We start from the raw sequence: 115,343 nt of genomic DNA, 5'->3' as shown, positions 1-115,343 counted from the left end.
ACGCAGAACAAATTATTAAAGCCGCCAAAGCCGGGGGATTAAAAGGCATAATTTTAGTGGCAAAGCATCACGATGGTTTTGCGCTCTGGCCAACAAAAACAACCGAATACAATATTAGCAAAAGTCCTTTTAGAAACGGAAACGGAGATTTAGTTAAAGAAATAGAGCAAACTGCTCATAAAAATGGATTAAAATTCGGGATTTATTGCTCCCCTTGGGATAGAAATAATCCAAAATATGGAACTGCTGAATATTTAGCCATTTATCAAGCCCAGCTTAAAGAATTGTACAGCAATTATGGTGAACTTTTTATGAGTTGGCACGATGGAGCCAATGGTGGAGATGGATATTATGGCGGAGCAAAAGCGCATCGTTCGATAGATAATACAACATATCACGATTGGAATAACACTTGGGCAATAACCCGTAAAATGCAACCCATGGCCAATATTTTTAGTGATATTGGTTTAGATATCCGTTGGGTTGGTAATGAGAATGGAAATGCATCAGAAACAAGTTGGGAAACCTTTACACCGCTTCCACCGGAGGGGAAGAATGTAGCCGTCCCCGGTCAGGCGAATTATCCCCAAAGCCCCATGGGAATTAGAAATGGTAAATTTTGGATGCCTGCAGAATGTGATGTACCACTACGTAAAGGCTGGTTTTATCACCCGAACGAAAAACCAAAAACCCCAGAGATGTTATTCGATTTATATTTGAAAAGTGTTGGTCGCGGGGCGGGTTTAGATTTAGGCTTGGCGCCAGATACCCGCGGACAATTACACGAAGACGATGTAGTTGCCTTAAAATCATTTGGAGATATGATTAAACATACCTTTGCAAACAACCTCGCTAAAGATGCGCACATAGTGCCAAGCAATACCCGAGGCAAAAACTACAATGTTGTAACTCTATTAGACAATAATAAAGAAAGCTATTGGGCTACAATGGATAAAGTGCATGAAGCGAGTCTAGAAATCGATTTAAAAAGCAACAAAATTTTTGATATTATCAGTTTACAAGAATACATCCCATTAGGACAACGGATAGAAGCTTACAATATTGAGATTTTAGAAAACAATAAATGGAAAAAAATTTACGATGGAACAAGTATTGGCGCCAAGCGATTAATTAAGTTAGATCAACCAGTTACAACTTCTAAAATCAGATTAAACATTACGAAATCGCCGGTTTGTATTACCTTAAGCGAATTCGGAATTTATAAGAAAACGCAGTAGAAATCTATTTTCTAGCTTCCAGAATAATATAAGGTGATAAACTTTTGCTTTCGAAAGGAATAATTTTGGTAAAAACCTTACCTGTTAACCAAACCATCTTTTTGAATAAACGCACACCTGCAGATTTCTGATTCTCGTTTTCTAACCACACACTGAAGTGGCCAAAATAACCAGCTTTAACATCTTTTAATCCTGCCTTTTCGCAAATCGATTTTAGCAAAGCAGGATTCATGCTGTCGATATTATGCTTATCGTAATTCTCTTTATCAAAGTTTTTTTGAAACCATCCATTAACAGCTTTAAAGTTTGGCAAGGTGATAAACAATGTTCCACCAGGTTTTACAAAAGCAATATGGCGATTAATGATATCTGCAGTATCATTAAAATGCTCAATTAAACCACAACTCAGCACTAAATCATACTGTTGTTCTGGCGTGTAGTTAAACAAATCGGTTTCGATGATGTGGATATCTTTTTCGGTTAACCCGTTTTTATCAAGAAGTTCGTTTACAACAGGCGGGTGAACGAAATAATCTAAAAGGGTAACATCTAGCTTGAAATATTTCTTTAAAAAAACAGCGTAATAACCCGGAAATCCACCCAGTTCTATGGCCGTTTTAACTTTACATTTTTCAATAACATCTGCCAATTGACGATGAAACACGTAATCAGCTGGCAACTCAACAGCAAGTCCTTTTTTACTTTCCCAATAATTTACCCAAAAAGCTCTATCCGTTAATAAATTTGCCATGCATTAAAATATTTCGATCCCAAAGAAACGGAAAATTTGGTTAACTGTACAACTGATTAATTGTTAAAACCGAAAATGATCAATTGCTAAGTTGTTAGGCTATTTATCATCATAATGCCCGGCAGAAGTAAGGATGAGTACAATTAATTTATCATCATTTACTTGATATACTAATCTATGTTTTTGCGAGATCCTTCTTGAATAACACCCAGCCAAATTGTATTTCTTAAGTTCAGGTTTCCCAGTTCCAATTTTTGGATGTTGCTGTAATTCTGTGATAAGTTTTTGAGCTTTCTTAAATGCAGTGGGTTCTGATTTCTTTAAAAATTTTAAATCCTCAATCGCCTGAAGAGTAAATTCTAATGTATACATTATAAATTCTTAAAGAAATCTTCGAGATCCTCGGAATTACCAATTTTTATTGTTTTCCCTTGTTTGGCCTGAAGAATAGAATCTTTAATTTTTTGAATCATTTGTGGGGAAAAGTAAATTTCTTCATCTTTTATTGGCATTATAGAATAAGCCTTATTCTTTCCTCTCTGAATAATTATCTGTTCTCCATTATCAAGCTTATCCATGTATTCAGCTTGCTTTTCCCTAAATTCTCTACTACTAACTACCAACATAAATTAAAATTTTGCGTACCATTATGGTACAAATATAGCAAATAATATATTGCCTGCATTGTAATTATGCTTATTTCCAACAATTTAACAATGCAGACAATATGAATTATTTCAAATCCTTCAAAATTTCTGATACAGCTTTTTCCAATTGTGGATCTTTATCTGCCAATCTATCCTCGAAAGTGTTTTTCACAAAAATATCTGGTTTAACCCCCTCCTTCTCAATATTTTTGCCATCCATAGTGTAACAGCCCCAAGATGGCAAACGGTATGAAGAACCATCAACCAAGCCCTTTGCCGAAGTAAAAATAATCCAGCGGTAAGTTTCCGTTCCAACAATTTTGCCCAGTTTCAATTGTTTAAATCCGGTAGCTGTCATTTCCGCATCACTTAAAGATTGTTCGTTAACCAATAAGATAATCGGTTTCACTGCAGGTCCAAAATTACTTTGCGGAGCCATTTTGCCTCCACGGTATTTCCACTTTAAATAGGGTTTTTGAGATAGGAATTTCAAAACTTCATCGTGGACATTACCGCCTGTATTGTAGCGTAAATCTAAAATTATAGCCTCTTTATTTTCTTCCTGCTCTACCATATCCAGTAGAAAACGCTCTAATTCGCCTGCACCCATATTTTTCATATAAGAATAGGCGATGCGGTTGTTTCCCCATTTATCTACATTCTGGCGATTTTTGGCAATCCATTCATCATATAAATTATTTCTTAACAAACCCGAGCTTTCTGGATGAACATTAACCGAAACTTCTTTGCCATTACGCACAAAGGTTAAACTCATTTCCTTATCTAATGATGGTTTGCTGAAATAATAGTCCCTATCCATTTTATCATCAACCTGCACACCGTTTACTTTGGTTAGAACATCGCCTGGCAAAACATTTACGCTTGCGTAAGAGGCATTACTTTTCGCTACAATCCGTTCTACCTTAAATGGGTTTTCATTATCGAACATAATGCCCGTTTGGTTGGTTATGTAGTTTAGGTTTTTGCGCTCCTCTGTTCCAAAACTATTAAAGCCCATGTGCGAAGAATTCAATTCGCCCAACATATCGTTTAATAAAATTCTTAAATCGCTACGGTTATTTACATAAGGCAGATAAGCCGAGTATCGGGTTTTCATTTTTTCCCAATCTACACCATGGAAGTTTTCATCGTAAAAGTTCTCATCAAGGCCAACCCAGGTTTCGTAAAACATTTGGTTAAACTCTGCATTTAAGTTTCTAGCGAATTTATAAGCGTGATCAATCTTATCTTGCTTGTTACCTTCCAGACTATACTTATTTATTACGCCACCAATCAAGGTGAAAAATTTATCGCCAACTTGAATAATCGAGTAATCTTCTCCATCGCCAACCTTTTCCGTTTTGTTCGCTTCAAAAGGCTCAATGGTTGTCCGATATAAACTTGGCTTTCCGCCATCTTGGTTAGATGAATAGAAAACATAGGTTTTATCGCCTTTGGCAAATGCATCGGTTCCAAACTGATTTCCAAAATCAGAGCTTACCAGTTCCACTCGATCCAAAATATTCTGGGTATTTATTGTAATTATCGAAGCGGGTTTTGGAGTCGGTTTAACATCTGTCTTTTTCTTTGCTGTATCAGCAGATTTACTTGTCTTTTTATCTGCAACACCCGGCTTAACATCTTTTGGTTCTGCCTTTTCTTCCTTAAATAAGTCATCAAATTTATCGAAACGGAAAGGCGTATCATAATTGTTCAAAGCCATGCGATAAATGTGTACATGGTCGCCTCCTGATGGATAAAAAGGCTCCGTTCTTGCGCTGGTAAAGAAAATATACTTTCCATCAGGCGACCATGCCGGACTGGTTTCGGTAACCCCTGTATTGGTTAAATTAATGGTTTTGTTCGTTTTAATCTCGTGAACCAAAATGTCCTGCTCAAAATTTCTAAAGGCAGTAAACAACACATATTGATCGTTTGGAGAAAAGCTTGGCGTAGAATTCTGAATGGCCCAAAACTCATCGTTAACAATGGTTTTACTTTCCATGGTTTTCAAATCCAGCAATCGCAATTCGTTTCTTCCACTTAAATAAACCGCCAAGGTCTTTGCCTTATTCAAAGTGATATCGCGATTATTAGCCTTGTCTTTAGTAATTTGCTTTGGTGTTCCCTTTCCATCTCCAGTTAAAGTAAACCAGTTTTGGTAACCGTTGGAAGTTTGATTGAATAAAATTGTTTTGTTATCGGCAAGCCATTTACACTGCATGGCCCGTTCTCCACTATTGGTTATTTTACGGATAAACTTTCCATCGGCATCGCTTACAAAAAGCTCTCCTCTTGATACAAATGCGATTTTCTTTGCATCTGGAGAAACATCGAAAGCCGAAATATTTCCACGAACATCATACTCCTGCTCTTTGCTTAACACCTGATTGCGAGACGCACTAATGTTAACCTTTTCTGTTTTCTTTGAGGCTACATCGTAGGTGTAAAGTTGATAGTCCTTCTCAAAAACCACGGTTGTTCCATTCGCAGATACAAATGGACGTTTTATAGAAGTATCAAAATTGGTTAGTGCTGTTTTCTTTCCGTTAATAAAAGTGTAAAGGTTATATTCCTCATTGCCTTCATCAGAAACGAAATAAACATTTCCATTAGCATCAACGCTGGTCCAAAAATCCTTACCAATATAAGTGGTGTATTGTTTGTAAGTTTTGGTTTTTGGGTTATAAGATTGAATATCTGGATTATAAGCGCCCTTATAATGCTTTCTGTTTGAGAAACGCATACTTTCCCAGGTATCGCTAAAAAATAATTCGCCACTCGGTGCCTCTGCAATGTGGTGCGTGGTGTTAAAATAATTTTCGAAAAGACGAACGGCCGTTCCACCGTTTACATTTACTTTATAACTCGAAAAAGAGTTGAAACGGCCTGAAGTAAAATAGATTGTTTTTGAATCTAAACTCCAATTGTCAACTTCGTCAGATGCATCATTAAAAGTTAATTGTTTTATATCTCCACCTGCAACTGGCATTACATAAACATCGTAATTACCGAACTGATTGGATGAAAAAGCCATCCATTTACCATCTGGAGAGATTTTTGGATTAATTTCTTCGCCCTGCATGGCCGTAATCCGAGAGGCTAAACCACCTTTTACCGGAACTTTCCAAATATCTCCATCATAACTGAATACTATTGTCTGCGCATCGGGCGTTAAAGCAGGATAAGCTGTAAAATAAGTTTGATTTTGTGCAAATGCACCAAAAGGCAATAACAGAGCGCCTGCTATAAGCGTTTTTAAGATGTTTTTAATCATGATTTAGTTTGTTTGGCTTTGGATGTATGAAAATACGCAACAGTTTTTATAATCGTAAACAATTAATGTATTTTTGAATTGATTTGAAGATAATACACCTAAATACGTATGATGGAAATGGAGGTGCTGGACGTGCCTGCTTACGCCTAAGCGATGCCCTGAAAGCTAGTGGTGTAGATTCTAAAGTACTTGTTTACTACAAATTTGGGCAAAACCCGAAAGTTGATGCCTTCAGCAAATCGCCCATTCAAAAAGTCAAGGCTGTTTATAATATTTTATCAGAACGTTATTTTGCAAAGTGGCTTAGCAAATCGGTTAAAACGCCATTTAGCTTACAGTGGTTTGGCCGATCGATAAAAAACCATCCAGATGTTAAAAGTGCAGATGTTATTCACCTGCATTGGATTAATCACGGTTTTCTTACACCAAAGTTTTTGGCGGAGCTAGATGAACTTGAAAAGCCAATTGTTTGGACTTTCCACGACAGCAATGCTTTTACAGGCGGTTGCCATGTACGCTATGGTTGTGAAAATTTTCACCATCAATGTGGCAATTGCCCCATTTTAAAAATTAGTGGCGATAACGACATCTCTCATAAAACCTGGTTAAGAAAACAGAAAGCTTATACTGAATTAAACTTTCATATTGTGGCGCCAAGTAAGTGGATGGCGAGCTCGGTAAAGTTTAGTAGTTTGCTCGGCACGCGTAAAGCAACTGTTATTCCAAATACCATAGAAACCAATATTTTTAAACCATACGTTAAAAGCGAGGCGAAGAAGATTCTTAAAATCAACCCTGATAAATTTGTTTTAATGAGCGGTTTTATGCCCTCAAAAAATGACAAGCATAAGGGAACACCCTATTTAATTGAGGCGCTAGAAATCTTATCTCGACGAGCAGGAATTGTTAAAGAAAACATCGAACTGGTAATTTTTGGAAACAAAGAAAATACCGAAATGCCCACTTTCACTTTTAAAACAACCTTTTTAGGCACGATAAATAAGGATGAGCATTTGGCAAAATGTTACTCGGCTGCTGATGCTTTTATTACACCTTCTTTAGAAGATAATTTGCCAAATACCGTGATGGAAAGTTTGGCCTGTGCCACCCCTGTAATTGCATTTACAACCGGAGGAATTCCAGATATGGTTAAGCACATGCAGAACGGGTATTTGGCTGAATATGAAAATGCTGAAGATTTGGCTAATGGTATCGAATGGCTGTATCATCGTCCAAATAAAACCGAAATACAAAAAGAAGCTCGATTAAGCATTCTAAATAATTTTTCGGAAAAGGTTATTGCAGAAAAACACCTTGATTTATACGAAACGCTGATTGATTTACAGCCGAAGTAAAATATGCTTATGGAATTATCTAAAACCTACCTTGATAATATTAAAGCACTGAAATCGGCCATTTTACAAAGCCGATATAAAGCGGCTACACTGGTTAACAAAGAGCTTCTAACGCTTTATTTTACCGTTGGCAAGTTCATTTCAATCAAAATTGAGGAAGAAAAATGGGGAGCAAAGGTTATTGAAAGTCTTTCTGCAGATTTACAAATTGAACTACCTGGATTAAGAGGGTTTTCTGCTACAAACATTAAACGGATGCGCCTTTTTTTTGAGGCTTGGAAAGACCAGTTCTTAATTAGTCCGTCACCGACGGCCAAATCAGAAGCTATTGATTTACAAGAAATTACATTTAGCCCGTCAGTAACGGCCCAATTAGAAAATAGTTTTTCAAATGTAAGTTTCACCCACCACATCGAGATTTTACAAAGCACAAAATCTTTAGATGAAAGGATATTCTATATTCAAAAAACAGCCAGCGAATTTTGGAGTTTAAGCACGCTAAAAAATCATTTAAACAACCAAACTTTTCAAAAAACGGGAAGCTTACCCAACAACTTTTCCAAAACAATAGCCAATGATGAAATAAGGCAAAAAGCCCTGCAATCATTCAAAGATGAATATCTATTGGATTTTATTAATATTGAGGACAACGAGGATAAAGACGAACGTGTATTAGAAAGTGAAATTGTTCAAAACATTAAAAAATTCTTAATGTCTTTGGGATCAGATTTTGCCTTCATGGGAAATCAATATCGATTAATAGTAGAAGATGAAGAATATTTTCTTGATTTATTATTTTTTAATCGCCGTTTACAATGCCTGGTTGTTTTCGAATTGAAAACAGGTAAATTTAAACCTGAATACATGGGCAAAATGAATTTTTATTTATCAGCTTTGGATGAGTATATAAAACAGCCACATGAACAACCATCAATAGGAATTATACTCTGTAAAGAAAAGAAAAACAAAGTCGTTGAATTTTCATTTAAAGATTTTAATAAGGCAATGGGAGTCTCGACTTACAAAACCAGCACCGTTTTGCCAACGGCTTATAAAGGGCTTTTACCTGATGTTGAAACGTTAAAAAAATTGATGGATTAATATGCCAAAGCTCTCTATTATCACCATCGTATACAACAACGTTCGAGACATTGAGCGAACAATAAACTCTGTAATTAATCAGACCTTTAGAGATATAGAGTATCTCGTTATTGATGGAGCTTCTACAGATGGTACGCTAGAGGTTATCCAACGGTATAAAAATCAGATTTCAAAAATTGTTTCAGAAAAAGATCAGGGCATTTACGATGCAATGAATAAAGGTTTGGCAATGGCCAAAGGCGATTACGTTTTATTTATGAATTCTGGTGATGAGCTATACGATGAACATACTGTTGAGGATGTTTTTGAATCTTCGCCAGGAGCCGATATTTATTATGGCGAAACTGAAATGTATAACGATAACTGGGAGAATCTAGGGAGAAGAAGACACGAAGCACCAGAGGTTTTTGACTGGAAAAGTTTCAAATTTGGAATGAGCATAAGTCATCAGGCCATTTACATCCGCAGAAGCATTACAACACCTTACGATTTAAAATATAAGTACAGCTCTGATATTGATTGGATTATAAAAGCGGCAAAAAAATCATCAAATATTGTAAACGTTCATCGCTATGTTGCTAAATATTTAGTTGGCGGAATGAGCAAGAAAAAGCATTTTGAAAGTTTAAAGGAGCGCTTTAAAATTCTAACCAAGTACTACGGTTTAGTTCCGAATATCTTTAATCATATTATTATAGCAGGAAACTTAGTAACATATTACTTTAAGCACCGCAGAACCAATGATTAATATCTTATAGAATCACTTGTCATTCTGAGGCACGAAGAATCCCCATCGTTCTAACCACAGACTTCAGTTCGGCTTTCATCGCTTGGAGATTCTTCGTGCCTCAGAATGACAAACCCAAAATCTAAATCTCAAATTTCTAAAAACAATAATTTTTCCCAACTGTCTTTAAATATATCACCTATTTAAAAAATAAGTTATGGGACAATTAAGTAACCGCACAATTGCTGTACTTTCAGAAAGCGGATTTGAAGAAGTTGAATTAACAGAACCTGTAAAAAGGTTAAAAGAAGAAGGCGCAACTGTTCATATAATCTCCTCTAAAAACGGAAAAATAAAAGCCTGGAATCACGATCATTGGTCAATTGAGGTTGATGTGGATAAAACAATCGACGAAGTAAATGCTGATGATTATAACGGATTGGTTTTACCTGGAGGAGTTTTAAACCCAGATCAATTGAGAGTTAACGAAGATGCAATTGCTTTCGTAAAAGCATTTTTTGAAGCTGGAAAGCCCGTTGCAGCGATTTGCCACGGCCCGCAGACCTTAATTAATGCAGATGTGGTTAAAGGCAGAAAAATGACCTCTGTAAAAAACATTTCACAGGATTTAATAAACGCCGGTGCAGATTGGTCTGACGTGGAAGTTGTGGTAGACCAAGGTTTGGTTACCAGCAGAACGCCCAAAGATTTACCAGCATTTAACGATAAAATTGTAGAGGAATTTGCTGAAGGCGTACACGAGGGACAACATGCCTAAACAGTTTGGACGCTCTTTCTAGATTCACTCAAAAACGGTTGGCTTTGGCCAGCCGTTTTTTTGTTATAGCTTTACCTGTCTAATAATATTTTTGATATTCAGTTCGATAATATCTGTCATCGTTTTACAGCTCAAATAGTGTTGATCTTTAAAATAATCGGTCATACTTTGTTTAAGCAAAGCGATGTTTGCAGGAGTTGTTAATTCTTCTTTATTAGAAACATCCCGCAAATCAGTTAAACGATGTCGCTCACTTCTAACCCGATGCACAATTGATGATCTTTCTTCCTGCTGATATTGTAAAACTGTTTTTTCGGTTAGCTGTTCCATACTCATTTTAACGTACGGTAAATTCTCCTTAAAAAACTGAGGCAAATAAACCTTCAAATTTCCTTCGTAAAATTGCTGATCAAAATCTATTGCCCTAATTCTAAACTGGATATCATCAAAATCAGGAGTAATCTGAACCACAAAATTATACGCCCTCATATCGCCAAGAAGCATAATTAAACACCGTTCGTTAAATTTAACAAACTCTTTAGCTATTCTGGTTGGATTAAATTCTGGGGTGTAAAGTTGTCCTTTGGTAAAAACATCGCCAGGGATTCCGGCAATATGCTCTTCTACCAAAGTATCACCGTCAACTAAATAGTTAACCTGATTTGGAGATAAAATTTCTTCGAGCTCTAAACCGTAAATTCTTGAGGCATCGGCTTTTTTGATGTAGAAATAGTCGTAAACATCATTTAAGCGGTTTACAATTCTAATTCTAAAAGGATGTGTATTTCCGAAAGTACAATATTCTATCTTGTCGATGTATTTATGTTCAACAATTCGGAGATTTCCTGAGGCTTTTAAATTAGCATAGATTTCTTTCAGTCCATCGTGAAGTTTATCAATTAAATCTTGTGCATAAATCGGTCCTTCCCAAAGCGAATCTTTTCCAAATTTATCCATCAATGGGAAAGCCTCATTAAACTGCATCAAATCGCTGTATTTGATGGGCAATTTCGCTTCACGCTGATAGCTCCGCAGGTATTTCTGCAAGGCTGGTGTAACCGGAAAAATCGGTTTCTTTTTCGAAATTTTTACATCTTGGTTTTCCATCAACAGCAATGTAACATTTTAAAAATTTAACCGCAAAGAATTTAAGGATAGCGCAGAGAACACAAAGCTAAACTTCATTTTCTTTGCGAATAACTTTGCGCTCTTTGCGGTAAAAAAAATTAATATTTTGGATAATTAAATGGCAAGCCAGCTAGATACCTGCTTATTTTTCGATACGGATAATTACCTGCACCGTGCTCGGCAAATTGTACAATAATAGTATTGGTCTTCTGGTCTACATAAAGCCTTTGTCCAAGCATCCCTTCAGCCGCATAATCGCCATTTTGCCCTTCCTGTGGAATCCACCATAAATAATGGTGCGCAGATTTTTGCCAGCCCTTCGCCGACGCAGGTTTTTCTTTTCCGATAGAGATGGATTGCTTTACCCAATTTTCTGGAACAACTTGTTTATGATTATACCTTCCCATATTTAGATATAAACGGCCGATTTTGGCAAAATCAATTGCTGTAACCTGAAATCTGCTTGCTGTATTTGCCAATCCATTAGGATGATCTAAACCCCATGTTGAATTATACTCTGTACCGATATTCCGCCAAATCTTTTCCTCGAAATATTGTGCTATTGATTTCTTTGTGGCTCTCTCAATAACCCAGCCCAATAAAATAGGATCGATGCTTTTGTATTTCCAAACGGTTCCGGGTTTATTCACAAGCTTAACTTTCATCAGCTCTGCTTTCATATCATGCGTGTAGTAATATTTTGCCTCATCAGAAAAGAAAGCTTTTACAATGCCACCCAAAGCATCTTGAAACTCCAAGCCCGATTTCATATCCAAAAGATTTTTTAATGTGATGTTTTGAAAAGCAGGATTAGTTTTCAGTTCAGGGATATATTCAATTATTTTGTCTTCAAGACTTTTAATACTTCCATCAGCCAAGGCTTCTCCCAATAAAACTGAGACCATACTCTTGGCTCCAGAAAATATTGTAGTTAACGTGCTATCACTATATCCAGCACTATATTTTTCATACAAAATACTATCATTTCGAATTATAAGAAATGCATTTAATTTTCCGTTTTTAAAATAATCTGCAAATGGGATCGATTGATTATTACCATCCAAGACATGTAAAGTATCTAAATCATTTCTCGGTTTCTGAGATCGAATAAAATGAAATACCGAATCGCTTTTATGCGATATGGCTTGGGGAAATGCTTTATAAGTAACCGCATTTGGTGTGCGATAATAAAGCACTCGCATTAGATAGGGTCGCCAAATAAATAACCCACCGAAAACAATAATAATCAGCAGAAAGAAATAGAATAGAATTTTTTTAAAGGTTATCATGAGCAAACTTATACCTACAAATATAAGTGATTAAGCTTGTGTCGTGAGATGCATTTTACTCGTTTCGAAATGCCTTTCCTGTGGCTTGTATTTCCACCTTCTATGGCTCCATAGCCAATAAGCTGGTTCATTACGAATCATTTCTTCAAGAAAACGGGTATGCATTTCAGTAATTTCAAATTCTTTAGTTTCCGCCGGATTCAAACACATCGGAACGCAATCAACAGCATAATATCCCCTTTTGATATAATTGATTTTAAAGTAAAAAATTGGCTGATTGGTCTTTTTTGCAATCTTTTCAATTCCAAGCTGGATTGAGGTTTGCTGATTCATAAAGCTTGTCCAGTAGTGAGATTCGTCTTTTGATGGTGCTTGGTCATTTCCAAAACTGAACATAGTAGGTGCATTTTTGCTTGCCTGCAAAGCCCTTAAAGTTTGGCGCATTGGAATGAGTTTATTACCAAACCTACTTCGAACTTTTTTGAACCAGTTATCAAAAACCGGATTGCTTAAGGGTTTGTAAATTGGATAATGGTTAGCAGAAAAATTTAATCCAATACCCAAAGTACCCCATTCCCAATTCCCATAATGGGCCGAGCAGATTAAAACACTTTTACCCGATTTAAAATAAGCTTCTACTTGTTCCTTGTTATTGAAAACAAACCGTTTTTTAATCTCGCTTTGAGAAATATTATTCATCTTAATAATTTCGAAAATTAGATCAGACAAATATTTATAAAACCGTTTTTCTATTACAATAAGCTCTGTTAAGTTTTTCTCTGGCAAAGCATTCAATAAATTTTCTCTTACTACCTTTCTTCGGTAACCGAAAACATAATAAATCAACAAAAAAACAACGTCTGAAAGTAGGTACAAAACAGACAGTGGCAATAGGGATAATACGCCTAAAAAAAATATTCCCAAATGGGAAAGCTCCTTCTTAATCATATCAATAAAAAATAATAAAAAATAAATCCTTACAAATGGCTTTGCAACAATTTCAAAACTTAGCTTTAAGCCATGCTGCCTGAAAGATCAGGTCTTCTTTCTTCAATTTTTGGTGTTTTTTTCTCTTGTTTATACTTCCACCTTCTATGGCTCCATAACCAGTAGGCAGGTTTTTCTTTAATCATTTCTTCAAGGAAATGAGTATGCATTTCTGTAATCTCAAACTCAGCTGTTTCTGCAGGTTGTAAACAAATTGGCACACAATCTACCTCATAATAACCACGTTTTAAATAATTAATCTTTAAGTAAAAAATAGGTCGATTGGTCTTTTTTGCAATTTTTTCAATTCCCAACTGAACTGATGTTTCCTGATTTAGAAAGCTAGTCCAATAATTCGATTCATCTTTTGATGGTGCTTGGTCGCTTCCGAAAGTAAACATATTGGCAGTGCCCCTGCTTGACTGAATTGCCCTTAAAGTTTGGCGCATGGCAACCATCCTATTGCCAAATTTACTTCTCATTTTAAAAAACCAATTATCAAATGCTTCGCTGCTTAATGGTTTGTAAATTGGGTAATGTTGACCAGAAAAATTTAATCCTATTGCCATGCAAACCCATTCGTAGTTGCCATAATGCGATGAACAGAAAAGCACACTTTCGTTATTTTGCAAATAAGCCTCAACCAAATCTATATTTTTGAACTTTACACGTTTTGAAAGTTCTTTCTTTGAGATACTTTTCATTTTAATTACCTCAACAAATAGTGAGGATAAAAATTTGTAGTATTCTTTTTCTATAGCATTAATTTCCGCAGCACTTTTATAGGGAAAAGCATTGTATAAATTCTCCTTCACCACTTTTCTGCGATATTTAAAAACGTAGAAAATCAGTAAGTAAAAGGCATCGGCTAATCTATATAATAGAAATAGTGGTAAAAGAGAAAGTGCGTTTAATAAAAATATCCCTAAAAAGGATAGGCTCTTATTAATCATATTAGGCTGATTAGTTTGTCAAAACAAAATTAATGTCCGAGCAAAAACCAATTGCCATGAAATTGTTAGATTTTTATTCCCAGAAGTTTTATGAAAAATTACTGACAGAAAATCAATCGAGCGATTAAGTTTTTGACAATTTTAATAGCTCGAGGAAGGAAAGTTGTCAAAGCTAAAAAAGCCTCCCCCTATTAAAGTTTCTGCTTTGGCAAATTAGTATCCCCCCCTCTCCAAAAGAGAGGGAAACGAAGTGTAGCAATCTCAAACTCCGATTTAAGTCCACATTGCCATACTACTACAGGTTTTCAAGCCCTCCCTTCAGGGGAGGATTTAGGTGGGGCTCTTAAATGCAAAAAGCCCCGATTTAAATCGAGGCTTTAACTTATAGCATTTCCCAACTCCCTCTCCTTCGGAGAGGGCTGGGGTGAGGGCTTTTAAGCGAATTGCTTGCCTTTAACTTTACGTTCTTGCTCTGTTAAGAAGATTTTACGTAAACGCATGCTTTGCGGTGTAACCTCGATATATTCATCGGCTTGGATATACTCCATTGCTTCTTCTAACGAGAATTTAATTGCAGGTGCAATACGGGCATTATCATCAGTACCAGAAGCACGCATGTTGGTTAATGCTTTTCCTTTAACGATGTTAATTACCAAATCGTTATCACGAATGTGCTCTCCTAAAATCTGGCCTTCGTAAATATCAGCTCCTGGATCAACAAAGAAACGACCTCTATCCTGTAACTTATCGATTGAGTATGCAGTAGTCATACCTTTATCCATAGAGATTAAAACACCATTTAAACGACCTGGAATTGTACCTTTCCAAGGCTCGTAAGCTTTGAAACGGTGTGCCATAATCGCCTCACCAGCGGTAGCCGTTAATACGTTGTTACGTAAACCAATAATACCACGAGATGGGATTTCGAATTCTAAGTGTTGTAAATCGCCTTTTGGCTCCATAATTAACAACTCACCTTTACGTTGAGTTACCAATTCGATTACTTTACCAGCAACATCACCAGGTACATCTACAATTAAAGTTTCAATTGGTTCATGTTTTTTACCATCGATTTCTTTAACAATAACCTGTGGCTGACCAACTTGTAACTCATAACCTTCGCGACGCATGGTTTCGATCAATACCGATAAATGCAGAATACCACGACCATAAACCAACCATGAATCTGCACCTTGTGTTTCAACCACTTTAAGCGCAAGGTTTTTCTCCATTTCCTTCATCAAACGATCTTTGATACGTTGTGAAGTAACCAATTTACCTTCTTTACCGAAGAATGGAGAATTGTTAATGGTGAACAACATATTCATTGTTGGCTCATCAATACTAATTACTGGTAATTGTTCTGGTGCTTCGAAATCAGCAATGGTATCGCCAATATCAAAACCATCAATACCAACAACAGCACAAATATCACCCGAGCTCACTTCTGTTGCACGAATTTTTCCTAAACCTTCGAAAGTATAAAGTTCTTTTACTCTTGATTTAACAATTTTGCCATCGCGTTTAATTAAAGTAACCGGCTGGTTTTCTTTAATTGTACCACGGTGAACACGACCAATTGCAATACGGCCTACGAAAGATGAGTAATCTAACGAAGTAATTTGCATTTGTAAAGTACCATCGTTAATTGGTGCAGGTGGAATGTTAGCCACAACTGCATCTAGTAAAGCAAAAATATCTGTAGTTGGTTTCTGCCAGTCTGTACTCATCCATCCTTGTTTAGATGAACCGTAAATTACTGGGAAATCCAATTGCTCTTCAGTTGCTTCAAGGTTAAAGAACAATTCGAAAATTTGCTCATAAACCTCTTCAGGGCGACAGTTTTCTTTATCCACTTTGTTTACAACCACAATTGGTTTTAAACCCAATGCCAAAGCTTTTTGCGTTACGAAACGCGTTTGAGGCATTGCACCTTCAAAAGCATCGCAGAGTAAAAGTACACCATCTGCCATTTTCAAAACACGCTCTACCTCACCGCCAAAATCCGCGTGACCAGGTGTATCGATAATGTTAATTTTTACGTCTTTGTACTGAACAGATACGTTTTTAGATACGATTGTGATACCACGCTCACGCTCTAAATCGTTATTATCCAATATTAACTCTCCTGTTTGTTCGTTGTCACGAAAAATAGAACAAGAGTGTAAAATCTTATCAACCAATGTAGTTTTACCGTGGTCAACGTGTGCTATAATAGCTATATTTCTAATCTTTTGCATAAAATGCGCCTCAAATTTGGCGCAAAGATAGTGTTTAGAAATGGATTTTCTACTATATAGCTCACTATTTAATGCTATGATAATGTTGTAATTATCTCATTTTTAATAAGAAATCAAATCTAGCAACTACTTTAGTATAAGCATAGGTTTCCTACTCAACAGGACTAGGGTAGCAAGAATGCAAACTTCAAATAATATTTTTAATTTTATCGATCTGGGAAACAAATCAGTATCGCAAGTCCTTTTTAGCGATATACAATGCGATCAATAAATGGAAATTAAAGAACACATCATTGGCAATATCAAAATTGCAGAAGTAATTTCTGATGGAATTATCATTAAAAATGCCGAAGATGGTTTAGATTTATTGGGCAACTTGTACTATCAGGATTTTGAAAAGATCATTATTCACATGCAAAATATAACCCCAGATTTTTTCAATCTAAAGAATGGGATCGCTGGGGAAATACTTCAGAAATTTTCGAACTACCGTGTCCGGCTTATAATTGTTGGGGATTTTAGCCTTCTCAAAAGCAAAAGTATTGCAGATTTTATTTTCGAGAGCAATAATGGACGCCAGGTTAATTTTTTGACAACCACCAGCGAGGCATTAAAAAGGCTTTCTACGTAATCTTTTTGCGAAAAATCAATTTTAAGCCTTTACCTTAAACAAGCTTGCCATTCTTCGTAGGATATTACTCCTAATTCTGGTTTTGCATTTCCTTCCAAAATGGAAATAAATTCTAAAATATGCCCATCTGGATCGTGAAAATAAACTGCAACTGCAGGCATCCAAGAAAAAACCATCGGTTTTTCTGTTCCATCATTCAAAAAATTGTAAGGCTGTAAATTTTTGGATTTAAGGTAATCGACAGATTTATTCAGTACATCATCTAAATCGCAACGGAAAGCAAAATGCCTGATGTCAATTTCATTTTTTGGCTTTTCCCAAAGGCCGAGCATAAATTCCTTAGGTTTTCCTATCCAAAAAAAAGAGGCCCTGCGCCCCTCTTCATAATAACACTGTTCTAAACCTAATACATTTTTGTAAAAATCGATTGATCTTTCTAAATCTTCAACATATAGATGTGTTTCAAATAATCCTTTTATCATTTAATGAAGTTAGATATTAGAAATATTTATAAAAAATCATGTTTATCGATTGATACATTGACAAAATCGATAAAGCTTAGATAAAAGGAAAGATTAAATCTAAACCTCGAACGCCCAATTTAAAAAAGCAGGCATTACACTTTCCCAAGTTGAAACATCATGTTTACCGCCTACTTTTTCGTAATAAAATACATGCTCTGGCCGTTTATAGCCTTTATTTAAGAGTCCTTTCACTACATCAATTGTATCATCAATAGAATCGATAATCAGGTTTTTATTGCGATCGGCCTTTTCATCTTCAGTTCCCGTCATTAACCAGAATTTCATGTCTGGTCGGGTTGAAGTTTGATCAATTAAGTTATGCATAATCCGATCTGCATCGGTATAACCGTTTGCCAAATCCTTTTTGCGCCACCAAAACGCACCAGAAAAAACACCAATTGCATCAAATACCGAAGGATTGTTCCATGCAATATCAAAAGCAGACAAACCGCCTAATGAAAAACCTGCAAAAGCAACTCTGCCCGTAATTGGCATGGCTATTTTCTTTTTTACGAAAGGCAAAAGCTCTTTAATAATAAAATCTGTATATAATTCTGCTTTTGCTCCACGACCCTTAAAATCGGGAACACCCGCAACACCGTACTCCATTAAACGATCGGCAGAGGCTTTAATGGCAACAACAATTAATCGGTGGTTTCTTTTATTGTGATGGGCCTCTTCCAAAATTTTGGTGAAATTCATTTTGGCCACATCCTGACCATCGTTTAATAAAAGAAGCTCTATTTTTTCATTGCCCAAAATACCTTCAGGCACATAAATATCTATTTCAACCTCGTGCTTTAAAAAAGCAGAAGGAATCTTAAAATTAATGGTGTTAACTTTTACTGATAAAATTGTAGTATACATAATATTCAAATCCCGATCACAACGGCTTATTGTTTCAGAAATCGGGGCAAAGGTACAAATCTTGATAAACTATTAATTATCAGCAATCAATTTTTACACTAAGCTTTTATTTTAGATCAATTACGTTCTTTTTCTTGAATTTAATTTCTATCTTAAAACATTCAATTTAAAATATGGTTAAAGAAGAACATAAGAAGTGGTACAGCCCAAATTTAAGTGCTGAGATCGACATGCTCACTTTTGGCCACGGTGGTATCCCTATTCTACTGTTTCCAACGAGCATGGGCCGATATTTCGAAAATAAAGATTTCAAACTAATAGACTCCGTTGAGGGTTTTATTAACGAAGGAAAGATTAAGATTTATTGTCCTGATGGCATTGATAAGTTAAGCTGGTACAACAAAAGCATACATCCCGCAGATAGAGTAAAAAATCACATTTGGTACGACAAATATCTTCTGGAGGAATTAGCACCTTTAGCCAGGCATGAAACCGGGCACAGCAAAATTATAACCGCTGGCTGTAGTTTCGGAGGTTATCACGCAGCCAATTTCGCATTTAGACATCCTTGGCTGGTTAGCCATATGTTTAGCATGAGCGGTGCATTTGACATTACCGGACAGTTGGATGGTTTCTACAATGACGATGTATATTTCAATAATCCGGTAGATAATCTGATGAACAACAGTAACCCCGAATTACATTACATGAAAATTGTTTTGGGCACAACCGATAGAGATATGTGCAGGCCAGACAACGAACGTTTATCTGGCATCCTGGCTCAAAAAGGAATAAACCATTGGTTAGATATCAGACAAAATGCCGATCACGATTGGCCAATCTGGAGAGAAATGTTTCCAAATTACATCGCACAGTTATAGGTGTTACTTAACAATAAAACAATTTAGCAATTAATCAGTTACACGATTAACCCATTACACAATTAAATATAATAGTACCAATGAAAAAAATAGGGATTTTATTTGGCCAGGAACGTTCTTTTCCTGAAGCCGTGATTGAGAGAATTAACCAAAAGGCAGAAAAGGGCATTACCGCCGAAGCTGTTAAAATCGAAAAAATATTTCAAAATGCACCCTTAGATTATGCCGTAATTATCGATCGTATTTCTCAGGATGTGCCATTTTACCGTGCATCATTAAAAAATGCCGCAATAACAGGAACCGCAGTAATCAATAATCCATTTTGGTGGAGTGCCGATGAAAAGTTCTTTAATAATGCCTTGGCAGAACAAATTGGCGTTCCAGTGCCAAAAACCGCTTTGATTCCATCAAGAGAGCATCCAACAGGTACAACAGGCGATTCTTTTTCTAACTTAACCATGCCATTAAATTGGGATGCCATTTTTGAATACACCGGCTTTCCGGCTTACATGAAACCTTACGATGGTGGCGGATGGAGAGATGTTTACAAACTGCATGATAAGGAAGATTTCTTTGATAAACATAGTGGAACCCAACAATTGGTAATGCTTTTACAAGAAGAAATTATCTTCGATGAATATTTTAGATGCTATTGCATTGGCGGAAAACATGTTCGCATAATGCAATACGATCCTCGCAACCCACACCATTTACGTTACGCCGTAGATAAAGCTCCATCAAGCGAAAAACTCTTAAAAACAGTTGAAGAATATACGCTTAAGCTATGTAAGTATTTGGGGTATGATTTTAATACTGTTGAGTTTGCTGTAAGAGATGGAATTCCAATCGCTATTGATTTCTGTAACCCTGCACCAGATGCTGATATTAAAAGTGTTGGACAGGAAAATTTTGACTGGGTAGTAGAAACTACTGCAAATTATGCCATAGAAAGAGCCAAAGCTCAAAAAGATGGTCAGGATAATTTAACTTGGGGCGAATACATTAAATCTTCGGTTGCTGGAAAACCCTTAATGGCTAAAGCATCACCTAAAGTTGCGGATAAACCGGCTGCACCTAAAAAAGTTGCCGCACCAAAAGCAACTGCTGAAAAGGCGCCAGCTAAACCAAAAAAAGCACCAACAAAAAAATAAAAGGGATCTAAATTAAACATTACTAGGATGAATGAATTCACGCTTGGGATAGAGGAAGAGTACATGGTAATTGATCCCGTTACCAGGGAACTAACCTCTCATGACCAAAAAATTGTAGAAGCCGCACAAAAAATCCACAAAGATCAGGTTAAGGCAGAAATGCATCAAGCTGTTGTAGAGGTAGGTACAGGCATTTGCAAAACAACAGAAGAGGCAAGAAAAGAAATTTCGCAATTGCGTTATACCGTTTCACAGCTCGCTGGCGAACAAGGCTTGCGCATTGGCGCTGCTGGCACACACCCATTTTCGCACTGGGAAAAACAATTGATAACAGAACATCCCCGTTATAATGAAATAGTAAACGAACTACAGGAAGCTGCCCGTTCCAATTTAATTTTTGGATTGCACGTTCATGTAGGTTTTCAATCTAGAGAACTTGCAATTCATATTGCAAATCAGGTGCGCTATTTTTTGCCACATGTTTTTGCACTGTCAACAAATTCTCCCTTTTGGGAATCGAGAAATACAGGTTATAAATCTTTTAGAACCAAAATTTTCGATAAATTTCCGAGAACCGGCATACCTGATATTTTTAATAGTATTGAAGATTACGACAACTATGTAAAACTGCTTATCAAAACCAATTGCATGGATAATGCAAAGAAAATTTGGTGGGATATTCGCGTTCACCCTTTCTTTGATACAGTAGAATTCCGCATTTGCGATTGCCCAATGCTTATTGATGAAACAATGGCTTTTACTGCATTATTTCAAGCGTTATGTGCCAAGTTGTACAAACTTCGTTTACAAAACATGGAGTTTATAAGCTACTCCAGAGCCTTAATTAACGAAAATAAATGGCGTGCTGCCCGTTATGGAATTGATGGCAACTTAATTGATTTTGGTAAAGAGATGGAGGTTAATTGCCGGAATCTTGTTTTAGAATTATTGGATTTTGTTGATGATGTGGTGGATGATTTGGGCTGCAGAAATGATTTAAATTACGTTCATAAAATACTTGAGCAAGGTACTGGGGCTGATAGGCAGTTGGCTGTTTACGCACAAACTGGTAGCTTTGAATCGGTGGTTGATTATATTACCACCCAAACACTTATAGGTGCAAAGTAAATTATAATGGATAAAATAAGTTTAAAGGTCGCCGTTATCGATATGAATAATGGCGCACTTAATCAGGGCATGCGGGGAATTCAGGAAATTTTATCCCGCTTTAGAAACGAACACAATATTGATCTCTCTTTCGATATTTTCGATTTAAGACAAAAGGGAGAAATACCGAGTATTGATTATGATGCATACATTTCTAGCGGTGGTCCCGGAAGCCCGATTGAGAGCAAAGGGGAACAGTGGGAAAATGATTTTTTCAATCTTTTAGATCAGATTGAAAGCTATAATGCAGCGCACGATGATAAAAAGAAATATGCCTTTTTAATCTGTCATTCTTTTCAGTTGGCTTGTCGTAAATACAACTTAGGCAATGTAACCGAACGGCGATCAAATGCTTTTGGAATTTTTCCGATTACGCTAACCGAAGACGGAGAAAAGGATGAAATTTTTAATGGAATTACTAACCCCTTTTTCTCGGTTGATAGTAGAGATTGGCAGGTTATTGAGCCAAATTTTGATGCTTTTGAAGCTAAAGGCGCTAAACTTTTAGCAATTGAAAAGGAACGAAAACATGTTGATTTAGAACGCTGTATGATGTCGATCCGTTTTTCTAATGAAATTATCGGAACCCAGTTTCATCCAGAGGCTGATCCGGTGGGCATGAAAATGTACTTGCTTCAAGATGAAAAGAAAAAGGTGATTATTGATACACATGGCGAGGCTAAATATTTCGATATGCTAAACAGTTTAGATGATCCTGCGAGAATTGTACTTACCCAAAGTGTTGTTCTGCCAAATTTTTTACAGAAAGCGATCGGAAATTTTCAGGAGGCGTAAAGCCAGAAAATAAATATTATCTATTCTTTAAGCGGTCGTCATTGCGAGGCACGAAGCAATCTTAAAACGTTCGCTAATCAACTCGTAGCATTAGGATTGCTTCGTGCCTCGCAATGACGATATTATTAAAAGAAAAATATGATACCAGCTCAAAGACATAAATTTAATCAGCAATTTACCGAAGAAAAATACCAAAACTTTATCCAAAAGCTGGAAAATGGTTATCCAGAAATACCTTTCAGAGTTGCAGAAACACCAGTTTTTGTTCCAAAGGAGTTAAAGGAAAAATTAATTTTAGCTGGCGAAGAAATTATCAATCTAATAAAACAACCGAATTTTAAAGCTCTGACTCAAAAATCCATTCCAGAAAACTGGAATGTTCCCAATGAAAACGAGCAACCTCATTTTTTAACTTTCGATTTTGGAATCTGCAAAAATGCTACTGGAGCACTAACTCCTATGTTAATCGAAATGCAGGGTTTCCCATCGCTGTACGGTTTTCAAAATCATCTCTCAAAAACTTATCGTGACTGTTATGAAATTAACAATTCCGTAAATCATTTTTTAAACGGCTTTAACGAAGAAAAATACATCGAATTATTTAAGGAAGTGATCATTGGCAAACATCAGCCACATGAAGTAGCCTTAATGGATGTTGATGCGCCAAATCAAAAAACAGCCATAGATTTCTTCGTGACCCAGAAAATGCTGGGCATAAAAATCTTGGCGCTCGAAGACATCAAGAAAGTAGGCAAACAATTATTTTATGTAGAAGATGGTAAACAAATCCAATTAAAACGGATTTACAATCGCCTTATTTTTGATGAGGTTGCCAATAATACCGAGGTTTTCAAAAACAGTTTCGATCCAAGAGAAGCATTGGATATTGAATGGGTAACTCATCCAAATTGGTTTTACAGAATTAGCAAATACACCATGCCTTTTTTAAAAAGTGAGTTTGTTCCAGAAACACGTTTTTTAAATGAGGTTGAAACCATCCCAGCGGATTTGGAAAATTATGTTTTAAAACCACTTTTTTCTTTTGCAGGAATGGGCGTGATTATAGATGTAACCGAAAATGATATTAAAAGCATTCCTGATCCAAAAAACTGGATTTTACAGCGCAAGGTAACTTACGAACCCGCTGTACAGGCTCCAGACGGAGGCGTAAAAGCCGAAATTAGAATGATGTATTTATGGCCAGATGGTGGAGAACCTCAGCTTTGCATTAATTTAGCCAGGTTAAGCAAAGGAAAAATGATTGGTGTGCGCTACAATGCAGATTTTGACTGGGTTGGTGGAACGGTAGGCTTTATGGAGGAGTAATGTTCATTCTCATAACCACAGAGGACATGAAGAATGTATAAAGCACATGGAGAATAGTTTCTCTGCCATTTGTGATAAAAAACATTATATACCTACTCGGTGTAAACTCCGTTTCCCATGGTAAAATCCCGCTTTTTAATAATTTACATTTAACTGAACTCAAAACAGCAAATGCACCATATATTTGTACTATGAATATTCAAACCCTATTAGTCTTTTTACTTTTTGCGGTCGCATTGGTATATGTTGGCCGATTGGTTTATAAATCTTTACAGGTTAAGAAAGATGGCTGTGGAGGCAATTGCAAATGTGGTGTAGATTTTTCCGATATCAAGCCTGTTAAAAAGTAATCTGTCTCTTTATGATCAATCAGTTTAAAAATTACCTTAAGGAAAAAATACAAATAACTGATGAGCAATTCGACAGCATTTCTGGCGATTTAAAAATAAAGAAATTCGATAAAAACGAAATTATCCAATATACCGGAGATATAAGCAAGCATGGCTTTTTTGTTTGCAAAGGTCTATTGAGAACTTACTCTATCGATTCTAAGGGAAAGGAACACATTCTTCAATTTGCTCCAGAAAACTGGTTAATATCAGATAGAAATAATATGAATAATGAAGCATCTGTCTTTTTTATAGATGCCATTGAAAATACAGAAGCGGTTTTAATGCCAAATGATTTTATGGAGCAGGCGGCAATAAAAGTTCCCTGCTTACAGCCCATGCATACGCGTTTGCTCAACAACTCCATCCGCTTTATGCAGAAGAGAATTAATATGCTACTAAGTGCAACTGCCGAAGAACGTTATCTAGATTTCATAAAACTTTATCCCAATCTTACACTCCGCGTTCCACAGTGGATGATTGCATCGTATTTAGGAATAACGCCAGAATCTCTAAGTCGCGTAAGAAAAGAATTAGCCAATAAGCACTTTCGCCCATCGTAAATTTTGAATGCGTGAATAGATAGTTTGTTAAACAATCATACAATCTATCATTCTCTAATTCACTCATTTAATTAACATACATCAATTTCTACTCCAAGGCTGTGCTGTACTTTTGTGTTGTTAATATTAAACATCTCAAAAAACAAAAGATATGGCAACTACTAAATGGACATTAGATCCAACCCACAGCGAATTACAATTCAAAGTAAAACACTTAATGATTACTACCGTAACAGGTAGCTTAAAATCCTTCTCAGCAGATCTAACTTCTGAAGGCGATGAATTCGAAAATGCTGATATTTCTTTCAAAGGAGATATCGATTCTTTAGATACAGGCAACACAGATCGCGATACGCATTTAAAAAGTGGCGATTTCTTTGATGCAGAAAAATTTGCCCACATAGAATTCAAATCAACCTCTGTAGAAAAAGATGGAAGCGATTATATTGTTAAAGGTGATTTAACCATTAAAGGCGAAACAAAACCTGTTAAATTAACAGCAGAATTTGGTGGCATCGCTACAGATCCTTGGGGAAATACAAAAGCTGGTTTTACTTTAAGTGGCAAAATTAACCGTTCTGATTTCGGTTTAACCTGGAATGCAGCATTAGAAACCGGTGGTGTAATGGTAAGTGAAGAAGTACGCATTTTAGGCGAATTACAATTCGTTAAACAAGCATAGAGCGTTGAGTTGGGCGCATAATAAAGATATGCGCTCAGCCCCATGCCTTAAATTTAAAGGTAATGGAAGTTAAACAAATAGAAAAGGTATTAAAAGCCCCTGCGCCACACATGGTTGGCGATGGCTTTAGAGTACATAATTTTTTCCCTAGCGGATACGAAATAGATATGAGCCCATTTTTCTTAATGGATTATGGATCTAAAATCGAATTTTCTGCCAGACGAGAGCCAAGAGGCGTTGGCGTACACCCGCATCGGGGTTTTGAAACCGTAACAATTGCCTATCATGGAGCAGTAGCCCATCACGATAGTTCTGGAAACAGTGGCATCATTTATCCCGGAGACGTGCAATGGATGACCGCAGCGAGTGGGATTTTACATAAGGAATACCATGAGCAGAGTTATAGTTTAGCTGGAGGACCTTTCCAAATGGTACAGCTGTGGGTTAATCTTCCGGCTAAAGCCAAAATGAGCAAACCGAAATATCAAGCTGTAAAGCAGGTTGATATGGCTAAATTCATTTTGCCAAATGATGGTGGCGTTATTGAGGTAATTGCTGGAAACTACAACAGTATTAAAGGCAATGCCAGTACATTTACCCCGATAGAGGTATATAATGCAAGATTGAATAAGGGAGTCAAGGCAACGTTCCATTTTAAAAGCACTTACAACACTGGCTTTATGATTATTGAAGGTTCAGTAAAGGTTAATAATTTAGAGATTGCTGATCAGGATATGTTTGTTCATTTTAAAAATGAGGGCGAACGTATAGAAGTTGAAGCTTTAGAAAATAGCGTTATTTTAGTTTTAAGCGGCGAACCTATTGATGAGCCTATTGTGCAATACGGCCCATTTTTAATGAATACTGAAGAAGAAATTAATCAGGCAATTTCAGATTACAATCAAGGCCGATTTGGTTATTTAGAAGAATAAAACAGGTTTAATTATATATTTTGAGCCGGCATTTTTTATAAAATTTGTCGGCTTTTTTGTACCTTCTTGTGTTTATAAACCTGATCGGAGCGGACACGAAGTGCAACGGAGTAAAGCGAAGAGCAGGACTAACAATGAAATAAAATACAGGTTTCGCTTTCCTTAGAATTAGTTTCATACAATCTTCATTTTGAATCTTGATATTTGTTACATAAAATCAGAACAGAAAAATGTCCGGAAAACAAATCTTTCAAACTGAAAACAAAAAACGCTGGAATACTTTTACCTGGGTAAGTCGTTCATTTTTTTTAGTTTTCATCATCGCGATCATTTGCGTTGCTTTTACTTTGTCGTCGGTGCAATATCCCGATTTGCCTTTCATAAATACCAATTCGCCTTTAACGCAAAAACAGTTAGAAAAGTTAAAGAGATCTCAACAGTATAAAGATTTTTCGATTCAAAAATCTAAGCTTCAACAAATTAGAAAAGATCGGCAACAAAGAATTTTATCTCGCAAGGGCAATCACAATAAGCGAATTAACATGGCCTTTTATGTGAGCTGGGCAGGTACTGCGAGCCAATCACTGTCAGATTTAAAACGCAACATTGGTCATTTAGATATGGTTGCTACCGAATCTTTCTTTTTAAATGGAGATTCTATTGTTGATAAGGCCGATACGGCTGCGCTTAGGGTAATTAAAGAAGGTAAAAAATCTGCAATTGCCGTTGTCTCAAATTTCAATAAAGATCATTGGGATGGCGACGCCGTAAAAAGGCTTTTATCCAATCAACCGGCTCAGCAGAAGTTGATTTATGATTTAATTAACATCACTAAAAAATATGGATTTAAGGGCATAAATATAGATTTCGAAGAACTGAATTTAGAAAATGGTGACAGCTTTAATGCCTTCATGAAAAATCTCTATACACAGTTTCATGCCGAAAATTTAATTGTTTCGCAGGATATTTCTCCAGAAAATGATGATTATAAACCAGAAATACTCCAACATTATAACGATTATATTATATTAATGGCTTACGATCAGCACTCTGATCAAAGTAATGCGGGAGATATTTCTCACCAAGAATGGGTTGAGGAAAAACTTGATGATATTTGTAGTAAGATGGATGCCAATAAGGTGATTTTGGCACTTGCATGCTATGGTTACGATTGGCCCAAAAATAGCATCGGTACCCCTGTTACCTACGAACAGGCCATTATAAAAGCTGTTGATCTTAAATCAAAAATAAATTATAATCCAGCTTCTGCAAACTTAAATTATTCTTACAAAGATGGTAGTGGAATGGAGCATGATGTTTATTTTACAGATGCCGCAACCTACTTTAACTTAATTCGGAAAGCGGATGACTGGGATATTGCTGGTGTTGCATTATGGCGCTTGGGATCTGAAGATAAACGTTTATGGTCTTTCATTTCTGAAGATCTGAGCTTGGATTCGTTAAAGAAAAAGCCAATCGATTTACGTAAAATTTCTGCGTTAACGATGGGTGGAATCTCATATATTGGAGATGGCGAAATCCTAGATTTAGTATCAACCCCAAATCCGGGAAGTGTTCACTTTACATTAGATAAAACCAATTTTACAATTGCCAACCAAATTTATACCCGTTTGCCAAGTCAATATGTTATTAAAAGATTTGGTGAGGCAGATAAGAAAATAGCCCTAACATTTGATGATGGCCCTGACCCTGTTTACACTCCGCAGGTAATGAGTATCTTAAAAAAAGAAAATGTTCCAGGCTGTTTCTTTGTTGTGGGTATTATGGCCGAACAAAATATGGAATTGCTAAGGCAAGAATACAATGAAGGCTACGAAATCGGAAATCATACGTTTTTCCATCCAGACATGTCTGCTATTGGTCCGAGGCGGGTTAAATTTGAACTGAACGCAACAAGAAGATTAATTGAGGCCGTAACCGGACACAGTACCATCTTATTTAGAGCACCCTTTAATGCAGATGCCGAACCTCAGAATATTTCTGAAATCTTGCCGGTTGCCCAAAGTAGGAAAGAAAACTACATTAATATTGGAGAATACATTGACCCAGAAGATTGGCAACCTGGTAAAACAGCCGATCAAATTTTTGATGAAGTTGTAAAACAGCAAAATAATGGCAACATTTTATTACTCCATGATGCCGGTGGGAACCGTGAGGCAACTGTTGCCGCATTGCCAAGGATTATAAAATTCTTTAAAGCCAAAGGGTATACCTTTACAACGGTTGGTGATTTAATGGGCAAGAAAAGATCAGAACTGATGCCTGCGGTACAATCTAAAGCCAATAGTGGTTTCACAGGGTCTGGTGATTACTTTTTCATAAATTTCTTTTACTATGGAAATTTGATTTTAAACGCAATTTTTACCGTAGCAATTGCATTGGCCATACTTAGAACCATTTTCATTGCTTACCTAGCTATCCGCCAACGCAAAAGATCAATAAGAAATGCATATAAACTGATCGAAAATCCAACCAAAAAGGTGAGCATTATTATTCCTGCCTATAACGAAGAAGTAACTGCGATTCAAACTTTAAACAGCTTACTTAAAACCACTTATCCAAATTTCGAATTGATTTTTGTTGATGATGGCTCTAAAGATAAGACTTTCGAGATTGTAAGCCAGCACTTTGGAGATCATCCTCAGATAAAAGTTTACCGCAAAGAAAACGGAGGTAAAGCCTCGGCTTTAAACTATGGAATTACAAAAGCATCTGCAGAATTTATCATCTGTATTGATGCCGATACGCAATTAAAAACGGATGCCGTAACAGAATTAATGCGCTATTTCTACAGCCCAAAAATTGCAGCAGTTGCAGGTACGGTTAAAGTTGGTAATGCAGACAATATTATTACCAAATGGCAATCTATTGAATACATAACGGCTCAAAACATGGATAGAAGAGCTTTTGACCTTCTAAATACTATTACGGTTGTACCGGGTGCAATTGGGGCTTTTAGAAAAGATGTGGTATTGGAAATTGGTGGTTTTACCATCGATACCCTCGCTGAGGATTGCGATTTAACCATGCGAATTTTAAAAGCTGGCTATAAAGTAAAAAACTGTGATACGGCCATTGCATATACAGAAGCACCAGAAACGGTTAACATGCTCTTGAAACAGCGTTTCCGTTGGAGTTTTGGCGTGATGCAAAGCTTCTGGAAAAATAGAAAAACACTACTGAATAAAAAGTATGGCTATTTCGGTATGGTGGGCATGCCTAATATTTTGATCTATCAGATTATTTTGCCTTTATTCTCACCATTGGCAGATTTATTTATGCTGATCTCACTCATTACAGGTTTATTCTCGCTGGGCGCCATAAATAACCTTACGCTAACCGGTTTTTCTGGAATCTTGAGTTTGCATAATGGTTTCGGCCAAGTGCTATTTTACTACATCATTTTCATTATTGTGGATATGATTTTTGCAGGGATAGCCTTTAAAATGGAAAAAGAGAAATACAAAAACCTACTTTATATTTTCCCTCAGCGTTTTTTCTGGAGACAATTGATGTACGTTGTGCTTTTCCGTTCGGTAAGAAAAGCCATTAAAGGCGAATTAGAAACCTGGGGAACGTTAAAAAGAACGGGCAATGTTAAGGAGACTATGTCTTAATTTTAATTAGGCTTGTTAAGAATATTCGTCATTGCGAGACACGAAGCAATCTTAATGCGGTCGCTAAAGGTTTCAAAAACTAAATTAGTAAGATTGCTTCGTGCCTCGCAATGATGTGGTTGCCAGTTCAAAGTGTAAAATGTTTTGTTTGAATATTAGGCCTAAATTATTTGTTGATTTAATTCCATTGAAAGGTGAAGAAATTTATTTTGTAGTTAATTTGCGCTTCAAACATTAGGCTACAAAGAGCTTTTCACCTTTGACAACTTTCTCTCTCACACTTAAGAAAGAAAGTTGTCAAAGCTAATTAAGGAAGTTAAACTTTTTCTATCAGGCAAACGGCATAAGCAACAACGCCTTCTTCCCTACCCACAAAACCCATAAGTTCGTTAGTTGTTGCTTTTATTGAAATTTCTTCCGTAGAAATGCCAATGGCCTTAGCTATATTTTCCTGCATTGCAGGAATATGAGGATTGATTTTAGGTGCCTCCAAACAAAGCATGGCATCGATGTTTCCAACCTGCCAGCCTTTTTCGGTTAACAGTTTAACGGTTTCCTGTAATAAGATTACACTGCTAATTCCTTTCCAGCGATCATCTGTATTTTTAAAATGAAAGCCTATGTCGCGTAAATTAGCTGCGCCCAAAAGTGCATCGCAAATGGCATGAAGCAAAACATCGGCATCAGAGTGGCCAAAGGCACCTTTGTGATGTTCTAATGTAACTCCTCCTACCACAAAAGGGTGCTGATCTTTTAATTGATGGACATCGAATCCAAAACCTACTCTGATTTTCATATGAATTATTTTCTGTAATTAAGCTTGAGATTCAAGCCAATTCAAATAGAGATGTTATCTTTTAATTAACTTCTTTTCGCCAAAGTTAAACAAAAGACTAAAGCGCAAGGTATTTGCCAATGGACTTGTTTGTGCATTTGCGATTAGGTAAGCAAAATCAATATTGAAAACATTGTACTTTAAACCCGCACCTAAGGTGAAATATCTACTATCGCCTTTCATTGGGCTTTGGTAATTATAACCTGCCCTTAAAGCAAACTGTTGATTGTACCAATATTCTAAACCTGTAGAAATGCCTACTTCTTTTATCTCCTCGCTAAATCCTCCAGGTGCATCACTAAATGACCCGAAAATACCTGCAGGTACCGAGCGATTTGGATTCTTTCCGCTTACGATATTATTATTCGAATCGTAAATAGGCTGCGTAGGAACCAATAATTTATTAAAGTCTAAAGCAAATGTAAATGTACTTAAGTCATCAATTATGATGGTTGATGCACCGCCTAGCTTAAAATTGGTCGGAAGGAAAAAACTTTCCCCACCATCGGAGTAACTCATTTTAGTTCCGATATTTGAAATATTTGCACCAGCCGATAAAATTGCATTCTTCCCGAACAGCGTAGTTGAGGTTTTATACAAACCTGAAACATCAACAGCAACCGCATTACCTCCATGAACCTGACCGGTAGATGAAAACTGACCAGAAGCCAAATTTGAGTAAATATATCTCAACGAGCTCCCTAACGCAAATTCTTCTCCAAAACTTCTGGCAAAAGAAAAATCCAGGGCCAGTTCATTTGGGTTGCTAATTCCTAAATCCTGTTGATTTACATCTGTTAGCTGAATAGATCCAAGAGAAAAATATCTTAAAGAAGCACCAATTGTATTGCGATCATCTAATTTATAGAAACCACCTAAATAAGCAAGATTAATGTCTGGAACCAAGCTTTTTAACCAAGGACTGTATGAAAGTGAAAATCCGTACGGCTTATCTAGAAAAGCAAGTTTTGAAGCATTTATACTCGCAGAGTTCACATCACCAGGAACAGCAACACCAGCATCGCCCATGGCTCCTGCTCTTGCGTCTGGAGTAATTAACAAAAAGGGTACAGCTGTTACAATGTTGTTTGATTCGCTTCCGTTGGTTTGAGTACCAGATATAGTAACTTGAGCATTTGTTTTACCAAACACTAAAGCTAATGAGAGTGCAGAAAAAGCAAGCTTACTGAGGTACTTGAAATTCATCCTTTAAAGGTACGTAATTTAGATTTCGGAATGTTAAAACTTTGGAATAATTTAATAACGCAAAATGAGTATTTATATTTTAATTACTCATACAAATCTCAAAAATAATTACTGATTAAAAAGACAAGATTTATTACCGCACCGATTATTACAAATGTAGTACAATCGTTAAACGATTTAGACGGCATAAAACCTGTATTTCATTCTTACACTTTGGATTGTTGAGAAGTAAAATAAACCATTAATGTGCTATGCTAATCCAAAAGCAGGTTGATTAGCATAACACAAAATATTCTTAATTATTTTTCTTTTTGAAAAAGCCATTAAGCTTATCTGCTATCGCATCTTCAACTTTTTTAGTTGCTTTGGCTTTTATTGTGTCTACCTTAGCCTGAGCTTTAGTTTGTAATTCGGCTTTCTTTTCTGCGATTACATTATTTACCGCATCTTTAGCTGCAGTTTTTGTATCGCCAGCCCCATATTTCAAGCTTAACGTAGGTTTTAGAATTGTTCCACCTAATACTGCATTTACCTTAATGGTTTCGCTCATGCTCACGTTTGTGCCCACTTTGCTATTTAATTTTGCAATCATTGCATTTGCGGTTTCATTTGCCTTTGCACCCAGCATTGCTCTGGGAACGTTTAATCCCAAATTGTAATCCATCGTTTGGTCTAACCCATTTGATCCTTGAACATTCATTACAATTCCTTCTTTTTTAATATCGAAAGGAGAAACATTCAATCGGCCATCAACAATTTTAAACTTTGTAATTACATTATTTAATTCTAGCTTTTTAAACTTATCAGAACTTAATGCAGAAGCCAGTTTATTTAAAGGCTCGAAACCATCCAATACAGCCTGGATAATGTTGGTTAATCCAGATGCATTGATAGAGGAGTAAACAGGCATCATATTTTGGTCTAAATCAGAATTGAACTTTAAGTTTGTAGAAAATACGCCCTTTGTAAATTTCGCCACTGGAGCAAGCAACTTAACCGTATTAAAGGCTCCAAAAGCTTTTTGAATATCCATCTTTTCAATTCCGAAATCTACATCAACCTTAGGTTTTTTTGGATCAATAGTGGCGTAAGATCCATTCATATTTACAGTTCCACCCAACATGTTCATGCCCATATCCTTAAAGGTGATCGTTTTATTTTTTACCAATAAAGCACCTTTAGCATTTGTAATATCATAATTATCATATAAAACACGACCAGCTTTTGCTGCTAAAGTAAAATCTATATTGCCTGGGACTTCGAAAACAGATAGCTTAGAATCGCTTTTCTTAGTATTTTCATCCGGTTTAACTTTTGGCCCCATCAGCTCGTTTACATCAATTAGGTTAGAGGATAAATTAAAATTCCCCTGCAGTGCCTGGTTTTTCTTAAAGAAATAACTTAAGTAATTATTTACCGATCCATTTGCTGAAAAATCACTTTTGCCAACCTTTGCAGTTAAATTACTTAGGGTAATGTTCTTAGGACTAAAAACCATTTTAGCAGTCGGAACACTTACTGGCATCGGAACATTTTTACCAGCATAATTAAAGTTGCTTGCAATCATCTGTCCTGATGCTTTGAAAGCTTCATATTGTCCTTTATCAATTGAAGACTTGCGACCCGCTGCCTGAACATCAGCATCTAGAATTCCGCTCAAGGTCATATCCTTCATTGGAAAAATTGTAGTAAGCTGTTTTAAATCTAGTTTTCCTTTCAAAGCCATATCCACAAATGGATCAGAAGTCGGATTTTTCAAGAGCAATCGTCCATCAACTGGAACCTGCCCAAATTCCAGGTGAAAAGCTGGAACATTTACTACCGTATGATCGATTACACCATCAGGGTTGGATATTTGAGATTTAACCTGAATGTTATTAATTGCTGATGGCAAAGAAGGATATTTAATTTTACCATTTTCTATTGATAAATTTACGTTAAAAGCCGGAAGTGATTTAGCATTATACGTTCCTTTTGCTGTTCCGTTCATGGCAAACTTTCCGGTGGCTTCCAAATCCTTAAAACTCGAGCTATAAATTGCTGGGATTAGAGAAAGGAAATTTTTAAGTTCAGACTGCTTGGCATCAAACTTAAAATCCATTGCAATATCGTTAGCATTTGGCATAGCCAAATAACCTACTGCAGATAAAAGAAGCTCATTAAGTTGAATTTTATTATCAGCAAAAGTAAATTTCATGTTCTTCATATCAATATCAATAGGAAGATCTGCATTAAGTTTGACCTTATTTAAATACGGAACTCCACCATACTTAACAGTAAGCTTTTCGATATCAGATTGTGTTTTTAAAGTGAAAAGATCTTGTGTAAAATCACCTTTGCCCGTATGATCTAAGCTATCTATTTCCATAAAAAAGTTTAACGAAGCATCATCATAAACAATCCTCCCTTTTTCAATAGCATATTTTTGTAATGCTACTTTAAAAGCAGTTTTTGCAGTGTCTGCTGTTGAAGAAGCGCTATCTTTCTTCATAATGTCCCAATTGGCTTTTCCGCTTTTTAAAACCTTAGCTAGAATATTTGGCTGATCTAAGTTAATCGATTTAATTTTGTAGGTCTCCCCTTTCAAAACGCTAAGCAAATCAACATTTAATTGCAATTGTTTTACATTTGCTAAAGTATCTTTGGCAAAACTGTCTACCCCAATTATCATCAAGTTGTTGATTTTTATCCCCAAATTGGGGAATGTAGAAATCAAACTAAGATCTAAATCCTTAAAATCTACCTTAGCATTTACACTTTTATTTATTGTAGATTTAATTTTGGCATCAATTTCCTTTTTAAAGAAAGTGGGAATAACGGCTGCAGCCACGAATAAGATAGCAAAGAGCGCTAAAATACCGATCGAAACTTTTTTAAGCATGATTTATTTTTTTACGAGATTAATGTTTGGAGCGTAAACATGGCAATAAATGCTCCAAAATTTATGTAACTGAATGTTAAATATTTAAGAAAAAAACCATTCAAAAACCAAACAGACACAATACGTTAGATAATAATACGTTATGGGATTAAAATATATTCACTATTTTGTTACAACAAACTTTATTATTCATTTAAATTTACGTAATTTTATCATTTGAATGGCCTTTGGGCTATATTCCCTAGTATATATGAAAAAACTATTACTATATTCTTTTGCCTGTCTATCTCTTGTAAGCATCCTTTCTAGCTGCAGTTCGAAAGGAGGAAACGCTTCAAGCAAAACAGGCATTCCTTATGCGGATAGAAAAAGCAAAACTCCAGGGGGCTTTGCTGTAGCGACTAAATACAAACGCGCTCCAGGGCCAGGCTTAATTCCAATCGAGGGTGGAGTTTTGGTTGTTGGTGGAAGTGCAATTGAAGTGGCTGGTGTTGAACCAAACATCTATAATTATAAAAGACAGGTAACAGTTCCTTCTTTTTATATGGATGAAACTGAAGTTTCCAATACCGACTGGTTAGAATATTTACATTGGATCAGAGTAAGTTATCCTGAAGATCGTGAATATTATTACAACGAATTACCCGATACATTGGTTTGGCGCAGTGCTTTATCGTACAACGAACCTTATGTAGATAATTATTTACGCCACCCAGCATACCGTGATTACCCTGTTGTTGGTGTTTCTTGGGAACAGGCTTCTCGTTATTGCGAATGGAGAACTTCTCAGGCGAATGAATTTATTCTTCGCGAAAAAGGAATTTTAACAGACTACAAAACACTTGCTGGTGGAACATCTGGTAAAGGCAACAATTCTACAACAGCTGCTGCAACTGCAAGACCAGACAAACCTTTTAATACGGATGCTTACTTAAATGGCCAGTATGATGACAAAGGAAAGAATGCTCCGATAGATTATAATGCAAAAGCTGGCGCATCAGTAGGTGCTGCCGGTGGTAGAGGAGGCAAAGGGCAACCAACTAGAAATGCAACATTAGAAGATGGTGTTATTATGCAACCTTATCGCTTACCAACAGAGGCTGAATGGGAATACGCGGCTTTGGGTTTAATCGGAAATACAGAATACGAAAACATTAACCAAAATAAAATATATCCTTGGAATGGCTTAGGGGTTAGCTCTGCAAAGAAAAAAACCCGAGGAATGATTCAGGCCAACTTTAAAAGAGCACCTGGTGATTATATGGGTGTTGGTGGATCATTAAATGATAAGGGTGATTTAACTGTTCCAGTAATTTCATATACAGCGAACGATTTTGGTTTGTATAACATGGCTGGAAACGTTAACGAGTGGGTAAATGATGTTTACCGTACCGGTACATTTACTAATGCTGATGCGTTTAACCCATATCGTGGTAACCAATTTCAGGACAAACAACTTTCTGATGCTGCAAATGGAAAAATTGCTTTAGATAAATATGGTAAACCTATTAAGCAAAACGCCTATTCTGGAAAGAAATTAACGTGGGCAGAAAAACAGGCTTTAGCAAAAAGAGCAGATTCTATTTCTAAATCTCCAGATCCAACAGCACAGGTTACATCTTACCAAGCTGATGAGAGAGGATACCGCGATAAACAAAATAAATTGCTAAATGATGAAGGCGTTACTTTGGTAAACGATAAATCAAGAGTTTACAAAGGTGGTTCCTGGAACGATATGGCTTATTGGTTAAATCCAGCTACTCGCCGTTTCTTGCAACAGGATGAATCATCTGCTGAGATTGGTTTTAGATGTGCAATGACCATGCTTGGTGCCCCTGAAATTAGCACTCAAGGCAAAAGACAATTTAAAACACCTCCTTCGAAACCTTACAGAGTTAGTAAAGGAAAATAACCTAACAATAAAGGCCTCGATAAATCGAGGCCTTTATTGTTATCACGGTAAACCAGTTATTTAAACTGGATGAGTACCTGATTCTTTTCTACTTTATCTCCCTGCTTAACAGAAATCTTTTTAACTATTCCATCCGTAGATGATTTTAAGATATTTTCCATCTTCATCGCTTCAAGAATTAAAAGATTATCGCCTTTTTTTATTTCCATTCCTTCTTCTACACTCACTTTTAAAACCAAACCCGGCATTGGTGCCATTATCTCTAAAACTTTAGCCGAAGCTAAATTATCTAATCCCAACTGCTTTAATAACTGGTCAAACTGATCTTCAATTTTTATAGAGTAAATATTGCCATTAACTCTAATTGTACAGATTTTTTCTGCTCTGTTGATTTCTACAAGTTCTGTGCTGAAAGATTTATTTTTAAAAATAACATGCGTGGCATTGTTAGCCAGAAGACTTAAATCCAATTGCAACAAATCGTTATTAACAAAAAGTTCTTTTCCCTTTTTATCAATTTCGAAATCAAATCGATCGTTTACTTTTACCTTGTGCATGTATTATTGTGTTAAGGCATATTGAACTAAATTAGCGCCCATTTTAAGCGCTTTGGTTCTGATTTCTTGTGTATCTTCGGGATAGGTACCAAAGTCTTCCCATCCGTTGCCTAAATCGCATTCAAATGTATAATAGCAAACCACTCTGCCTTTGTAAATAAGTGCAAATCCTTGAGGACGTTTACCATCATGTTCGTGAATTTTTGGCAAACCACCTGCAAACTTATATTTCTGATTGTAAAGTGCATGGTTTGCTGGTAATTCTTGAAAACTCAATTCAGGAAATACTTTTTTCATTTGAGGTCGAATAAATTTATCCAAGCCATAGTTATCATCAATATGAAGAAAGCCTCCACCGGTTAAATATTGCCTTAAATTTTTAATTTCCTGATCACTAAACACAACATTCCCATGGCCCGTCATATAAATAAAGGGATAATTGAAAATCTCCTTACTTCCCACTTCTACAATACTTTCTTCCGGATAAAAGTTTGTTTTCAGATTCGCATTGCAAAAAGCAATTAAATTTGGCAGAGCTGTTCTATCTGCATACCAATCACCTCCACCATTATACTTTAATTTAGCCATTCTATAAGAAGGAGCAAACGAATTAAAGGCAGAAAGCAACAAGCTAAAGGCCAAAAGACAGAGGCCCAAAGTCCGTGATTGTAGAAACTGAAAATTAAAAATTTTAAACTTCAAACTTGCTATCGGTTAAGGTAATTGATTTCAAAGCAGGCAGACAATGCGGCGGTTTCCGTTCTAAGTCTGTTATTACCTAAAGTTAAGGCTTTAAAACCTTTGTTCAAAGCCTCACTTACTTCATTTTGGGTAAAATCACCCTCAGGACCAATTAACACTAAATATTTTCCTTTTGCTTTGACCAAATCAGAAATGTACTTTTTGTCGCCATGATCTATACAGTGTGCAATTAACTTATCACCATCGAAAGATTGCTTAAAAAATGAATCCAAAGAAATGGCATCATTTAGTTTAGGATGATAGGCTTTTATAGATTGTTTAACTGCGGAGGTGATTACCTTTATCAATCGGTCTTCTTTTACTATACGGCGCTCAGATCGATCTGTGATAATTGGTGTAATCTCATCTATCCCAAGTTCGGTAGCTTTTTCCAAAAACCACTCTAAACGGTCGATATTTTTGGTCGGGGCTACAGCAATGTGTAAATAATGATTTCTCTTATTAAATTCGGTTTCAACTTTTTGAATGGAAAGAATTACCTTTTTAGGATTGTCGGATGTGATTTCTGCAGTATAGAATCCACCCTTACCATCAACAAGATTAACTAAGGTGCCAATAGATAGGCGTAAAACCCTTATGCAGTGCTTGCTCTCTTCTTCGTTAAGGGTGTATGTATTTTGGGTTATATCTGGCGTATAAAAAATATGCATAGTTGAAATTTAGTGATTATCAACCATATCTCCTTTATTAATAACCAATTCTAACTTAATTGTTTCGATATTTTGATCTGTTTTCTTTAGAATGGTAAACAGATAACCATAAGATTCATTACTTTCTCCAACCTCAGGAATCCGTTCAAAAACATGAGAAACTAAACCACCGATTGTATCAAAATCTTCATCCTCTGGTAAATCGTGAGGCAAGTGTTCATTTACATCGTAAACGGTTGCAAATGCATTTACAATAAACTCGTTGTCAGATACTTTTTCTACCAATGGTTTTTCTTCATCGTACTCATCCTGAATCTCACCCACCAGTTCTTCAACAATGTCTTCTAAGGTAACCATACCTGCAGTTCCGCCAAATTCATCTAAAACAATCGAAATCTGAATGCGGTTACTCTGTAATTCGCTCATTAAATCGTTTATCTTTTTCGTTTCTGTAACGAAATAAGGCTTGCGGATGATATCACTTAAAGTCCAGTTTTGATTCCCAGACATAACCAATGGTAAAATATCCTTTGCGTGGATAATCCCAACGATCTTATCCATAATTTCATCATAGACAGGCAATCGGGAATAACCTTCTTTTATGATGGTATCGATTACTTCTTCTTTTGAAGCTGTTAATTCTATTCCTGAAATTTTGGTTCTGGGCACCATGATATTCTTAACCACACGTTCATTAAAATCGAAAACGTTTTTAATTAACTCGTGTTCGTTATTATCTAAAGCTCCGCTTTCTTTCCCTTGATCCAATAAATATTGAAGTTCTTCAGTGCTGTGCAGTGATTCGTGGCCACCAGAAGTATCAATTCCAAATGGTTTAAGAATTATTGCAGCCAAACTGTTCAAAGTCCAAATTGCGGGTCTAAAAACAATATAAAAAATTTGCAGTGGAACCGACACAAATAAAGTTGTAGCAACTGGTCTTTGTATAGCGAAGGATTTTGGAGCAAGTTCTCCAAAAACGATGTGCATAATCGTTATTACCGAAAAGGCTACAACAGTTGATGCGGAATGAATAAACGCATCACTGAAGCCCCAGTGTAGGCTATCGAAAAGATTTTTAAAAATGGTGTGCATAACGCCTTCACCCACCCAACCTAGACCAAGGGATGCAAGCGTTATACCCAGCTGGGTTGCGGCAAGATATCCATCAAGATTATGAATAATGCCCTTAGCCATTTTACCAACGCGACTGCCAGTTTTTGCTTTAATTTCTATCTGCGATGCCCTAACTTTTACTATTGCAAATTCTGCCGCAACAAAAAAACCATTTAATAGCACCAAAAATAACGCAAAAAACAATCTCCAACCGATTGAGCCAGTATCAGGCTCTTCTAAAGCTACAAGAGCAAGCGTAGGGGATGATAATATTGCGCCTAACTTAAAATTTAAAAACAAACAGACCGTGGGTAAATCCATTATGCTAATTCTCTAAATGTTGTGTTGTATAGTTCTATACTTTCTCTAATTACCTTGTGTGCATAACGAACACCTAATAAATGTTCAATGGTAACATTTTTATCTTCTAATGCTTTGTAATCTTGAAAGAAGCGAACAATTTCTTTCATTTGATGTGGAGGCAACTCATCTAAATCGTTAATATAGTTAACTGACATGTCGTGAGCGGCAACAGCGATAATCTTATCGTCTTGTTCCCCGTTATCAACCATATGCATTACACCTACAACTTTTGCTTCGATCAACGTCATTGGATAAACATCAACAGAGCAAAGCACCAAAATATCTAATGGATCTTTATCATCACAATAAGTTTGTGGAATAAAGCCATAGTTAGCCGGATACATTACTGATGAAAAAAGAACCCTGTCTAACTTAATTAAACCAGATTCTTTATCGATTTCGTATTTTGCTTTTGAACCTTTTGGAATTTCAATAATTGCGTTTACAACTTCTGGAAGGTTTGAACCAGGAGATACGCTATGCCACGCGTGATGATCGTCTTTTGCCATTTTTAATTTAAATCTGTTTATCCTCTTCCGGACTTTTCACTACTTTTCTTTTTACAAAGGTAATTAATAATGGAATAGTTGTTATAAAGATAAACCCAATAATAATATATAATAAATAATCGTTAATTTGTTTTTCAAATCGTTTGCCTAAGAAATATCCTAGCAAGGTTAATGATGTGATCCATAAAACGCCTCCAACAATGTTGTAAAAAGCGAATCTTTTAACATCTAATTTAACTACACCAGCAAAAATCGGTGCAAAAGTTCTAACAATCGGAACAAATCTTCCCATAATAAGTGCAAATGCACCTTGTTTGTTATAATATTCTTCTGCTGCCTTTAAATATTTCTTTTTAAAGAAGAAACTGTCTTTTCTGGTGTACAATACCGGTCCTGTTTTGCGTCCAAACCAATATCCAGTAAAGTTGCCCATTATTGCAGCTATACATAATCCGGCAAGAAGCACAGCAATATTAACATCGAGCTTACCAGTTGCTACAAACATTCCCGCTAAAAACAATAAATAATCACCGGGAAGAAAGAAGCCAAAGAACAGGCCCGTTTCTGCATAGATTACAAACATCACGAGATAGAAACCGCCCTCCCTCAATAATTTTTCGGGATCAATTAGCTGATGCAGGTTATTCCAAAAATCGTGCATATTCAATTATTCGTAAAACTACAAATAATTATTAAACAACTGCATACCTATATCAGGTTTAAAATAATTGCAGGATAAATACCTAAAACTATTGTGATTACTACGGATACCAGTAAAACAACCTTGTATTGTGCTGGTGCAGAAAGCTCTACTTCAGCTCCATCTTTAAACCACATGGCAACAATAACTTTAAAATAGTAATAGAAACCTACTAAAGCATTTAAAATTGCGAAGGCAACCAAGAGCGTTTGATACTCTCCCATTACATTTAAAAACATTACATATTTACCAATGAAGCCTGCTGTTAATGGAATGCCGGCAAGAGATAACATTGCTATAGTTAAGGATAAAGCAACTAGTGGATTTTTTTTACCTAGTCCATTAAAGCTTTCAAAGTTGTCGCTCCCTGTTTTTTGTTTAACTAATATTAATACAGCAAAAGCAATGATAGAAGCAAAAGTATATGCTGTTGCATAAACCAAAACATTGTTTTCAGAATTCTTACTTAATACAATAAGCGAGAATAATAAATATCCTGCGTGAGAAATACTGGAGTAAGCTAACATACGCTTAAAATTCTTTTGAAATAAAGCAGTAACGTTACCAATAAACAGCGTTAAACAAACGATTACGATTAATGGAACAACCCAAAAATCATGAAGTGGGGCAAATGCACCAGCAAATAATCGTAGAAAAGCTGCAAAGCCTGCTGTTTTAACAACAGTACTCATAAAGGTGGTGATTAAGGATGGCGAACCTTCGTATACATCAGGTGTCCAAAAGTGGAAAGGCGCCGCCCCGACTTTAAAGCTCAATCCAATCATCATTAAAATAACACCTGGATAAAAAATTGGCGAAACCGCTTGTGGATTCGAAACCAAATAAGCTTGAATTTTATCTAAATCGAATGAGCCTGTAGCACCATAAATTAATGTTATTCCAAACAATAGGAAGCCTGTAGAAAAAGCACCCATTAAAAAATATTTTAATGAAGCCTCGTTACTGGCAAAATCCTTTTTACGGATCCCAGCGAGAATATATAAACTTACAGACATAATTTCTAGCCCTACAAAAAGCATAGCCATGTTTTTGTAAGACACCATCATAATCATCCCCGCAAGGGCGAAAAGAATTAGCGTATAGTATTCTGCTATGTTATCACTCTTTGAATGAAAATAGTTTTGGGTAAGTAGAAAAATCAGTAACGTGCCAACGATACAAACAGCAGAAAATGCCAAAGCAAAATTATCTGTCTGCATCATTCCGTAATGAACAGCATTACCATTCCATGCGCAAAATGTAAATCCTAGTGCAGTAAGTAAGCCAACAACTGTAAGCGGTAATAATGCCTTATTTGCTTTAAACAAACCTGCATAAAGCACCAAAAAAGCTGTTATACTAATCGTTATAATAATATTCATTGCTTATGTTACTGTTTTAATTTTTGATTTACCTGTTCTAATAAATGTTGTACAGATGCCTCTGTTAAGTGCAATAATGGTTTTGGATATATGCCCAAAACTATAATTAACACGCAAATGGTATAGAGTACCAATTTCTCGGTTCCTTTAATATCTGTAAAGGTGATGGTTAAACTATTCGTTTCACCAAGCATTACGTTTTGGTACATTCTCAGCATATAAACCGCACCAAAAATGATGGTTAATCCTGCAATTGCAGCAGCCCATATACCATAATTATAAACGCCCATTAACAATAAAAACTCACCGATAAATCCATTGGTTCCTGGCAAGGCTACTGTTCCCAAAATAATAATTAAGAAAACGATTGCTAATTGTGGAGCAGCTTTGGCAATACCACCCAATTCTTCAATCTTATTGGTTTTAACACGAGAGAAGATGATATCTAAAACGTAAAATAAACCTACAACATTAATTCCATGGCTTAACATTTGCACCATAGCACCTTGCATACCTTGTGGGTTTAACGCGAATATACCAGCTGAAATTAATCCAACGTGGGCAATGGATGAATAAGCGACCAAACGTTTTGCGTTTTTTTGAGTAAATGCAATTAACGATGCGTAAACAATTCCTATAATAGATAAAATGATTGCAAGATTTCCCCACTCTTGAACGCCATGAGGCACAATTGGCAATAACCACCTGATTGCACCATAAATCCCCATTTTTAACATAATACCCGATAACAACATTGTTCCTTGTGTAGGCGCTGCTGTATAGGTGTCGGGTTGCCAAGTATGAAAAGGGAAAACTGGCATTTTTATAGCAAACGCGATAAAGAATGCCCAAAAAATCCATCCTTGCTGATCAGCACTTAAATTTAAGGCGTAAAAAGCTTGCAGATCAAAATTATGTGCTGGGTTTTGAAGATATAAATAGATTATCCCCATTAACATAAACAATGAACCGGCTATCGTATAAACGAAAAATTTCATATTGATTCGAATACGATCTTTTCCGCCCCAAATCGCACAAATAAAATAAATAGGGATTAATGCTGCTTCCCAACCGATGTAAAATAAGAATGCATCCATTGCCGTAAATACCAACAATAATCCGCTTTGCATAAAAAGGATTAGGGCATAAAACGCGGCAGGACTTTTATATTCGTGTTTGTAACTTGATAGGATGATGATTGGCACCAATAGGTTTGTAAGTAAAACCACAAGCGTGCTTATTCCGTCTATACCTGCATGGAAACGAATGCCCAGATCTGAAATCCACGGTAGGTTTGCCTCAAATTGAGTGCTCGCATTAGGAATGAAATTGCATGCGATGAACAAAGCCAAGCCTAAAGAAGCTATTGCAAATATAGTAGAAGCTATTTTTGCCGACTTGCCAGTAAATGCAGTGATTATTGCACCTATGAGCGGAAGAAATATAAGTAGTAAAAGTTGTTCCATTATTTAATTTTGAACCCTTTTTATATGTATAAAAATGTATATAACAACAATGCGACGATACCAAATACCATCATAAATATATAGAAACCTACGTTTCCACTTTGTAATAAGCGGATGCCCTTACTCGCTTCATTGGTACTCCAACCTAATCCATTTACAATTCCATCAATAAATTTAGTATCGATAATTCTGTAGAAGAATTTGGAAAGGCCATCCAAAGGCTTAGTAATTAAGAAGTCGTAAATCTCATCCAAATAGAATTTGTTATAAGACAACTTTGCCAATGCAGAACGCGGTGCTTCATCTGCTACAGGTACGTGCGCTCCTTTTACATATTTAGTATAAGCATAAATTAATGCAATAACCGCAGCCCCAACCGAAATGCCCATGAGCATAAATTCTGTTGAATGATCTAAACCCAATTCATGTTGTGCTACAACTGGAGTTAACCAATGTGCCAACCAATCGTTGCCCCCTAAAATCTCCGGAGCGTTAATTGCGCCGCCAATAGCCGCTAAAACAGCTAAAATAATTAAAGGAATAGTCATTGCTTTTGGCGACTCATGAACATGGCTTTCTTCGTGATGCGTTCCTCTATATTTTCCGGAGAAAGTAAGGAACATCATTCTGAACATATAGAAAGCTGTTAAGAATGCCGTAAATACACCAATTGCCCAAAGCACTTTATTGTGTTCGAAAGCATTGGCTAGAATTTCATCTTTAGAAAAGAAACCAGAGAATGGCGGCAAACCTGCAATCGCCAAGGTGCCAATCATCATGGTAAAAAATGTAACTGGAAGTTTTTTGCGTAAACCACCCATATGGCGCATATCCTGTTCGTGGTGCATGGCATGAATTACGGATCCAGCGCCCAAGAATAATAATGCCTTAAAGAATGCATGTGTAATTACATGGAAAAACGATCCCGTGTAAGCCCCAACACCCAAGCCTAAAAACATATAGCCTAATTGCGATACAGTAGAATAAGCCAATACCTTTTTAATATCGGTTTGTGTTAATGCAATGATCGCTGCAATTAATGCAGTAGCAGCACCTACAATTGCGATGATATTTTGCGTAAATGGAGCAAGATCGAATAATACACTCGAACGGGCAATCATATAAATACCCGCCGTTACCATGGTTGCTGCGTGGATTAATGCTGATACTGGAGTTGGCCCGGCCATTGCATCTGGTAACCAGGTAAACAATGGCAACTGTGCCGATTTACCGCAGGCACCAATAAACAACAAAATGGTTATTAAAACGATTGTTTTATTACCGGGCAGCATGTTGGCAGCCTGTGGGAAGATTTTAGAAAATTCAACGCTTCCGAAGAAATTAAATAATAAGAATACACCCAACAAAAAGCCTAAATCACCAATACGGTTCATTACGAAAGCTTTTTTAGCTGCTGATGCATAAGCGCTGTTGGTGTACCAAAACCCGATTAACAGATATGAACACAAACCAACGCCTTCCCAGCCTATAAACATTACGATGTAGTTTGAACCCAATACCAATAAAAGCATAAAGAACACAAATAAGTTTAGGTAACTAAAAAACTTACCAAAACCTTCATCATCGTGCATATAGCTGGTAGAATATAAGTGGATCAGAAATCCTATCCCAGTAATGATCAAAAGCATAATCGAACTTAATGGATCGACCAAAAACGACAGTGGAATATGCAGTGTGCCTGCGCTTATCCAATCAAATAAAAATACTTCGTGAGATTTTTGTGCATCGCCCTGTAAACTAAAGAAAATAACTAGGTTGATGATAAAAGAGGCTAAGATTACTCCGCTTCCGATAACACCAACAAGTCCTTTAGATAAAGATTTTCTGCCCAGTCCATTAATTACAAACCCTAAAAAAGGAAGTAATGGAACCAACCAGATCAATTGTTCTATTTTCATTTACTACTATATATTTACCACTTAAGGCGATTTAAAACATTAATATCTATCGATTTCGTATTTCTGTAAACCATTACGATAATCGCCAAACCAACTGCAACCTCAGCAGCGGCAAGCGCCATAATAAAAAATACGAAAACCTGTCCTGATGGATCATTACTGTGAACTGAAAAAGCCGTTAAAAGTAAATTAACTGCATTTAACATCAGCTCAACCGACATAAAGATTACGATTGCATTTCTACGGGTTAATACGCCAATTACACCAATAGTGAAAATAATTGCACTTAAATAGATGTAGTGATTTAGCGGAACGCCTGCCATTTGTGTAGTTAAATTTTCCATTATGCTTCTACCTCATCTCTTTTAGATAATAAAACGGCTCCTACCATTGCAGCCAATAGCAAGAGAGATGATAATTCGAAAGGTAATAAAAATGGCCCGAAGAGCTCTTTACCCAAGTTTTCTACTAAACCTAAACCTGGATTTTTTAAAATTAATGGACTTGAAATTGTTGTGGCTTTAAGGGAACCGATTAAAGTTACCATTAAACAACCCCCTGCAATTACGCCTACAATTTTGATCAATGGAGATTTTGATGGTTCTGTTTCATTATTCAGATTAAGGAGCATTAAAACGAATAAGAATAAAACCATAATTGCCCCCATGTAAACGATAAAGTTTACAACTGCCAAAAACTGTGCATTTAAAAGCACATAATGCACAGTGAAAGTAAAGAAGGTAAGAATTAAGTACAACACACTGTGGATTGGATTTTTTGCAAAAATCACCATCAGCGAAAAGATGATACTTAATGTGGCTACGAAATAGAATACTTGTGTACTCATTAATTTGTTATTTTAAAATCCCCATCATTGCGAGGCATGAAGCAATCTTATTATTTAAAGTCTATCGCATTAGGATTGCTTCGTTCCTCGCAATGACGCACTGGGTAAAGTTATTTTTTCATTTCCAATGGAGCTTCCACCAATTTATCTTTTCCGTAAATAAAATCTTTACGTAAATAATCGGCAGGAACAATCGGCCCATCTAAATAAATCGCTTCTTTAGGGCAAGCCTCCTCACACAATCCACAAAAAATGCAACGCAACATATTAATTTCATAAGTTGCAGCATACTTTTCTTCACGATACAAATCTTTTTCTTCTGGCTTACGTTCAGCCGCAATCATGGTAATGGCTTCGGCTGGACAAGATAAAGCACACAAACCACAAGCCGTACAACGTTCCTTGCCATTCTCATCGCGTTTAAGCGAGTGCATGCCTCTAAAATTTGTAGAGAACTCGCGTTCTACTTCTGGATATCGTATAGTAGCCTCTTTTTTGAATAAGTGGCTGATGGTTATACCCATACCCTTCATAATTGCAGGTAGGTACATTCTTTCCATAAAGCTCAACGGCTTTTGTTCCAGTACCTTTTTCTTATTACTTAACGATTCCATAATTAAAACTTCTCAATAATCGCAATCACAACTCCAGTTATTATAATATTGGCAATAGCCAAAGGGATTAAACCTTTCCATCCCAAATTCATTAATTGATCATAACGGAAACGAGGGATCGTCCATCGTACCCACATGAAGAAAAAGATGAAGAAGAATATTTTACCAAATAAAATGGCAGTACCAAATAACGGTGCCCATGTTGGTCCCCAGTGTGCCGCAATCCAATCCATACCTGGATAGTTATAACCACCGAAATATAATGTTGCCATTACCGCTGATGATACAAACATGTTGATGTATTCTGCAAATAGATAAAAACCTAATTTCATGGATGAATACTCGGTATGATAACCACCAATCAATTCCGTTTCGCACTCTGGCAAATCAAATGGGGCACGGTTCGTTTCAGCAAAAGAGCATACCAAGAAAATGATAAATCCTAGAGGTTGGTACCAAACGTTCCATTTAAAACCATGTTGCTGAACAACAATTTCTTTTAAGCTTAGTGTATTGGTCATTAAAAGCAATGCGATGATGGATAATCCCATAGCAATTTCATAACTGATATTTTGCGATGCAGCACGAATAGCACTCAACAATGAATACTTATTATTAGATGCCCAACCACCAATCATAACGCCATAAACACCTAACGAAACAACACCAAAGATGTACAACACTCCAACATTAATATCAGAAACTTGTAAAGGAATAACTTTACCTGCAATTAAAACTGGACTTCCCCATGGGATAACAGCAGTACCAATACATGCACACAATAATGCCAAACCCGGACCAGCGATGAATAACCATTTACTTGATGTTGTCGGAATAATTTCTTCCTTCATAAACATCTTTAATCCATCGGCCAATGGTTGCAAAATACCAAAGGGACCAGCTCTATCAGGACCTAAACGATCTTGTAGATAAGCTGCAACTTTACGCTCTGCATATGTAGAATACATGGCAATTACCAAGCTGATACCGAAAATTACCGCTACCAGAATAAATTTCTCTATGATAAAACCTGTATCCATTAGTATTTAACTGTTTTATGTAATTCGATTTCGTTTGCTGCTTGTAAAGCCTGATTTGGCTGGATAACATGCAAAGGTTTTAATGTTTCGTAATGGTTTGATGCAATTACCGAAGTATCATCAATGTGGGTTGGATGCTCAATAACCCAATCTGAAGTTGCTTTTTTATCAAAACGACAAGTGTTACAGATAAATTCTTCTACTTCGCCAAATTGATCTTTACGAGCCGTAACACGCAAAACATCCTCGCCTTTATACCAAAGTGTTACTTTACCGTTGCACTTTTCATGATCGCAATTGCGATGCGCATCAACTGGTTTTGTAAACCAAACGCGGTTTTTAAAACGGAAAGTTTTATCGGTTAAAGCACCTACAGGACAAACATCAATTACATTTCCTGAGAAATCATTGTCAACTGCGGTTTGGATGTAGGTAGAAATTTCTGAATGATCTCCACGGTTTAAAATCCCGTGAACACGTTTATTTGTAATCTGATCTGCAGTGAAAACACAACGATAGCACAGAATACAACGATTCATGTGCAATTGAATTTTATCACCTATATCAATACGATCAAAAGTACGGCGTTCGAACTCGTAACGAGTTTTTTGTAAGCCATGCTCATAACCTAAATTTTGCAAGTCACATTCTCCTGCTTGGTCACAAACCGGGCAATCTAACGGGTGGTTGATTAATAGAATTTCTACAACTCCGGCACGAGCTTCCAAAACCTCTGGTGAAGTGATGTTCAACACTTCCATTCCATCCATTACAGTTGTACGGCAAGATGCAACCAATTTTGGCATTGGGCGTGGGTCTTTTTCAGAGCCTTTTGTTACCTTAACAATACAGGTTCGGCATTTACCACCACTGCCTTCTAACTTAGAATAATAGCACATTGCTGGCGGAACGATATCACCTCCAATTTGCCTTGCAGCATTTAGGATAGTGGTTCCGTTATCAACCTCTACTGTTATCCCATCTATCGTAACCTTAACTTTTTCACTCATGGTTAATGATAATCTTTATTTTTTATGCTCTTTGCCGTCATTGCGAGGCACGAAGCAATCTCTTTTTATAGTTTATTTCTCTTTCGAGATTTTGTAACCAATTTCTTTCCTTGGCTGTGCTTTCTGCTCTAATAGCTCATCAAAATATCTAAATATAACTTCAATATTTTTATCTTGATTATCTACTTTCTTTTTAATCTTTTCAACTTCTAGTCTTAAATTAAGGTTTGATGATAATAATTCTCTAATCTCAGTAAATACCCTTACAATTTGAATATTTACTTCTATTGCTTTTTCACTATTTAATACACTTGCTAACATTACAGCTCCATGCTCTGTAAAAGCATAAGGTAAGGCTGAAGAAAACTTTAATTTATTTAAGTGCTCAAACTGCAGAATTAAATCTTCTTTCTCCTCTTTTGTAACTTGAAACATAAAATCGACTGGAAAGCGCTTTATATTTCGTTTTACTTGTTCATTTAATCTTTTCGTAGTTACACCATAAAGTTCAGCTAAGTCGCTATCAACCATTACCTTTTTATCCCTTATTTCTATTATTTTGTTGAGGATAATTTCAGCAGGTATTTTTACTAGCAACTTATCTTTACTCATATTTTAATTTTTCCTATTTCAAGGTGGTCGCAATTTGCGACCAGTTCTATGTTAAGCAATTCTAAGGTTGCAAATTGCGACCTTAGAATTATTTCTCTTCCGTAACCGGAGCTTTTTCTATTGGATTAGCATAGTTCGCCAAACCATAATTTTGTTGTTGACTCTTAACCGGCTCCTTAATGTGCCATTCAAACTCATCTCTAAAATGACGAATTGCACTTGCTACTGGCCAAGCTGCAGCATCACCTAAAGGACAAATGGTATTCCCTTCGATTTTGCGTTGAATGTCCCAAAGTAAATCCACATCGCTCATTGTACCATAGCCATGCTCAATTTTATGCAACACTTTTTCCATCCATCCAGTACCTTCACGGCAAGGTGAACATTGTCCGCAACTTTCATGGTGATAAAAACGGGCGAAATTCCAAGTATTTCTAACGATACACTGATCTTCATCAAAAGCAATAAAACCACCAGAACCCATCATGGTTCCTGTAGCAAAGCCACCTTCTGATAAAGATTCGTAACTCATTAAACGAGGTTCGCCGTTTGCATATTTCAATGTTAAGTTGGCTGGCAAAATTGGCACAGATGAACCCCCAGCTACCGTTGCTTTTAGTCTTTTACCATTAGCAATACCGCCGCAATATTCATCAGAATAAATAAATTCTTCTACCGGTAAGCCCAATTCAATTTCATAAACACCAGGTTTAACTAGGTTACCTGATGCTGATATTAATTTTGTACCAGTACTTCTTCCTATACCGATTTTCGCATATTCTTCACCGCCATCATTAATAATTGGCACAACTGCAGCAATAGATTCTACGTTATTTACTACGGTTGGACAACCGTACAAACCTGCAATAGCAGGAAATGGTGGTTTAATCCTTGGATTACCCCTTTTACCTTCAAGTGATTCTAACAATGCAGTTTCTTCACCACAAATGTAAGCACCACCGCCCGGCTGAACATATAATTCTAAATCGTAACCTGATCCTAAAATGTTTTTACCCAACCATCCAGCTGCTTTAGCTTCAGCAATTGCTTTTTCTAAAATGCGGATCTGAGGCATCATTTCTCCACGAACGTAGATGTATGAAACCTTTGCACCTAAAGCAAAACTCGATACAATCATTCCTTCAATTAAAGCATGAGGAATGTACGTCATTAGATAACGGTCTTTGAAAGTTCCTGGTTCAGATTCGTCAGCGTTGCAAACCAAATAACGTGCAACACCCTCTGGCTTGGCCAAAAAGCTCCATTTCATTCCCGTCGGGAAACCCGCACCACCACGACCGCGTAAGCCAGATTTCTTAACTTCTTCAACAATCTCTTCAGGTGTTAAAGTTTTAAGAGCTTTTTCCACGGCACGGTACCCACCTTTTTGGCGATAGACCTCAAGTGTATTGATGCCTGGTACGTTAATATGCTCAAGTAATAATTTGCGACTCATTTTTTATACCCCTAAATCCCCTAAAGGGGACTTTTACCCCTCGTATTAAACTCCCCCTTTAGGGGGCTGGGGGGTTATTTATTTTTTAAATCTTCAATCAGTTTATCTACACTCTCGGTAGTTAAGTTTTCGTAGAAAGTATATTCCGGACTAATTTGTAATACCGGACCAAAACCACAAGCAGCTAAACATTCAACTCCTCTAAAGCTGAATAAGCCATCTGTAGTAACTTCACCTTCTTTAACACCTAATTTACTTTCTAGGTGATCTAATATTTTTTCAGCCCCTACTAAACAGCAAGGTCCAGTACGGCAAACTTCTAATGCATACTTACCTTGTGGTTTTAAAAAGTACATACTATAAAAAGTAGCTACTTCGTAAACTTCAATCGGCTGAATTTTTAAGTATTCCGCAACTTTATCCATTGCCGAAGTACTTACCCAAAGAAATTCTGCCTGTACCAAATGTAATAATGGTAGCAAAGCTGATTTACTTTTATCTGCCGGATAACGGGTGATCACATCATCAAACTTGGCAAGCAATTCTGATGAGAACACTACAGGTGTTTGTTCTTCTACTTTAAGCATCTAATTCTCCTGCAATAATATTCATACTACTCATGTTGATAATGGCATCGGATAATAACATACCCTCGCTCATTGGCGCAAACATCTGGTAATTTACAAAACTTGGTCTGCGGAAGTGTAAACGATAAGGTGTACGTCCGCCATCATTAATTAAATAGAAACCCAGTTCACCATTTCCGCCCTCAACAGCGTGATAAACCTCAGCTTTTGGCGCATCAATTTCACCCATCACAATTTTGAAGTGATAAATTAATGCCTCCATATTATTATAAACCTCTTGTTTTGGTGGAAGATAAAATTCTGGAACATCGGCATGAAAAATACCTTTTGGCTCTGATTTTAGTTTTTCTATGGCTTGTTCAATAATGCGAACACTTTGCCACATCTCTTCGTTACGCACAAGGTATCGATCGTAAATATCGCCACTTGTTCCAACCGGAACCTCGAAATCGAAATCCTGATATGAAGAATATGGGTCGCTTACACGAACATCATAATCTACACCCGTAGCACGTAAAAGTGGGCCGGTCCAACTATATTCCAGCGCCGTTTCTTTCGTTACTTCTGCAACACCAGCTGTTCTATCTATAAAAATACGGTTACGGCTTAAAAGATTTTCAAACTCTCTTAAAGCAACCGGAAATTCTTTTAAAAATTTATTGATTTTTGTAAAAGCGATTTCGTTAAAATCTCTTTCAAAACCACCAATGCGACCAATATTTGTTGTTAAACGAGCGCCACAAACCTCTTCGAAGATCTCGTAAATGTGCTCGCGGAACTGGAAAAGGTAAAGGAAAGTTGTTGTTGCGCCTGTATCCTGACCGATAATCGTATTACAGATAATGTGGTCGGAGATACGAGAAAGCTCCATAATGATAACGCGAAGATAATCTACACGTTTTGGCATTTTGATATTCAACAATTTCTCAACCGTCATGTGCCATCCCATATTGTTAATAGGTGATGAGCAATAGTTTAAACGATCGGTAAGTGGGGTTATTTGATAAAATGGGCGATGCTCGGCAATCTTTTCGAAAGCACGGTGGATATACCCAATTGTAGAAACTCCACTTACAATACGCTCACCATCTAATTGCAAAACGTTTTGAAAAACGCCATGGGTTGCAGGGTGTGTTGGGCCTAAGTTTAAGGTTACCAGCTCACTTTGCGGGTCGTTATCTGTAAATACCGGATGGTTATGATTCATATGTTACCTTCCAAAAAATTCGTCTTTTTTATCTACTCTGTTCGGATCTTCCAATGGATACTGTTTCAGCATAGGGTGTACACCTAAATCATCCATATTCAAAATACGGCGTAAATCTGGGTGGCCTTCAAATTTAACTCCGAACAAATCATAAGTTTCACGCTCCATCCAGTTCGCACCTTTCCAAACTGTGGTGGCGGTTGGGATGGTTGGATTTTGCTCGGAAATAAAAACCTTAATTCTAACCCTTGCTTTCTCTACCATATTATGTAAATGATACACAACAGCAATACCGTGATCTTTACCTGGATAATGAACAGCGGTTATATCAGTTAAGAAGTTAAATTTTAGTTCGCCTTTTAGATACGATAATACGTTTACAATAACATCTTTAGTGGTTACAAAAGTTAGCAAGCCATAAGGTTCAGAAACAGCCGTTATTTTCTCACCAAACTTATCGCTAAGTTTTGCAAGGATATTGTTGTTTAGAGTCGTTTCTTCCATTATTTAATGCCGTATTGACCTAAAAGTTCTTTGTAATAATCAGAGTTTCTTCTTCTGCCGGATTCGTTTTTCACCAAATCCTGAATGCGCTGGAAACCATCTAAAATTGCTTCTGGCCTTGGCGGGCAACCTGGAACGTAAACATCCACAGGAATAACCTCATCAATACCCTGCAAAACAGAATAGGTATCAAAAATACCTCCACTACTTGCACATGCACCCACAGCCATAACCCAACGTGGCTCTGCCATTTGGATATAAACTTGCTTTAATACCGGAGCCATCTTTTTAGCGATGGTACCCATAACCATTAAAACATCAGCCTGACGAGGAGAAAAACTCAAACGCTCTGCACCAAAACGACCTAAATCGTAGTGAGAACCCATGGTAGCCATAAACTCAATTCCGCAACAAGAGGTTGCAAAAGGTAAAGGCCATAATGAATTTGAACGAGCCAAACCGATAACTTTATCCATTGAAGTGGCAAAGAAACCAGATCCTTCTATTCCCGGAGGCGCATCAACTATATTAATTTCACTCATGTTATAAACAAAAAATGCTCATCCCTTTGCAGAATGAGCAACAAATTTACAATATTTTAAAGGCAAATAAACTAGCTTAAGTCGATTTAGAACCTTTCTAAATTAGTTACGTATTGTATGTAATAAGTTGAACGTTTGATTAATCAGTTAGATAACGCTCAACACTTAACACGCAATTAGAATTAGTTCCAGTCTAAGACTTTTTTCTTGATTACGTAAACAAATCCAAGTAATAACGTACCCATAAAGATGAACATTTCGATCATTCCATCCATTTTTAAAGCTCTGAAATTAACTGCCCATGGATACATAAAAATAACCTCAACATCAAACAATACAAATAAGATTGCAACTACAAAATATTTAATTGAAAATGGTTGACGGGCATTACCAATAGATTTAACACCAGCTTCAAAAGTTTCCAGCTTATCGCTAGTTTTGCGTTTTGGGCCTAAAAAATGTGTTGCTAGTAATGTGGTCACAACAAAACCTAAGGCAACAATTACTTGAAATATAATTGGTAAAAAATCTATAGCTGAACTTTGCGCTTGCATAATCTTTATTTTCTGATGCAAAAGTAAAAGAAAAAGGCAGAGTAACCAAACTCTGCCTTTTCTAAATTATTAATTTGAATTATTATTTACCTTTTCCTTTTGCTGCCGGAGCCTGAAGCTCTTTTAATTTAGCTGTTGCAAATGGACCAGCTGGATCAAGTGCGATACTTTTGTTTAAGAAATCGATCGCTTTTGCTTTATCCTTATCTGCGTAATATGCGCCTAAATAATCATAAGACTCTACAAGGTTATTTTTATTACTTGCTGCCTCTTCTGGTTTAACTAAGCTAATGTATTTTTCGAAGAAAGGAATTGAAGCATATTTTGGACTTGTTTTATCATCCATTAAGTTAGCAATCCTTGCTCTTGTAAAATAACCTAAAGCAAAATCAGGAGATACTTTATTCAAGTGGCTTAAAGCAGAATCTGCTTCAACTAAACCTGCAGTATTTAAAGGTTTTTTATCTTTTTGCAAGAAATAAGATTCATAAAATCTAGTTTGACCTAAATAGTAGTAGTTGGTTAATGAACCTTTACCATTAGGATTGTATTTAATTGCAAGATTATAAATTTCAGCAGATTTAGCATATTTTTTAGCTTTCATTAAGGCTAAGCCAGCTTCAGCTAATGCATCAGCATTGTTTGAATCTATTTTAGCCGCTTCGATAATATTCATTACTGCTAAACTATCTTGACCGGCTTTTAACTGAGATTTACCCAAATAAAGATAATCGTTACCTAAAATTTTTGTTTTATCTTTTTCTTTCGAGAAGAATTCAGTTAAATAAGTCAATGCTTGAGGATAGTTTTTATTCTCATAAGCAGACCATCCTTTTAATCTAGCGACTACAATGCCTTTCGGATCGTTAGCCGGAACTTGCATACTCGAAGCTACTTGCTCTAACGTTTGGAAATCTTTAGCGTAGAACAGGAATTGAGCGTAACGTAATTGAGATTCTAAAGATTTGTCAGTCAAATCCATATATTTTTTATAATTCTCAATACCTTTCTTTGCTTTTTCCTGATCGGTACCAAAGCTGCTCCATTGTAAGTATAACTCACCTAATTCACGATAAGCAGGGCCATAATTTGGATCAGCAGCAATTACATCTTGTAATTCTTTTTCGCCTTCTGGAAAAGCTCTTGATTCTTTATACATTTTACCAATTTGAGTTTTGGCTCGTCTGTTGTTTGGATCAACATCACCAACTCTCATATATGGACCTAATGCTTCAGAATTTTTCTTTTGCAATGCATAAGCATCACCTTGCGCCAAGAAAACATCTGCATCTTTATCTTTAGAATCTAACTCATCCGCTTTAGTGATGTTAGCCAAGGCATTAGTAAAATCTGGTTTAGACACATCCTCACTTGGTTTATCCTGTGCCAAATATGCTTTACCAATATTTAAATAAGTTTTATAATCTTTTGGCGCTAAAGCTACGGCTTTATCAAAATTTGTTTTTGCTGATGTTGGATTGTTAGATAACATATCCGCTTCGCCCAAACCAATTAAGTTTAAGTTGTTTTTAGCATCGGCAGTAACACCTTTAGTAAAAACTGCTCTAGCCGAATCTATATAACCGGTTTTTAGGTAAACCAAACCAAGGTTATAATAATTTTCGCCATTTGTTGCTTGTGAGCTCACCAATGATTTAAGCATTGATGATGCTTTCTGATACTGTTCAGCGTCAATGGCTTTTTTCGCGTCGTTTAAATTTTGAGCAAAAACTGCAGAACCCATCAACACTAAACCTACATTTAAGGTTATTGCTTTCTTTGAAATTTTCATTGGATTTAATTTTTGTTTTTTAATGGTAATGAATATTGATTGAGCCATGGTTCTTTTCTCTTCTAGTTGCTCTCTCAATCTTCACCTGGTAATTTCTTATCTCTAAATATGAAGTATTTTACTTAATACTTCGTGGTTCAATTTATAAATTATTTTTCTTTTGTTAAGTTAATTTCTCTCGGCATTAATTTGTGCGGCGCCAGTCCGGATTTAAGTACAATTAATTGTCCTCTCTGGCTCCTTAACCATGTTGCAAATCCTGTGCCTAAACCATCTCTTCCTTCACAATCTATAATATTTACGTTTCTAAGGAAAGGATAGATTCCATTTATCAGATTATCTTGGGTTGGTTTATAAAACTGATCATCTCCTACCTTGCCTTTTAAGTTTTTTACACCAAGCGTTTTTATTTGGCTTAAATACTCAGTCATATTCGAATTTCGATCCGTAATCCAATTTATTCCCAAAACACCTATAAAACTCTTATCCTGAGCGATCAGCTTGATTACTTCATTGCTAGAACTTTTCGAGTAAACACCTTGAGCCGGAAATTGACTAATATTAGCCAATTGCTTAAAATATTGGAAGGTACTTGAATAAGCGTTATCAAAGACCAATTTTTTATCTGAACCTTTTCCCTGTAAGATATCTATAACTTCTTTAACGGTAATTGTGCTATCTATATTGCCCTGATTTGTAATTAATGCTATCCCATCTACAGCAAAGCGTGATGTATTAATTTTAATGTTGCGTTGATTATAGTATTTTTCCTCTTGTTTGGTAAGCATTCTTGGCAGAACAATTACTCTAACACTATCGTTTAAGAAAGCTGGCAATAATTTTTCTTCGGGCTTAATTATGGTTTCAAATTTTGCCTGTGGATAATCTAGTCCGAAAATACCGATCTGCTCTTGAACAATAGGACCAACACTTTCATCAACTAATATTTTTAAGGTTCCGCTGGTTCGCGTTTCTTTTACCGCTTCGGGTTTTGCTTTACGTTTACAAGAAACTAAAGCGAGCAACATAAATATAAAAAGGATATTTCTCATCAATGATTAGTCTCGCCTACCCAGGCTTAATAGTCTTACAAAAGCATAAATAATCAGGAAAATTCCAATTGCCACCTTGCCATAGTAAGGAATATTCAAATTAAGGCCTTTCCAAAAGATAAATGCTAAACCTAAAATCACGTAAAAAACGAACATGATAAGGCCTAAAATGAGCAAAAACCGCTGTTTAGGCGATTTTTGCTTAAAAATATCAAAATTTAACATTTACTATTAGTTCAATGTAAAGTTTACGTTGATGTTGTATTTTACCCTTACCGGCTTACCATTTTGGATACCTGGGTTCCAACGTGGGCTTGCTTTTAGTACACGGATAGCTTCTTCATCAGTTCCGCTACCCAAACCGCGGGTAACTTGGATATCTGTCAATTTACCATCTTTTTCTACAACGAAAGATAAAAATACTTTACCCTGTACGTTGTTTTCTTGTGCCATTGGCGGATATTTGATTGCACCACCTAAGTATTTGTAGAACTTAGCAATACCTCCTGGGTATTCTGGTTGTTTCTCGATACTAACGAAGTCATAAACTTTGTTATCATCAACAGCAACTGCCTCGGTACGTTTCGGGCCTTCACCAACAGGTTCAGCAATCTGAATGTCTGCGGTTGGATCACCTTTAATATCTCTTTGACCAGGATCTGCTTCCTTCAACTTTTCTACTGTTGGTGGTTCCTCATCACGTACTTGCTCATCTGGCTTAACGATTGGAGGTGGCATTTTTACCTGATCCACTTTTGGTGGCGGTGGCTCTACCGGTGGAGGTGGAGGTGTTTTTGGATCAACTGGGGGCGGTGGAGCGATAATTACTTCCTGTGCTTTTAATTGCTCATCCTGATTATCCATTGAACCTTTAATAAGGCTGTAGATTTTTGGAGAGAAAAATAAAATAAGAAAAATTACTGAACCGATAATCAAAGCCCTAGTCGTATTGGCTCCATTGGTCTTACGCAACTGGTAAGCACCATAGCTTTTGTTTTTATCAGCAAAAACTACTTCAAGCCACTCACTTCTAAATATATCTAATTTTGACATGATTATTGAGTTTAACTTTATTATAAAATACCTTGAGATTTCATCGACTCTTTTTCTGCATCAAGGATATTATCATCATCAATCTGACGAACTTTTACCTTTAATATTTCCAATTCGTCCATTATATCCACAAAGTTTTGGAATGTAGATCCGCTGGTTGGTTTTACCAAAACAACAAACTCTCCTTTAATTCCAGATGCATCAGCAACTTTTCTATTTGCGATGATTGCTTTGTCAACTTGGGATAAGCTTTCATAAGTTGGAGCTGTTTTACCAGCCTCGCCCATATACCATGCTACTTTATCTTTCTTACCTAATAAAATAGTCATTGTTTTAGAGGCTTTCAACTCTAATCTGTTATCCAAATTTTTGTCGTCTTTATCTGGCTTCACAATATCCATTGCTTGTGGCGTAGATATTGATGTTGTTAAAATAAAGAATGTTACCAAAAGAAACATCAAATCTACCATCGGAGTCATATCAACCCTTGGTGTGGCCTTCTTCCCGCCTGTATTTAATTCTGCCATTTCTTATTTCTTTTTAGCTTCAGAGTTTGTAACCAACAAAAATTTATTCACTTTTTGTTTCTGAAGTACATCAACAATCTTTTTAATTACAGGATATTCCTCTTTGGCATCACCTTTAATACTCACACGCATTGGCTGTTGATTAATCTCGGCTGTTGCGGTACGAGCTTGTAAAACCCATGAGTTTAACTGATTGTCAGTTGAATCTGTAGGAATTCCGGTTTGCACGCCTGGCTTCATCCTGTCTGATCCAGACATTGCAATAAACTTTTTCAGATCTGAAACTGGTACACCAAAAGTTGAGATTACTGAAAAACGTTGTATTTCTTCTGGAGTAAAGCTAATGTTATATTGTTGACCAATTAACTCTAAGGTTTTAGCCCTTACTTTATTTCCTGCTACTTCAAAGAAAACCTTACCCTGCCCAATTGTTAAAATTGCGTTATTTTCTGCTGGCACCTTAAACTCATACGTAGATGAGGGGGTTTGTACAGCTAGTGGTTCTGGTTGCCTTGCAGTTGCAGTTAATATGAAGAAAGTAAGTAACAATGAAGCCACATCACACATGGCAGTCATATCTGTTACGGTACTTGTTCTTTTAACTTTTATTCTAGGCATAATATAAATTACTAGTTTTTAATAATGATGATCTTTTTTCCGGTTTTCCATAAAGCCGGTAAAAATTTTTTCAAAATTCTTATTTATGCGAACTAGCGTATGTTTGAACGATGCTGAAACCAGCTTCATCGATAGCGTAAGTTAACTTATCAATTTTAGAAGTTAATACGTTATACATGATAATTGCTACAGTTGATACCAAGATACCAGTTGCAGTATTGATAAGTGCCTCAGAGATACCTACCGCTAATGCTGATTGATCTGGAGCACCAGAGTTTGCTAAACCGGCGAATGCACGGATCATACCTGTTACTGTACCCAATAAACCTACCAATGTACCAATTGATACCAAAGTTGCGATTACGGTTAAGTTTTGCTCTAACATTGGCATTTCTAAAGCAGTTGCTTCTTCTACCTCTTTTTGGATAGCAACGATTGATTGCTCAACATCCATGTTAGTATCAGCTTCAACTTCGCTATATTTTTTTAAACCTGATTTAATTACGTTAGCAACAGAACCTTGTTGTTTGTCACACTCAGCTTTAGCTGCATCGATGTTTCCTGCGCTTAATAAACCTTGTACTTTACGGATAAAAGTATCTAAGCTTGATTTTCCACTTGCTTTACCGATAACGATGAAACGCTCTATAGAGAATACAATAACTACTAAAAGTAATCCTACTAAGATCGCTACGATAGGACCTCCTTTGTATGCTGTTCCAAGATAGTTTCCTGCTAAAGGTAATTTTTCTCTGTCACCATCAATAAAGTTACTTCCTTCTCCGAATACGAATCTCCAAACACAGAATCCAATTACAATACAGATTGGAATAACGAATGTTGCAAATACATTTGAAGCACTTGAAGAGCTCTCTTTTTTAACAGTTGTCGGTTTTGGTGCGTTTGCCATTTTTTTTTAAATTTTAGTTTTAGTTCTTGTTTTTAATTTTTAGCTGTTTTTTCTTTTGTAATACACACAACGTTTCTTATCTGATTTTGTTGCGAAAAACAAATTTATAACTTTGATTTAAATTACAAATTAATAAATCAATAAACAATTAAATCGTTACTTAAGATTTAGTTTACGGTAATCACAAAGGGTGTATAACAAAAAAATTGCCTCAGCCGGAGGCAATTCTTTCACAATAAAAACTAAAAAAAAATCTAATTGCAAATTTTTGATGCAAAAAATGCATTTTAAAGTGCATTTAACACAATTTTAACTCTTTTTGTTGTAACATTTGGGTATTCGCCTCGTCAAACTGCTTATAATTTTCCGCAAATGCGTTATTGAGCTCATAAGCTTTTAGGAAGTATTCTTCTTGATTATTCCATGTTTTGGAAGGGTCTAAAATTTCACTCGGAACGTTAGGACAATGTAAAGGCATCATTAATTTAAAAACATGATGCTGTTTATACTGATTATGATCTAGATCTCCATTTAGTGCCGACGTTATCATTGCCCTGGTATAACTCAATTTCATTCTTTTGCCTACACCATATGCACCTCCAGACCAACCTGTATTTACCAGCCAAACATTTACTTGGTGTTTTTGCATTTTTTCTCCAAGCAATTCTGCATATCTTGATGGGTGTAAAGGGAGAAAAGCTTTCCCGAAGCAAGCTGAAAACGTTAGCTGAGGTTCTGTAATGCCTGCTTCCGTGCCTGCTACCTTAGCCGTATAACCGCTCATAAAATGAAACATAGCCTGCTCTACGTTTAATTTGGAAATTGGAGGCAAAACGCCAAAAGCATCGGCTGTTAAAAAGAATATGTTTTTTGGAATTGGTGCTACAGAAGGCAGAATAGCATTATCGATGTACTCTATCGGATATGCCACACGGGTATTTTCTGTTTTTTCGATGTTCGAAAAATCGACCTCCCTTGTTTCTGGAAAGTAATTGATGTTTTCTAATAATGAGCCAAATTTGATGGCATTAAAAATCTGTGGTTCTTTCTCTTGGGTTAAATCGATACATTTGGCATAACAACCGCCCTCGAAGTTAAAGACAGAATCGCTTCCCCATCCATGTTCGTCATCTCCGATTAAACCTCTTTTCGGGTCTGCAGATAAAGTTGTTTTTCCTGTTCCGGATAAGCCAAAAAAGATTGCGGTATCGCCCGCTTCGCCAACATTGGCAGAGCAATGCATGGAAAGTGTGTTTTTGTAAATCGGAAGGATAAAGTTAAGTACAGAAAAAATTCCCTTTTTAATTTCTCCTGTATAACCCGTTCCACCAATTAAAATGATTTTTTTGGTAAAATTTAAGATTGAAAAATTTTCTTGTCTGGTACCGTCAACCAATGGATTAGCCAAAAAGCCCGGTGCAGCAATGATTGTCCATTCTGGGTTTTCTCCTAAACTATCATCTTCTGGCCTAATGAATAAGTTATTTGCAAAGAGATTTTGATAAGCTGTTTCGGTAATTATTCTTATAGAGATAGAATAATCTGCATCGGCACATGCAGATGAATCTCTTACATATATTTTTTTATCACTTAAATACCCTGTAACCTTATTATATAGTAAGTCGAATTTTTCAGGGCTGATTTTAATGTTTACATCGCCCCACCAAACGGTGCTTTCTGTAATGCTATCATTTACAATAAATCGATCTTTTGGAGAACGACCGGTAAATTTTCCTGTGTCAATCGCTAAAGCTCCGGAAGACGCCAAATTGCCTTCCTTGTTGTTTAACGCTTCTTCAACTAATTCTGGGGATGATAGTTGGTACTTTACAGCAATGTTGTCGCCTAGATTTAAATAGCTTAAATCTGGCGTTTGCAGTTTCTTTTTGCTCATAACAATAAGTTAGTTAGTGATGCAAATGTACTGACTAATCATTCAAAAAAACTAATGTTTTAATGTAATTATTTACATATTGTAGCTTTTACACTATGATTCAAATATTTGATTATCAACTATATAAACACAAATAATTAAGGTTAAAAAATTTAAAAATATACACTAAGGTGTTTTTGATTTATCCGTTGGTTGAAACCAACGGCAATGAATTGCAAAAGCGATAAATTCTTTCTTTGACAACGATCTATTTGAATAGTACTCATCAATATTCCGTTGGTTGAAACCAACGGCAATGAATTGCAAAACAGATTAGCCTCCAGCTTTTTTTACTTTGTAACCGTCTTTTTGAAGAATTCCCATCACTTTATCGCGAACATCGCCTTGAATCATGATTTCTCCGTCTTTTACGGAACCGCCAACGCCACATTTGGTTTTAAGCATCTTACCCAGTACTTCTAAATCTTCTTGCTTACCCCTAAAACCTGTAATAAGTGTTACGGCCTTACCTCCACGGTTTTTCTTATCGAGCATAACCCGTAAATCTTGTTGCTGGTTTGGAGCTGTAACGGTGTCATCTACTTCTTCTTCGTATTCAAATTCTGGATTTGTAGAATACATGATTCCGCCAAGATCGCTTAAACTATTTTTCTTTGGTTTCATATCAACAAATGTAAGGTAGAAAATAAATTATGGAACAATTACCTGTAAAGATAATGGATTTACAATGGCTTCGATCTCCGCTCCCATTTGCAATGGTTCGCCATCTACATGCACTGCACCTTCTTTTTGACGGATAATTTTAATGTTCTTACCTTTTATTATTTCAATCATGTCTGATGTTTCTGCCGTACCTCTTAACATGATATAACTTAACATAGGTAACTTAAGCAATGAAAAAGGCTTAATAATGCATACATCTAGAAGGCCATCCTTTACAGAAGCTGATGGAGCAATAAAAACATCGTTGCCATATTGCGATGAGTTGGCAATGGTAACTGCGAATGCTTTTCGCCGATATTCAGTTCCATCTATATTTATAACGTACAGCTGAGGTTTATAACTAAATACTTCTTGGAATCCAAGTTTTACATATCCGCTTAAACCTCTTTTTTTATCACCAGAGAAAACAGCACTTAAATGCGCATCAAAACCCATCCCTGCGAGATTAAAAAAGGATTTATTATTAAATGTAGCAGAATCTATTTTATCAATTTTTAAATTATTGATCAATAAAATAGCCTGTCGCAAATTTTTGGGAATATTTAAAAACCTGGCCAAGCCATTTCCTGATCCCAACGGAAGAACCCCTAAAATTTTGTTGTGTTGCAAAACCTTCGTGGCGACTTCATTAATGGTACCATCCCCTCCAGCTGCCACGATTATGTCAAAATTTTTAATTGATGCTTCATCTGCCAGTTCGCCAGCATGCCCTACATATTCTGTAAAAATGAAGTTGGGGCTAAACTTTTCCTTATCTAAATACTTATCTATAAAGTCGGGAATGCGCAATTTGCCCTTTCCGCCAGAGATTGGGTTTATGATAAAGAGGATGTTGGTTTTGCTTTGCAAGTTGTAAAGAATGAGGGTACAAAATAATCTATAATTTTTGAAATAAAGAAAATATACTATTTTTGCAACCATTAAAAGTGGATTGATTTGCTATCCCGAATCTTCGGGACCGGATTGCAACCACTTAAAAAAATTGCTAATGCCTCCTACAATCATTTTAAAACCTGTTTTCGAGAGGTTTTGGCAATTATTAATTTGTTTGTTTACCAATATTAATTTTAATAAATGTCATACTTATTTACATCAGAATCTGTTTCTGAAGGCCACCCGGATAAAATTGCCGATCAGATATCGGATGCATTAATTGATAACTTTCTGGCTTTCGACCCGGAATCAAAGGTTGCGTGCGAAACGCTGGTAACCACCGGACAGGTTATTCTGGCTGGAGAGGTTAAATCCAAAACTTATCTGGATGTACAGCAGATTGCCCGCGATGTAATCAAGAAAATTGGCTATACCAAAAGCGAGTACATGTTCGAGGCAAATTCCTGCGGTATTTTGTCTGCCATACATGAGCAGTCTCAGGATATTAACCAGGGAGTGGACAGAAGCAGCAAGGAAGAACAGGGTGCCGGAGACCAGGGGATGATGTTCGGTTATGCAACCAACGAAACCGAAAACTATATGCCATTGGCACTGGATCTGTCTCATGCCTTGTTAAGGGAGCTGGCCAATCTGAGAAGAGAAAATTCTGAGATTACCTATCTTCGCCCCGATGCAAAATCTCAGGTAACGCTTGAATATTCTGACGACAACAAACCGCAGCGGATCGATGCCATCGTAATCTCGACACAGCACGATGATTTTGACGAGGAGGCAGCCATGCTGGCGAAGATTAAATCGGATCTGGTTTCTGTCCTGATTCCTAGGGTTAAGGCTAAATATCCCCAGTACGCACATTTGTTCAACGATCAGATTACCTATCACATCAACCCGACCGGAAAATTTGTAATTGGCGGCCCGCACGGGGATACCGGTTTAACAGGCAGAAAAATTATTGTGGATACTTACGGTGGAAAAGGTGCTCACGGCGGTGGTGCCTTCTCCGGAAAAGACCCCAGTAAGGTAGATAGAAGTGCGGCCTATGCTACACGTCATATCGCGAAAAATCTTGTTGCTGCAGGCCTTGCGGATGAGGTTCTGGTTCAGGTTTCTTATGCCATCGGTGTTGCAAAGCCAACATCGATAAACGTGGTTACTTATGGCACTGCCAAAGTAGGCTTAACAGACGGCGAGATCAGCAAAAAGGTAGAGTCTATTTTTGATATGCGCCCTTATTTCATTGAACAGCGCTTAAAGCTTAGAAACCCGATCTATAGCGAAACCGCGGCATACGGGCACATGGGCAGAACCCCTGAAACCGTTACCAAGACTTTTAGAACACCGAACGGTGAGGAAAAAAGTGTTACGGTTGATTTGTTTACCTGGGAAAAACTGGATTATACGGATCAGGTTAAGGCCGCTTTCGGAATTTAATTCTCGAATGATCATATTTAAAAAGTCCCGATGAAAATCGGGACTTTTTGCTTTAGAATAATTACAACCCAAGAAACCTTCGATTGGCTTAGCAGAATGGTCAAACATTAGGTTAGCTATATACCCTTCAACTTCATAAAGTCTTTTTCTTTATCAGTTATGTGGTCATCATCTATTGCATAAGCTTTGATGTTGGTTATTTTCATTTCATCCAGCACATCAACAAAATCTTTATAGGTGGATGTTTTAGTTGGCTTAATAATTACGATCATGTGTTTTGATGGATTGTTGTTATGCGTTTTAGCCACCAATTGTTTTGAAGAGAGGATATTGCTTTCAATATTTTTTAATGATGAAGTTTTAATTTCAGCCTTATCTGGTTCGCCCATATAATATGCAACTTCATTATTCTTACCCAATAAAATAGTCATTGTTCTAGATGCTGGATAAGGACCTTGAACCAAAGATTCTTCAGGTTTTGCAACATCCACAACATTTAAATCTCCGAGTGTTGTGGTGAGCATAAAGAACGTAGTTAGTAGAAACATTAAATCGACCATTGCTGTAAGATCTACCCTAGGTGCAGATTTTTTGGTTTTTCCTTTAACGGCCTTGCCGCTTTGAGATTCGTTTAGAGTTGCCATATTTTTAGGTTTTTTTTATTATGATGACAACTAGAAACCAATTGCATAAAAAAAGCGATTAAAAATTTAATCGCTTTGCGTTTTAAGTAAGTTAAATTTTATTTTACCGCTTCAATAACACCACAACCTACCCTTGGGCCAGAATTACCAGTTGGTTGGGTTGTATAATCATCGGTACCACCATGAACAATTATCCCTCTACCAATAATGTTTTTTAAGTCGCCATCGGCAATACTCCACCTATCTGTAGTTACAGTTACACTACCGTGGCCTTTACTATCCAATTTTATATTACCGATATCGCCACTGTGATAAGCTGCTGAACCCCATTTTCCATGATTTTCTTTCGTAGGGTTCCAATGTCCGTGTGTGTTCATGCCCATATCGCCACAATCTCCATGCTCATGAAAATGAACTGCAACATTACTATCTGCCCTGGCGGCAAAATCCATAACAAGTTCCATTTTAATTTTACCATCGCCTTCCTGATAAAACTTAGCTGTACCGATGGTCTTGGTATTATCGGCGGTTTCTGTTAATGTTGCAGATGCAATCTCTTTATCGGACTTTGATGTTGAACATGATGATGCTAGTGCAATGGTTGCAATGGCTAGACCTAAAAAATATTTTTTCATCGGATTAATTTTTAGTTTAATTATCAAACACATTGGTAGTCATTTAGTTTGCCTTTTAATTTTAGATTATAAAACCATTTCAGATACCAGGTGTTTAATCTTTATAAAATCATTATAACTATGGAACAGCCAATTGCAATGAACACTTTGAGCCAAATTTTGGAGAAATTGAGGCTGAAAGGAAAAGATAACGAATTAAAAATTTCTGATCACGGTAAAATGCAAAGCAAAACTTTGGAAAAGATTTACAAACCAGAGGATTTGACTATAGTAAAAACTTACCGATTTGAGGGAGATTCTGACCCAGCAGATAATTCTGTTTTATATTTGGTAGAAGATCAGGACAAAAATATAGGATACATATTAGATGCTTACGGTATTTATTCGGATAACGAGGGCCCAGCTTTCGATGATTTTTTAAAGAAGATCCCAACCGCCGATCGAGATGAGCAAGAATTATTTGCTTAACAAAATAGATAAGGGGTTTGAAATATCAAACCCCTTTTTTATGCCCTCATATTTATAACGGCATCGGCTTGGGATCGTTTCTATAAAATCGGCCATTGATGAAATTGATTTTTGTAACTTCGCGGGCTCATTCCCCGAATTCATTCCATGAAAAGCAAAATAAATATCCCTCCAATTCCAGCCGTTTTATTATCCATTATAAGTGTGCAGTGCGGTGCGGCAATTGCTAAAGGGCTTTTTCCTGAATTGGGTGCCGCTGCAACAGCATCATTAAGAATCGGTTTATCTGCATTGATTTTGTTTATTGCATTTAGACCCAATTTGCTTAAACTTAATGGCAAGCAGTGGAAATATGTGATACTTTATGGTCTTTCTCTTGGTGCCATGAACATGGTATTTTACTTAGCCATAGAGAGAATACCCATTGGCTTAGGCGTTACATTAGAATTTGTTGGACCTTTAATTCTTGCTATTTTTTCTTCAAAAAAAGCGATAGATTTTCTTTGGGTGCTGATGGCGGCGATTGGTATTGCTTTAATTGCACCGTGGACCAGTAACAATGGATTAGATCTGGTTGGGGCTTTGCTTGCCCTGCTTGCGGGTGCTTTTTGGGCAGCTTATATTATTCTCGGTGGCAGAATCTCAAAAATTATGAAAGGTGGAGACGCCGTTGCCGTAGGAATGCTCTTTGCAACATTACTCATATTGCCATTTGGTATTTTTAATGGTAGATTGAACCTTTTAACCCCTAAATTATTGGGCTTAGGAACAGCACTTGCATTACTTTCAAGTGCCATTCCATTTACTTTAGAAATTAAAGCTTTAAAACAACTCCCTGCAAGAACATTTAGCATTTTGATGAGCCTAGAACCTGCAGTTGCATCATTGGCTGCATTTGTATTCCTTCAAGAACATCTATCTTTTAAAGAGAGCTTGGCTGTTGCATTTGTGGTTATCGCTTCAGCAGGATCTGCAATTACGGCCAGAAAAGCAAGACTATAATTTAAGCCAGCTTTTTTGTTTTATAAATTACGATAGAATCTGTTAATTCCAAAGATTTCTCTACAAAAGACTGGATATAGCTTTGCTGATTGTGCATATCTAATCCACTTTGGCTTGCCCATTCTTCCTGAAAGATAAAAGTGTTGTCAGTTGGTGATTCATGTAAATCATATTGCAGGCAGGCTTCTTCCCTTCGCGAATTAGAAACCATATTTAACAAAATACTTTTTAACGCGGCTGTGGTATCGGCTTTACCTTTAATTATTGCCGTTAGATAAATGCTCATATTCCTTTATGTTTAAAAATTGGTTGCTTAAATGTTCTCTGTACGTTTTTAAATCTTTTAAAATATCTGCATTTTTCTCTACATCGTGAAAATGCATGCCATCAATCCGTTCCATGCCCGTAAATGCATTCATTCTATGAAAGCCAAAAAGCGCTCCATCATCTACACTCGTTTCCATAAAAAATTCGTCGGGTAAAATAAACGCTTCCTTTGGAGCATTCCAAGATGAAGTAACCATATACTTTCTTCCATGCAACATGCCACCGGTTCCATAGTTACGTGTTGGGTTGGCTGATGTTCTACCATCGCTGATGTAAATTCCTTTTTTATAACCCTCAGAGAAAACTACATCGATATATTTTTTAAACTCATGCGGAATCTGAAACCACCAAATTGGTGTGTGATAAATTACAACATCGGCCCAAACGTACTTTTCAACTTCTTCTTTGGGATCATAATTGTGATTAATATTTGTTGACTTAACTTCAAAACCTTCAAGGTTATTAAAAAAATCTTCTGTTGCTGATGCAATTGTTTCGTTAAATCTTCCGCCAGAGTGACCAAATTTTTGTCCTCCGTTTATGATGAATATCTTTGTCATATCGTTTTTATATTTTGATTCCACAAAATTACTTCAGCTTAAGCTATTACTAAAACAAGTTAATTTATAGCTTTGTATCAGAATTATAATACTTGAATATGGTAAATTTAGAATGGTACAGAAGTTTTAAGGCGGTTTACAAAACAGGTACATTAACCGGTGCAGCAGAAAGTTTATTTATTTCACAGCCAGGGGTAAGCTTACATTTAAGTTCCTTAGAAAGTTATGTTGGCTCAAAACTATTTGAGCGTACCGGTCGGAAAATGATCCCTACCGAAAAGGGTAAGATACTTTATAATTTTATTATCGAACCCCTGGTTAAACTAGAAGAAGCAGAAAAACATTTTCAGAAAAGCACAGAGAAACATACGCCAACCATTAGTGTTGGGATGTGCTTTGAAACCTTCCAGATTACGCTGGAACAATATATTTCTACACTTCCGTTTAATGTAATTATTCGTTTTGGAGAATATCCAGAAATGCTCAATCAACTGGACAAGGGCGTTTTGGATTTAATTATTACACCCCAAAAAGGAACTTCGGCAAATGTAGAGCACGAGGCGTTTTCATCTGAAACAATTGTTCTGGTTGGCGGGATAGAAACGGATGAAAGTGAGTTTAGGCAATTGGTAAAGAAGAAAGATTTGGACGCAATAGAAATTTGGCTAAAGCAACAAAAGTGGTATGGAACTACAGGAGACATGGAACACTTATTTCGTTTTTGGCAATTAAATTTTGGCAAGCATGCGGATTTTAGACCAAATTATATTGTACCCAACTTAAATTCCATCGTGCGCTGTCTTTCTGGTGGAAATGGATTGGCAATAATTCCTGATTTTTTGTGCAAAAAAGAAGTTGAGGATGGAAGGGTAAAAGTAATTTGGGAAGGTTCGCCAAAGCTTAAGAACACGCTCTATTTCGGATCCAGAAAAAAAACCCAATATCAAACGGAAATAAATCTGATTAAAGATTTATTTAAAGAAGTAATGGTAAGTATATAATTGTATGAAAAGCACCTAACTCACAAGGCTCAAAAAACATAGTGAGTTTTATCAAAAAAAATTCGAGAACCCAAAATTTAAATTTTCGATCCAAAAAAAATAGTGGAAAGGATTATATTGAAATTATCTTAAAAATTAGTGAAGATCTTACAATCTAAGTGCTTCTTTTGATCAATCTATTATATATTTACTAGCAGGATAACCTAATTGTGAATATTGGAGATTAGAAAGGCTTGATTTTTTTACATAGAGATCTCTTTGCATATGATACTGCTGTGCACCCGCAGTCTTTAAGGACTCCACGCTTTTACTTTTATGGATGCAAGTAAAACAAATTTGTATGCTCGGAAACAGAGTGTTCCACATCCTCCAGGTTTTCATTCCTCACACATCCATTTTTCAGAATGGCGGGGCTGATGTTGCCTTTATGATCAATTCATTCGCCTGCTCTATTCTCCAGTTTCAAATAATCTACATTCCAGCCAGGTACTTTTCAATACGGGGCTTCAGCCCACTCCTAACAACTCTACCTCTTCCGGCCATCACTATCTTTGTTATTTGCCTTTTTATTTAAAACTGTACCTGAGCGATATCTCTGCCTCCCCGTTGCTGTAGTTCTGCAGGTCGGAGGTGTTGGTGGTGTACTGTACCAGGATGGAGAGCTGGTTTTTGTAGGTGGTGCCCGCCCCGAGGGTAACGCTGTTTGTGCTGTGGTACATCCCGCTCAGCAGGAGCCTGCTCCCGAAGAACTCCAGGTTCGCGCCCGCGTCAAAAATATCCCTGTAGTTCTCCACCCCGCGGTACACCACCTTCGGCTCGATGCTCGACAGCGCAGACCCGTTGCTGTTCTCGAAGCGGTAGCCTGCGCTGGCCATGTACAGCGAGCGGTCGGCGACCGTGCGCTGAAGGTCCCGGTCGAGGAAGCGCTTCAGGTTCGGCAGTGCGCCCTGAACCGTAAGCCCGCCATCACGGTACGCGATCCCGAAGTCACCGTCGAAGTACAGGCTCCGCTGGTTGAAGTTATAGAGGCCCGGGTCCGTAAGGTCGCCCCTTACCCGGTTGAAGTCCACCCACTCGTCCATGATCCCCGCCGAGAGGCCGAAGTCCAGATAGCTCCTCCCCCCGTTCAGCGGAAGGTGGTACGCATAGCTCGCCTTTGCGCTGGTGCGCTGCACAACGCCCGCACGGTCGTTGAACAGGTTCAGCCCGAAGCCGACCTTCCCGTTCCCCGAGCCGTGCTCAGCGGTTACCGCCTCCATGGCAGGGGCATATTCTATTGCCGTCCACTGCGCCTTGTAGCCGGCACTCACCGCCCATCCGCTGTTTATTCCCGCCATGGCCGGGTTTGCCAGGTACTGGTTCTGGTAGTACATGCTCCCCATAGGGTTGAGCTGGGCATATCCCGTTCCGCCCAATAGTAGCATTGCCGATATCGTTAGTATCTTTTTCATTCTCTTATGTTCTTGATGGCCCTCCCCCGAGGGAGGGCCTGTTTCTGTTTTCTTCTGTTATCTGTTGTCCCTGATGATCGAGATCGTGCCCCTAAGAAGCCCGATGCCCTTGCCCAGGTCGATCACGTAGATGTAGGCGCCCTCCGCCAGCGGCTGGCCGTTGTAGGTGCCGTCCCAGTCGTTCTTATAACTGCTCGTTCCGTAGACCTTTCTGCCCGCACGGTCGTAGATCCCCACCGTGTTGTTCGGGTAATAGTCCAGGTTCTTCACAACCCAGGTATCGTTCTTACCGTCCCCGTTCGGGGTAATCACGTTGTTCGGGACCACTTTGAAGTCGTCCGTTACCGTGATGGTGATCTGTACAATATCCGAGCATCCGCTGGCGCTGGTCGCCGTTACCGTATAGGTCGCCGTCTGTCTCGGGCGTACCTTAAGCGTTCCCGTATTCTGTCCGCTCTGGATGTCCGGTCCGCTCCAGCTGTAAGAGGTTCCCCCCGCTGCCGTAAGGGTAACGATGTCCCCCTTCGAGATGTCCGTGCCAAGGTCGCTCGATACCGATACCACCGGCATTGCGTTAACCGTCACAGTGGTAACCGCAGTCGCCGTGATCGTTCCGTCCCGGTAGGTATAGGTTACCGTATAGCTTCCCGGTGTGCTTGCTCCAAGGTTTATGGTTCCCGTAGAGGCATTTATCCTCAGCCCGCTTCCGCTGGCCGTATAGGTTCCGTCCGCAGGGCCCGTCCTGATGATGTCGGCCGTTCCGCCTGCGCAGTAGGCAGGCTTCGCGTAGGCTATCGTGGCAGGCGTAGAGTTTACCCTCACCGTTGCCGTTGCCGTGCCCGTACAGCTTCCGTTGCTGAACGTATAGGTTACCGTATAGGTCTGGTTGGGCGTGCTCGCACCGAGGTCGATCGCTCCGGTAGTTCCGCTGATGCCCAGTCCCGACGGGCTGGCCGTGTACGTTCCGCCCGTCTGGCCGGTCTGGATCACGCTTGCCGTGCCCACAGCCTGGTACTGCGCCGAGCCGTAGGCAATTGTTGCCACGGGCGTTGCGGGCTGGGCGCTGATGGTTATGTTCGCTGCGTTCGAGATACACCCGTCCGCGCTCTTCGCGGTTACCGTATGGCTTCCGCTGGCCAGTCCGCTGTAGGTCAGGGTCGCGGTATAGGCGCTTCCGTCCAGACTGTAGGTATTGCCCGTTACACCTGCTATCGAGATGCTTCCCGTAGCCAGCGCACAGGTAGGCTGGGCAGTTACCGTTACCACGGGTGCCGCTGCCACCACCTTCGCAGGGCCGATCACAACGTCCGTGCCCGTAGAGACACACCCGTCGATGCTCCTCGCCTTTACGATGTGCGTACCGGGGGTTAAACCCGCATAGGTCAGGCTCGCAGAATATGCACCGCCGTCGATGCTGTAGGTCTCGTCCGTTACACCAGTAATCGCAATGCTTCCCGTTGCCGTTCCGCACACCGGCTGGGCCGTTACCGCTACCGCAGGGGCGTTCGCCGTTGCCTTCGCAGGGTTTATTGTAATGTTCGTTGCCGTAGAGGTACAGCCGTCACTGCTTTTTGCCGTTACCGCATGTGGTCCCGGAGCCAAGCCAGAATAAGTTAAGGTTGAAGTATACGCACTTCCGTCAACACTGTAGGTCTCGCCCGCAACCGCTGTAATGCTGATGCTTCCGGTCGGCGTTCCGCACACAGGCTGTGCAGTTACAGATACCGCAGGGGCGTTCGCCGTTGCCTTCGCCGGGCTTATTGTAATGTTTGTTGCCGTAGAGGTACAGCCGTCAGCACTTTTGGCCAGGATACTATGAGATCCCGGAGCCAAGCCTGCGTAGGTCAACGTTGCCGTATACGCACTTCCGTCAACACTGTACGTCTCGCCAGCTACGCCGGTTATGGCAATGCTTCCCGTCGGCGTTCCGCACACAGGCTGTGCCGTTACAGATACCAGAGGGGCGTTTGCTACAGCTTTCGCAGGGTTTATTGTAATGTTCGTTGCCGTAGAGGTACAGCCGTCAGCGCTCTTGGCTGTTACCGCATGTGGTCCAGGCGCTAAACCGCTATAGGTCAGGGTAGCTGAATAAGCTCCGCCGTCAACACTATAGGTCTCGCCCGCAACCGCTGTAATGCCGATGCTTCCGGTCGGCGTTCCGCATACCGGCTGGGCAGTAACTGCTACCGCTGGTGCGTTTGCTGTTGCCTTGGCAGGGTTTATCGTAATGTTCGTTGCCGTAGAGGTACAGCCGTCAGCGCTTTTGGCCAGGATACTGTGTGATCCCGGAGCCAGGCCCGAATAAGTTAAGGCTGAAGTATACGCACTTCCGTCTACACTGTAGGTCTCGCCCGCAACCGCTGTAATGCTGATGCTTCCCGTCGGCGTTCCGCAGATTGGCTGTGCCGTTACAGATACCGCTGGTGCGTTCGCTGTTACAGGGGCAGCATTAATGGTGACATCGGTCGATGTTGCCGAAATACAACCATTGCCATTCTTTGCCAGAATGCTATAAGAACCTGGGGCTAATCCATTGTAAATTGTATTTATTGTGTAACCGCCTCCATTTATGCTATACGTTTCACCTGCTACAGCAGTAATGCTTATTCCGCCAGTTGGTGTTCCACAGGCTGTTTGAGAAACTGAAACGGTTGGTGCATTTGGTAAATCATTTACAGAAATTGATCCAGTTTTAACCGCAGATAGACATCCACTTGTTGCTGTTAGCGTATAATTGTAAACCCCCGATGTTGTTGGAGTACCATAAATTCTAAATAAACCTCCTGAAAAACTACTTGTTAACCCAGAAGGCAAAGCCGGTGAAAGTGTTACACTTGACTGATTTGTAATTGCATAAGTTATATCAGTTATAGAGTTTCCCGAACATGGATGTTGTGAATCCGTTCCAGGAGCTGAAGTCAGGATATTTGTCGCATCGGGATTAATTGTAATTGTTCCGCTTGCCGAAGCAGATGCGCCTGCACCTGTTACCGTAACAGTATATGGGAAAGAGCCAGAAACTGTTGGTATTCCATATATTTTAATTGTTTGAGTTGGTGCGTCAAATACAAGATTTACACCAGTTGGTAAACTACCTGAAGTAATGCTAGCCGCAGTGGTGTTAGTAGTTAAAAAATTTATTTCAGTGTTTGCTATTGCATTATTAATACATTTTGTTGCGTCGGCACTTAGCGATGTCAATGTTACCGTCGCATCTCCAGTGATGGTTACTACAACGGGCATAATTACAAAACAACCTGTACTTGTATTGGTCAATTTTATATAATAGGTACCACCTACTGCAATCGCAGATGCTTCTGCATTGGTCATTGGCAATGCCGTTGCCGCAGCATCTTTCCAATAAGTGTATGCAAAACCAGCACCTGTATCACTACCGGCCGTAACTGCAGGCAAAGTTATATTCACAGTTGCTGGCATGTTTACCGAAGATGGGTTCGTTACAGCCAAAACAGGGGCAGCTGGCATTGAAGCCACTGCAAAAATATCCTTTCCATTAGCATCAGCATCCCAAGCCACATTATCGAAAGTTGCAACATTTGCTGTTACACTTGTTGCCGTTATGGTTGTTATAGTACCCGTGGTGAAATTTCCATCACCATCTTGGTCAATTAATAATTTAACATTAGCAGCTGAAGTTCCTGCCAAGGCTGTACCTGTTAAGTCTATTTTAGTTTGTGTTGCACCCAGGGCGACGCCTGTGTGGTTAACCTGCCACTGGCGGGCTAAACGTGTAGAACAAGAACTTGCGCCTGTTGGGAGGCCTGCACTACTAGCTGTGGCTACATCGCCTGCATTATCGCCCCAAACTAAATAGCTTAAGCCAGCGGAAGCGGGTGTATTTACATTGCTTACATTATCAGTTGCAACTGTACCTAAACCAATGGTAATCATATTACCTTTATTGGCTGTATTTTGACTGATACCTTGTGCTTGAACTAATCGTTCATTTTCATCAAAACCTAAACCTGCAATATTATTATCATACAAATATGTTGTTCCAGCGCCATCTGCATTGAAAAGCAGATTACCTTCCGTATCATAATAATTGGAAGCAAGGGTAATCCCATATTTTAAACCGAAATATGTATTAATCTGGTTCATATTGGTAGCACCTGCAGCATGCGCCAAGCCATAAGTTACAACCTCAGCTACGTCAGTGGTGCCTGAACCGTTAATACCAAATGTACCGGGATTGGTTGTACTTAAAGCTGTTGCACCAGTTTGAGTACCATTTGCCACACCATTAACGAAAGTCCTAATTGTGCCTCCAGCTACTGTTGTGGCAATCAAAGAATAATTATTTACTGTAGATAAATCTGGTGATATTGTTGCTGTTTTGGCACCACCAGTACCTGTTACGGTTACACCTGTAGCGCCAATTGATAAACTTGTATTGGTTGTTGGCTCGCTCCAAAGGGTTAAAGAAGATGCTGTAGCAGGTTTAATTACAGTATAAACTGTGTACTGATTACCAGCCGCGTTTAAAAAATCAGGAGACGATATGTTGTTCTGACTTAAATAATTTGTAGTTCCTGTAATTTTTAAACTTGGGTTATAATTAATTACCGAAGAAGCAAAAGGAACTGTACCTGTATTGTTTAATGTTGTTAATGCGCTATTGGTGGTGCTGTTTTTCCATTGGGTTACATTGGCACCTGTTAGCGTAACCGCTGCGTTGGCTTTGTACCAAGCATTTAAATTACTTACTGCTGCACCTGGGGCAATGTATGGGTAATCTATACGGGCATAGGCATACTCGCCTGCACTACTTGCAATTAAAGTACCTGCCGCACCGAAGTTTGCATTGTTTAATAATTGTCCACCTGTAAATAAGGTTCCAGGCTTGCCATGTATAATGCCATTACCTCCATCTTGACCTACAGACCCATTTACGAAAGTAAATTTAGGGGTTAAAGTACTGGCCTCTAAACTACCTGTTAACCAATCACTGCTTCCGCTGGTTACATAAGGGAATGCAGTGGTCGCTGTTGTTGTTGATGTACTACCAATATAAAATATATTACCAATTGCATCTATATCTATGGCATTAATAACATCGCTTCCATTACCACCGATACGAGCTAGTGGAACGGCTTGTTCGATACCTGTTGTAGCATCTACCGCAAAAACAAATGCATCATTACCTCCAACAGTAACAAAAGATCCTGCTGCACCAAAATTAGTAATGTTACCACTGCTATAACCCGCTACATATACATTGCCTCCATAAACACCAAGACTGGTTATAGGCTCTAAGGCGCTACCTCCACCCCAATTCTTTATCCAATCTGCAACACCTGTACTGGCATTTAATTTTATCAATGCCATATCTGAAGCGCCTCTGGTAGCTGTTGGTGCAGTAACAAAAGATTGCCCTCCAAAACTGAAAGTTTCTCCAGCATTATTAGCAGAGCTAAAACCTGCATATACGCTTCCACCACTAAATATAAGGCCTTTATTTGCACTGTTGCCATCATTCACTGCATTACTTGGGTTACCACCTGTGGTTATCCATTGATAAATACCTGCACTGTTAAATTTAGCAACAAATACATCTTGAGAAATGGGAAGACCTGTATTGCTGTTGCTTGCAATATCTGTCGAAATTGTATTGGCGTCATTTACCCATTTTATACTGGGGCTGGTAAAATTACCCGATACATATACATCGCCTGTAGTTGGATCGACATTTAAAATGGTGGGGTTAGTTGCTTCAGTACCATTTAATACTGCCGTCCACTGGTAAACGTAACTGCTGTTTAATTTTATGATATAGGCTTGGTTTTTACCACCTGAAATGGTATTACCCCTGCTTGTTGCACCCGGTGGCAAAATATTACCGCCTGCCCCAACCAGCATGTAAATAGATCCATCTGTTGGGTTCACTTTCATATCGGCCAAAGAGTTAGATGCGCCCAAAACATTGTATGCAGCCGTAATACTTCCTGATAAGGTATCTGTAACTGCGATAAACGAACTATTGCTACCTGCAGTTAATGTAGTTGGACCAAGCGTCATCGTGCCAGAAAATGTACCGCCAGAAATTAATTTATTGCCCTGCATGGCTACTGCGCCGATTGATGCTGCAATACGAGCGCCCCAGCCTGCTTCTGCACCTGTTGGCACCAATGTACTGCTTGAAAATCTAGTCATTGCAATATCGCCATAACCATAAGCTGTTTTCGGCATCACCGCAGCACCACCATTCACACTATTGCTGGCACTTACCGCGTATTGGCCTACGCCTATCACATCACCGTTACTCAATACACCTACAGATCCATAATAATCCGTAAAACTAGCTACAGAACTATTGATGGTTACAGCCGAAACTGCCGACATTGTTCCTGTACTATTTACGCCTAATAAAAAACCGGTATAAGTACCTGAGCCCGCAACTGTAGCTGTACCAGTGGTAAAATTTGTTGTGGTTTGGCCAACCATGTAAAGCAAGTTACTGGTGCGATCTAAAGCTAAGCCATTTTGAAATTGAGAAGCTAAATCATTACCTGTACCACCATAATGTTGCGAACGAATGGGCGTGCCTGTATTATCAACTACTACCAAACCCAAATCAGTAAGTCCAGAAGAGGTTATTGTTAAGGGAGAAACAACCCCAGTTGGATGCCATGAGCCTGAAAAAACAAAATTTATATAAACATTTTTTCCAGCATCCGTTGTTATCGAAATTGGATTTGCATTATTGCCACTGCTTGTAGATAACCTGTCATAAGCCCATTGAATGGTACCATTATTAGCTTTAAAATTAAATAGTATAAAGCGTTGAGTGGTTACATTAGCTGTGTACGTAGTACTCGTTACTGTGCCAGGTGCAGCACCACTACTATTGTTTAATATATAAGCCTGAGACCCAAGTACGTTACCACCCTCAAAAGCAGAATATATTACATCCCCATCGTCATTAATGTCAAAGGCATTGCTACTAATTTCACTAACAGCCTGTGCTCCAAAAGTATTGATCCAAAGTGGCGTACCGCTACCGTCATAACAACTGATGTACTGATCGTAAACAGCCCCGCCACCTGCTGGCAAGGTAATCTCTTGTGCCGCTACAGATGAGGGACCGTAGTTGGTAATTTTAGGACTACGGGTATAACCTTGCAAAGCAATTTTAGTTGTACCACCGATTTTACGAACCTTTATCCCAGCTACATTATCATCACTCACTCCATCAATTTTACGTGCCCAGATATATGTATAACTACCGCCCATACCTGTACCGGTGCTTTGGCATTTAACCAATACTGTAGTAAGAGCTGCTGCCTGTCCGGTTAGCGTAGTAGCACCATAGGTAACACCTCCTGAGCTTAATTGTGCCTGAAAAACCATATAGAATATGGATGGGTCATCAGGGTCTGCTGCTATTTGTACCGTGTTGGCGCCTGTGGGCATGCCTGCATTCCACAACATATTCATATTGGCATCAAACTTTGCAATTCTTGCCCCGTTAATGGTTGTTATTGCACCAGAAGCATCTTTAAACTGGTTCAAGCTGGTTGTACTTGGTGCTATCCAGGTTTCATTAGCCGAGTTAACACTAATGCTATTACTAGAACTTAATGTTGCCGCCGAGCCGCCATTTTTAGCCCATTTGTATTGTTGTGCATTTGCTTTACCCAATACAAAGAGTGTTAAGACAGAAATAATTAAAAGTAGTTTTATTTTCATATTCTTCATTATTATGTGGTCAATCAATTGAAGATGATTGCATTAATTTATTTTTAAAGCCTTACCTCTTTTTAGGAAGATTGAAATTGGGAGCGACAGCCTGGCGCTTTAACTTATCGCCAAAGCGCCAACCATCAAAAAGACCCGAGTCTCCCATAAACAGGTCCGCATCAAAAATGAAGAGAAGGAAAGAGAAAAAAATACCCCAAAATCATGAAATAAGCACTATGATTTCAGTGTATTTTTTATAATACAGGTTTTTTGAAAGATGTAAGATTTTGAAAATCAAGCAAAACGACCAATGAATAATTAACCGGTTTTGTGTATATCAACAGGCAGTCAAAATATTTAATCAGTGACCGATTATAAATAGATGAAAAAGAAAAAAATTATTACTTAAACGTTTTATGATGTTGCGAGACACAAAAACTACGATAATTGGCAAATTATGTGAGACGTCTATTTTTTAGCAAATAATTCAACAATACACACCATGATTAACATGTAGTTTTAATAATACATTTAAAAACATTTATGAAAATCCTTGTCTTTCTGAAAATTTGAGCGAACTTTTCGTCTAGGCGTAAAATATGTTCTACTTCACTTAGATTTTCTCTTTAGGAGAGAGGATAAATTCTACTTCTGTAGTTTAGAGGCAGGCGCTTAAGAACTTCGTAAGCGTTTTTATATTTTTAAACTGACGAAATTTTGCCCAGCTCAACCCGTGGAAATTTCGTAAGTTGATTTGGCGAAACTTTTAAACTGACGAAATTCTACCCTGCTCAGCCACTGGAAATTTCGTAAGTTGATTAATCTTATAATTAAAAAGTCTTGAAAGCAAAAAAAGCCTCAACTTTTTCAAGTTAAGGCTTTTGTTGCGGAATGGACGGGACTCGAACCCGCGACCTCCTGCGTGACAGGCAGGCATTCTAACCAGCTGAACTACCACTCCGTTTTGTTTGCTTTTTAAAAGTTTAAACCTCTTTCCCCTTTCGAGGATGCAAATATAGAGACATTATCCTTATTCGCAAACTTTTTTTAAAAATAATTATAACTCGTTAACCTACAGCACCTTCTTGCATCTTCTCTGCATTTTCTGCAAATTGTAGCGCATCAATGATCTCCTGAATCTCTCCATCCATAATTGTTGGTAGGTTGTACATCGTTAATCCGATCCGGTGTTCGGTAACACGACCTTGAGGATAATTGTAGGTTCTAATCTTCGCCGAACGGTCTCCTGTAGATACCATCGTTTTACGTTTAGCTGCAATATCGCCGTTTTTCTTCTGCAATTCAATGTCGTACAACTTACTGCGCAACATCTCCATAGCAATAACACGGTTACCCAGCTGCGAACGTTCCTGCTGGCAAACCACAACAATTCCCGAAGGTTTGTGCGTTAACTGAACTTTGGTTTCTACCTTGTTTACGTTCTGTCCACCAGCGCCGCCCGAACGGGAAGTCTGAAGCTCGATATCTGCAGGGTTAATGTATAAATCAATTTCTTCAGCTTCTGGCAAAACCGCAACAGAAGCTGCTGAAGTATGTACTCGGCCTTGAGTTTCCGTATCAGGAACACGTTGAACGCGGTGTACTCCACTTTCGTATTTTAATTGCCCATAAACATCATCACCGCTAACTTTTAAAATAACCTCCTTATATCCTCCGGCAGTACCTTCGGTTACGTCGACCGTTTCTACCCTCCAGCCTTTGGTTTCAAAATAGCGGGTGTACATCCTGTATAAATCTCCGGCAAACAATGCGGCTTCATCACCACCTGTACCGCCTCTGATTTCAAAAACAGCATTTTTCGCATCTTCAGGATCTTTAGGAATCAACATTAAGCGGATATTACTTTCCATTTCTTCCTGTTGTTTCAGCATTAAATCAAGTTCCTCTTTTGCCATTTCACGCATTTCTGGGTCTTTCTCGGCCGCTAAAATTTCTTTGTTGGCATCAATATTACTCATCACATTCTTGTAGATTTTATATTCATCTACAATTTTGCCCAAATCTTTATATTCTTTGTTTAAAGCCGCAAAACGTTTCATATCCTGAATTACATCCGGATTGCTCAATTGCTCTTCTACATCTTCCCAGCGCAGCTTTATAGCCTCTAATTTGTCTAACATATATTATTCGTATTGAAATTCCCAGATTTTTAGCAATTGCCTAAAATTTAGGAAATGCAAAAATAAGGAAAAAAGCTGAATTAGTTTTAAATGGAAAACCCGCCGATTTTATAGATGGGTTTTGGAAATTGTCGGTACGGAGAACATGGCGGCCTGCAGCCCTGCTCTACCTGCTGCCGAAGAAAAATCGGCATTCGTTCGATCAGGTTTAGATACAGAGTTGCAAAAAACTTAAACTCAAATTGAATTTACTTAGGTGGATTAAAAATCCACGGTTCGGCAGGACGAGATTACTCCGTAGAAATTCCTTTGGAACAAATCTCGACCAGCTTGAAATAAGGAAAAAAGCTGAATTAGTTTTAAATGGAAAACCCGCCGATTTTATGGATGGGTTTTGGAAATGGTCGGTTCGGAGAACATGGCGGACTGCAGCCCTGCTCTACCTGCTGCCTAAGAAAAATCGGCATTCGTTCGATCAGGTTTAGATACAGCGTTTGCAAAGAAATCTTCGAGGCTTAAACTCAAATTGAATTTTCTTAGGGTGGATTAAAAATCCACGGTTCGGCAGGACGAGATTACTCCGTAGGAATTCCTTTGGAACAAATCTCGACCAGCTTGACTAGCTTGTGCTCCAAGCCATAAATAGTAGTATCAGCTGAGCGATTTAAACGGGATTGAAATGGCCGCCGCCAATTTTTCATTGGCGCTATAATGTAAAGCCCGGCGAGCATTAATAATTTTGCAGGCTTTGCTTTCCAAAAAAAGAAGAACAAAACTTATGGTCTAAGGCTTATAGTATTCTAGCTTCAAATCTACACCATCAAATACGGCATAAGAATTATATTTGAGCCATTCTCCTGTATTGATATACCTGCTCCCATTGCCCAAATCCAAATCCATTGGTAAATGTCTGTGGCCAAAAACAAAATAATCGAAGTGTTCTTTTTTAAGTTGGTCTTTGGCGTAAATGGCAAGCCATTCCCTTTCTATTCCATAAAAAACTTCTTCTGGATTGCTGGCTGCCCTACTGCTTTTGCTCCAGCCGTTTGCTATCCCAATGCCTAAATTTGGGTGCAGACGAGCAAATAACCATTGGCAAATTTTGCTTCTGAAAATTTTACGCAAAAACTTGTACTTTTTATCTCCAGGCCCCAGCCCATCGCCATGATGCAAATAAAATTTCTTTCCGCCACGTTCGATAATCCATTCATCGCTAATAATTTCCATCCCGATTTCTTGTTTGAAGTAATCGAAAACCCACATATCATGATTGCCCTTAAAGAAATAGATTTTTATGCCTGAATCTGCCATCGATGCCAGTTTTCCCTGTAACCGAATAAATCCCTTCGGGATTACCTTTGCGTATTCAAACCAAAAATCAAAAATATCGCCCATTAAAAAAAGCTCGCCACAGGTTGGTTCGATAAAATTTAACCAGCTAACAATGCGCTCCTCCCGGGTACGGCTTTCAGCATAATTTGGTGTGCCCAAATGAAAATCGGATGCGAAATAAATATTTTTTACCATGTACAACATCAAAGGTAACTCAAAAAGGAGAAAGACTAAAGAAAAAAGCAGAAAGCTGAAAGGCTTAAGCCAAATAAGAAATCATCAGAATCCTTAAATCAGCGAAGTCATCCCGAAGGAAAAACATATATTAGTAAATAAATCCCTTGCGGTATGAAAGAGCCACTCCTATTAAGCTTATTTGCACTGAGCATTATTGGTTGCGAACCGGCCAAAAAGCCAGCAGAAAAAATTACTTTAATGAACTATCCTGAAACAAGAAAAGATACCACCACAGATAATTATTTTGGAACCAAAGTAACCGATCCTTACCGTTGGCTAGAAGACGACAATGCTTCAGAAACCAAAAATTGGGTTGAAGCCGAAAATAAAGTTACGCAGAACTATCTTTCTCAAATTCCTTTTCGTGCAGATATTAAAAGAAGGCTTACCGAAATCTGGAATTACCCTAAAGAAGGCGCTCCATTTAGGCCAGGTGATTACTATTTGTTTACCAAAAACAACGGCTTACAAAATCAAAGCATTTGGTATATTAAAAAAGGATTGGAAGGATCTGAAGAAGTATTTTTAGACCCGAATAAACTCAGTGCCGATGGAACGGCTTCAGTCTCGATCTTGGGTTTATCTCATGACAAAAAACACTTAGCTTATTCTATCGCCCAATCTGGCTCTGATTGGAGCAACATTTATGTTATGGACATCGCCAGCAAAACGAAATTAGCCGATGAATTAAAATGGACCAAATTTTCTGGCGCAGCTTGGAAAGGCGATGGCTTTTACTACAGCAAATATGATGAACCTGTAAAAGGCACTGAACTTTCTGGCGCCAACAAGTTTCAAAAGGTGTACTTCCATAAACTTGGCGATGCTCAAAAGGAAGATGAGTTGGTTTTTGAAGACAAAAGCAATCCAAATCTGTACTTTGGGGCTGATGTAACCGAAGATGAGCGCTTCTTAATTCTTTATGCTAGCGCAGGAACATCGGGAAACGCTCTTTACTATCAAGATTTGAAAGACCAAAAAAGCAAAATTTCCTTATTGGTTAAAGGTTTTGAAAACAACCACAGCATTGTGGATAATGTGGGCGATAAACTTTTGCTGAATACAGATTTAGGCGCTGAAAACAAACGGGTTGTTTTGGTTGATCCAAAAAACGCAGATTTTAACAACTGGCAAACAATTATTCCAGAGTCTACTTTGGCTTTGGAAAATGTTGGAACAGGTGGCGGCTTTTTATGGGCAACTTACTTAAAAGATGCCAGTACAAATATTATTCAGTTTGATCGTGCTGGAAAAAAAATTGGTACAGTTAAGCTTCCTGCAATTGGAACGGTAGATGGCTTTGGCGGTTACAAAAACGATCAAGAGTTTTTTTATACATTTTCAAACTTTACAACACCGGGCACCATTTACAAATACGATGTAACCACAGCAACATCTACACTTTACAGAAAAACTGAGCTCAAACTCAATACCGATCTCTATGAAACCAAGCAGGTTTTTTATCCATCGAAAGATGGAACAAAAGTACCCATGTTTATTGTACACAAAAAAGGAATTGTTTTAAATGGAAACAATCCGGTTTATCTCTATGGTTATGGCGGGTTTCAAGTTAATTTAACCCCAGGCTTTAGTTTATCTCGGATGATGTTTTTAGAAAAAGGCGGCATTTATGTTCAGCCAAGCTTACGTGGGGGAAGTGAATATGGAGAAGCCTGGCACAAAGCCGGAATGTTGGAAAAGAAACAAAATGTGTTTGATGATTTTATTGGCGCCGCCGAGTATTTAATCAAAGAGAAATATACCAATCCATCAAAAATTGCAATTGCTGGCGGTTCAAATGGTGGTCTTTTAGTGGGTGCCTGTATGACGCAAAGGCCTGAACTATTTAAGGTTGCGCTGCCTGCGGTTGGGGTTTTGGATATGCTGCGCTATCATAAATTTACGGTTGGCTGGGGTTGGATGGTAGAATATGGCAGCAGCGATAAAAAAGAAGATTTTGATTATTTAATTAAATACTCTCCATTGCATAACGTTAAAAGCGATGTCAAATATCCGGCAACATTGATTACAACCGGCGATCATGATGACCGTGTAGTACCTGCGCATTCCTTTAAGTTTGCTGCAACACTACAGGAAAAATATAAAGGCGAAAATCCGGTTTTAATCCGGATTGAAACCAAGGCTGGTCATGGAGCTGGCAAACCGACTACTAAACTTATTGATGAAGCAAGCGATGTATGGAGTTTTGTTTTCCAAAATTTGGGGATGGATTGGTAAATGTTTTTTATCATGCAAAAAGTACCGCTATGCGGATAACAGCTAGGCCAAATAAAAGTGCTGTCATAAGTATTTGCATCTATGGTCTTACGCTAAAGTATCTTAGCACCTAGAATGAAAAAGTAATAGACTTGATGTTAACTGATATAACAATTATATGCTTTAGAAAATTTCCCACTAAATCCATAGACCAATTATAATTTGCGCTTAAAGGCAAAAAATCATTATGTTTTGTTTTACAACAACCTAAAGCATATAAAATACTGATTTTAATAACCTTACAGAATTATCTAGAATATTTCTAAATAGAAGGATTGATAATAGTTTATTTTGTAACTTTGCGTCAAATTTTTTTGAATGATCTCTACTGATATAGCCGTAATAGGCGCTGGTCCGGTTGGTTTATTTGCCATTTTTGAAGCCGGTTTATTAAAAATGCGTTGCCATTTAATTGATTACCTTCCTCAGGTTGGTGGTCAGCTTTCTGAAATTTACCCTAAGAAACCGATTTACGATATTCCGGGTTATCCTTCTGTTTTAGCTCAGGAGCTCATTGATAATTTAATGGAGCAGGCAAAGCCTTTCCATCCAACCTTTACGTTGGGCGAGCGTATTGAAGGCTTAGAAAAGCGTGGTGAAGCAGATTTCGTTTTAACTACCAACATGGGTACCATTATCGAAGCTAAAGTTGTGGTTATTGCTGGTGGTTTAGGTTGTTTTGAGCCTCGTAAACCTGCTGTAGAAAATCTCGAGAATTTTGAGAATGGAAAAGGCGTAAATTACATGATTCTTGATCCGGAGAAATACCGCAATCAGAAAATGGTAATTGCAGGTGGCGGTGATTCGGCTTTAGACTGGACAATTTACTTAGCAGAGGTTTGTTCCGAACTAACTTTGATTCATAGAAGTGAAAGTTTCCGTGGTGCTCCAGATTCGGTTGCCAAAGTAATGGCATTGGCCGAAAGCGGAAAAATCAACCTGGTTTTAAACAGCAATCTTCACGCGGTACATGGTGGCGATAAACTTGAAAAAGTGGAAATCGTTCAAAACCGAAGTATGGAAAAATCTATGGTAGATGCAGACCATTTAATTCCTTTGTTTGGTTTGAGTCCGAAATTGGGGCCTATTGAAGACTGGAACTTAAACATTAGCAAAAGCGCTATTGAAGTGAATACGGACGATTATTCGACCAACATTCCGGGCATTTACGCAATTGGAGATATTAATACATACACCAATAAACTGAAATTAATTCTTTGTGGATTCCATGAGGCTGCATTAATGAGCCACAGCGCTTATTCTTATATGAATCCTGGAGTTAAATACACCATGAAGTATACTACTGTTAACGGAGTTTCAGAATTTTAAGCTTTGCGATAAAATAGTTTTTTATAGAAAACTTTTTATCTAAGTTTGCGCTAATAAGCGAGCAAAATGGAAAACAACATTACAATATATATGCAAGAACCGGATGGTTCAGTTACATCTCATGAGGCACCAACAGATATGGGCTTAAGTTTGATGGAGTTTTTAAAAGCATCTGAATACGATATTTTGGCTACCTGTGGCGGAATGGCTCTTTGTGCAACTTGTTGTGTTGATGTTTTGGAAGGCGAAGAAAAGCTTAATGAAATGACGGATGATGAATATGCAATGCTAGATACTTTGCCAGATTTACTTCCTAACTCTCGTTTGGCTTGCCAACTGCAACTAAACAACAACATGGATGGCTTAAAAGTGAAACTGCATGGTGTAAGCTAATATTTGAACATTATAAAAAAAGGCGATACCGAAAAGTATCGCCTTTTTTGTTTTTACTTCGCTGTTCAAGATGTTCCGAAGGGCATGTCAAACTTAAGGATAAAAGAGGTTTTATAAACCTCAAAAGTCTCGTTGGTCGAGATTTGCAACCTCGACCTATAAAACCGTGGATTTGGATCCACTTAAAGGATTAAAATCCTTACCTCCAAAGACGGGATTGCAAATCCCGACTAGCTTAAAACTAATTAATCATCACTTTTTTCCGTTCTACGTTCCAGCCATATACTTCAATGGCTAAATCACTTTGCGATCCGTTATATTCTACAGAAACAGTCTTGCTTTCCCCAGGCAAAATGCTTATGTAATTATCACCATAAAAAGCAGGCAAAATTCGTTTACCCGTTTTGCTATCAATTAGAGCAATCCGATTAAAAAACGCGACTGGATGGCCCATTTCATTACTCAACAAAACCTCAATTTTCCCTTTATTTTTTTGAGATGCAGTAATTTTTAATGGAGCTGGCTTAAGCTCTTGTAGTCCTTTATATTCACCATCTTTTCCGGCAAGCCAATAAATATTCTCGCTCAAAACACTTTGCTTTTCATTTAATATTTTAAGCGAAACAAAAACACCCTCTTTCTTATCCAGTTTTTTAAGGAAATCATTTAACGGAAAAAATCTTCTAACAGACGATGCGCCAATAGCATTAAAAACCTGAGAATAGAAGTATTCTTTGCCCTGCATGTCATAAACCTTGGCTTGTACCATTAAATTGTTCCGATCAGTAAAGCCATTATTAACTACTGTAACCATGCTATCTAAAGGATTCATCATGATGTGTAAAGGCTCACTGCCTTTTCGCAAACCGTATAAACAAGCATTGGGATCTAAATAATAATCATACATCTGGCCACGCAAAGCCGTCCAAGGGTTTTGGGTTTTCCAAATGATTGAACCTGTGTACCATTCCCACATGTGCGATGAAAAACCTTCCATCAAAGCTCTGTATTGATCGTAGTTTACAAGCTGAGCTTTCATTGCAAAATCCTTTGCATCTTTGGCTTTCCCATAAGGGTTAATATGTTCATCGTAACCTATGTATTTATGGTAATCCCAAACAGAATCGGTTTTACTTTTAAATTGTGGTGCAATTAAATTCTCCTTCGGAATAAATTTTTCTAAGGATTCGTAATCTCCAACACCAACAGAACCCACCTCAGAATTGTAGGGAAAAGTTCTGGTAGACCAAAAACTTTTAGGATCTTGAATACCATAAGGGCCGTCGCCATTGCCGCCTATTGTATTGTAAGACATTTTATCGCTATTAGAAAAATCGAACAGGATTCTGGTGCCATCCAACCTTGGAAGGATTTCATTTTTAAGTGGTTCAAGAATATCCTCGGGAGGTGTAATTTCGTTTCCGCCACACCAAAAAGCTAATGAAGCATGGTTTCGGATCATTTTTATCTGATCTTCAATCGCTGTTAAGACCAAAGGATGGTTATCAGGGTAATTTCTTCTCGTCCATTGATCATCTTTTTTCATTGGATCTACCCAGCGACCATTGCAATCGCCACTGAACCAAAAATCCTGAAAAACGAGTAAGCCATATTTATCGCAGGCATTGTAAAATTCGGGTCTTTCTAAAATTGCCCCACCCCAAATCCGAATTAAATTTAGGTTCATGTCTTTATGATAACGAACTTCAGCATCGTATCGGGCATCACTAAAACGAAGCATGGCGTCAGAAATAATCCAGTTTCCGCCCTTAATAAAAATTTTTTGTCCGTTAACGTAAGCGCCCATACTTTTGGTTTCTTCATTCCAGATGTTATCGATCTGGCGAATACCCACATTTAAATTTTCCTGATCCAAAACCTGATTAGCGCTTATGAATTTAATATTTAGCGGATATAAATATTGTTTCCCATATCCATTTGGCCACCAAAGTTTTGGATTTTCTAAAGCAAGATCTGGAAGGTTAACTTCTGAATGAATAGCAGATAGGGTCACATTTTTCTTTACCAGCTTTCCGGCGATTTCATATTGCAAAATACCCGAAATCGGCTGTCCTGTAGGGTTTTCTACTTCGACCGAAACCTTTATTGTTGCAGGCTGTTGCTTTGCATCAGGCAATCTTTTGCCAGGAACCAGTGTTATAACGTGTGGATTTTGGATTTTTATATTTTTGGTTTTTTCGATTGTAACCTTATCCCAAATCCCAGTGTTGCGATCTCGAATGGGCTGAATCCAATCCCAGCCTGCGGTATACTGAGTGGTTAAACCTTTAGCAATTGTACCATCACCACCTTGGCCACCATTCGCATTGCCTGGAAAATCTGGAGGAAAAACAATTACCGCTATTCTATTTTTGCCAGTTGATGAAAGCAATTTTGTGATGTTGTATTGCGACCTTAAATGCATTCCTTCCAAGGTTTTTGGATTTACCTTTTTTCCATTGAGGTAAATTTCTGCTTTATAATTTATTCCCCGAAATTGAAGCCAAACCTGTTCATTTCCAAGGGCCTTTTCTTCGAAATCCTTTACAAACCAATAGGTGTAGTAATCGTTGCCAGTTTTATAGATGTCGGGGATTTTTTCATTGTTCATTCCGTAGAATGGATCAGGAATCTTTTTATTGTTAAGCAATGTGGTTAACACCGTTCCCGGGATGGTAGCAGGCATCCAATTGTTTAATGGAAAATCTGTTTTAGATAATCGAAAACCATCCGTATTTACTTCTTTCATATTAAGGCATAACCAGCCCGAATTTAATTCGTATGGTTGCTGTGCATTAGCATAAAAACTAAGAATTAATAATAGAGAGATGAAAATTTTTCTCATTGTTATTGAGTTATTTTATAAGCGCACTAAATTAACAATATCTATTAACTTAGTCGTGTGGGATCAATCACAAAGCCAAGATTCTCTTAACAAGTGAGTTTTGTTCAGTAGCGGTTATTGGTTTGGTGTTGTACAAATCAGGTTTTTCGGCCCAGGCTTTTTCCATTTCGTAATAAGCAGGGTCGTCGACAATGCTTCTTTGATGTATAGCATCATCAATAAATTTACGCCATCTGGCTAGATATAAGGAAGAAAGGATGCCGTTCCATTCCTTGTAAGCATACTCGCTTAAGTCGGTTTTAGGATTGGTATTGGTTCCCCAATAACTAATTTGGATCTTTGCATTTCGTAAAGCAATGGCTCTATCTTTAGGTGTTTTGCCAAATTTAAACGCATTTTCTAACCAGGTATTCACCTTAAAAAAATTATTGCTGCTTAACAATTTATCCTGCATCAACAACAAATTGATAAATCTATCGCCTTGCTTTTTAATGCCTACCTTTTGCTCAATAGATTTAACCAAGTCCCGATAAACGATATCGGCTTTATTGCTAAGTAACTGACGTACAAAATCAATTTTATCAGTTTGATAAGTAGTATTTTTTGCAAACCCAGCATCAGCTGATACAAAAATTCTTACTGCATGCGCGAAGAATTCATGGTTATAGTTTTTTTCAAGATGGTCGCAACAGCTGATTTTCTTTATGTTTAATGATGGACGGGCACAAAAAATATTCCCTGGCGCACCTTGTTGAAAACCTTTTGTATCACTATAAGCCGATTTTAACAAGAGTTGCCAGGCTTTTTGCAAATTTGCATCGTTACTGCCGTAGCGATATTTTACATAACCTTTAATCCAATCTTTAACATCAATTTTCTTTTTTCTCCAGGCCAGTTCTAATGTCAAATCGTAAACCAATGGATTATTGTTAATCCCTTCGGGTAAAATGCCCACGCCTTTAACTAAGGTTTTATAATAACCTATTCTTGCTCGGTCAAATTCATTCGCAATGCGTTGCATACGGCCATAAATACCAGTGCGCTCTCCAAAGTTGCTCACATTACCCATTACAAAATCAGTTCCATCATAACCTTTTGTTGTTTCCCAGCTCGCACTGTTTTCTCCAAATAAATCAATTACCAGCGTTTTAGATTTATCAATCCCATCCAATAATCTTTTATCGGGATTTCCTTGCCAACCTTGTAAAACCCAGATGCTGTTTGGATAATATTCTCGCATCAGATTTTGGATATCTGACGCAGATTTAGAAATATTTATCCCTTCTATTTTGCCACCCTCATGAAAGGGGTCTCCTCCGAAATAATGGATGTCATCACCAAATAATTTTTTTGTTTCTTCATAGTAAATGCCTGCCATTTTAGCAAAAGTGGTATCTGTAGTTTGCAAGAAATCAGGCCGCTGGAAACCACCTGCCCATTTACCCTGATCTACTACATCAACTTTCACTTTGTTTTTAAGAGAGGTAGGCACTATCCCATAAAAACCTTGCAAAACTGGCTCTATACCAAAAGCTTTCATTCTTTTCAAAATCTTCTTTTGCAGTACCGTTTGTTGGTAAATGAAGTTTTGATTGATTGGCCCGCCCCAACCCTCCAGATTGCCCATTAACCACCAGGCTGTAAAAGCTGGGCCTGGAATAAAACTGAATGTTTCCTTTTCGCTGTAACCCATCCGTTTCAACGTATTTTGCCAAACTTCTTCAGCTCCAACCGGTGCCAATGCAATATTTACGCCGTTTAAAGCCATCCAGTCCAGCTCCCGTTCCCAATCTTTCCAGGTGTAAAAACTCATGGTGTAATTGATGGTACAATAGTTTAAAGCGTATCGCAAAGGCACAACAGCTTCAATTTTAACTTTATTTTTTATGATTGGCAAAGTTAAAACTGCAGAAAGATTATCGCCCAAATGAGACATGCTTCTATAGCAATAATATTTTAGATACCAGTTCAAGCCCATGGCCGCAGCAGATGGACTTGATGCTCCTATTCGGATTTTTCCATTGATGGACTGCAACTCAAATACATCATTATTGCTTATTTTATTGATAGCCATAAACTGCAGTTTTGAGGCTAACCAAGGCACTCTTCGTTGCGCCAATTGTTGCACAGCCTCGTAATCATTTGCCTGCAAGTTGAAGCTTACAAACAGAAAAAATAATATTAGAAATGTATCTTGTATTGCTTTCATTTCATCTAATTTGCCGTTTCAAGCACAATAACTTCATCATTAGGATTAATATTTCCCGCAACAGGAATATTAAGTATGCCATTTTTTAGGGTTGCTTTTACACCGCTATTGTCTCTTAAATAGTAAGCTTTTTTCAGTTTTTTAAACGGAAAGTCTTTCAATGTAATCATCGGCTTAGCTTCAAATACATGAATAAAAATCTTGCTTCCTTTTTTGGTAATACAGCCCCAGTCTTGTGGTTTTTGATAGCCTGCCTCGGTGCCATAAATACTTTCCCCATAAACCTTTAACCAATCGCCCATGGAACTTAAGCGGGTTAAAAATTCTGGCTGAATTTCGCCATTTGGCATTGGACCGATGTTTAGCAACAAATTAGCGCCCAAACTACTAGCCTTAACAAGTGTGTGGATAAGCTCGGCATTACTTTTATAATTGTTATCGGTTAAGTTAAAGCCCCAAGATCCATTCATTGTTACGCAAGCCTCTAAAGGTACTTTTGCACTCGCCTCCTGAAAACTTAAACCAGATTTATTTTCGCCAGGAAGATCTTGTTCAAACATTTGAAAATCTTCTCCCGAAAAAGGAGAAAGATGATGGTTATTGCCAATCATGCATTGCGGTTGTAGTTTATGAATAAGGCCATAAATTTCGTCGTATTTCCAATCGATTCGAGAAGACCTGTCGGCAGCGCCCTCAGGTGCAGTTTGATCCCAGTGCCCATCGAACCATATTCCACCAATTTCGCCGTAATTAGTTAATAATTCGGTTAACTGGTTTTTCATAAAAGCAAGGTAGCTGGCATAATTGCCATGACCTTTCCGACCGCTAGATTGCCCCGTTTTTCCCGTCTCATGAGGATAATCTTCGCGTCTCCAATCTAGCAAAGAGTAATATAAGTAGAGTTTAATACCTTGTTTGTGACATTCATCGGCCATCATTTTCACTATATCCTTTTTGTAGGGTGTATTCATAATGTTAAAATCCGAATATTTGGTATCCCACATGCTAAAACCATCGTGATGCCTTGTAATCAGGGTTATGTATTTCATACCCGCGTTTTTGGCTGTGCTTACCCATTGGGCTGCATTAAAATCAGTCGGGTTAAAGAATTTTTCTAATCGGCTATAGTTTTCAACATTTACTTTTCGCTCATTCATAACCCATTCTCCACTACCGGGAATGCTAAATGGCCCCCAATGTATAAATAAACCGAAGCGGGCATCAGAAAACCATTTACGATTTTCGAGATTTGATTGCGATGGAGTATAGGTTTGAGCGGACAAATTAAATTTTAATAGGCAGATGAAACAGAAAGCCAGAATTTTTTTCATAACTAATAATTTTAATAAAAGTGGTTAGCTTGCATAATTTAGCTAAAGCTAAATAATTTTTTAAGTTGATTATTATAATACATTTTAGCTCAAGTTATTTCCATTAAAGCTTAATAATTTTACTGCTTGTATAATCCAAAAGCTGAGATGGTTGGATTTAATCGTGATGAGAGAATTCGCAAACGAACATCCTTTGCTTTAACAGGATTAAAACGCAATAACCTCTTGTAGCCCACAGTTGTGCCTTCGGTTGCCTTTTTCCATTTATTGCCTTCTTTGTATTCTAACACAAATTTTTCTATTCTCTGACCGATAGTTATATTTTCCTGAAGTGATAAAACATCAAAAGTTTGAGCTCTTTTTAAGGTAAGGGCTATCGTTGCGGTAGTATCTTTTGGTGATGCAATGTAATTGGTTTTGTAAATTCCATCTAAAATAGCCTTCCCATTTTTGCCGTTACTGGTTTTTACTATTGCACCTTTAGCCAAATTAGTTGCAAAGATTTTTTGACGTTTAGCGGTCCATTCCTTTAAAACCTTGATGTCGTTTTTATTGATTTGCCCGGTTTTGTCCGGCGGAACGTTTAATAACAGTACACTATTTCTTCCAACTGAAGAGAAATAAATATCCATCAGTTTATCTACACTTTTTATTTTATCATCTTGATCAGCATGCCAAAACCAACCTTCGCGGATGGACACATCCGTTTCTGCCGGATACCAAACCAAGCCTTTTGCTTTTAGGATTTCCTTCCTACTCCCCAGATCTTCTGCTGTTTTATCGCCAACTGGAGCAAAGGCTACGTCTTTTTGCGAGTTATCTGCAATTTTCTTTAACATGTTGTCATCAGCAGGAATTACACTCCATTCTGTTTCACGCCCGTAGCCACTTTCAGTTCCTACCCAACGCACATCGGGGCCCATAATTACAATGGTTGCCTCAGGTTGTAACTTGCGGATATGGGCATACCAGGCATCGAAATTATATTCTTGTTTTTTATCGTTTTTGCCCATGCCATAAGCGCCATCAAACCAAACCTCATCTACTTTTCCATATTGGGTAAGCAATTCTGTTAATTGGTTCATGAAATGTTCATCGTAAGGTTGCCCTAAACCATAGTTGGGATTATTTCTATCCCATGGAGAAAGATAGACTCCAAAACCAAGACCATATTCGTGGCAAGCATCTGAAACTTCTTTGACCACATCACCCTTACCATTTTTCCAAAGGCTATTTTTTACACTATGTTCGGTATATTTACTCGGCCAAAGGCAAAATCCATCATGATGTTTGGTTGTAAGTATTACTTGTTTAAAACCGGCCTCTTTCATGGTGCGTATCCATTGGCGGGCATCAAGGTTGGTGGGGTTAAAAACCTTTTCATCCTCTGTCCCATCACCCCACTCTTTATTGGTAAATGTGTTTACGCCAAAATGGAAAAATGCCGTAAGTTCTAATTGTTGCCAGCGCAACTGCCTTACCGATGGTGTTACTGTAGCCGCCTTGCGGATGATATCTTTATCACTATCGCTTGGTAAAATTGCGACTTGATTGTTTCCTTTATATACTTGAGCTTTTGCAGAAAAAAATGCAAAAGCAACTGCCATAGTTATGAAGAATTTTTTAAACATATTTGGTTATTAATTAATTGTAAATCTCACGAGGACAACCAAAGTAAAATCAAGTTAAATAGTAAAACACTAAAAATTGGGAGCAGCTCCAAAATCATCCCTAAGAATGGGCATGCTCCCTGACAGCATTCTGCCAAAATCTTTATGGTTATGGAGACTGGCTCACAAATCCTAAGTGAAAACCCCTTAAAGAATTTTAATATTTATGTTTCATAATAAATAACCTAGTAAGAAACCATTATATCTCCATTTATTAAGATGAAATCATAAAGAGTCACCTGAGATTAACCAAATACAAAGGCGAGCTCTTTACGGCACTAAAGTGCCAGATTGGATTTTTAACCCATATTATTATTCATTCAATATTTAAGCATACTAATTTGTAGCCAAGCACTGCTGTATATTGGGTGCTTAAGTATTTCTATGTCTGCTTTTTTAATATGCACCCAACTCTGCCATCGATAAAAAGATTCCATCCGCCATACTATTAAGCGCTGTAACCTTAAAATACCGAACATTATTAACGGGGATAACATCTACCATTTGTTTAGCATTGGTGGCTGTTAGTGTTATTGGGGTTAAATCTGTCCAAGTTATGCCATCACTACTAGTAGATATAATAACATTTTTTGCCCCGTCATAAGAGGAACCTTGCCTATCCATAATGGAGAAACCATGTATTGTTTTAGTTGAACCCATATCTATACTAATCCAATGAGGAAATTTAGGACTTGCTCCCTGCCATTGCGTATGCCAGAAAGTATTAATATTACCATCCAGCACATAAATTGCACGCCCGTTATTAGGACCTTCTCCGGAGGTTTCCTGTGAATCGAAACCCAGCACTTTCCATGCGCTTCTTTCAAATTCAGGATAAATTTTACTTTCTGTTTTAATAACAAAATAGGCTGTTTGCGTAGCTTTATCAACCTCATAACCACTTGTATTATTCAATATTACTTTTACTGGTATTGCATATAAGTGCCCACTTTCTATTTTCTTAGAACTAATGCTGAAACCAACATCTGCACTTGTACGTTTACCTTGCCCTATTGTGCTTGATTTTGTTGAAAAAACCAACACACTATCCGGTAGTGGCTCATAAATTGGCAAACCGGCTACTCCTCTTTTTAAGTTTACAGTATTAAGCCCCGTAAAGTCTAACGAATAGTTTACTGATATATCGTTTGTAGCTGTTGTACTTGCATCCACTAAGGAAGCGTTAACAACAAAATTATATAAGCTATCCGGTTGGCCGAAGGTTCGCTTAGTCACTGTTGTTATTTGAGGATTGATGCGACCATCTGCATCTAATTGAGTAAATGCTTGTAATATCCCTACCGATTTGTTGCTTTCGGGTTCAGGCAAAGTGGTTTCATTTTTTTTGCAACCGGAGAAACCAACCAAGCCAATTAATGCAAGGTTTAAAAAAATCTTTTTCATTATCCTATTATTTATGAAATGAAGAATTAATGTTTAACTATTTGGAAGGATTCATGACTTGGATCGCTTCTCTGGTGTATCGCCATTTCGGTATATGATTATAGTCCCGACTCATTCTATAAGCACCCACACCGATACCACCCTTACCGTCTTTTACAAATTGAGCATATTCCAACAGGTTTTTACTTGCCTTCGCATCTTCTCCTTTCACATCTTCACTTATTCCGTCAGGATATATAAACGAATCGCCGTTAACCAAAAAAATCAGTTTTTCACCGCCGTACATATTTACCAATGCAGGCAAATTTTGTACACCGGTACCTGACCATGCACGGCTACCTGTTGTGTAAGACTGAAAAAGGATATAGTCGAAATTTGATTTTAAAGGGAGATAAACTCTATCAGGACTTAATGCGCCACCCAGATAAGCAACATCGGTATCATACGTAAGCATTGGCTTCTTGCCATCGGCACCAATAATACAATTTGTACAATTCGGGCCAAAATACTTCGCCATTGCTTTTAAGAAATTAACAGTATTGGCCGCCGGAACATCACCCCCCATAGCCCCTGCTTCAATATCGAAATCTATTCCGTCCCATTTATTTACGTAGATATATTCGTAATATTTATTTTTAGCATAGTGATTGTAAGTGCTCGTAGATGTCGGAGTGTTTGGATCTATGTTCGGATCCGGAACGTAACCGGGTAATTTCGTATCCGGATCTTTAGCTGAACCATCGAAATAAGCTGCACTAGGAAACTCTGTTCTAATAATTTTAGTTCCCTTGGCTTGTAATGCTCTCCAGTGAGCAGGGTCAGTATCGTAGCCTGTAAATAAAAACACCATATCCAAACTATCCGGCTGATTAGCCAAGTTCACAGCCTCTTGAGGATCATTCCCGTCACCTACTACAAAGCCCATCGAAATAAAATGATTACTTTTTTTGTATGCTCTTAAAGCGGCGTTTTTAGCTTCTAACGAAGCATCGACAGGTGCTGACGGCGGATCGCCAATAATGTTTAAATCTTTAATATTATCTTTTTTACAGGAATTCAATAGGGCTATAAGAGAAAAAGCAAAGCCAACTCCCATGATTTTTTTCAAAATATTTTTCATATCTTTCTAATTAATAGGATTTAGAATATGTTAATTTCTGCGTAAAAGCAGTAGTTGGTATTACCGTAGGTTTCTGTAACTGTTATCTTAAAATATCGAGCTGATTGCACTGTCGGAAACGTGAGTTTAAATGGTGCAGATCCTGTGCTGATATTATTAAATGAACCTGCAGGTGTCCAGGTGGTTCCGTCACTACTTACTGATACGTCTATTTTTTTTGGCACACCGGATGATGCACCTTGCCTGTTGGTTAACACAATGCCTGCCATAGGCTGTACTCTTTTGGTATCTATAGCGATATAGTGAGGCAAACCGGGAGATCCACCCTGCCACTGTGTATGCCAAAAAGTATTCACGTTTCCATCAATCGCAAATTTTGCAAAACCATTATTAGGCCCCTCCCCTGAAGTCTCTTCAGAATCGACACTTAGTATTGACCATGGGAATGGGTCAATCCCTTTAATTACAAAATAAACTATCTTGCTTGAAGTACTAAAACCGGAGCTGGTTGCCCGAATAGGCACAATATACAAATGGCCCAATTTTATTTTTGCTGAGCTGATACTAAAAAACACTTCATCAGTACTGTATGTTCCGGTTTTAATTATTCCGGTTTTATTTTTGAAAGTGAAAATACTATCGGGTGCTTTTTCATAAACAGGCCTGTTAGAAGATACTTGTCTGTAGTTAAGTGAATCCAGGGTAGAATAATCTAAGGTAAAAGTTACCGGAATATCAGTAGAGGCCACACCCGCCTTAGAGAAAAGACCCTTTACTGAAAAGTTATATAAACTATCGGGGCTTCCCGGAATTCTTTGTTTAACAATTGCTTGTTTAAGCGACCCATCAGTTTCAAATCCGGCAAATGCAGGATCTTGCCAGGTGGTTACCTGTGCGCCATCTAAAACAGGATAAGTGGCATCTTTATCTTTTTTGCAACCTGCTATGGTTAGCACCGCAATAATAGCAGGAAACAAAATGTTATATATTTTTTTCATTTGGTTAGTTTTTAATTATTCAAGAAATTAATTACTTTTTATCCCACCATAATTTGGTCCCGCCGTTATCCGGCCCACCTAACAAACTGATTGCTTTCTGCACTTCGGCCGCATTGGTTGAATACTCCTGATCTGTAAAAGGTAAGCGGCGAATAAATCCGGGTATCAATCCCCCTGAGCGATTATTTAATACAGGAAATATTTTTGGATAACCTGTTCTGCGGAACTCAGTCCAAGCCTCTTGTCCATCGGGAAAAATACTAATCCATTTTTGGGTAATAATTCGTTCCAGGTTGCGTTCGAAACTGTCACCAGCGTTCCATTTTATAGTGATGGTACTTTGTGCAGTTATGCTTTGAGCAGGCGTAACAGGATCTGCATAAGCCGCCGGTAAACTGGTTGAGTTCGAAATATAGGCATTTGCGCTTCCAACATTTCGTTGTGCAAACGAGGTGGCTATACCTGTTTCATAAAGCGATTGGGCAGTGCCATTCATATTCCACCCTCTTAACGCACCTTCAGCTCTTAAAAAAAACATTTCGGCAGCCACCATCCATTGTATAGGGGTTGATGCCTGAATATTTAATTGAGAAAATGCGCTATAAGACGGACGTTTGGTGTCATCTTCATTACCATTACGAATACCGCGATATGGCGTTCCTGTTGTAGTTGATGGAATATAGTAACTTGCCAAACGCGGATCGTTGTAGCCTTTAAGGATGGATTCTGCTGATGCACCCATTCTGATGTCGTCGTAATCTTTAACAATAACCGGAATAGGATTATTTACAGTAACGCCGTTGGCCGATTTAACCATGGCATTATCAGCGTTATCAGTCATTACCCCTGCTGCAACCGCTTCTTCAGCCTTTTTCTGTGCCAAAGCTGCATCTACATAAACCAGGCGCATAGCTAATCGTAATTTAAGTGAGTTGGCAAATTTTATCCATTTGGATATGTCTCCACCAAAAACTAAATCGAATTGCCTCAATCGCGTTTTTGTTACAGCATCAGCTGTTGCTGAGAAATCTTGAAGGGATTTAATAGCGCCGTCAAGATCAACAAAAAAAGCATTGTAAACTGACTGTTGAGCATCATAAGGTGTGCCAAAAGCAACTGTACCAACTTTGCTATATGGTATTGGGCCGTAAACATCCGTTACCCTGTGCAAAGATTCTACCTTAATGATAGTTGCTACTGCAATAAAATCAGGATAATTTGATGCACGTTGTTTAATTGCAGCCCATGAAGCAAATACATTATAACCAATATTAAATGGTTCATGGTTCCAACTTGGTACGAGGGCATAATTGGCATTATTTAATCCGCTATTAAATGCATGTTGCGTACCCATATATCCAGAAAAAATATCAGCATTAAGGTTTTGTCCAACTTGATAGCTATTCACATCTGTAGGAAAAACAGTTGTTTGCATTTGTGGCAAATAACCGCCAATATTTTTATAGTCTATACTGTAAAGTGAATCCGTTAATTGTTTGGGATTGGTGGCATATAAATCGAAATTTTTCTTACATGCACTTTGTACAAGCACCAATATTGCCACTGCAATGAATAAGATGCTTTTGTTTATATTTTTCATTTTTAATTTCATGATGGATATAGATTAAATTAAAAATTAACTTTTAGGCTTAATCCAAAACTGCGCAGTGAGGGTTGGTTGAAATAATCGAAAGCTTGGTAACCATTACCGGTACTAGCTGTTACTTCAGGATCGAAAGGGGCTTTTTTGTAGATCATCCATAAATTACGCCCAATCAAAGAAATCTGAATGCCTTGTATCCTGTTATTAAATACTTTAGCAGGAAAAGTGTAGCCTATTGAGGTTTCACGCAAACGGATGTTGGTAGCACTGTAAATATATTGAGAACCGATAGTAGCTGCCCTGTTGAAATAGGTTTGAGCAGGAATGAGCTTATCATATATCTGCACACCTCCGTTGTCACGGGCATCTGCTGTTCTTTGGGTTACACCATAAATATCCATTGTGCTTTCGGTACCGGAGCTTACCTGTCCGCCAATACGAAAATCAACTAAAAAGTTTAAGCTGAAGTTCTTGTAATTAAAACTGTTGCTGAAGCCCAATAAATAATCGGGATTAAAATTGCCGAGTTTTACAGGTTCCTGTGTTGCCATTGGCAAACCATCTGCATCAACAATAACATTTCCATTCGCATCTTTTTGAAAATCACTCCCATAAATATCACCATAAGATCCTCCAAGTCTTACCTGTGTGTATCCCAAATCAAATTTATCTTGAACAGTAGTAATACCTGTATTCGGATCAGTTACGTTCAGCATCTCCAATACCTTATTGCGGTTAAAACTGAAGTTAATTGATGGGTTCCATTTAAGCGCTCCAAAGTCTGCCTGATAGGCCAAACGTGATTCAATACCTTGGTTGCGAATGTTTCCCGCATTTATAAAACGCGTATCATACAATGAACCTTTATCAGCATTTACTGTAAAAAACTGGTTGTAAGTATTCGTGTGATAATAGGTAACACTGAAACTGAGTTTGTCTTTCATAAAACGTAAATCAGTTCCTATTTCAAAAGATTTGGTAAGCTCCGGCTTTAAATCTGTAAAGGGCTCATTTTTAGAAACACTTGCCTGTCCGTTAAAAACATTATAAGTTGTAATGGTTTTATAGTTTGGTACAGGATTACCTACTTCGCTATAAGAAGCACGCATTTTAGCGAACGAAATAGCCTCAGGCAAACTAACCATTTTACTCACAATTGCATTCAATCCAACAGAAGGATAAAAAAATGATTCGTTTGGCGTATTTGCCAGTTGAGAGGCCCAGTCGTTACGAGCTGTAGCTTCCAAAAACAACATGTCTTTGTAACCCAATTGACCGCTAAAGAATACCGCCTGCAGTTGCGTGCGGTCGTTTACATCTTTTAAATTTACCTTAGTCAGATTTAAATTTGTGGCACTAAAGAAATTTGCAAAATTTAGTAAGTATCCATTATCATACCCTGTTTGAATATACTTGCTATCCAACAAACTACTTCCCAAAGTTGCTGTTACAGATAAATCGTTAAACTTTTTATTAAAATTTAATAACAAATCGGCATAAGTTTGTGAGTTCGTCGTTTGCGCATAATCATAACGCCCGTTTTGTTTTCCATCAAAACTATTTAATAAACATCGATACCGCCGGCATCATATTTTTGATCGTTGATGTCGTTGGTACGATCAATTTTGACTCTTCCTTGCAGATTCAGCCAATCCGTAAAATTGTATTTCAATGTAGCCGATGCCATGAAACGATTTCTGTTCTCTGTGCTTAGATCTTTATTGGCTACGTAATAGGGATTACGTTGGCGTTCGTTGCCTAAACCGTAAGGAAAGTATTCCTGAAAGAGATTTCGGGTCGGGTTATAATATTGATAATTTTCTAAAGCAGCGAAATCTCCTGTTCTGGGAAAAGTGAATAAAGAGATAATCGGATTTTTATACTGTCCTTGGCCAGGCCGGTTATTCACCCTTTGATTAATGTAGCTAACACTTACATCAACATTTAATTTATCATTAAAATAGTTTGTACTATTCCGTGCTGTAAAATTATAGCGATTAAATTTATTGCCGGGTATAATGCCTTCTGCATTTACACTCGCGGCCGAGAAATAACTTTGGCTTTTCTCATTCCCAACCATAAACGAAACGGAATTATTGAAAGTTTTTCCGGTGTTGAAGAATGATTTAGGATCAAAAATACTTGCTTGTTTAGGGCCCCAGCTAAATAGTGATGGTGTGCTAGTTGTACTAGGGCTTTGACCATATTTATTTTGAAATTTAGGTAGGATAAAGGGATCTTCCAAGGTTACATTTGAAGAAAAAGATACCTTTGGCGCCCCTACTTTACCTTTTTTGGTTGTTATTAAAATTACGCCATTAGCTGCCTGTCCGCCATAAAGCGCAGCCGCAGAGGCACCCGATAATGCAGATATTTCTTCGATATCATCAGGATTGATGTTAGATATGCCATCGCCACCATCCCCCCCACCGAAAGGATCGCCAGGTTGGCCTGAAAACAAATTTGGTAAAGGAATACCATCTACTACATACAATGCATTATTATTTTGTGATATAGATTTATTGCCTCGAAAAACTGCTTTTGTTGAACCACCCAAACCAGATGCACTTTTGTTAATGGTTAAACCAGCCACTTTACCTGTTAAACTGTTTATAAAACTTGGGTCTTTTACATCATTCACGGTTGACCCGTTAAGTCTTTGAACATTATAAGTTAGGGATGAAGCTTCTCTCTTTATACCTAATGCTGTTACTACCACATCACTTAAGCCTTGTGCAGTTTCTTTGAGGGTTACATTAATGATTGCATTATCCCCAACAGCAATTTCTTGTGTGGCATAACCCACGTACGTAAAAATTAAAATATCACCTTTATTGGCAACAATACTGTAAGCCCCATTTGCATCTGTTTGGGTAACGGTACTTTGTCCCTTTACAGATACGCTTACCCCAACCAGAGGTTCTCCCTTTTCATCTGTTAGTTTCCCTTTTATAGGCAGAAATGTCTTTTGAATCAGTAAATTTCCTTCATCTGTTTTTCGGTTAATTACAATGGTATTTTGGGCAATAACGTAATTAAAAGGTTGGTTGATAAAGAAATCATTAAGTACCTCTTCAACAGATGCATCTTTAACTTGTAAATCGACGGGCTTGGCCTGCTGCAATATCTTCGAATCGCAAAGAATACTATAGTTACTTTGCTTTCTAATTTCTTTCAGTACTTGCTTGAGGGATATTTTTTTTTGAGAAAGGGTAATCCTTTGTCCAAAGCTACTGGCACTTACTTGAAGCAGTGCTGTAATCATAATAACGATGACGAGTTTCATAATTCGTAAAACCTGATCGCGTAAGGCAGAGTTTCTCCTGCTTTTACGAAGCGTAGAAAATTTCATACATTTGAAATGTTTTGGGTTTATATAGTATTTGGTCAGTTAAAAATATTGTATCCAATTACCCAGACATTTTGCCTTTCGGCAATCATCCGGCAGCGTTGCAACCGCTTCCGGATTTTTTTTGGATAATCCTGATGTTTGGTAAAGCTTATGGCATCACAATTACCCTCCTTCCATCAAGCTTGAAATGTACCGTTTTTGTTAGTTCGAGGGTTTTTAGAACCTCCGATATATTTTTGAATCGGGAAACATTGCCCCAAAGCGCATCTTTTGTTACGGCTCCCTTATATTCTACATCTACATTATACCATCTTGACAGCTTACGCATAATGCTTTCTATGTTTTCATCTTCGAATAAGAAATATCCATTTTTCCAGGCAATTGCATCGCTGGCGTCAACATCCATTACTTGAAGTTTATTGTTGCTTTTATTTAAGTTAGCTTGCTGGTTTGGCTTAATTAATGCCGAGTTGGCCTTATTATATACTTTTACCGAACCCTCCAGCAGAGTTGTTGACATCGCTGCCTCATTGTTGTACGCCATTATATTAAAGTGCGTACCCAAAACCTCAATTGTATTGTGGTTAACTTCAACCTTGAAAGGCATTTTCTTATTTTTGGCCACCTCAAAGTAAGCCTCTCCGTTTAATTGTACCTTACGTTCGTTGCCTTTAAATACAGCTGGGAAACGCAATGATGATGCTGCATTTAGCCATACTCTGGTACCATCAGATAATAGCAAAGAGTATTGTCCACCAATAGGTGTTTTAAGTTCATTAAAAAAAACTTCCTTTTCTTTCAGGTCATTTGTACCTGCATAAATCAATTGATTGTCCTGTGTTTTGGTAATTTTTGTTCCAGCCTGTTTGGCCACCTCTCCATTGGCCATCACTTCATCTAAAACAACCTGGCTTCCATTTGCAAGGGTTAATATGGCCTTATTGCTACCAGGACCAATATCAGTTTTAATTTGAGCGTGTTGCCCTTGGTTACGAGTTGATTTTGTTTGATTAAAATAATACCACAGCCCAGTTGAAATAAAGAATAAAACAACTGCAGCCGCGGCATATTTGAGCAAACGTAATTTAGGTTTCGTGTGATGTAGGGTATTTTGAGTAATTTTTAGCTTTACTTTCTGAAATACTTCCTCTACTGCTGAATCGATGCCAGGACCATCTTCATAGGGTTGGCCAAGTTGTTTTTCAATACCATTTTTTAAACGGTCTGCATTTTTATCATTTTCGAAATGCTGTAACAAATGCTCCAATTCTTGCGAAGTGCATTCGTTTTTTGAAAACTTAATCAACAGTTGCTCTAAAGCATCCATAATATCTGGTTATATAAGCTAATACGCTTGTGAGAAAAACAACAACTAGTTATTGGTCAATTATTTTTTAGAAAACATCTAAATAACTGATAATCAGTAATAATAAATTTATTTTAGCTGATGGAGAAAGGAAACAACAATGAGTGTAATCGCTAAATCACTATTACGATATAAAAATTCTTTAACTAGCTTATTGGCTTTTACCATGTGATTATTAATGGTAGAGATAGAAATACCAAGCTGTTTGCTTATTTCTTCGTGAGATAAACCTTCTATTTTACACAGTTGGTAAACCTGACGGCTTTGAGGTGGTAATGTATTGATTGCCTGTGCCAGACAGGCACTCTTTTCTTTAAAGCTAATATCCTCTTCGGTATGGCTGTAAAGCTCTACGCTTCTGGATATCATTTCCGTCATCAATTTTTTATCCAGCGATACCTTTCTGAAGTAATCATATACTGCATTCCTGGCTATCGTAAATAGAAAAGATTTAAACGATTTTGTAGTGTCGATCGCATTACGTCTTTCCCAAATTTTTAAGAAAAGATCTTGCAAAAGTTCTTTGGCCATTTCGCTATCTTTTACCAATCGTAAAATATTGGCATAAAGCATTTTACTATACCTTTGGTATAATAAATCGAAAGCTGAATAATTTCCATTTTTAAGCTGCAGCAGCAGCAGCAAATCCTCATCCCTTTGTTTGGTTAGCTGTTCGCTCATCATAAGCTAATAAATACAGTTTATATTACATTAACCGTATGGGATGATTACAGCTAATATTTAAAGATATAATTTTTTATATGCTTATTTACATATTATAAAGTATTAGATTAATCTATGCTTGAAGTTTCTTTAACGGGCTTGCCAATTACCTTATAATTTCCATCGCCTTTTAAAATAGCCAGCATTTGATTTTGATTACTGAACAGTGCTTTCGCCGCTGCCAATTCTTTATCGTACTGAAAGCTTTGTTCAATCCTGCCTTTTTCATAAAAATATCTGCTTACAATCTGGGTTTCTAAAACACGCTTAATTTCTGATTTATGAGTTGCCAAATCTGTTTTCTTGGAAGAAGTTAACTTGTATTTTAAATTTTCCAAATCGGCTTTAACTTCGGTCGATTTGTTTTCCTTTTCGGCTTCAATACGTAAATCGGAGAGCAATCTTTCTGTACGGCTTTGGTAGGTTAAATCTTTATCGGCTAAAGAACTTGCGAATGCGGCATAATCTGCATCAGAAATTTGAAATGTTTTTGCTGAAGCTAGGCTTGGTTTTTCCTTTCTGTATTGATTTGCATAATTAAAAAATAAGCTTTTGTTGATCATGGTAATTGTTATCGGACTTAATTTTGCCTGATCCACTACCACATCTGGATAAACGCCATTGCCGCTGTAAACATTTCTACCGGATTTGGTTTGGAACATGGTGATGGTAGAATCTGCAAACCGCTCCGCAACACCATCAGCATTTTTATGTGCATAATCTAACTTTTGGATACATCTGCCTGATGGGGTATAATATTTGGCAACCGTTACCTTAACCAAGCTGTTATAAGGAAGATTAAAAGTTTGTTGCACCAAGCCCTTGCCATAGCTGCGCTGGCCAATTACAATAGCCCGATCCAGATCCTGAAGGGAGCCGGCAACAATTTCCGAGGCCGAGGCCGAACCTCCGTTTACCAATACAACCAGTGGAACGGTTGATGAAACTGGTGCAAATAAAGTTTTATAGGCAATTGTTTTTTCTGCATTCTTGCCTTTTTGCGTTACAATTAACTGATCCTTATTAACAAAAAGATTCACAATTTTAACCGCCTCTTGAAGAATTCCGCCACCGTTATTTCTTAAATCGAGCACAATTCCTTTTGGGTTTTCTTTGTTAATTGCGAGTAGCGCATCTTTAACTTCCTGACCAGAATTTTCTAAAAACTTATCGAGTTTAATATATCCGATTCCGTCGCCAACCATTCCCGAATAAGAAACATTTGGTTGTTTAATTTCATCGCGAATTAACTTTTTGGTAAGTTCCTTTCCTTCTCGAAGCACAACCAAATCTACCGGTGTTCCCTTTGGGCCACGCAATAACTGACTTATTTGAGCTCTATCCTTTCCACGAACATCAATCGCATTAATTTTTATGACCTGATCGCCAGGTTTAATTTCTTGTTTATTCGCCGGATAACCTTCGCTAACCTCGTTAACAAACAATTTTCCATCGATAAAAAGTGTGCTTGCGCCTATGCCACCGTATTGGGTGCTTACGTATTTTAGGCGGTAATCTTCGATTTCCGATTCGGGAACATATTCTGTGTATGGATCCAAACTATCCAACATGGCATCAATGCCTGTTTTCATTAATTGTGGTGCATTGGTTTCATCCACATAATTAATATTGATTTCCTTGTAAAGGGAAGCGAAAATATCGAGGTTTTTAGAAACTAGAAATAAATCTTCTTTGAAAGAGAAAGATAATATGGCGATGCCGAATGCACCAACCAAAAGACCGTATTTAATTTTTTTCATGCTCCTTTTTGTATTATTGTTCCGCTTGGGCTTTTATTAAGTTAATCTTAAAGATTATTTAATGAAAAGTACAAGGTAAATGTACAAAAAGAGATAAAGATTAAAAACAGCTTATCCTAACCGAGCGTAATTAAAGCGTTACTGGGTTTCAGTGGTGAGTAATAAAAGAACAAGAATTTACAGTCTATTTCCTTTGGTATCGGCCAATGCTTTTTGGATGGTAAATTCGATATAAGTGCGATCGCGTTTTACAAGGCGCATTAAATCTTCGATCAGCTGATCTTCCTTACCTGGAGCAAAATCTAAAGGCTCGTTAGCTAGATCGCGGTATTTCCTCAAGAATTTTGTTTTTACTTTAAATGCAGTTTCTGCGGTAAGTTGAAAATTAGCCATAGCAAAATTTATTTGAGGCAAAAGTAAAAAATATTTGTGGCAGGTTTATGGGTTTTTAATGGATATGATAAAAAAAAGAAAAATAACTTTATGATTTTAGCATGATAATTGTGTTAAAAGTGCGTTATAAAATCGAATTAAGTATTTATACCAAAAAATCAAACCTTAAACACAATGAAAAAACTTATCTTATCTATTGTTTTCCTAACCGTGGGTTGGGCAACATCCCAGGCGCAAACTTTTAATCTTGGCTTAAAGGCCGGCGTTAACCTAGCCAAAATTAATGCTGACTTTGCCAGCGAAGAAAACCGTTTGGGTTATCAAATTGGTGCCTGGGCACGAATTGGCGGCGCAAGTTTCTATGTTCAGCCCGAAGCTTATATTGGCAGCAAGGGCAATAAATTTATCAGTTTTACCAATAACAGCAATACAGAAGTTGCGGCTGAGGGTAAAGTGAAATTTACAACTTTGGATGTGCCCGTTGTATTGGGAACAAAATTTGGCTCCAAAAACCTAAACTTTCGTTTAATGGCCGGACCTGTAATCTCCTTCATTTTAGATGACAGTTCTACCTTTAGCTCTGCCTATGCACAGGCCACAGATTTTAACAATTACAAAAATCAGGCTTTAGGCATTCAGGCTGGTGCAGGTGTAGATGTTGGCAGTATCTCTGTTGATTTACGTTACGAAGCCGGTATATCAAACATTAGCAAAAGTGACAAATACAAGCAAACGCCTAATTTATTTCAATTGAGCTTGGGCTTTAAAATTTTGTAATTTTTTGGCTAACAACGAATTAAATAGTTGATTGCCAGACTTATTTTGATTAAATTGGATTTAATGATCAATTAACATTAAATCCAATTTTATGAAAAACTTAGTTATTAAATTTTCAGTTGTGATGTTTGTTATACTGGCAACATCATTCAAAAGCAAAACATCAACCGGCTTTGTAACCCTCGAGGTTAGTTACATTCAAACCATGGGTGGCCATGCCACAGTACTCAATACGGATACCAATGTATCTTATGACATTACCGCTGTTGATACTTATGGGCAAACCGAGGTTCCGTATGGAAATTATATTTTAACCAGCGCATCTACAAATGCCTGCTCTCCTCCATTATTAAGCAGTGTAAGTACCTCTACAGGATCTGACACATTTTCAATTGATGACAGCAGCACATCTTTTACCATATATGCAAGTTGTTATTAACACGATTAAACGATCTACCAACTTAAATTAATTTATTAAATATTGATCATTAGATAACAAAAAAAAGCGTTCTGAAATTAATCGGAACGCTTTTTTTATAGGTAGATGTAGAGTTAAATTATTGCCAACCTGGATTTTGCTGCAATGTTCCAGCTGGATATAAACTGATCTGACCGGTTGGAATTGGCGATAAGTAATTTTTTGGATCAACAAAGGTTCTGGTTAAGGTAGTAGCGTATGGAATAATATAACCCTGTGCATTTCTTAAAACCTTACCATTATCTGGAACTTTGGCGCCCAAGAAAGCTTCAACATTTTGGGCTCTATCCAAATACTGTCCTTTTTTCCAACGCATTAAATCCTGATATCTAAAACCGTTCATCATCAGTTCTACTCTGCGCTCTCTACGGATTTCCCACATTAAAGGAGAAACATCTGCATCTCTTTTCGGATCAATAATGGCAGTTGTACCGGCAGATACATTTCCACCTCCCGTAACGGTAAGTTTGGTAATGCCCGCCCTTGTTCTTAAAAGATTTATAGATTTATCCATATCGGCCTGGGCAAAAGTTGCCTTACCCAATTGATCCAAAATCGCGGTAATTTCTGCATAGTTAAGCAACACTTCCGAGTAATAAAAAATCGGTGCATCAGTTTCATTATAAGGAGCCAATTGGTTTGATGCAGGATTTAAAAACTTAGAAGGACGATAACCCGTACTCGAGCTATATCCATTTACCAATGTACCGTTATAAGCCAGGAAATTATCAATTGTACCTAATAAACGGTTATCCCTGTTTGCTCTTAGGGTTGTAATCGTGTTATCGCCTTGATAAAGGGGCGATTGACTGATTGGCAAACCATCCGTTGCTGGATAAGAATCTACAGCCGATTTTGTTAAGCCACTCATTTGAGTTGTACTGTTGGTATAACCGATAACCGAGTGGGTTAATACACCAGCAAGATATTTTTTATACAGCAAGACTTCCTTATTTCCTGCCAGATCCATAGAGCTATAAATGCTTCTATAATCTGCATTAAGAACATATTTTCCGGTCATTAATTTTTCGCAGGCATCTTTTCCCTGCGTTAGAAATTTATCTGCATCAGGTAGAGATAATTCGGTATGGTATGTACGGTAAGAACCTTCGAAAAGACAGATTCTAGCTTTTAGAGCTAGGGCCACATCCCGGTTTACCACGTTATCACCATCGGTTACGCGAATATTTGCTACCGCATAATTGATATCACTTAAAACACTATCCATTACCAATTGGCGAGTATCCCGTGGCTTATAAATTACATCGGTTTGAGAAACATCCAAAGATTTGCTGATGTACGGAACTCCTCCAAATGTTTTTACTTTATTGAAATAATCCATTGCTCTAAAAAATTTCGCAACACCGTTCCAATGTTTTTTTGCTTCATCGCTCATTGGAACCTGATTAACTCTCTCCAACATAATATTGGCTTTGCGAACATAGGTCCAATCCCAATCGGCAGAAGTTGTTGGTGCTGTTAGTGCAAAGTTTTGGAAGGTCGAAGCATCCTGATCATCCGTTAGGGTAGAAAAATAAAAATCGGCTGTTGTTCCTGTTCCAAAACCTGTAAACAAGGCATAAAAGCCCCAGTTGTAAGTTCGAACATTGGTTTCACTCGTCCAGAAGTTATCATCAGAAAACTGATCTGGAGTATCTACATTTAAATCTTTAGAGCAACCAATGCCCAAGACCGCAATAAATGATAGATATAATATTGATTTAATTAGTTTCATGGTTCTTATTATAATGTTAAGTTAACACCGAAAGAATATTGTCTGTTAAACGGAAATGTACGGCCTGTGTAACCAGATTCTCCATCGGTCATTTCAGGATCAATCGGTGCGCCCACATTTGAAATGGTTGCAAGGTTTTGCCCGCTTAAGTAAATTCTAAATTTCTCTACACCATATTTTTTAAGCCAGTTATTTGGCAGGGTATAACCGATGGTTACATTTTTTAATCTGGCATAAGCTAAATTTAACAAATATTTAGTTTGAGGGTAAAAGTTATTTCCACTTGCCGGGAAGTTTGCAATTTTAGTTGCGCTGTTGCCAATATACGGGCGAGGATAAAATGCATTGGTATTTGTCGGTGTCCAGAAATCCAACTGATTGGCGTACATTATATCGGCATTGCCATAGGCAGGAATAATCATAGTTCCCAAGCCCCAATAACTGCGTTCTCCAACACCTTGAATGTACACATCTAAATCGAAACCTTTATACGTGCCACCTAAACGAGCACTGTACTGGTATCTTGGCTGCGTATTTCCGATTACCTTTAAATCTCCATGATCATCGGCTGTGCCCTTGCCTTGGTTAATTACACCATCACCGTTCAAATCTTTATACTTCACATCGCCTACGCCGTAAACAAAGTTTCCGTTTTGTAAAGAGGTTTGACTAGGAGAACTTGCCACTTCAGATGCAGATTGGAAATAACCATCGGTTTCAAAACCCCAGATTTCACCATATTGTTGCCCAACGTAATAACCGGCTCCATTTTGATAAATTAGATTAGATGGATTATTCCATTTCGTAAATACCGTTTTATTATCGGCAAGAGTTAAAGTGGCATATAGATTTAAATCTTTTCCAACCGGATAATTTAAATCCAAGCTAATTTCGTAACCACGATTTCTAAAATTACCTGCGTTAATTTTTGGTCCGGCTGCACCGAAGGTAGATGGAACCGAGGTAGATTGCAACATTCCTTTAGTATCTCTTTGATAATAATCTACTGATAAGCCTACATGGTTTTTCCAGAAACGGATATCCGTACCAAAATCTAACGTTTGGATTTTCTCCCAAGTTAAAGATTGTGCAACAGCTATTGGTGCTGCAACGCCCTGAACCAGTGTAGTACCTGCTGGCGTAATCCAGTTAACAGAAGATCCAGCCATTGTTGGAATATAATATTGGCCACCAACGTTCTGATTTCCTACCGAACCATACGATGCCCTGAATTTAACATCATCAACATATGGCTTAATAAAGCTCATAAATTTCTCTTCGGTTAAACGATAACCTGCAGAAGCTGATGGGAAAAAGCCCCAACGATCTAATTTAGAAAATGCGGATGAACCATCGTATCTTCCATTAACTTCCAATAAATATTTCCCTTTGTAATCGTAATTGAAACGACCGAAATAACCAGCATATGCGCCTACTGGATAAGAAACGGAACCATTAACTGTTCCATGATAACCACTTGCCAATTGTGTACCAACAGCTAAGGCAAGCTCGCCACGGGTAGGATCTAAAACTGTATTTTTCGCTGCCGTGAACTGAACATTGTCGTAATTTTCAGAGTTTACACCGGCAGTAATTTTAACATTATGATCTGTAGCAAATGTTTTTTGATAAGTAGCGTAAGCATTTAGCGTATTTACCATGTTTCTGGTTTCGCCGTAACTTACAATATCTTGCGATGCTGTTGCAATATTAGCTAAAAGCGGCGGTGTACCTGCAGTCCAGAAATCAAGTGCATTAATTGGCCCACCAACTTCATGTCTTAATGCATTGGATCTTCCGAGCGTATAATCTGCACGGATGTTTAGATCTTTGGTAATTTTAATTGTTGCACCCAAATCAACACGACTGTAATTTTCGGTTACGTTTGATGTTTGTGCATTTGCTAAATAAGCTGGCGTATGTCTAAAATAGTTGCCATTATACTGTCCATACGGAAAGTAAGAGCCCCATCTCCAGAAATAGTACCAGTAGTTTTGATATTGATAAGGATAATCGTACTTAAAGTTTCTGTATAAAAATTTAGCGTCTACATCCAACCATTTTGTGGCTGCAACATTTATTGCCCCAGAGATATTATACTTATTAATTTCATCTGGATTTAATTTAAAAATGCCGCCCTCATTTGCATAACCTCCAGATAAATAATATCCGATTTTATCACTTCCACCCTGCAGGCTTAAATTGTGATTAGATTGTGCCGTGTAGTCCTTTAGCATTTCCTTTTTTGGATCCCAAACCTTGTAGAAATATACCCTGCCGTCTACGTAATCGAAATCCTGACCTAAAATCATATCGTTACCGGTATTTGTAGCGGCATATTTGTTTTGCCAGTTTGCAATTCCATCTCTAAGTTTGGTTAACTGCATTCCAAAAGTTTCCGGTGATGTTGTACCTGCCCGAACTGATGCATCATATAAGGCCTGTAATTCAGGAACCGGATCAGAAAAATCTGCCAATACGGTAGGTTTGTTCCAAGAGAAGTTATTAGAGTACGAGATTTTTGTAGGGAGATTTTTCTTGCCCGATTTGGTTTTGATTAATACCACACCAAATGCTGCCCTTGCTCCGTAAATAGAGGTCGATGCCGCATCCTTTAAAACAGAAACACTTTCTATATCTGCCGGGTTAATGATAGAAAGATCGGGCGTTTCTACGTTATCTACAATAATTAAGGGTCTGCTGTTTCCGTTAATGGAACCCACTCCCCTAATATTGATGTTCGGACCAGCGGTTAAACCGCCATTTCCATAGGTAATGGTTAAACCAGGAACAACACCCTGTAGCGCTTTGGTTGGATCGTTTAAAGGCTTGCTTCCAAAAGTTTTTGCAACATCAACCGTGGTTACGGCTCCTGTTAAATTTACTTTCTTCTGCGTACCAAACCCCACCACCACAACTTCTTCCAACCCTTGTGCATCTGCAGCAAGGTTAACATTAATTGTGGCATTGTCGCCAATGGTTTTTTCCTGGCTTCCGTATCCTACGAAAGAAAATACCAGAACTTCGCCTTTGCTGGCCTTTATGGAGTATACCCCATTGCCATCTGTTTGTACAACGGTGGTTCCTGTTTTTACCTTAACGGAAACTCCGGGTACTGGTCCATCTGCCGATGTAACCTTACCGGTAACCGTTATTTGTTGCGCAATGGCATTGGCCAGCAACAAAAACGTACCGATAAACATTAAGAGTAGTTTTTTTTTCATAATAACCAATAAGAAATAATTGTTTGTTGTTGTTAGTAATTAGTTAGAATTTAAAACACGCACAATACCGCATGTTTTTGAATTTTAAGTAAATATCATAATTGTTTTCGACTTAAACACAAACATTTAGAGTATTTATATTGTAATTAGTTTGATATTATTGCACAAAACCGCATAATAGCGCAATTAAAATGGGTTCTAATCTCATTTTAATATTAAAAATTTAACATAAAAAAAGGCCGGCGCCATAAAGCGCCGACCATAATTAAACCAAAGAGAGAAAAAATTATCTGGTAAGAAAGAATCCTAAATAGGGTTTTCTTACGGCATCCGTTCTGCCTGTATAACCTGTTGCAAATGCTGTATAAATTCTTCTGTTAAGCATTGTACTTGCACTGGTATAAGTAGCAATTGCGGTTGTTCCGCCGGTGGCTCTTACCGTCCAAGCCAAAGCCGTTCCTGTTAAAACAGGGCGAATAAAGTATTCGCTTTCTTTTAAATAACCAACATTAGAGCAAACTAAAGTTGTACCATAATAAAGATCTACAGCCGGTACATTGGGCATTAAATTAACAAACTTATATTTTACCATACCAGAATCTGGAAGTGCGAAATTATCAAACGCAAACAGGCTTTTGGTATTGGTTGCCGTATCAGTTAAATGCAGTGTATAGGCTTTTCCGGCCTCAGCAGAAACCGAAGTTTTATATAAAAC

General features: G+C 37.7%; 95 protein-coding genes and 1 tRNA gene (2 of these 96 cut by a window edge). 26 read left to right on the top strand and 70 right to left on the bottom strand.

Annotated features, from left to right (window positions below; genetic code table 11):
* Positions 1–1,238 carry the 3' portion of an alpha-L-fucosidase gene (locus DF947_RS07720; protein WP_109929108.1) on the top strand. It extends 214 nt beyond the left edge of the window, so the window shows 1,238 of its 1,452 coding nt (coding positions 215–1,452); its start codon lies beyond the left edge, outside the window; the stop codon is at positions 1,236–1,238.
* Positions 1,239–1,242: 4 nt separating this feature from the next.
* Here the strand turns inward: DF947_RS07720 and DF947_RS07715 are convergent, their stop codons facing one another.
* The 4 genes from DF947_RS07715 to DF947_RS07700 all read right to left on the bottom strand — a co-directional run bounded on the left by DF947_RS07715 (position 1,243) and on the right by DF947_RS07700 (position 5,913).
* Positions 1,243–1,989, bottom strand: a complete 747-nt coding sequence (locus tag DF947_RS07715; RefSeq protein ID WP_109929107.1) for a class I SAM-dependent methyltransferase — start codon at positions 1,987–1,989, stop codon at positions 1,243–1,245.
* Positions 1,990–2,088: 99 nt separating this feature from the next.
* Entirely contained in the window at positions 2,089–2,361 is a 273-nt protein-coding gene (locus DF947_RS07710) for a Txe/YoeB family addiction module toxin (RefSeq protein WP_205940752.1), read from the bottom strand.
* Positions 2,361–2,615, bottom strand: coding sequence for a type II toxin-antitoxin system Phd/YefM family antitoxin (locus DF947_RS07705; protein WP_109929105.1), 255 nt, complete (start codon positions 2,613–2,615; stop codon positions 2,361–2,363). Before DF947_RS07705 ends, DF947_RS07710 begins: the two co-directional genes overlap by 1 nt.
* 106 nt (positions 2,616–2,721) lie before the next feature.
* A complete protein-coding gene (locus DF947_RS07700; RefSeq protein WP_109929104.1) occupies positions 2,722–5,913 on the bottom strand; it encodes a S41 family peptidase in 3,192 nt (1,063 codons plus the stop codon).
* 83 nt (positions 5,914–5,996) lie between these two features.
* On the opposite strand from DF947_RS07700, the gene DF947_RS07695 reads away from it, so the two are divergent.
* The 4 genes from DF947_RS07695 (at position 5,997) to DF947_RS07680 (ending at position 9,874) form a co-directional block, all read left to right on the top strand.
* The gene (locus DF947_RS07695; RefSeq protein WP_109929103.1) at positions 5,997–7,268 is read left to right on the top strand and encodes a glycosyltransferase family 4 protein; all 1,272 of its coding nucleotides are present in this window, start codon (positions 5,997–5,999) and stop codon (positions 7,266–7,268) included.
* 9 nt (positions 7,269–7,277) lie between these two features.
* Positions 7,278–8,369: a PDDEXK nuclease domain-containing protein gene (locus DF947_RS07690; protein ID WP_109929102.1), complete on the top strand. Its 1,092-nt coding sequence runs from the start codon at positions 7,278–7,280 to the stop codon at positions 8,367–8,369.
* A 1-nt stretch (position 8,370) separates the two neighbouring features.
* Complete coding sequence (locus tag DF947_RS07685) at positions 8,371–9,117, top strand: glycosyltransferase family 2 protein (protein ID WP_109929101.1); 747 nt, start codon at positions 8,371–8,373, stop codon at positions 9,115–9,117.
* 196 nt (positions 9,118–9,313) lie between these two features.
* Positions 9,314–9,874: a type 1 glutamine amidotransferase domain-containing protein gene (locus DF947_RS07680; RefSeq protein WP_109929100.1), complete on the top strand. Its 561-nt coding sequence runs from the start codon at positions 9,314–9,316 to the stop codon at positions 9,872–9,874.
* A 63-nt stretch (positions 9,875–9,937) separates the two neighbouring features.
* Here DF947_RS07680 and DF947_RS07675 read toward each other — a convergent pair whose 3' ends face one another.
* The 5 genes from DF947_RS07675 to typA all read right to left on the bottom strand — a co-directional run bounded on the left by DF947_RS07675 (position 9,938) and on the right by typA (position 16,471).
* A complete protein-coding gene (locus tag DF947_RS07675; RefSeq protein ID WP_109929099.1) occupies positions 9,938–10,981 on the bottom strand; it encodes a hypothetical protein in 1,044 nt (347 codons plus the stop codon).
* Positions 10,982–11,100: 119 nt separating this feature from the next.
* Positions 11,101–12,291 carry a serine hydrolase domain-containing protein gene (locus DF947_RS07670; RefSeq protein ID WP_109929098.1) on the bottom strand — a complete coding sequence of 397 codons (1,191 nt, stop codon included), beginning with the start codon at positions 12,289–12,291 and terminating at the stop codon, positions 11,101–11,103.
* A gap of 30 nt (positions 12,292–12,321) precedes the next feature.
* The gene (locus DF947_RS07665; protein WP_109929097.1) at positions 12,322–13,239 is read right to left on the bottom strand and encodes a lysophospholipid acyltransferase family protein; all 918 of its coding nucleotides are present in this window, start codon (positions 13,237–13,239) and stop codon (positions 12,322–12,324) included.
* Between the two features lie 65 nt (positions 13,240–13,304).
* Positions 13,305–14,231, bottom strand: a complete 927-nt coding sequence (locus DF947_RS07660; RefSeq protein WP_109929096.1) for a lysophospholipid acyltransferase family protein — start codon at positions 14,229–14,231, stop codon at positions 13,305–13,307.
* Positions 14,232–14,665: 434 nt separating this feature from the next.
* Positions 14,666–16,471, bottom strand: a complete 1,806-nt coding sequence (gene typA / locus DF947_RS07655; RefSeq protein WP_109929095.1) for a translational GTPase TypA — start codon at positions 16,469–16,471, stop codon at positions 14,666–14,668.
* A gap of 271 nt (positions 16,472–16,742) precedes the next feature.
* Between typA and DF947_RS07650 the strand changes: the two genes are divergently transcribed.
* Positions 16,743–17,102 carry a DUF4180 domain-containing protein gene (locus DF947_RS07650; RefSeq protein WP_109929094.1) on the top strand — a complete coding sequence of 120 codons (360 nt, stop codon included), beginning with the start codon at positions 16,743–16,745 and terminating at the stop codon, positions 17,100–17,102.
* A gap of 29 nt (positions 17,103–17,131) precedes the next feature.
* Here DF947_RS07650 and DF947_RS07645 read toward each other — a convergent pair whose 3' ends face one another.
* Positions 17,132–17,584: a VOC family protein gene (locus DF947_RS07645; RefSeq protein WP_109929093.1), complete on the bottom strand. Its 453-nt coding sequence runs from the start codon at positions 17,582–17,584 to the stop codon at positions 17,132–17,134.
* A 99-nt stretch (positions 17,585–17,683) separates the two neighbouring features.
* Positions 17,684–18,493, bottom strand: a complete 810-nt coding sequence (locus tag DF947_RS07640) for an alpha/beta hydrolase (RefSeq protein ID WP_240615332.1) — start codon at positions 18,491–18,493, stop codon at positions 17,684–17,686.
* A 173-nt stretch (positions 18,494–18,666) separates the two neighbouring features.
* Between DF947_RS07640 and DF947_RS07635 the strand changes: the two genes are divergently transcribed.
* The 10 genes from DF947_RS07635 (at position 18,667) to DF947_RS07590 (ending at position 30,017) form a co-directional block, all read left to right on the top strand.
* Positions 18,667–19,374 carry an esterase family protein gene (locus DF947_RS07635; RefSeq protein WP_109929092.1) on the top strand — a complete coding sequence of 236 codons (708 nt, stop codon included), beginning with the start codon at positions 18,667–18,669 and terminating at the stop codon, positions 19,372–19,374.
* 80 nt (positions 19,375–19,454) lie between these two features.
* Complete coding sequence (locus tag DF947_RS07630) at positions 19,455–20,525, top strand: ATP-grasp domain-containing protein (protein ID WP_109929091.1); 1,071 nt, start codon at positions 19,455–19,457, stop codon at positions 20,523–20,525.
* A gap of 27 nt (positions 20,526–20,552) precedes the next feature.
* Entirely contained in the window at positions 20,553–21,653 is a 1,101-nt protein-coding gene (locus DF947_RS07625; protein WP_109929090.1) for a carboxylate-amine ligase, read from the top strand.
* Positions 21,654–21,659: 6 nt separating this feature from the next.
* Entirely contained in the window at positions 21,660–22,487 is an 828-nt protein-coding gene (locus DF947_RS07620; protein WP_109929089.1) for a type 1 glutamine amidotransferase, read from the top strand.
* A 138-nt stretch (positions 22,488–22,625) separates the two neighbouring features.
* A complete protein-coding gene (locus DF947_RS07615) occupies positions 22,626–23,813 on the top strand; it encodes an ATP-grasp domain-containing protein (protein ID WP_109929088.1) in 1,188 nt (395 codons plus the stop codon).
* Positions 23,814–24,004: 191 nt separating this feature from the next.
* Positions 24,005–24,163, top strand: coding sequence for a FeoB-associated Cys-rich membrane protein (locus DF947_RS07610; RefSeq protein WP_109929087.1), 159 nt, complete (start codon positions 24,005–24,007; stop codon positions 24,161–24,163).
* A gap of 11 nt (positions 24,164–24,174) precedes the next feature.
* Positions 24,175–24,765 (top strand): Crp/Fnr family transcriptional regulator, encoded by a 591-nt coding sequence (locus DF947_RS07605; protein ID WP_109929086.1) that lies wholly within the window; start codon positions 24,175–24,177, stop codon positions 24,763–24,765.
* Positions 24,766–24,916: 151 nt separating this feature from the next.
* A complete protein-coding gene (locus DF947_RS07600) occupies positions 24,917–25,447 on the top strand; it encodes a YceI family protein (protein ID WP_109929085.1) in 531 nt (176 codons plus the stop codon).
* Between the two features lie 62 nt (positions 25,448–25,509).
* Positions 25,510–26,379, top strand: a complete 870-nt coding sequence (locus DF947_RS07595) for a pirin family protein (protein ID WP_109929084.1) — start codon at positions 25,510–25,512, stop codon at positions 26,377–26,379.
* Between the two features lie 230 nt (positions 26,380–26,609).
* Positions 26,610–30,017 carry a glycosyltransferase gene (locus tag DF947_RS07590; protein WP_109929083.1) on the top strand — a complete coding sequence of 1,136 codons (3,408 nt, stop codon included), beginning with the start codon at positions 26,610–26,612 and terminating at the stop codon, positions 30,015–30,017.
* Between the two features lie 316 nt (positions 30,018–30,333).
* Here DF947_RS07590 and ispF read toward each other — a convergent pair whose 3' ends face one another.
* The 3 genes from ispF to DF947_RS07575 all read right to left on the bottom strand — a co-directional run bounded on the left by ispF (position 30,334) and on the right by DF947_RS07575 (position 34,939).
* Positions 30,334–30,813, bottom strand: coding sequence for a 2-C-methyl-D-erythritol 2,4-cyclodiphosphate synthase (gene ispF, locus DF947_RS07585; protein WP_109929082.1), 480 nt, complete (start codon positions 30,811–30,813; stop codon positions 30,334–30,336).
* Between the two features lie 54 nt (positions 30,814–30,867).
* On the bottom strand, positions 30,868–32,058 hold the full coding sequence (gene porV / locus DF947_RS07580) for a type IX secretion system outer membrane channel protein PorV (RefSeq protein ID WP_109929081.1): 1,191 nt from the start codon (positions 32,056–32,058) through the stop codon (positions 30,868–30,870).
* A 295-nt stretch (positions 32,059–32,353) separates the two neighbouring features.
* Complete coding sequence (locus DF947_RS07575) at positions 32,354–34,939, bottom strand: AsmA-like C-terminal region-containing protein (RefSeq protein WP_109929080.1); 2,586 nt, start codon at positions 34,937–34,939, stop codon at positions 32,354–32,356.
* Between the two features lie 250 nt (positions 34,940–35,189).
* On the opposite strand from DF947_RS07575, the gene DF947_RS07570 reads away from it, so the two are divergent.
* Complete coding sequence (locus DF947_RS07570; protein WP_109929079.1) at positions 35,190–36,851, top strand: SUMF1/EgtB/PvdO family nonheme iron enzyme; 1,662 nt, start codon at positions 35,190–35,192, stop codon at positions 36,849–36,851.
* A 56-nt stretch (positions 36,852–36,907) separates the two neighbouring features.
* On the opposite strand, the gene DF947_RS07565 is transcribed toward DF947_RS07570, so the two are convergent.
* The 30 genes from DF947_RS07565 to DF947_RS07415 all read right to left on the bottom strand — a co-directional run bounded on the left by DF947_RS07565 (position 36,908) and on the right by DF947_RS07415 (position 64,666).
* Entirely contained in the window at positions 36,908–37,408 is a 501-nt protein-coding gene (locus DF947_RS07565) for an acetyl-CoA carboxylase biotin carboxyl carrier protein subunit (protein WP_109929078.1), read from the bottom strand.
* A 3-nt stretch (positions 37,409–37,411) separates the two neighbouring features.
* Positions 37,412–37,996, bottom strand: a complete 585-nt coding sequence (locus DF947_RS07560) for a DUF4159 domain-containing protein (RefSeq protein WP_167398003.1) — start codon at positions 37,994–37,996, stop codon at positions 37,412–37,414.
* Between the two features lie 119 nt (positions 37,997–38,115).
* Positions 38,116–38,820 (bottom strand): 16S rRNA (uracil(1498)-N(3))-methyltransferase, encoded by a 705-nt coding sequence (locus DF947_RS07555; RefSeq protein WP_109929077.1) that lies wholly within the window; start codon positions 38,818–38,820, stop codon positions 38,116–38,118.
* 9 nt (positions 38,821–38,829) lie between these two features.
* A complete protein-coding gene (locus DF947_RS07550; RefSeq protein ID WP_240615331.1) occupies positions 38,830–40,257 on the bottom strand; it encodes a hemolysin family protein in 1,428 nt (475 codons plus the stop codon).
* Positions 40,257–40,808: an inorganic diphosphatase gene (locus DF947_RS07545; RefSeq protein WP_109925859.1), complete on the bottom strand. Its 552-nt coding sequence runs from the start codon at positions 40,806–40,808 to the stop codon at positions 40,257–40,259. The genes DF947_RS07550 and DF947_RS07545 overlap by 1 nt, the downstream gene beginning before the upstream one ends.
* Positions 40,809–40,815: 7 nt before the next feature.
* Positions 40,816–41,469, bottom strand: coding sequence for a DedA family protein (locus DF947_RS07540; RefSeq protein WP_109929076.1), 654 nt, complete (start codon positions 41,467–41,469; stop codon positions 40,816–40,818).
* Positions 41,470–41,516: 47 nt separating this feature from the next.
* Complete coding sequence (locus DF947_RS07535) at positions 41,517–42,890, bottom strand: NADH-quinone oxidoreductase subunit N (protein ID WP_109929075.1); 1,374 nt, start codon at positions 42,888–42,890, stop codon at positions 41,517–41,519.
* Positions 42,891–42,898: 8 nt separating this feature from the next.
* Positions 42,899–44,356 (bottom strand): complex I subunit 4 family protein, encoded by a 1,458-nt coding sequence (locus DF947_RS07530; protein ID WP_109929074.1) that lies wholly within the window; start codon positions 44,354–44,356, stop codon positions 42,899–42,901.
* Between the two features lie 20 nt (positions 44,357–44,376).
* Positions 44,377–46,269, bottom strand: a complete 1,893-nt coding sequence (nuoL, locus tag DF947_RS07525) for an NADH-quinone oxidoreductase subunit L (protein ID WP_109929217.1) — start codon at positions 46,267–46,269, stop codon at positions 44,377–44,379.
* Between the two features lie 20 nt (positions 46,270–46,289).
* The gene (gene nuoK, locus DF947_RS07520) at positions 46,290–46,619 is read right to left on the bottom strand and encodes an NADH-quinone oxidoreductase subunit NuoK (RefSeq protein ID WP_039472993.1); all 330 of its coding nucleotides are present in this window, start codon (positions 46,617–46,619) and stop codon (positions 46,290–46,292) included.
* On the bottom strand, positions 46,619–47,122 hold the full coding sequence (locus DF947_RS07515) for an NADH-quinone oxidoreductase subunit J family protein (protein WP_109929073.1): 504 nt from the start codon (positions 47,120–47,122) through the stop codon (positions 46,619–46,621). Before DF947_RS07515 ends, nuoK begins: the two co-directional genes overlap by 1 nt.
* A 110-nt stretch (positions 47,123–47,232) precedes the next feature.
* Positions 47,233–47,736, bottom strand: coding sequence for a NuoI/complex I 23 kDa subunit family protein (locus DF947_RS07510; protein ID WP_109929072.1), 504 nt, complete (start codon positions 47,734–47,736; stop codon positions 47,233–47,235).
* A 2-nt stretch (positions 47,737–47,738) separates the two neighbouring features.
* A complete protein-coding gene (gene nuoH, locus DF947_RS07505) occupies positions 47,739–48,776 on the bottom strand; it encodes an NADH-quinone oxidoreductase subunit NuoH (protein ID WP_109929071.1) in 1,038 nt (345 codons plus the stop codon).
* Complete coding sequence (locus DF947_RS07500) at positions 48,776–49,786, bottom strand: 2Fe-2S iron-sulfur cluster-binding protein (RefSeq protein WP_109929070.1); 1,011 nt, start codon at positions 49,784–49,786, stop codon at positions 48,776–48,778. The genes nuoH and DF947_RS07500 overlap by 1 nt, the downstream gene beginning before the upstream one ends.
* A gap of 72 nt (positions 49,787–49,858) precedes the next feature.
* On the bottom strand, positions 49,859–50,398 hold the full coding sequence (locus DF947_RS07495; RefSeq protein WP_109929069.1) for an ORF6N domain-containing protein: 540 nt from the start codon (positions 50,396–50,398) through the stop codon (positions 49,859–49,861).
* A gap of 88 nt (positions 50,399–50,486) precedes the next feature.
* Positions 50,487–51,854, bottom strand: coding sequence for an NADH-quinone oxidoreductase subunit NuoF (gene nuoF / locus DF947_RS07490; protein ID WP_109929068.1), 1,368 nt, complete (start codon positions 51,852–51,854; stop codon positions 50,487–50,489).
* A gap of 74 nt (positions 51,855–51,928) precedes the next feature.
* Positions 51,929–52,441, bottom strand: a complete 513-nt coding sequence (locus DF947_RS07485; RefSeq protein WP_109929067.1) for an NADH-quinone oxidoreductase subunit NuoE family protein — start codon at positions 52,439–52,441, stop codon at positions 51,929–51,931.
* Positions 52,434–53,648, bottom strand: a complete 1,215-nt coding sequence (locus DF947_RS07480; protein ID WP_109929066.1) for an NADH-quinone oxidoreductase subunit D — start codon at positions 53,646–53,648, stop codon at positions 52,434–52,436. Before DF947_RS07480 ends, DF947_RS07485 begins: the two co-directional genes overlap by 8 nt.
* A gap of 3 nt (positions 53,649–53,651) precedes the next feature.
* Positions 53,652–54,152: an NADH-quinone oxidoreductase subunit C gene (locus DF947_RS07475; RefSeq protein ID WP_109929065.1), complete on the bottom strand. Its 501-nt coding sequence runs from the start codon at positions 54,150–54,152 to the stop codon at positions 53,652–53,654.
* Positions 54,152–54,694 (bottom strand): NADH-quinone oxidoreductase subunit B, encoded by a 543-nt coding sequence (locus DF947_RS07470; RefSeq protein WP_109929064.1) that lies wholly within the window; start codon positions 54,692–54,694, stop codon positions 54,152–54,154. The genes DF947_RS07475 and DF947_RS07470 overlap by 1 nt, the downstream gene beginning before the upstream one ends.
* Before the next feature lie 182 nt (positions 54,695–54,876).
* Positions 54,877–55,248, bottom strand: coding sequence for an NADH-quinone oxidoreductase subunit A (locus DF947_RS07465; RefSeq protein WP_109929063.1), 372 nt, complete (start codon positions 55,246–55,248; stop codon positions 54,877–54,879).
* Between the two features lie 82 nt (positions 55,249–55,330).
* Complete coding sequence (locus DF947_RS07460; RefSeq protein WP_109929216.1) at positions 55,331–57,040, bottom strand: tetratricopeptide repeat protein; 1,710 nt, start codon at positions 57,038–57,040, stop codon at positions 55,331–55,333.
* Between the two features lie 149 nt (positions 57,041–57,189).
* A complete protein-coding gene (locus tag DF947_RS07455; protein ID WP_109929062.1) occupies positions 57,190–58,092 on the bottom strand; it encodes a PstS family phosphate ABC transporter substrate-binding protein in 903 nt (300 codons plus the stop codon).
* 231 nt (positions 58,093–58,323) lie between these two features.
* Positions 58,324–59,145 carry an energy transducer TonB gene (locus DF947_RS07445; RefSeq protein WP_109929061.1) on the bottom strand — a complete coding sequence of 274 codons (822 nt, stop codon included), beginning with the start codon at positions 59,143–59,145 and terminating at the stop codon, positions 58,324–58,326.
* Positions 59,146–59,165: 20 nt separating this feature from the next.
* The gene (locus tag DF947_RS07440) at positions 59,166–59,672 is read right to left on the bottom strand and encodes an ExbD/TolR family protein (protein ID WP_109929060.1); all 507 of its coding nucleotides are present in this window, start codon (positions 59,670–59,672) and stop codon (positions 59,166–59,168) included.
* Positions 59,673–59,675: 3 nt separating this feature from the next.
* Positions 59,676–60,290 carry a biopolymer transporter ExbD gene (locus DF947_RS07435; RefSeq protein ID WP_109925842.1) on the bottom strand — a complete coding sequence of 205 codons (615 nt, stop codon included), beginning with the start codon at positions 60,288–60,290 and terminating at the stop codon, positions 59,676–59,678.
* 79 nt (positions 60,291–60,369) lie between these two features.
* On the bottom strand, positions 60,370–61,200 hold the full coding sequence (locus DF947_RS07430) for a MotA/TolQ/ExbB proton channel family protein (protein ID WP_109925841.1): 831 nt from the start codon (positions 61,198–61,200) through the stop codon (positions 60,370–60,372).
* A gap of 298 nt (positions 61,201–61,498) precedes the next feature.
* Complete coding sequence (pckA, locus tag DF947_RS07425) at positions 61,499–63,094, bottom strand: phosphoenolpyruvate carboxykinase (ATP) (protein ID WP_109929059.1); 1,596 nt, start codon at positions 63,092–63,094, stop codon at positions 61,499–61,501.
* Between the two features lie 312 nt (positions 63,095–63,406).
* Positions 63,407–63,757 carry a translation initiation factor gene (locus DF947_RS07420; protein ID WP_109929058.1) on the bottom strand — a complete coding sequence of 117 codons (351 nt, stop codon included), beginning with the start codon at positions 63,755–63,757 and terminating at the stop codon, positions 63,407–63,409.
* A gap of 27 nt (positions 63,758–63,784) precedes the next feature.
* Positions 63,785–64,666: a diacylglycerol/lipid kinase family protein gene (locus DF947_RS07415; RefSeq protein WP_240615330.1), complete on the bottom strand. Its 882-nt coding sequence runs from the start codon at positions 64,664–64,666 to the stop codon at positions 63,785–63,787.
* Positions 64,667–64,891: 225 nt separating this feature from the next.
* Here DF947_RS07415 and metK point away from each other — a divergent pair, with 225 nt between their 5' ends.
* Complete coding sequence (metK, locus tag DF947_RS07410) at positions 64,892–66,142, top strand: methionine adenosyltransferase (protein WP_109929056.1); 1,251 nt, start codon at positions 64,892–64,894, stop codon at positions 66,140–66,142.
* Between the two features lie 116 nt (positions 66,143–66,258).
* Here metK and DF947_RS07405 read toward each other — a convergent pair whose 3' ends face one another.
* Together DF947_RS07405 and DF947_RS07400 are read right to left on the bottom strand one after the other, a co-directional pair.
* Positions 66,259–66,786 (bottom strand): biopolymer transporter ExbD, encoded by a 528-nt coding sequence (locus tag DF947_RS07405; protein WP_109929055.1) that lies wholly within the window; start codon positions 66,784–66,786, stop codon positions 66,259–66,261.
* A 98-nt stretch (positions 66,787–66,884) separates the two neighbouring features.
* A complete protein-coding gene (locus DF947_RS07400; RefSeq protein ID WP_109929054.1) occupies positions 66,885–67,421 on the bottom strand; it encodes a superoxide dismutase family protein in 537 nt (178 codons plus the stop codon).
* Positions 67,422–67,541: 120 nt separating this feature from the next.
* Here DF947_RS07400 and DF947_RS07395 point away from each other — a divergent pair, with 120 nt between their 5' ends.
* Together DF947_RS07395 and DF947_RS07390 are read left to right on the top strand one after the other, a co-directional pair.
* The gene (locus tag DF947_RS07395; protein ID WP_109929053.1) at positions 67,542–67,889 is read left to right on the top strand and encodes a hypothetical protein; all 348 of its coding nucleotides are present in this window, start codon (positions 67,542–67,544) and stop codon (positions 67,887–67,889) included.
* Positions 67,890–68,036: 147 nt separating this feature from the next.
* Positions 68,037–68,891: an EamA family transporter gene (locus DF947_RS07390; RefSeq protein ID WP_109929052.1), complete on the top strand. Its 855-nt coding sequence runs from the start codon at positions 68,037–68,039 to the stop codon at positions 68,889–68,891.
* Position 68,892: 1 nt separating this feature from the next.
* Here DF947_RS07390 and DF947_RS07385 read toward each other — a convergent pair whose 3' ends face one another.
* The gene (locus tag DF947_RS07385; protein WP_109929051.1) at positions 68,893–69,177 is read right to left on the bottom strand and encodes a putative quinol monooxygenase; all 285 of its coding nucleotides are present in this window, start codon (positions 69,175–69,177) and stop codon (positions 68,893–68,895) included.
* A complete protein-coding gene (locus DF947_RS07380) occupies positions 69,149–69,778 on the bottom strand; it encodes an NAD(P)H-dependent oxidoreductase (RefSeq protein WP_109929050.1) in 630 nt (209 codons plus the stop codon). Before DF947_RS07380 ends, DF947_RS07385 begins: the two co-directional genes overlap by 29 nt.
* A 98-nt stretch (positions 69,779–69,876) precedes the next feature.
* Here DF947_RS07380 and DF947_RS07375 point away from each other — a divergent pair, with 98 nt between their 5' ends.
* On the top strand, positions 69,877–70,779 hold the full coding sequence (locus DF947_RS07375) for a LysR family transcriptional regulator (protein ID WP_109929049.1): 903 nt from the start codon (positions 69,877–69,879) through the stop codon (positions 70,777–70,779).
* 566 nt (positions 70,780–71,345) lie between these two features.
* On the opposite strand, the gene DF947_RS07370 is transcribed toward DF947_RS07375, so the two are convergent.
* From DF947_RS07370 to DF947_RS07350, 5 genes are all read right to left on the bottom strand, one after another.
* Positions 71,346–72,230: a PorP/SprF family type IX secretion system membrane protein gene (locus tag DF947_RS07370; protein ID WP_109929048.1), complete on the bottom strand. Its 885-nt coding sequence runs from the start codon at positions 72,228–72,230 to the stop codon at positions 71,346–71,348.
* A 57-nt stretch (positions 72,231–72,287) separates the two neighbouring features.
* Complete coding sequence (locus tag DF947_RS07365; RefSeq protein ID WP_158526241.1) at positions 72,288–79,940, bottom strand: gliding motility-associated C-terminal domain-containing protein; 7,653 nt, start codon at positions 79,938–79,940, stop codon at positions 72,288–72,290.
* A gap of 878 nt (positions 79,941–80,818) precedes the next feature.
* Positions 80,819–80,892 (bottom strand) — tRNA-Asp (locus DF947_RS07360).
* Positions 80,893–80,998: 106 nt separating this feature from the next.
* Positions 80,999–82,072 (bottom strand): peptide chain release factor 1, encoded by a 1,074-nt coding sequence (gene prfA, locus DF947_RS07355; RefSeq protein ID WP_109929046.1) that lies wholly within the window; start codon positions 82,070–82,072, stop codon positions 80,999–81,001.
* 783 nt (positions 82,073–82,855) lie between these two features.
* Positions 82,856–83,599: a UDP-2,3-diacylglucosamine diphosphatase gene (locus DF947_RS07350; RefSeq protein WP_109929045.1), complete on the bottom strand. Its 744-nt coding sequence runs from the start codon at positions 83,597–83,599 to the stop codon at positions 82,856–82,858.
* Positions 83,600–83,752: 153 nt separating this feature from the next.
* Here DF947_RS07350 and DF947_RS07345 point away from each other — a divergent pair, with 153 nt between their 5' ends.
* The 3 genes from DF947_RS07345 (at position 83,753) to DF947_RS07335 (ending at position 87,640) form a co-directional block, all read left to right on the top strand.
* Positions 83,753–85,879 carry a prolyl oligopeptidase family serine peptidase gene (locus tag DF947_RS07345; RefSeq protein WP_109929044.1) on the top strand — a complete coding sequence of 709 codons (2,127 nt, stop codon included), beginning with the start codon at positions 83,753–83,755 and terminating at the stop codon, positions 85,877–85,879.
* A gap of 357 nt (positions 85,880–86,236) precedes the next feature.
* The gene (locus DF947_RS07340) at positions 86,237–87,247 is read left to right on the top strand and encodes an NAD(P)/FAD-dependent oxidoreductase (RefSeq protein ID WP_109929043.1); all 1,011 of its coding nucleotides are present in this window, start codon (positions 86,237–86,239) and stop codon (positions 87,245–87,247) included.
* Between the two features lie 66 nt (positions 87,248–87,313).
* Positions 87,314–87,640: a 2Fe-2S iron-sulfur cluster-binding protein gene (locus tag DF947_RS07335; RefSeq protein ID WP_090885516.1), complete on the top strand. Its 327-nt coding sequence runs from the start codon at positions 87,314–87,316 to the stop codon at positions 87,638–87,640.
* Positions 87,641–87,881: 241 nt separating this feature from the next.
* Here DF947_RS07335 and DF947_RS07330 read toward each other — a convergent pair whose 3' ends face one another.
* The 14 genes from DF947_RS07330 to DF947_RS07265 form a co-directional block, all read right to left on the bottom strand.
* The gene (locus DF947_RS07330; RefSeq protein WP_109929042.1) at positions 87,882–90,485 is read right to left on the bottom strand and encodes a glycoside hydrolase family 2 protein; all 2,604 of its coding nucleotides are present in this window, start codon (positions 90,483–90,485) and stop codon (positions 87,882–87,884) included.
* Positions 90,486–90,552: 67 nt separating this feature from the next.
* Positions 90,553–92,694: an alpha-N-acetylglucosaminidase gene (locus tag DF947_RS07325; RefSeq protein WP_109929041.1), complete on the bottom strand. Its 2,142-nt coding sequence runs from the start codon at positions 92,692–92,694 to the stop codon at positions 90,553–90,555.
* 5 nt (positions 92,695–92,699) lie between these two features.
* The gene (locus DF947_RS07320; RefSeq protein ID WP_109929040.1) at positions 92,700–94,025 is read right to left on the bottom strand and encodes an alpha-L-fucosidase; all 1,326 of its coding nucleotides are present in this window, start codon (positions 94,023–94,025) and stop codon (positions 92,700–92,702) included.
* A gap of 119 nt (positions 94,026–94,144) precedes the next feature.
* Positions 94,145–95,656, bottom strand: a complete 1,512-nt coding sequence (locus tag DF947_RS07315; protein ID WP_109929039.1) for an alpha-L-fucosidase — start codon at positions 95,654–95,656, stop codon at positions 94,145–94,147.
* A gap of 435 nt (positions 95,657–96,091) precedes the next feature.
* A complete protein-coding gene (locus DF947_RS07310; RefSeq protein WP_109929038.1) occupies positions 96,092–97,099 on the bottom strand; it encodes a discoidin domain-containing protein in 1,008 nt (335 codons plus the stop codon).
* Between the two features lie 37 nt (positions 97,100–97,136).
* The gene (locus tag DF947_RS07305; RefSeq protein ID WP_109929037.1) at positions 97,137–98,219 is read right to left on the bottom strand and encodes an EndoS/ChiA family endoglycosidase; all 1,083 of its coding nucleotides are present in this window, start codon (positions 98,217–98,219) and stop codon (positions 97,137–97,139) included.
* Positions 98,220–98,239: 20 nt separating this feature from the next.
* Positions 98,240–99,217: a discoidin domain-containing protein gene (locus tag DF947_RS07300; protein WP_109929036.1), complete on the bottom strand. Its 978-nt coding sequence runs from the start codon at positions 99,215–99,217 to the stop codon at positions 98,240–98,242.
* Positions 99,218–99,248: 31 nt separating this feature from the next.
* Entirely contained in the window at positions 99,249–100,817 is a 1,569-nt protein-coding gene (locus DF947_RS07295; protein WP_109929215.1) for a RagB/SusD family nutrient uptake outer membrane protein, read from the bottom strand.
* Between the two features lie 29 nt (positions 100,818–100,846).
* Complete coding sequence (locus DF947_RS07290) at positions 100,847–102,310, bottom strand: SusC/RagA family TonB-linked outer membrane protein (protein ID WP_109929035.1); 1,464 nt, start codon at positions 102,308–102,310, stop codon at positions 100,847–100,849.
* Between the two features lie 71 nt (positions 102,311–102,381).
* The gene (locus DF947_RS07285) at positions 102,382–104,172 is read right to left on the bottom strand and encodes a SusC/RagA family TonB-linked outer membrane protein (protein WP_109929034.1); all 1,791 of its coding nucleotides are present in this window, start codon (positions 104,170–104,172) and stop codon (positions 102,382–102,384) included.
* A 148-nt stretch (positions 104,173–104,320) separates the two neighbouring features.
* Positions 104,321–105,499 (bottom strand): FecR family protein, encoded by a 1,179-nt coding sequence (locus tag DF947_RS07280; protein ID WP_109929033.1) that lies wholly within the window; start codon positions 105,497–105,499, stop codon positions 104,321–104,323.
* Between the two features lie 108 nt (positions 105,500–105,607).
* Positions 105,608–106,222, bottom strand: coding sequence for an RNA polymerase sigma factor (locus DF947_RS07275; protein ID WP_109929032.1), 615 nt, complete (start codon positions 106,220–106,222; stop codon positions 105,608–105,610).
* A 107-nt stretch (positions 106,223–106,329) separates the two neighbouring features.
* Positions 106,330–108,021 carry a S41 family peptidase gene (locus DF947_RS07270; RefSeq protein WP_109929031.1) on the bottom strand — a complete coding sequence of 564 codons (1,692 nt, stop codon included), beginning with the start codon at positions 108,019–108,021 and terminating at the stop codon, positions 106,330–106,332.
* Between the two features lie 177 nt (positions 108,022–108,198).
* The gene (locus DF947_RS07265; protein ID WP_109925480.1) at positions 108,199–108,414 is read right to left on the bottom strand and encodes a hypothetical protein; all 216 of its coding nucleotides are present in this window, start codon (positions 108,412–108,414) and stop codon (positions 108,199–108,201) included.
* Positions 108,415–108,588: 174 nt separating this feature from the next.
* On the opposite strand from DF947_RS07265, the gene DF947_RS07260 reads away from it, so the two are divergent.
* On the top strand, positions 108,589–109,191 hold the full coding sequence (locus tag DF947_RS07260) for a porin family protein (protein WP_109929030.1): 603 nt from the start codon (positions 108,589–108,591) through the stop codon (positions 109,189–109,191).
* Positions 109,192–109,282: 91 nt separating this feature from the next.
* Positions 109,283–109,630, top strand: a complete 348-nt coding sequence (locus tag DF947_RS07255) for a hypothetical protein (protein ID WP_109929029.1) — start codon at positions 109,283–109,285, stop codon at positions 109,628–109,630.
* Positions 109,631–109,748: 118 nt separating this feature from the next.
* Here DF947_RS07255 and DF947_RS07250 read toward each other — a convergent pair whose 3' ends face one another.
* From DF947_RS07250 to DF947_RS07240, 3 genes are all read right to left on the bottom strand, one after another.
* Positions 109,749–111,404: a RagB/SusD family nutrient uptake outer membrane protein gene (locus tag DF947_RS07250; protein ID WP_109929028.1), complete on the bottom strand. Its 1,656-nt coding sequence runs from the start codon at positions 111,402–111,404 to the stop codon at positions 109,749–109,751.
* An 8-nt stretch (positions 111,405–111,412) separates the two neighbouring features.
* Positions 111,413–114,628: a SusC/RagA family TonB-linked outer membrane protein gene (locus DF947_RS07245; protein WP_109929027.1), complete on the bottom strand. Its 3,216-nt coding sequence runs from the start codon at positions 114,626–114,628 to the stop codon at positions 111,413–111,415.
* A gap of 286 nt (positions 114,629–114,914) precedes the next feature.
* Positions 114,915–115,343, bottom strand: partial view of a DUF4397 domain-containing protein gene (locus tag DF947_RS07240; protein ID WP_109929026.1) — the 3' portion only. 336 nt of this gene lie beyond the right edge of the window; 429 of the gene's 765 nt are visible here — the last part of the coding sequence; its start codon lies beyond the right edge, outside the window; it ends in the stop codon at positions 114,915–114,917.

It is taken from the genome of Pedobacter paludis (genome assembly GCF_003173575.1).
Lineage (GTDB): Bacteria > Bacteroidota > Bacteroidia > Sphingobacteriales > Sphingobacteriaceae > Pedobacter > Pedobacter paludis.
Note: the sequence above shows the minus strand (reverse complement) of the source record. Positions and strands in the feature narration are given on the sequence as shown.

Excerpts from the sequence above, each read along its gene's own strand:
- DF947_RS07365 (WP_158526241.1), bottom strand. The coding sequence starts at position 79,940 with ATGAAAATAAAACTACTTTTAATTATTTCTGTCTTAACACTCTTTGTA.
- DF947_RS07495 (WP_109929069.1), bottom strand. The coding sequence starts at position 50,398 with ATGAGTAAAGATAAGTTGCTAGTAAAAATACCTGCTGAAATTATCCTC.
- DF947_RS07685 (WP_109929101.1), top strand. The coding sequence starts at position 8,371 with ATGCCAAAGCTCTCTATTATCACCATCGTATACAACAACGTTCGAGAC.
- DF947_RS07605 (WP_109929086.1), top strand. The coding sequence starts at position 24,175 with ATGATCAATCAGTTTAAAAATTACCTTAAGGAAAAAATACAAATAACT.
- DF947_RS07320 (WP_109929040.1), bottom strand. The coding sequence starts at position 94,025 with ATGAAAAAAATTCTGGCTTTCTGTTTCATCTGCCTATTAAAATTTAAT.
- DF947_RS07390 (WP_109929052.1), top strand. The coding sequence starts at position 68,037 with ATGAAAAGCAAAATAAATATCCCTCCAATTCCAGCCGTTTTATTATCC.
- nuoF (WP_109929068.1), bottom strand. The coding sequence starts at position 51,854 with ATGAGTCGCAAATTATTACTTGAGCATATTAACGTACCAGGCATCAAT.
- DF947_RS07485 (WP_109929067.1), bottom strand. The coding sequence starts at position 52,441 with ATGCTTAAAGTAGAAGAACAAACACCTGTAGTGTTCTCATCAGAATTG.
- DF947_RS07265 (WP_109925480.1), bottom strand. The coding sequence starts at position 108,414 with ATGGCTAATTTTCAACTTACCGCAGAAACTGCATTTAAAGTAAAAACA.
- DF947_RS07275 (WP_109929032.1), bottom strand. The coding sequence starts at position 106,222 with ATGATGAGCGAACAGCTAACCAAACAAAGGGATGAGGATTTGCTGCTG.
- DF947_RS07570 (WP_109929079.1), top strand. The coding sequence starts at position 35,190 with ATGAAAAAACTATTACTATATTCTTTTGCCTGTCTATCTCTTGTAAGC.
- DF947_RS07375 (WP_109929049.1), top strand. The coding sequence starts at position 69,877 with ATGGTAAATTTAGAATGGTACAGAAGTTTTAAGGCGGTTTACAAAACA.
- DF947_RS07530 (WP_109929074.1), bottom strand. The coding sequence starts at position 44,356 with ATGGAACAACTTTTACTACTTATATTTCTTCCGCTCATAGGTGCAATA.
- DF947_RS07710 (WP_205940752.1), bottom strand. The coding sequence starts at position 2,361 with ATGTATACATTAGAATTTACTCTTCAGGCGATTGAGGATTTAAAATTT.
- DF947_RS07255 (WP_109929029.1), top strand. The coding sequence starts at position 109,283 with ATGAAAAACTTAGTTATTAAATTTTCAGTTGTGATGTTTGTTATACTG.
- DF947_RS07675 (WP_109929099.1), bottom strand. The coding sequence starts at position 10,981 with ATGGAAAACCAAGATGTAAAAATTTCGAAAAAGAAACCGATTTTTCCG.
- nuoH (WP_109929071.1), bottom strand. The coding sequence starts at position 48,776 with ATGGATACAGGTTTTATCATAGAGAAATTTATTCTGGTAGCGGTAATT.
- DF947_RS07245 (WP_109929027.1), bottom strand. The coding sequence starts at position 114,628 with ATGAAAAAAAAACTACTCTTAATGTTTATCGGTACGTTTTTGTTGCTG.
- DF947_RS07285 (WP_109929034.1), bottom strand. The coding sequence starts at position 104,172 with ATGAAATTTTCTACGCTTCGTAAAAGCAGGAGAAACTCTGCCTTACGC.
- DF947_RS07500 (WP_109929070.1), bottom strand. The coding sequence starts at position 49,786 with ATGAGTGAAAAAGTTAAGGTTACGATAGATGGGATAACAGTAGAGGTT.
- DF947_RS07575 (WP_109929080.1), bottom strand. The coding sequence starts at position 34,939 with ATGCTTAAAAAAGTTTCGATCGGTATTTTAGCGCTCTTTGCTATCTTA.
- DF947_RS07250 (WP_109929028.1), bottom strand. The coding sequence starts at position 111,404 with ATGAAACTAATTAAATCAATATTATATCTATCATTTATTGCGGTCTTG.
- porV (WP_109929081.1), bottom strand. The coding sequence starts at position 32,058 with ATGAATTTCAAGTACCTCAGTAAGCTTGCTTTTTCTGCACTCTCATTA.
- DF947_RS07680 (WP_109929100.1), top strand. The coding sequence starts at position 9,314 with ATGGGACAATTAAGTAACCGCACAATTGCTGTACTTTCAGAAAGCGGA.
- DF947_RS07420 (WP_109929058.1), bottom strand. The coding sequence starts at position 63,757 with ATGAAACCAAAGAAAAATAGTTTAAGCGATCTTGGCGGAATCATGTAT.
- DF947_RS07340 (WP_109929043.1), top strand. The coding sequence starts at position 86,237 with ATGATCTCTACTGATATAGCCGTAATAGGCGCTGGTCCGGTTGGTTTA.
- DF947_RS07475 (WP_109929065.1), bottom strand. The coding sequence starts at position 54,152 with ATGGAAGAAACGACTCTAAACAACAATATCCTTGCAAAACTTAGCGAT.
- DF947_RS07440 (WP_109929060.1), bottom strand. The coding sequence starts at position 59,672 with ATGGCAGAATTAAATACAGGCGGGAAGAAGGCCACACCAAGGGTTGAT.
- DF947_RS07615 (WP_109929088.1), top strand. The coding sequence starts at position 22,626 with ATGATACCAGCTCAAAGACATAAATTTAATCAGCAATTTACCGAAGAA.
- DF947_RS07305 (WP_109929037.1), bottom strand. The coding sequence starts at position 98,219 with ATGAAAAATATTTTGAAAAAAATCATGGGAGTTGGCTTTGCTTTTTCT.
- DF947_RS07635 (WP_109929092.1), top strand. The coding sequence starts at position 18,667 with ATGGTTAAAGAAGAACATAAGAAGTGGTACAGCCCAAATTTAAGTGCT.
- DF947_RS07590 (WP_109929083.1), top strand. The coding sequence starts at position 26,610 with ATGTCCGGAAAACAAATCTTTCAAACTGAAAACAAAAAACGCTGGAAT.
- DF947_RS07640 (WP_240615332.1), bottom strand. The coding sequence starts at position 18,493 with ATGTATACTACAATTTTATCAGTAAAAGTTAACACCATTAATTTTAAG.
- DF947_RS07625 (WP_109929090.1), top strand. The coding sequence starts at position 20,553 with ATGAATGAATTCACGCTTGGGATAGAGGAAGAGTACATGGTAATTGAT.
- prfA (WP_109929046.1), bottom strand. The coding sequence starts at position 82,072 with ATGTTAGACAAATTAGAGGCTATAAAGCTGCGCTGGGAAGATGTAGAA.
- DF947_RS07270 (WP_109929031.1), bottom strand. The coding sequence starts at position 108,021 with ATGAAAAAAATTAAATACGGTCTTTTGGTTGGTGCATTCGGCATCGCC.
- DF947_RS07405 (WP_109929055.1), bottom strand. The coding sequence starts at position 66,786 with ATGGCAACTCTAAACGAATCTCAAAGCGGCAAGGCCGTTAAAGGAAAA.
- DF947_RS07535 (WP_109929075.1), bottom strand. The coding sequence starts at position 42,890 with ATGAATATTATTATAACGATTAGTATAACAGCTTTTTTGGTGCTTTAT.
- ispF (WP_109929082.1), bottom strand. The coding sequence starts at position 30,813 with ATGAAAATCAGAGTAGGTTTTGGATTCGATGTCCATCAATTAAAAGAT.
- DF947_RS07370 (WP_109929048.1), bottom strand. The coding sequence starts at position 72,230 with ATGAAAAAGATACTAACGATATCGGCAATGCTACTATTGGGCGGAACG.
- DF947_RS07260 (WP_109929030.1), top strand. The coding sequence starts at position 108,589 with ATGAAAAAACTTATCTTATCTATTGTTTTCCTAACCGTGGGTTGGGCA.
- DF947_RS07705 (WP_109929105.1), bottom strand. The coding sequence starts at position 2,615 with ATGTTGGTAGTTAGTAGTAGAGAATTTAGGGAAAAGCAAGCTGAATAC.
- metK (WP_109929056.1), top strand. The coding sequence starts at position 64,892 with ATGTCATACTTATTTACATCAGAATCTGTTTCTGAAGGCCACCCGGAT.
- DF947_RS07510 (WP_109929072.1), bottom strand. The coding sequence starts at position 47,736 with ATGGAATCGTTAAGTAATAAGAAAAAGGTACTGGAACAAAAGCCGTTG.
- DF947_RS07610 (WP_109929087.1), top strand. The coding sequence starts at position 24,005 with ATGAATATTCAAACCCTATTAGTCTTTTTACTTTTTGCGGTCGCATTG.
- DF947_RS07565 (WP_109929078.1), bottom strand. The coding sequence starts at position 37,408 with ATGCACAAGGTAAAAGTAAACGATCGATTTGATTTCGAAATTGATAAA.
- pckA (WP_109929059.1), bottom strand. The coding sequence starts at position 63,094 with ATGAGCAAAAAGAAACTGCAAACGCCAGATTTAAGCTATTTAAATCTA.
- DF947_RS07555 (WP_109929077.1), bottom strand. The coding sequence starts at position 38,820 with ATGCATATTTTTTATACGCCAGATATAACCCAAAATACATACACCCTT.
- nuoK (WP_039472993.1), bottom strand. The coding sequence starts at position 46,619 with ATGGAAAATTTAACTACACAAATGGCAGGCGTTCCGCTAAATCACTAC.
- DF947_RS07480 (WP_109929066.1), bottom strand. The coding sequence starts at position 53,648 with ATGAATCATAACCATCCGGTATTTACAGATAACGACCCGCAAAGTGAG.
- DF947_RS07345 (WP_109929044.1), top strand. The coding sequence starts at position 83,753 with ATGAAAGAGCCACTCCTATTAAGCTTATTTGCACTGAGCATTATTGGT.
- DF947_RS07455 (WP_109929062.1), bottom strand. The coding sequence starts at position 58,092 with ATGAGAAATATCCTTTTTATATTTATGTTGCTCGCTTTAGTTTCTTGT.
- DF947_RS07690 (WP_109929102.1), top strand. The coding sequence starts at position 7,278 with ATGGAATTATCTAAAACCTACCTTGATAATATTAAAGCACTGAAATCG.
- DF947_RS07350 (WP_109929045.1), bottom strand. The coding sequence starts at position 83,599 with ATGGTAAAAAATATTTATTTCGCATCCGATTTTCATTTGGGCACACCA.
- DF947_RS07715 (WP_109929107.1), bottom strand. The coding sequence starts at position 1,989 with ATGGCAAATTTATTAACGGATAGAGCTTTTTGGGTAAATTATTGGGAA.
- DF947_RS07295 (WP_109929215.1), bottom strand. The coding sequence starts at position 100,817 with ATGAAAAATATAAACAAAAGCATCTTATTCATTGCAGTGGCAATATTG.
- DF947_RS07280 (WP_109929033.1), bottom strand. The coding sequence starts at position 105,499 with ATGGATGCTTTAGAGCAACTGTTGATTAAGTTTTCAAAAAACGAATGC.
- DF947_RS07660 (WP_109929096.1), bottom strand. The coding sequence starts at position 14,231 with ATGATTAATAAGAGCCTATCCTTTTTAGGGATATTTTTATTAAACGCA.
- DF947_RS07700 (WP_109929104.1), bottom strand. The coding sequence starts at position 5,913 with ATGATTAAAAACATCTTAAAAACGCTTATAGCAGGCGCTCTGTTATTG.
- DF947_RS07465 (WP_109929063.1), bottom strand. The coding sequence starts at position 55,248 with ATGCAAGCGCAAAGTTCAGCTATAGATTTTTTACCAATTATATTTCAA.
- DF947_RS07545 (WP_109925859.1), bottom strand. The coding sequence starts at position 40,808 with ATGGCAAAAGACGATCATCACGCGTGGCATAGCGTATCTCCTGGTTCA.
- DF947_RS07445 (WP_109929061.1), bottom strand. The coding sequence starts at position 59,145 with ATGTCAAAATTAGATATATTTAGAAGTGAGTGGCTTGAAGTAGTTTTT.
- DF947_RS07515 (WP_109929073.1), bottom strand. The coding sequence starts at position 47,122 with ATGAGTACACAAGTATTCTATTTCGTAGCCACATTAAGTATCATCTTT.
- DF947_RS07435 (WP_109925842.1), bottom strand. The coding sequence starts at position 60,290 with ATGCCTAGAATAAAAGTTAAAAGAACAAGTACCGTAACAGATATGACT.
- DF947_RS07335 (WP_090885516.1), top strand. The coding sequence starts at position 87,314 with ATGGAAAACAACATTACAATATATATGCAAGAACCGGATGGTTCAGTT.
- DF947_RS07315 (WP_109929039.1), bottom strand. The coding sequence starts at position 95,656 with ATGTTTAAAAAATTCTTCATAACTATGGCAGTTGCTTTTGCATTTTTT.
- DF947_RS07540 (WP_109929076.1), bottom strand. The coding sequence starts at position 41,469 with ATGCACGATTTTTGGAATAACCTGCATCAGCTAATTGATCCCGAAAAA.
- DF947_RS07395 (WP_109929053.1), top strand. The coding sequence starts at position 67,542 with ATGGAACAGCCAATTGCAATGAACACTTTGAGCCAAATTTTGGAGAAA.
- DF947_RS07460 (WP_109929216.1), bottom strand. The coding sequence starts at position 57,040 with ATGAAAATTTCAAAGAAAGCAATAACCTTAAATGTAGGTTTAGTGTTG.
- DF947_RS07400 (WP_109929054.1), bottom strand. The coding sequence starts at position 67,421 with ATGAAAAAATATTTTTTAGGTCTAGCCATTGCAACCATTGCACTAGCA.
- DF947_RS07665 (WP_109929097.1), bottom strand. The coding sequence starts at position 13,239 with ATGATTAAGAAGGAGCTTTCCCATTTGGGAATATTTTTTTTAGGCGTA.
- DF947_RS07650 (WP_109929094.1), top strand. The coding sequence starts at position 16,743 with ATGGAAATTAAAGAACACATCATTGGCAATATCAAAATTGCAGAAGTA.
- DF947_RS07310 (WP_109929038.1), bottom strand. The coding sequence starts at position 97,099 with ATGAAAAAGATTTTTTTAAACCTTGCATTAATTGGCTTGGTTGGTTTC.
- DF947_RS07670 (WP_109929098.1), bottom strand. The coding sequence starts at position 12,291 with ATGATAACCTTTAAAAAAATTCTATTCTATTTCTTTCTGCTGATTATT.
- DF947_RS07380 (WP_109929050.1), bottom strand. The coding sequence starts at position 69,778 with ATGACAAAGATATTCATCATAAACGGAGGACAAAAATTTGGTCACTCT.
- DF947_RS07630 (WP_109929091.1), top strand. The coding sequence starts at position 19,455 with ATGAAAAAAATAGGGATTTTATTTGGCCAGGAACGTTCTTTTCCTGAA.
- typA (WP_109929095.1), bottom strand. The coding sequence starts at position 16,471 with ATGCAAAAGATTAGAAATATAGCTATTATAGCACACGTTGACCACGGT.
- DF947_RS07470 (WP_109929064.1), bottom strand. The coding sequence starts at position 54,694 with ATGAGTGAAATTAATATAGTTGATGCGCCTCCGGGAATAGAAGGATCT.
- DF947_RS07385 (WP_109929051.1), bottom strand. The coding sequence starts at position 69,177 with ATGAGCATTTATCTAACGGCAATAATTAAAGGTAAAGCCGATACCACA.
- DF947_RS07325 (WP_109929041.1), bottom strand. The coding sequence starts at position 92,694 with ATGAAAGCAATACAAGATACATTTCTAATATTATTTTTTCTGTTTGTA.
- DF947_RS07600 (WP_109929085.1), top strand. The coding sequence starts at position 24,917 with ATGGCAACTACTAAATGGACATTAGATCCAACCCACAGCGAATTACAA.
- DF947_RS07330 (WP_109929042.1), bottom strand. The coding sequence starts at position 90,485 with ATGAGAAAAATTTTCATCTCTCTATTATTAATTCTTAGTTTTTATGCT.
- DF947_RS07560 (WP_167398003.1), bottom strand. The coding sequence starts at position 37,996 with ATGGCTAAATTAAAGTATAATGGTGGAGGTGATTGGTATGCAGATAGA.
- DF947_RS07300 (WP_109929036.1), bottom strand. The coding sequence starts at position 99,217 with ATGAAAAAAATATATAACATTTTGTTTCCTGCTATTATTGCGGTGCTA.
- DF947_RS07620 (WP_109929089.1), top strand. The coding sequence starts at position 21,660 with ATGGATAAAATAAGTTTAAAGGTCGCCGTTATCGATATGAATAATGGC.
- DF947_RS07645 (WP_109929093.1), bottom strand. The coding sequence starts at position 17,584 with ATGATAAAAGGATTATTTGAAACACATCTATATGTTGAAGATTTAGAA.
- DF947_RS07430 (WP_109925841.1), bottom strand. The coding sequence starts at position 61,200 with ATGGCAAACGCACCAAAACCGACAACTGTTAAAAAAGAGAGCTCTTCA.
- DF947_RS07595 (WP_109929084.1), top strand. The coding sequence starts at position 25,510 with ATGGAAGTTAAACAAATAGAAAAGGTATTAAAAGCCCCTGCGCCACAC.
- DF947_RS07550 (WP_240615331.1), bottom strand. The coding sequence starts at position 40,257 with ATGGATTTACCCACGGTCTGTTTGTTTTTAAATTTTAAGTTAGGCGCA.